Below are 114,399 nucleotides of genomic sequence, written 5' to 3'. Positions count from 1 at the left end.
CGGTGTGTGCAAGACGCAGCGCTCTCCCTCGGTTCAAACCTGCTGGACGATCTGGATGAGGTTGCCGCAGGTATCGTCGAACACGGCGAGGATGACCGGACCCATGGTGGTCGGCGGCTGGGTGAAACGAACTCCGGCGGCGCTGAGTCGGGCATGCTCGGCGTGCACGTCGTCGACGCCGAAGGAGGTAAAGGGAATTCCATCCTGTTTGATCGCTGCCTTGAACGGCCCGGCCGCCGGATGCACATCCGGTTCCAGCAACAGCTCGACGCCATTGGGGTCACCCGGTGAAGTGAGCGTGAGCCAGCGATGGGCGCCCATGGGAATATCGTGCTTCAGCTCGAAGCCAAGCAGGTCGCGGTAGAAGGCCAGCGCCTTCGCCTGGTCGTCCACCAGCACACTGGCCACAACGATCTTCATGAAAAGCTCCTCCCGGTGGTCGAGGCCGGTATCGGCGCGAAACCCTGAATGATAGCCGCCCAGCTACTTCGACCCCGGGAAGCACAGAACCTCCCCCAGCGCAGCGGGCAGCCGTTGCACCGGGTGGAGGTTCCGAACCGCCCCGGATCAGATCGCGCTGCGCGTGCTTTCTCCGTCGACCAAACGCTGGATGCCCAACGGGTTGGCATCTTTCAGCGCGTCCGGTAGCAACGCATCCGGGTAGTTCTGGTAGCACACCGGGCGCAGGAAGCGGTCGATGGCGAAGGTCCCGACGGAGGTTCCACGGGCATCCGAGGTGGCCGGGTAAGGACCACCATGGACCATGGCATCGCAGACCTCCACGCCGGTCGGGTAGCCGTTGAGCAGCAGGCGCCCGACCTTCTGTTCCAGCAGGCTGGAAAGCTCACCGAAGCTGGCGAGGTCAGCCGATTCGGCGATCAGGGTGGCGGTGAGCTGGCCGCGTAGCCCTCGCAATGCACGCACGAGTTCATCCTTGTCAGCCACTTCGACGACCACGGTCGCAGGACCGAAGACTTCTTCCTGCAGCAGTTCATCGCCTTCCAGCAGCAGGCTCGCGTCGGCCTTGAACAACTGGGCCTGAGCCTTGCCGCCTTCCTGCGGGTTGCCCGCCAGATGGGTGATGCCGGGGTGACGGTGGAGGCCGTCGATACCGTGGCAGTAACTCTTCAGACCACCGGCGTTGAGCAGCGTCTGCGCCGGCTGGTCGCCCATGAGGGCGGTGAAGCGTTCGAGGAAGGCGGAAAACTCGGGCGAGCGGATGCCGATCACCAGGCCCGGGTTGGTGCAGAACTGCCCGGCACCCAACACCACGGAGGCGGCCAGTTCGGCGGCGACCTGCTGGCCACGGGCCTTGAGGGCTTCGGGCAGCAGCAGGACCGGGTTGATGCTGCTCATCTCGGCGAACACCGGAATCGGCTGCGGACGCGCCGCCGCCATGTCGCAGAGGGCACGACCGCCGCGCAGGGAACCGGTGAAGCCAACGGACTGGATCGCCGGGTGCTTGACCAGCCACTCACCGACACCGCCGCCGTAGATCATGTTGAACACACCGGCTGGCATGGCGGTTTTCTCTGCCGCACGGACGATGGCATCGGCCACCCACTCGGCGGTCGCCATGTGCCCGCTGTGGGCTTTGAATACCACCGGGCAGCCAGCGGCCAGGGCGGCAGCGGTGTCGCCACCGGCCGTGGAGAAGGCCAACGGGAAGTTGCTGGCACCGAACACGGCGACCGGGCCGACGCCGATGCGGTACTGGCGCAGGTCCGGGCGCGGCAGGGGCTTGCGCTCGGGCAGCGCGCGGTCGATGCGGGCGCCGTAGAAGTCGCCCCGACGCAGCACGGTGGCGAACAGGCGCATCTGCCCACTGGTGCGGCCACGCTCGCCCTGGATGCGGGCGGTGGGTAGCGCGGTTTCGCGGCAGACGGTGGCGATGAAGTCGTCGCCCAGGGCGTCCAGTTCGTCGGCAATGGCGTCGAGGAACTCGGCGCGACGGCTGGCCGGCAGGCTGCGGAAAGTGGGATAGGCCGCCTCGGCGGCGCGGGCAGCGGCGTCTACCTCGGCCTCGGTGGCCTGGCGGAAGGCATAGGGCAGCGCTTCGCCGCTGGTGGCATCGAAGCTCTGCACGGTAACGGGGCCGGCGGCGCTGCGGCCGCCGGCGATGAAGTTGAAACCGGTGATGACGGTCATGCTCGTCTCCCTGACCTTGTGGGTTGAGGGTGGCCGCCGCGAACGGTGGCCGGAAATGAATGAATCGCGCCAGGCACGCACCTCGTGGGTACGCGGCTTACAGGCGCGGGTGCCGCCGCTGGCGGCGCTTACAGGGAGCGGACAGCGCCGGGCGCCAGGTGCTCCTCTTCACGGGCGATGCCGTTGACCAGGGGCGCGCCGAATTCGGCCATCTCAATCTCGAAACGGTCGCCCGGACCGGCCTTGATGCCGTCGGCAAAGGACAGGGTCGCGGTGCCGAAGTAATGCACGTGGACATCGCCCGGACGCAGGAACTGCGCGTACTTGAAGTGATGGTATTCGAGGTTTTCCAGGCTGTGGCACATGTTGTCTTCGCCGGAGAGGAACTCCTTCTCCCAGATCACCTCGCCATTTCGACGAATGCGGCTGGTACCAGCCAGGTGCGCTGGCAGCTCGCCCACGCGCAGCTCGGGACCGTAGGCGCAGAAGCGCAGCTTGGAATGGGCCAGGTAGAGGTAGCTGCGGCGCTCCAGTACGTGGTCGGAGAACTCATTGCCCAGCGCATAGCCCAGGCGATAGGGCTGGCCGTCCTCGCCTACCACATACAGGCCCACCAGCTCGGGCTCTTCGCCGGCGTCCTCGGCGAAGGCCGGCACGGGGAAGTCGGCGCCGGGTCGGACGACGATGCCGCCGTCACCCTTGTAGAACCATTCCGGTTGCGCACCGGCGTTGCCGGCGCCGGGTTTGCCGCCTTCCACGCCCCATTTGAACATGCGCATGGTGTCGGTCAGGGCGGCCTCGTCCTGGGCCTTCTGCTGGTGCATCTTGTCGCGTGTGGAGGCGCTGCCCAGATGCGTCAGGCCGGTGCCGCTGACCAGGCAATGGGCCGGATCTTCATGGTCCAGGGGCGGCAGTACGCGGCCGGCTTCCAGCAGCTCGCGGTAGGCCGGACCGGGTTCGGTGCCACGGCTCAGGACTTCGTCCTGCAGGCTGCGCCCGGCGGCGATGGCGGCCAGGGCAAGGGCGCGGGTGCTGGCAGTGGCGCGCAGGACCTGGACCTGCTCACCCTCGATCACGCCAACATGGCGCTGGCCGGTGGCGGTCTCGAACTGGATCAGTCTCATGGCGATGACTCTCGTTACGGGGTGTTGGCCGGGACTTTACGAATCCCCCGCCGGCCTGCCTAATGAGAGCTTCTGATCCCGCGATAACTTTTGGTCATCCCCCCATGATCGCTTCCCTCCCCGCCCTGGTTTCCCGCCTGCGCCTGAAGCAGCTGCGTCTGCTGATCGCCCTCGATGAACAGGGTTCGCTGCACAAGGCCGCCGAGCAGGTCGCCATTACCCAGCCCGGCGCCACCAAGGCGCTGAACGAGATCGAAGCCGCCTTCGGCATGCGCCTGTTCAATCGCACCAGCCAGGGCCTGGAAGCCAACGACCTGGGCCGCTGCGCCATCCGCTACGCACGTCTGATCCACACTGACCTGGCGCACCTGCGGGAAGAGATGATCGGTATTCTCCAGGGCCAGGGCGGTCGCCTCTCGGTGGGCGCGGTGATGGGCGCGGTGCCGCTGCTGGCGCGCAGTCTGGAGCGACTGCGGGACACCCAACCGGAGTTGTCGGTGGAGGTGGTGGAAGACACCAGCGCCCGTCTGCTGGGCCTGATCGACCAGGGCCGCCTGGACCTGGCCGTCTGCCGCACCAGCGTGAGCCCCCGGCCGGACGCCTACGATGCCCAGGTGCTCTATGGCGAAACCCTGAAGGTCATGGCCAATCCGGCGCACCCGCTGGCGGGTGCCGAGGCGCTGGAGCTGGCGGAACTGGCCAACTACCCCTGGGTGGTATACCCCGCCAACATGCCCATGCGCCTGGTGCTGGAACGCGAGTTCAGCCAGGCGGGGCTGGAATTCCCGCGCTACCCGCTGGAGACCGCCTCGACGCTGACCACCGTAATGCTGCTGCGGCAGAACCCGCAGCTGATCGCCCTGATGCCCCGCGAAGTAGCCGATGAGGCAATCCACCTGGGCAGCCTCGCCTGCCTGCGCCTGCAACTGCGTTCGCGCAGCGAGCCCTTCTCGGTGGTGATGCGCCGGGGTGCGCAGTTGTCCGCGCCGGCCCGCTTGCTGTGGCAGGCCCTTGAGGCGGAAAGCGCTTCACAGCCGGGCGCCTGATGCGCCCGGAACACGAGTACAACCTCACGAACAGGAAAGCCCCATGCCCCATCTCGTCATCGAGTACAGCGCCAACCTCCCCGGCTTCAATGCCGCCGCCACCCTCGCCGCCTGCAATGGTTTCCTGGCCGACATCTCCGAAGCGGACATCAAGAGCCGCGCCGTACGCCATGAGCATTTCCTGGTGGGCACCGCCAGCAACGGCAGGGGCTTCGTGCATGCCACGCTGTGGCTGCTCTCAGGCCGTCCGGAGAACGTCAAACAGGCGCTCTCCCGTGGCGTGTTGGAAGCCATCGAGCAGACCTTCAACAAACCCGATGACCTCGACGTGCAGCTCAGCGTGCAGATGCAGGACATGGAGCGCAGCACCTATTCCAAGGCCTTCCTCTGACCTGTGGTTCAGAGCCCTGATGCGCGTTTCATGCAGCCCTGGTAGCGCCCATCCACCCGCTCGGCAAACCACTTGGTGGTGAGTTTGCGGGTGATCTTCGGGCTCTTCAGGTCGATGCCCGGCATCACTTCGCGGGGCAGCTTGCGCCGCTCGATCTTCTCGGCCAGGGCGAACACCTGTTCGTACAGGTCGGTTTCCTCGAACTCCAGGGTGTCACCCTTGAGCAGCGCGCGGCGGATGGCCGAGTCGCTGAGGTCCAGTTGTTTCTGCAGGGCGCGCACCGCGAGTTCGGTGGCGCCCGCCTTGCTGGAGCCATGGATCACCAGGTCGCCGTCCAGCGCCAGGGGAATACCCGAGGCCAAGCTAACGGCATTCTGGAAGGCGGCATTGCGGCTGGCGTACCAGCCGGCGTTGAAGTCGGCGAAGCGGTACAGCTGCTTCGGATAGTGCGCCGGGTAGCCCAGCAGGTGGGCGATGCCGAAGTACATGCCGCCACGCCGGGTGAAGACCTCCTGGCGAATGGAACCCTTGACCGGGTACGGGTAGTCCTTCGCGCTGGCTTCGGCGAAGGCGATGCTCACCTGCATCGGCCCGCCGGTGTGCACCGGGTTGAAGTTGCCGAACAGTTTCCGGCCCAGGGGCACCATGTCGATGAAGTCGTCGAAGATGGCGCTCAGCTCCTTCTCCGTACGTGCGGCGGACAGGCGCTGATCGTAGGTCTTGCCGTTGGGTGAGTCGATCTTCAGGGCGGAATTCACCACGAAGGCCGGTACATGCAGGCCACCGGCGCGACGCAGGATTTCCTGCCGGGCGATCTTCGCCAGTCCCGGCACCTGGGGGTCTACCTGGTAGGTGGACTCCTGCTCAGTGACCGCCAGCACCGCGCAAAGGTTGCTGTTATTGGGTGAGATGTCCTGTGCGGCGAAGGCGGCCTGGATATCAGCGGCCCAGCCCTGGCGATCCGTTACCTTGGCCGGCATCAGCTTCACGACCTTGGCCCGCACCTCGGCCGGCCGCAGCACCGGTTCCTCCGGCCGTTGTGTACCGCAGGCGGCCAGGGTCAGTAGCGTGGCGAGGATGATGATACGCGGGACGAGGTTGTTCATGAAGGGGCTGCCTTGCGATTCATGCCGGAAAACATGGCATGAAAGACAGCTGGGGCGCGAATTCATTCACCAAGCAGGACGCAGTCCTGCCGTAGGTTGGGCTGAGCGCAGCGAAGCCCAACATGGGACTCCCCGTTAATCGTTGGGCTTCGCTTCGCTCAGCCACAACCTACAAGAGCAGATTGTGCCGATGTGGGAGCGAATTCATTCGCCAAGCAGGACGCAGTCCTGCCGTAGGTTGGGCTGAGCGCAGCGAAGCCCAACGCGAGGCCGGTCGCGTATCGTTGGGTTTCGCTTCGCTCGCGGAACGCCGCCCGACCCAACCGACAAGAGCGGAACATGCCGATGTGGGAGCGAACTCATTCGCGAAAAGGAAGGCAAATCGCGGCGGTCAAGCGCCGCCACGGAAGCAGGAAACACCCCAGGCAGTGAGCTTGAACGGCAGATGGTAATGCTGGGACGCCTCACTGGTACCGAAGCGGTAGATCAGCTCATCGAGGAACGGCGGTTCTGGCAACTGCATCCCCCGCGCTCGGTAGAAGTCCGCCACTCGCAGGCGGGCTTCGTAGAGGCCTGGACGGCAGCGTTCGGCCAGCCCCGACAATTCGGCGAGCAGGCCGTTACTGCCGATGCGGCCGGCGCAGATCAGCTCGCGATCCTCGCCCTCCAGCCGCTCCAGTCGCACCTCCAGCCCTTCCGCCACGCAGCCGCTGGCGACATCCACCACATGGATGGAAATACCGCCACTCACGACCAGAAGCCTTCATGGGCGGTAGCAGCTTCGGACTCCAGCATCGGCCCCAGCACCTCGACTTCACGCTGGCCGCGGGCGAACACTTCGCGGCACGGCAAGGAGAAGGTGGGGTTCTCCGGATGGGCGCCGGTCAGTCCCAGCAGCGCGTGCTCCGACAGTGCGTAGACCACGCGCCCGATGCCGGTCCAGTACACCGCCCCGGCGCACATGCAGCAGGGTTCGGCGCTGGTGTAGAGGGTGCACTGGGCTAGTTCTTCCGGGCTCAGGATCTTGGCGGCCTGGGCGGCAGCGGCCAGTTCGGCGTGCTGGGTCGGGTCGCCTTCCGGCGGCATGGAGTTGTTGCCGGCCTGGGCGATCACCTTGCCGTTGCGGTCGGCCACCAGGGCGGCGAACGGATGCCGGCCACGCTCGCGGGATTCCTCGGACAGGCGGATGGACAGGCGCAGCAGTTCCAGGTCGAGGTCGTTGACGCCGGCGGGAACGAGGTTGCTGAAGGTCATGGGTGGCTCCTTGGCAGTAAAGGCGCAATACGCGAATCAGTCGGCCAGCTCGGCGGTTTCGCCCTGGCTGGCGGGCTCCTCCCGGTTGAGCAGGAGGTTGAGGACGATGGCGCTCAGCGCGCCGAGGAAGATGCCGCTCTCCAGCACCAGGCGCAGCGCGCCGTGGAAGTGTTCGAAGAGGGCCGGGAAGGACATGGGCAGCACGCCGACGCTCAGCGACACCGCCACCACCAGGGCATTGCGGGTGCCCTCGAAGCGCACTCGCGACAGCTCCTGGATGCCGGCCACCGTGGTCATGCCGAACATCACGATGGCGCAGCCGCCGAGCACCGGCGTGGGCACGGCGGCGATCAGCGCACCGAGCTTGGGGAACAGCCCCATGAGGATCATCAGACCACCCGCAGTAGCCACAACGAAACGGCTCTTGATGTTGGAAAGGGCGATCAGGCCGGTGTTCTGGGTGAAGGCGTTGTAAGGGAAGCTGTTGAACAGGCCGCCAACGATGGTGGAGAGGCCGTCGGCGCGGAAGGCATCGCCCAGGGTGCGCTGGGTGATGGTGCGGCCGGTGAGCTTGCCGATGGCCAGGCAGTTGCCGGTCGTCTCGGCCATGATCACCAGCATTGCCAGCGTCATGATCAGGATGGGTGTCAGGGAGAACTCAGGCGCGCCGAAAGCCATGGGTGCGGACAGCTCGAACCAGGCCGCCTGCCCTACCCGGCTGAAGTCGGTCATGCCGAAGGCAGCGGCGATCAGGCTGCCCGCGAACAGCCCGATCAATACGCTGAGGTTGCCGACGAAGCCCGAGAATCGCGCATGAATCACCAGGGTGATGGCGACCGTTGCCAGGCCCAGCAGCAAGTTGGCGGGCTTGCCGAAATCTTCCGCGCCGGGGTTGCCGCCGCCGAGCCAGATGGCCGCTGCCGGCATGAGGGAAATGCCGATGATGGTGATCAGACTGCCGATCACCACCGGCGGGAAGAATCTCAGCAGGCGGCTGAACACCGGCGCCAAGGCGATGGTGATGACCCCGGCGGCGATCACCGCGCCGAACACCTGGGTCAGCCCGTAGGCCTTGCCGATCATGATCATCGGCGCCAGTGCGATGAAGGAGCAGGCCTGCACCAGGGGCAGGCGCGCGCCGAAGCGCCAGAAGCCGAGGGTCTGGACCAGCGTGGCAATACCCGACGTCAGCAGGTTGGCGTTGATCAGCAACACCACTTCAGCGCTGGATAGCCCAAGGGCGCTGCCGAGGATCAGCGGCACGGCCACCGCGCCGGCGTATAGCACCAGCACGTGTTGCAGGCCGTAGGTGACGAGTTGGCGAACGGGAAGCAGCTGGTCCACCGGATGGGGATGGCTCATGGAGGTACTCCTGCAAAGCAACGTGTTCTTGTTTTTGGGTGTGGGTTGCCCAGCGATTCGAGGAGGCAGTGCTGGCTGAGGCGGATGATCTCCACTTGATGGCGATGGAACAAATGAATAACCATCGCCTCCATCGATGGATCAAAGGAGCTTCGCCATGCGGTTTTCACTGGATCAGTTGCAGGTGCTGGTCACCGTTGCCCAAGCCGGTTCCTTCTCGGCAGCCGCACGCCGACTGGGTCGTACGCAATCGACGATCAGTGCCGCCATCGCCAATCTGGAAACTGACCTGGGCGTGGACCTCTTCGACCGGTCCACCCGCATCCCGGCACTGACCGCTGCAGGCCAGAAGCTTCTGCTGGAGGCCGAAGCGGTGCTGGAGCGTTGCCTGGCACTGGAAGGCCATGCCGACAGCCTGACGGAAGAAACCGAGCCGAGCCTGGCCCTGGCCATCGAGGTGCCCTACAACACCGTGATGCCAGTACTGCGCGAGTTCGAGCAGGCTTTTCCTTATGTCGATCTGATCGTCCGCCACCCGGTCTATGGCGATGTGGCCGGCATGGTGCAGAAAGGCGAAGTCGAGATGGGTATTGCCTTCTCGCAACCGGAATATCCACGGGAACTGGAGTTCCAGCAGTTGGGCAAGCTGATCATGGTGCACGCCACCCACCCGTCACACCCGCTGGCGCAGCTTGCCGAGGTCAGCTTCGCCGACCTGCATGCCCATCGACGACTGGCCTTCAGCGCTCACGCCAGCAAGCTGCCCAGCAGTGAGTACCTGCGCTCTACCCAGCTCTGGCAAGCGGAAAGCTATATGGCCTTGCTGGAAATGGTGCGCGCGGGCCTCGGCTGGGCCACCCTGCCCCGCCAGCTCATCCATCGGGAACTGGCCAGCGGCGATCTGGTGGAACTGAACCTCGTCGCCTATCCACATACGGACTGGCTGGTAGGCGTGGACCTGATCTGGCCGCGCCGGCAAGGCAGGGGCAAGGCCAAACGCTGGCTGCGGGAGCGGCTGATGCGGAACAAGGTGTTCGAGCTGGATAGCCAGGGCAAGGCGACGACGCTCTAGGACGAGGCTTCCATGCGGGGCGCAGGGTCCAGCATTCTGAACACTCGTTTTAGATGCTGAACCGAAAAATATTTTTCTATACTCAGCAAAACCCATATATATCAATAGTTTACCGATTAAAAACCGATAAAAATCGGCCATTATTTTTTACGTTTTTCGTCGGCTTCGTTTGACATATTAAACGGCTCTGGCAGGCTATATAGCAGGTCTCGACCGGAAATCGCCCCGACGATTTCCGGCAGTGCTCGAGATCTCAGGTAGCCCCAAACCTCACTGGCGCGCCTGCACAGCAACGATAGGCTGAGCCTGTCCCAAGGTGAAATATGTCCAACAGCAACATTGGCAATAAGAAACAGACCACTCGTAAACCGGTCGTCCTGATGTCCATGGGCGCCCAGGAACGCAAGGGCCACGACTACCAGGTGATGACCCACAAGTACATCGTGCCGCTGGTAGATATCTCCGAATGCGTACCGGTCCTCGTGCCCACCTGCTGCGGCACCGAAGACCTCGAGCAGTACCTCGATATGGCTGACGGCGTTTACCTCACCGGTGCCGGCAGCAACATCGACCCGACCCTCTACGGCCAGGAAAACCTGACCCCGGAGAAAGGTCAGGACAAGGATCGCGACCTCTTCGACCTGCCCCTGATTCGTGCTGCCATCGAGCGCGGCCTGCCGATCTTCGGCATCTGCCGTGGCATGCAGGAAATCAACGTCGCCCTGGGCGGCGACATGTACCAGAAGGTCTATGCCGAGCCCGGCTTCAATGACCACCGCGAAAACACTGAAGACCCGGTGGACGTCCAGTACGCCCCGGCCCACAGCGTGCGTGTGGAGCAGAACAGCTGGCTGCACAAGGTCCTGGGTACCGACACCATTCAGGTGAACTCGCTGCACGGCCAGGGCCTGAAAACCCTCGGCAAGGGCCTCGAAGCCATCGCCCGTGCCGAAGACGGCCTGGTGGAAGCCATTCACGCTCCAAAACTTTCGCCCTTCCTCTTCGCGGTGCAATGGCACCCGGAATGGCAGGCGGTGAAGAACCCCGACTCGGTGAAGATCTTCCAAGCCTTCGGTGAAGCCTGCCGCAAGCAGGTGGAGCGCAAGGCCAAGGGCAAGGCGTTCGATCACGCTGCCTGAGACTGCACCCGTTGAATGAAAAAGCCCGGCAATTGCCGGGCTTTTTCATGCCTGTCTAACGGCGTAGGGTGCGCCGCGCGCACCAATGGCATGGAGCCCACGACTAGCTCTCACCTGAGCGCCAAACCGGTGCGCATGGCGCACGCGTCGAACCTCCTTGCTCACCGCTGTCGCCCTCTTCCCAGCTTCGCCAGCCAGAGCGTCAGCATCACCACCACGCACATGCAGGCAAAAGCCAGCCAGGCGTTCGGCCAGAGCAGCGGCATGCCGAACAGGATCAGGCTGTCATTGCCGCCGGGTACGAGGGTGGCGCCAAGCCCCATCAGTGCCCCGCCGCCGAAACACTTCAGCAAGGCCAGGGGCGTCGGCCAGCGGTGTTCCCAGAGCCCGGCGCTCCAGCCACCCAGCAAGGCCCCGGCGAACATCGCCGGCAGCAGCAGACCGCGCAGGCCCAGCGTCATGAATCGGCCGGTGGCCAGCTCAGCGAGGATATCGGTATAGGCCCAGGCGCCGACGCAGACGAACAGCAGGAGAAAGGCCACGCCGAGGACAATAGTGGCGTGGTGCGGCGACCAGATCGTTGCATGCACTCCGCCGTTGTGCCGGTTCCAGGCCAGCCAACCCAAACGCGCCACCAGTGCCGCGATGATCATCGGGACCAGGCCAATGGGCACCTGCTCCAGCCAGCCGGGAATCATCGTCGGCATCGCGGAGGTCATGCCGACATTGCGACCGGCCAGGGCGAAGCCTGCAAGGAACCCTGGGGGCGTTGCCAGCCAGGCCCATTGCCCCGAGCCGACCCGTGCCACGACGCCGAAGGCACACCCTCCATTGATGAACGCGCCGATGCCCAGCAGCGCACCACCCAGTGCCGCATGCCAGTGCAAGGAAAGTCCCGTGGGCACCATCGGCAGGAGATCGAAGGCACGCAGCAGGACGAATCCACCCAGCACCCACAGGGACGTTTCCAGAAGCGCGCGAAAGCGGGCCCAGCGGCCCTTGTTCACCACCTCTTCCAGCGCGGCCACCATGCAGGTGCCACCGCGCTGCACGGCAAAGCCCATCAACAGGGCCAGAAGCACGCTCGCCAGCAGGATCACGCCCTCGCCCTCCGCAGGCCAGGTCTTACGCCAAGATTAGCGGACGCCCAGCGAGCGCAGCCCGGCGGCGACGGTCGTCGCTCTCCATTGCCAAGAATCCCTTCATGCGCTCCAGCAAAGCCTCTAGCATGGCCGCATCAACTGCCCATGGAGAGTTACCGTGACCATCGAAATCCGCCCAGCCCAGCCCGACGATGCGCAACAGATCCTCGACTTCATCGTCGAACTGGCTGTCTACGAGCGGGCCGGCCACGAAGTCATCGCCAGCATCGAGGACATCCGCCGCACCCTGTTCGCCGACAACGCCCCTTCTCGCGCGCTGATGTGCCTGAAGGACGGCCAGCCGATCGGTTACGCGGTGTACTTCTACAGCTACTCCACCTGGTTGGGCCGCAATGGCATCTACCTGGAAGACCTCTACATCACGCCGGACCAACGCGGCATCGGCGCAGGCCGCCATCTGCTGAGGGAGATCGCCCGCGAAGCCCGTGCCAATGACTGCGGTCGCCTCGAATGGAGCGTGCTGGACTGGAACCAGCCCGCCATCGACTTCTATCGCTCCATCGGCGCCCTGCCCCAGGACGAATGGGTGCGCTATCGCCTGGACGGCGACGCCTTGCGCGAGTTTGCCGAAAGCAACAGCTGAGGCCTGGGATTTCAATCATTTTCAGCGTTTCGCCTGGTGTTCCGGGCGACCCGCCGGGCGTCAAACACACTCGGCGGGTCCGCGAAGCATTTCGGACGCTGGTTTATGGCATTGCCTGTGCGAAAATAGCGAAATTGCAAAATAGATGTCGCTGGAGACTGTATGGAAATTCTGGATTACGAAGACAGCCTTGAAACCTATCTGGGCGAACTGAGCGGAAAGAAGATCACGATAGTTTCCGCCTTCGCCAGCGGCACCGAGCCCCTGATCGACCAACTGATCGAGAATGGCAACCAGCTGGACATCCTGGTCGGCACCATCAACTCGCTGACCTCGCCCGACTTCATCGAGCACTGCCTCAACGAATCCAATCCTGATCTCGCCCTCACGGTGGACTTCCGCTACCAGGCGAGCGTGAACTGGAAGCTCTACCTGATCGAGCCGGATGTGGTCATCGTCGGCAGCGCCAACCTCACCCAGGTCGGCGTCAGCCTGGTGCGCGATACCTGCACCGTCATCACCGATGCGGCCCTGTACGACGCCTACCTGGCACGCGCCCAGGCGATCAAGGGCATCGAGGGCGTGATGGCCTGCAACCATGTCCAGGCCTTCGAAGATGCGCTGGACGCCTACAAGCAGAACCACCGCCGCATGCAAGCGGGCCTGGCGCGTACCGCCGAATACCTGGACAGCGAAGGCTGGCTGGGCGACGACACCAACCAGAGCATCCCGCTGTTCATCTGGTACAGCGACCATTCGCAGCAGTCCGAGGACGAAGCTCGCGACCACCTGAAATCCAGCAGCGACGGCGTGGCCTGGGACGATGTCCGCGAGTTCTTCACCTACGAGTGTGCCGAAGGTGCCCTGCCCTACGAGGAAGGCGACGTGGTGCTGACGGCGCGCTGCAATGGCTCGCACATCGGCTTCTACACCTTCGACCGCATCCTCTACCGCGAAGGCACCTACTACATCTACGCCTATCGCAAGAAGCGCTACACCCAGCCGTTCAAGCTGGATGGCGACAAGGAACTGCTCAAGGAAGCGATTCCGGAGTGGTACGAAGACGGCCGCACCGAGATCAATCGCGCCGATATCTTCCGCGTCATCGGCTGATCCCGCTGCCGAGGGGACGGCTTCACCGTCCTTTCGCGAATGAATTCGCCCCCACAAGGAAAGGCCAATCTGGCCCGGGCCCTGCGGGGGCGATCTCCATCTGTAGGGGCGATTTCAATCGCCAAGCGGACCGCAGGTTCGCCCATCGGCCCCTCAGGGGCAGCTACGCCGCCCTTGGCGAATGAATTCGCCCTACAAAGAAGGCCCAATCCCGGCACCAACCCTGTGGGGGCGATTTCAATCGCTGAGCGGACCGCAGGTTCGCCCCTCGGCCTTGCAGGGGGCAGCTTCGCAGCCCATAGCGAATGAATTCGCCCCCACAAGGAAAGCAATGAGCCGCCCAGGAATCTCAGGAACCGACACTGTCCAGTTGCGCACGAATGCGCCGGTTGAGGCTGGCCAGGCGCTGGCTGACGTCGGCCGCATCGTGGGGCTTGTCGCCGGCATTCAGCTGGCGTGCGCAAAGGTTGAGCGCAGAAAGCACCACCAATTCATTGGCGGTGACATAGGGGAATTTCTTCTTGTTGGAGGCGATTTCCGCCTGCAGCATCGCTGCCGCGTCCTGCAGCACCTGCTCTTCGCCGGCCGGCGCCTTGATGTTGTACTCGCGCCCCAGGATGCGCAGCACGCGGACGCTGTCGGTACTCATGCGCTGGCGCGGCTCTCGCTGACGCGGCGGACCAGGGCCTGCAGACGTTCGGCGGCGGCGTTGTTCTTCTCCTCCTGCTCCATCATCGACAGTTGCAGGCTGTCGTTCTCTTCGCGGGCCTTGCGCAGTTCGGCGCGGATGCGTGCGTTATCGTCGGCGATGGCCTGATTCTGCTGCAGCAGTTCGGTCACGAGCTGTTCGAGTTGTACGAGGGTATTGTCCAGCATGGGGGTCGTCTCCCGGACGGGTGAAAAAGGCCGGGGAGCATAAAGAAAAGCCCCCTCTCTGGCCAGGAAAAATCAGGTTCTTCAGACAGGACGTATGCTGTCAATTCAATGGCTTAGCAAATTTTCTTCATGTCATACAGACATATTGCGCCGTGCCTCGCCCGACGCGCGCGCCGGAACGATGACGAGTAGAATCCCGCGGTGAAGAAAGGTTCCGAGGTTGCGGTGGTGGAATTACAGCAGGGGTTCGTCCTGACCCGGCACTGGCAGGACACGCCGGAAGGGACGGAAGTCGACTTCTGGCTGGCCACCGATGCCGGCCCACGACAGGTGCGCCTGCCAGTTCAGAGCTCAGTTGCGTTCATTCCCGCCGAGCAACGCGAGCGCGCCGAATCGGTATTGGCCGGCGAGCGCGACGTGGAGTTGCGCCCCCTCGCCCTCTGCGACTTCCAGCATCGTCCGGTACTCGGCCTCTACTGCAGCCAGCACCGCCAGTTGATGCGTCTGGAGAAGGCGCTTCGCAAAGCCGGCGTGGATGTCTTCGAAGCCGATATCCGCCCACCGGAACGCTACCTCATGGAGCGGTTCATCACCGCACCGGTGTTCTTCGGCGGCACCCTGGACGCCAACGGCGTACTGCTGGATGCACAGCTCAAACCCGCCCCCGACTACCGCCCGCGACTCAGGCTGGTGTCGCTGGATATCGAAACCACCGAGCGCGGCGAACTCTATTCCATTGCCCTGGAAGGCTGCGGCCAACGCCAGGTCTACATGCTCGGCCCGGCCAATGGCGATGCCAGCGGGGTCGACTTCCAGCTTGACTACCGGGGTAGCCGCGCCGAGCTGCTGGAGGCCCTGAACCAGTGGCTGGCCGAACACGATCCGGACGCGATCATCGGCTGGAACCTTGTGCAGTTCGACCTGCGCGTGCTCCAGGCGCACGCCGAGAAGCTGAAGGTGCCACTGTTGCTGGGCCGTGGTGGCGATCCCATGGGCTGGCGCGAGCACGGCAGCGGCAACAACCACTTCTTTGCCGAAGCCACCGGGCGCTTGATCATCGACGGCATCGAAGCCCTGCGCTCAGCCACCTGGACCTTCCCCTCCTTCAGCCTGGAAAACGTCGCCCAGACGCTGCTCGGCGAGGGCAAGGCGATCGACACGCCCTACCAGCGCATGGATGAGATCAACCGCATGTTCGCCGAGGACAAGCCCGCCCTGGCGCGCTACAACCTCAAGGACTGCGAGCTGGTCACGCGCATCTTCGAGAAGACCGAACTGCTCCACTTCCTCCTCGAACGCGCCACGGTCACCGGCCTCGCCACCGACCGCAGCGGTGGATCGGTTGCGGCCTTCACCCACCTCTACATGCCGCTGATGCACCGCCAGGGCTTCGTCGCGCCCAACCTCGGCGAAAAGAACCCCGAGGCGAGCCCCGGCGGATTCGTGATGAATTCGCGGCCCGGCCTCTACGAGTCCGTCCTGGTACTGGATTACAAGAGCCTCTACCCGTCGATCATCCGCAGCTTCCTGATCGACCCCGTTGGCCTGATCGAAGGCCTCAGGCAACCGGATGACGAACACTCCGTCCCCGGCTTTCGCGGTGGGCGCTTCTCCCGTACCCGGCACAGCCTGCCCTCCATCGTGGCGCGGGTCTGGCAAAGCCGTGAAGAGGCCAAGCGCGACGGCAACAAGGCGTTGTCCCAGGCGCTGAAGATCATCATGAATGCCTTTTATGGCGTGCTGGGCTCCAGTGGCTGCCGCTTCTTCGATCCGCGCCTGGCCTCCTCCATCACCATGCGTGGCCACGAGATCATGCGCCGTACCCGTGAGCTGATCGAAGCCCAGGGCTACAGCGTGATCTACGGCGATACCGACTCCACCTTCGTCTGGCTCAATCGGCCCCACGAAGAAGATGAAGCGGCCCGCATCGGCCGCAATCTGGTACAGCAGGTCAACCAATGGTGGCGCGAGCACCTGCAGCAGGAGTACGGACTGGAAAGCGCGCTGGAGTTGCAGTTCGAAACTCACTACCAGCGCTTCCTGATGCCCACCATCCGGGGCGCCGAGGAAGGCAGCAAGAAGCGCTATGCCGGCCTGGTGATGCGTGCCGACGGCAGCCAGGAAATGGTCTTCAAGGGGCTCGAAACGGTGCGCACCGACTGGTCGCCGCTGGCCCAGCAGTTCCAGCAGGAACTCTACCAGCGCATCTTCAATCGCCAGACCTATCAGGATTACGTGCGCGACTACGTGCAACGGACCCTGGCCGGCGAGCTGGACGAGTTGCTGGTCTATCGCAAACGCCTGCGCCGCCAACTGGACGACTACACCCGCAACGTACCGCCCCACGTGCGCGCCGCACGCATGGCCGACGACTTCAACGACAGCCTGGGGCGTCCACGCCAGTACCAGAACGGCGGCTGGATCAGCTACCTGATCACCGTCAACGGTCCCGAGCCGCTGGAAACCCGCCGCTCCGCCATCGACTATGACCACTACCTGACTCGCCAGCTACAACCCATTGCCGACGCCATCCTGCCCTTTGTGGGGGACGACTTCGCGTCGTTGATCGACAAGCAGATGGTGCTGTTCTAGGCCCAGTTCCTGCTCCCTTGTGGGAGCGAATTCATTCGCGATTGAGCAAGGCCGGAGCTTCGGCTCGGTCAGCGATTGAAATCGCCCCCACAATGCCAAGGCCGCTGCATATGTGGGGGCGAATTCATTCGCGATGCAGGACGCAGTCCTGCCATAGGTTGGGCAGAGGAACGAAGCCCAACGCTCCAGGGCTCGGCATCGCTGCGTTGGGCCTCGCTGCGCTCGGCACCAACCTACGGTTTCCTCAGATAGGCAGCCCTGCCTTCGCCGGTGCGGTGCCCTGCATTTCAGATCGAGATCAGCCCATGCTCCAGGGCGTACTTGACCAGCGCCGCGGGGGTATCGATGTTCAATTTGCGGCGGATGCTGAGGCGGTAGGTTTCCACCGTGCGCACGCTGATATCCAGTTCGCGCGCCACTTCCTTATTGTTCAGCCCCTTGGCGAGCATCGACAGCACCTGCAACTCGCGCGGGGTCAGTTCGTTCTCGTCGCGGACATTGGTGGCCAGCTTGCGGGCGACTTCCGGGCTGTAGAAGCTGCCGCCAGCAACGATGGCTTCGATGGCGGCGATCAGCTCGGTGGAAGGTGCGTTCTTCAGCACATAGCCGAAGGCGCCTGCGTTGATGGAGGTGCGCACGTACTCCTGGTTGTCGTACATGCTGAGGATCAGGATCTTGATGCCGGGATACAGGCTGCACAGCCGCCGGGTCAGCTCCAGGCCGTTCATGTCCTTCAGGCCGACATCCACCAGCAGCAAGTCCAGTTCGGTATTGGCTACCAGCTCCAGTGCCTCGGCGCCGGACTCGGCCTGGGCCACCACCTCGAAGTGCGGCATGGCCGAGAGCAGCGATTTCACGCCATCGCGGACCAGCACGTGGTCATCGATCAGCGCGATTCTGATGGGATTGGGAACGCTCATGACGGCCTCTTGGTTCGCCTGGAATTCGAGCCGTTCAAGCTCTCTGCACGGGTATCTCGACCTGGAGTTCCGTTCGGCCGTGAGAAGAGGAAATGGTGAATGCCCCGCGATGGTGATCGACCCGTTCCCTGATATTCCTCAGGCCGATGCCGTGACTCCTGTCCACCAGGCCGGGATCGAATCCCACACCGTTGTCTTCGACCCGCAGGACGATGGTTGCCTGGTTGGCGGCGAGCGAGATTATAGCGGCGCTGGCCCTGGAGTGGCGTTCGATGTTGCCCAGGGCTTCCTGGATGATGCGGAACAGCGTGACGCGAACGTCCATGCCGAGGCTGGCGTCGTCCAGACCGCGCTCGTACTGAGTGCGGATGCCCGTGCGCTGCTCGAACTCATGAACCAGCTGGTCGATCGCCGGCGACAGGCCGAGGGTATCCAGCAATGACGGCCGCAGGTCGTGGGAGATGCGGCGGATTTCGCCGATGGCCTCGCCGAGACGCGCCGTGCCCGCGCGCAGGTTCTCCAGCCCCCTCTCCCGCCCGTTCTCCAGCTCCAGGCTGGCCAATTCGAACTGGAACTTGATCGACACCAGTTGCTGGCTGATGCCGTCGTGCAACTCACGGGAAACCCGTGAACGCTCCTCTTCCTGCAGGTGGACGATGCGCTGGTTCAGCGCCGACAGCTTGCGGTCGGCCAGGCGGTGCTCGGTGAAGTTCAGCATCAGACCGCCGGTGAACACCACCAGGATCGCGATCAGCGAGAAGGAGGCAATCGCCAGCACCGTGGTCAGCACCCCTGTGGCCACTTCCTGGCGCGACTTGAGCGTGGCCACCTCCACATCGTCGATGTAGATGCCGGTGCCCAGCATCCAGCCCCAGCGGTCCAGCATCACCACGTAGGAGAGCTTTTCAGTCACCTGGCGGGTGGAGGGTTTCTCCCAGGTGTAGAGCTGGTAACCGTCGCCCCGCTCGGCGCTTTCGAGCAGTGCCTGGATCACTGGCAGACCGTTCTTGTCCTTCATGCCGATGAGTTCCTTGCCCACCAGGTTCGCCTGCCGCGGGTGCATCAGGTTCTTGCCGTGACGGTCGTAGACGAAGAAGTAGCCGTCGAGCCCGAAGCTCGCCCGCGACAGCATGTGCAACGCCTGCTGACGCGTCTCCTCGTCGTCGCGGCCACTCTCGTACAGGGGCGCGATCAGGCTCAGGGCCAGCTCCAGGTAGTTCTTCAGTTCGGCCTTCTTGGCCGCCATGATGCTGCTCTCTACCAACCGGGCCTGTTCTTCCTCCAGCTTCTGGCTCTGGGCAAAGACCAGCACGCAGATGAAGAGCACCGACGCGATGAGTGGCAGGACGCTGAGCGTCACGATCTTGTGCTTGAGTTGCATGGTCACTCACTTCACCACGTGGCCGAGACCGCGCGCGTCATCGTAGGGTGGAAGTCGCTTTTTACTTCCACCGCGGGTGCCTGGATCGAGGCCGATGGGGGATCGGTGAAGCGTGATCCACCTGTGGGAGCGAATTCATTCGCGATTCGCCGACCTCACACCTGCGACGCCTCGAACCCGGCGCGAATCTTCTCTTCTGGCAGTTGGTCGCCGATGAACACCATCACGCTTTCGCGCAGCTCACCGTCCTGCCACTCGGTGTCCCAGTCGAAACCGTAGAGCCGCAGCACACCCTGGAACACCAGACGTCGGGGTTCACCCTCGACGCAAAGTACGCCCTTGTAGCGCAGCATGGAGTTGCCGTGCTCTTCCAGCAGCCCTTCCATGAACGCACTGAGCCGGTCCATATCCAGCGGGCGCTCGCTTTTCAGCACCAGGGTGCCGATGCGATCGGGAGTGCCGGCGGAGGCCAGCGGACGCAGGGTCAACGCCGGGCCGACATCGGCGTTGAGGTTGAAGCCGCGCACGTCCAACAGCTCGGCGAGATCGATGCGGCCATGGTCCACCACGCGGATCGGGGCGCGGCGGTTGATGCGTGAAAGGCGCTGGCAGAGGGCGTCGAAGTGCGCTTCGTCCACCAGGTCGCGCTTGCTCACCAGGATGCGGTCGGCAAAGCCCACCTGGGCCTGGGCGATGGTTTCCTGCAGGTGGCGCTCGGCGTTCACTGCATCCACCAGGGTGATGATGCCGTCCAGCACGTAGCGCTCGCAGAGTTCCTCGTCGGCGAAGAAGGTCTGCGCCACCGGTGCCGGGTCGGCCAGGCCGGTGCATTCGATCACCAGGCGGTCGAAGGCCAGTTCACCGGCGTCCAGCCGCTCCAGCAGGAGGAACAGCGCCTTCTCCAGCTCGACGTGTATGGAGCAGCAGACGCAGCCGTTGGCCAGGGTCATCACCTGCACCGGCTCGTCGCCGAGCAGTTGGCCGTCGATGGGCGTTTCGCTGAACTCGTTCTCGATCACGGCGATCTTCAGGCCGTGCTCGGCCTTGAGGATGTGCTTCAGCAGCGTGGTCTTGCCTGCACCGAGGAAGCCGCTGAGCACGGTGACGGGAATAGGGAGATGGACAGACATCGGGGCAATCCTCGAAATCAGGTTTCAACCCGTAGGAGCGACTTTGCTCGGGAACAGTTCTTCGCGAGCAAGCTCCCTCCTACAAAAAAGGGTCCGGGGGATGACCGGAAACAAGAGCGCCACGGCTAGGCGTGGCGCTCAGGTTACCGCATCAAGGGTTCAACAGCAGCGTATGGGCCGTCCCTTGCCACCGCCGTAGCGGGCTTCCTGCCGCTCGCGGAAGAACTCCTCGTAACTCATCACCGGTTTGTCCGGGTGCTTGTTCTGCATGTGCTCGACGTAGTTGTCGTAGTCGGGCATGCCCACGAGCATGCGCGCGGCCTGCCCGAGGTACTTACCCATGCGGCCGAGGTCATTGAACATGCTCGCGGTCTCCTCAAGCGTCCGGAATCGGCTGGAACGGCGCTTCCTTGTCGGTGCGCTCGGTCTTCATCCAGGCGCTGCGGCCCACCTTGATGGCGAAGAACAGCACGCTGGTCACCACGAAGAGGAACAGCACGGTCAGGGTCGCGTTGGTGTAGGCGTTGAAGATCACGTGCTGCATCTGGGCCATGTCCTTGGCCGGAGCCAGGATCTGGCCGGCGTTCGCGGCATCGCTGTACTTCTTGGCCAGGGCCAGGAAACCGACGGCCGGGTTCGGGTCGAGCAGCTTGATCAGGCCCGCGGTGGTGGTGCAGATCAGCAGCCACACGGCCGGTACCAGGGTGACCCAGACGTAGCGCTGGCGCTTCATCTTGATCAGCACCACGCAGCCCAGCATCAGGGCGATGCCCGCCAGCATCTGGTTGGAGATGCCGAACAGCGGCCACAGGGTGTTGATGCCGCCCAGCGGGTCGATCACGCCTTGGTACAGCAGCCAGCCCCACAGGGCCACGCAACCGGCGGTGGCGATGACGTTGGCGGTCCAGGACTCGGTCTTTTTCAGGGCCGGGACGAAGTTGCCGAGCAGGTCCTGCAGCATGAAACGACCGGCACGGGTACCGGCGTCCACCGCCGTGAGGATGAACAGCGCCTCGAAGAGAATCGCGAAGTGGTACCAGAAGGCCATGGTGTTCTCGCCCGGCAGCACCTGGTGGAGGATCTGCGCGATCCCCACGGCCAAGGTCGGTGCACCACCGGCACGAGCCAGGATGCTGTGCTCACCGATGTCAGTGGCGGTCTGCTGAAGCACTTCCGGCGTGATAGCGAAGCCCCAGCTGCTGACGGTGGCGGCAACGGCGTTGACGTCGGTACCCACCAGTGCGGCAGGGCTGTTCATGGCGAAGTACACGCCCGGCTCGATCACCGAAGCAGCGACCATGGCCATGATGGCGACGAAGGACTCCATCAGCATGCCGCCGTAGCCGATGTAGCGGGCATGGGTTTCGTTGGCCAGCAGCTTGGGCGTGGTGCCGGAGCTGATCAGCGCGTGGAAGCCGGATACGGCGCCACAGGCGATGGTGATGAACAGGAACGGGAACAGGGTGCCCTTCCACACCGGGCCGGTGCCGTCGACGAACTGGGTCAGCGCCGGCATTTTCAGCTCGGGGGCGATGACCAGGATGCCGATGGCGAGGCCAACGATGGTGCCGATCTTGAGGAAGGTCGACAGGTAGTCACGCGGGGCGAGGATCAGCCAGACCGGCAGCACGGCGGCGACGAAGCCATAGCCGATCAGCATCCAGGTGATCTGCACACCGGTGAAGGTGAACGCCGGGCCCCAGACCGGGTCGGCGGCCACGATGCCACCCAGCCAGATGGAGGCCAGCAGCAGCACGACGCCAATTAGGGAAATCTCGCCGATGCGACCGGGGCGGATGTAGCGCATGTAGACGCCCATGAACACCGCAATCGGGATGGTCGCCATCACGGTGAACATGCCCCACGGGCTTTCCGCCAGGGCTTTCACCACGATCAGAGCCAGCACCGCGAGGATGATGATCATGATCAGGAAGCAGCCGAACAGGGCGATGGTGCCCGGAATCCGGCCCATCTCTTCGCGCACCATGTCCCCCAGCGAGCGGCCGTTACGACGGGTGGAGAGGAACAGCACCATGAAGTCCTGCACCGCACCGGCGAGGACCACACCGGCGATCAGCCAGAGCGTGCCAGGCAGGTAGCCCATTTGCGCGGCGAGGACCGGCCCCACCAACGGACCGGCGCCAGCAATGGCGGCGAAGTGGTGACCGAAAAGGATGTGCTTGTTGGTCGGAACGTAGTCCAGACCATCGTTGTTGAGCACTGCAGGTGTTGCGCGGGAGGCATCCAGCTGCATCACCTTGTTGGCGATGAACAGGCTGTAGTAGCGGTAGGCAATCAGGTAGATCGCGGTTGCAGCAGTAACGATCCAGAGGGCGTTGATGGCTTCGCCCCGACGCAGTGCCACAGTGCCCAGCGCGACTGCGCCAAGCAGGGCAACGGCGAACCAGGCGATTCGGGTAGCCAGTTGAGTCATTGAATTGTCTCCTGCCGCTGGGGGTCACCTGCGGCGGCTTTTGTTGTTGTTTATGCCCGGATAGGGGCAGCCGACACTATCGGCGGGTAGCGACTACGGAGAAATTCGCACAACTACGAAGCACGGCTACGTAATACTACGTAACCAGCACGCCCCTTCTCAGGGCACGGCACGCTCCTGTGGGGGCGATTTCAATCGCCAAGCGGACCGCAGGTTCGCCCCTCGACCTTGCAGGAGGCAGCTTCGCCCCCCTTGGCGAATGAATTCGCCCCTACAAAAAGCGGCGGCACCGTGCTGGTCCTGTGGGAGCGATTTCAATCGCGATTCAGGCCGACAACCTGCCTGGTCGCCCCTGTGCCAGCTCCGCTGCCCTTTCGCGAATAAATTCGCTCCCACAAGGGAAAAAATCCGGATTCCGGCACAAACCCTGTGGGGGCGATTTCAATCGCCAAGCGGACCGCAGGTTCGCCCCTCGACCTTGCAAGGGGGCAGCTTCGCCGCCCATAGCGAATGAATTCGCCCCCACAAGGAAAAGCCAGCCCACGCCGCCGCAGGACAAATTAATTCGAACAGCAAGCGGTAGATGGCTTTCGAATACTTTGAGTCCCCTCGCGAGGTATCGCCCAGGCCAGGAGGCCGAAACCTTTCTCTTTGGAGTCTGATATGCCACGCGCTCCTGAATTCGATGACCGGCTCCACGCGGGACGCGCCCTGGCCGCGGCGCTGCGCGACCTTCCTCTGGACCATCCGCTGATCCTTGCTTTACCTCGTGGCGGCGTGCCGGTCGCCCATGAGATCGCCAAGGAACTGCAAGCGCCGCTGGACATCCTCCTGATAGGCAAGATCGGCGCGCCGGGCCATGAGGAATTCGCCCTCGGCGCAGTGGTGGACGGCGCGAACCCGCAATGGGTGATGGACGAAGAGGCGATGCGGTTGTTCGACCCGCCGCCCGGCTGGTTCGAACAGCAGCTGGAGGAGGAATTGCGCGAGATCGAACGCCGCCGCGCGCTGTATTGCGGCCCCCGCGTGCCGATTTCCCCGGAAGGCCGCGACGTGGTGCTCGTGGACGACGGGCTGGCCACCGGCAGCAGCGTGCGCGTCGCCCTGCAGGCGCTGCACGCGCAGCATCCGCGCAAGGTGATCCTTGCGGTCCCAGTAGGCCCGGCGGACACCGTGGAGCGGCTGCGAGCCGAGGTGGATGAGCTGATCTGCCTGACGATTCCCCCCTACTTCCGCGCCGTCGGCCATCACTACCGCAACTTTCGCCAGGTGACCGATCAGGAAGTCATCGACCTCTTGGCCCCGGGGTGGCGGCCATGAAGCTCCCCTGCCCCTTCGACGGCCGCCTGGTGATGATCGGCTTCGGCTGCATCGGCCGCGGCGTGCTGCCACTGCTGTTGCGGCACATCGACATGCAACCCGGCCAGCTGCTCGTGATCAGCCCCGATGAAGAAGACGGCGCCGTGGCAGCGGGCTTCCAGGTGCCCTTCAAGGTCCTGCGCCTGACCGAAGAGAACCATCGCGCCGAACTCGACACGCTGCTGGGCGCGGGGGACTTTCTCCTCAATCGCTCGGTGCAGGTGGAGAGCGCCGCGCTCATTGCCCTGGGCCATACCCGGGGCGCCTATTGGTATGGCTCGCGACTCACCATCGAGCAAGCCCGCGCCCTGTGCCAGCACAACAGCGCCACCAGCCTGCAAGTGAGCGCCACCGTGATGGCCGGGGTGATCTGGACCCTGGCCAACCCCGACCGCGGCATTCTCGAACCCGACCAGCTGCCCCACGACGAGATACTCGAACTCTGCCGCCCCTACCTGGGCGAGCTGGCCGGCTACTACAGCGACTGGACGCCCCTGCAGGACCGCGAACGGCTGTTCCCCGAAGGGCTGGACGTCAACGATCCCTGGCAATTCGTGAACGTCCGCTACCGTTGATTTCGCAGAGCGAGGCGGACTCAGATCGTTTGGGCGGTTCCCTGTAGGGGCGATTTCAATCGCCAAGCGGACCGCAGGTTCGCCCTTCGATCACACCGATGGGTATCGCTCCGCTCCACCGCATCCTACGGAACCGCTTAATCGCGCTCCCACAATTGAGGCGCCTACGAGAAAGCCACGCGCAGCCGCTCGATCACCGCTTCGACTCCCGGTCCCTGAACAGCGGGCGGATCGGGCCTTTCGCAGAACTCCCTCCAGATGAACAGGGTAAGTTCGGCGCCGTCCGTGACGGACTCCGGCTCGCCAACCGCAAAGCTCTCCAGCACCCGGTAGCGTTCGTCGCGCCAGAACAGCTCCTCGACCCAATCGAAGACGGGTATGCAGTGGAAATGGATTGGCCACCCCGGAACATGACCGTAACGCCCTATATAGAAACGTCGAGGCTGCAACACCTGCTCCACGGCCCGTTGCGTCTGCGCCATCAGCGGGCCCAGCTCCAGCAGGGCCTCCTGGGGCAACTCATGGAAGGCATCGACCCGTGTCCGGCTTCCCAGCATCAGGTAGCCCGGCAGGGCCGAGTTGAGCCGATGATTGAGAATCCAGTGGTCTGTCTGGTGGATGATGAATTCAGAGGGTATTTCCATAAGCATCCTTGCAGGAGTCCCGGGGGCAGCAACTCTCCTGTGGGGGCGAATTCATTCGCCAAGGGCGGCGAAGTCGCCCCCTCAACGGCTCAGCAACAACCGGCCACCCAGGCCCAGCAGGAACACGCCCATCAGGGTCTCGAACACGGCCTTGAAACGCATGAAGCCACCGCGCACCGCAGGGTTGGAGAAGAGCATCGCCATCCCGCAGTACCAGAGGCCGGAAACCGCGGCGGCGATCACCACGATGGCCGCGTAGAACCAGGCCGGCGCGTGCACCGGCACCATCACGGCGAAGATGCTGCCGTAGAAGGCCAGCGCCTTGGGATTGGTCATGCTCACCAGGTAGCCCTTGCGCGCAGCGGCAAAGGCACTGGATTCGAGCCGGTCGGGTGCGGCAACGGTGGGCTTGCTGGCGCCGAGGATCATGCGTAAACCCAGCCAGATCAGGTAGGCGGCGCCCGCCAGCTTGATGCCGAGATAGAGCCATTCCACCTGCGACACGATGAGCCCCAGCCCGGCAACGGCCAGTAGCGCCCAGGTGGCGGAGGCGGCGGCCAAACCGAGTCCGGTGGCCACGCCGGCACGGCGCGAGCTAAGGGTCGCGGTGGACGTGACGATGGCGAAATTGGGACCGGGACTGATGACGCTCAGCATCAGGACGCCGGAAATGGCCAGCAACGCGCCGAGGTAGTCCACGGCACCCTCCTGTCGTGTAGGTCGGGGAAGATGCCGGCGAGTATATCCGGGCGCCGACCCGGCAGCGATGGCCGAAAGTCGTCCCCCTCTCCCGGCCGGGAGAGGAGGCAGGCGCTCAGGGCCTCAGGGCATTTACGGCAACAGCGTATCGCCGCCGCGATCATCCGGCTGATTGTTCAGGACGCGCGGAATGCCTGCCGCGAACCAGCTGGAATTGGCAGCATTGCGGATTAGCAGCACCGGGCTGAGGCAGGGATTGGGCGGCACGGGATCGAAGACATCGGTGATCGAAAAATCCCCCTCTTCGGTCAGCGGCACGCCCACCAGGTCGGTGCTGCTTTCAGTGAAGGGCGCGACGCTGCCGCAGAACAGGGTGGCGAATACCGACTGTCCGGTAGCCCTGCCGATGTTGTTGCCACCGCCCAGGATCAATCCCCGCCCTTCGGCCCGGAAAGCACCCGCGACGCTGACTCTGGCCTCGAAGGTGCGGATTACCCAGATCTGCCCGGCAGGCTGCACGCCACGCACCAGATTGCGATTGACGACCGTGGCGATATCTTCGGTGCCCTGGCCGCTGGAAACCGGCAGTACGCCAATGCCGCCCCTGAAGCGCAGCAGGTTGTCTTCAGCGAGGGCCATGGAAGCCAATGCGCCGGCAAGCAACAACACGGGAATGGTAAGCGCGATTGTTCTTTTCATATCCGTAACTCCTGTCAGGCACCTGCTTCAGGAGGAGGCAGGTGGCCACTGAGCGGAGAAAGGAGGCGGTCGCAACCCTGTCGCGAGGGCGGTGACCATGCGGCACGTGAGACGCCGCTAAATGGATGGGTCGCTGGACTGGCGCTGGCCATGCTGGGTGGCCGGGCGAACCGCCTTTCTCCTCCGGTGGTGTATAGGCCCGCAGGCCTCAACCGTCCGTCAGAGCTGGCACGAGCGCGAAAGGAAGGCGGGGGTGCTGAACTCTGCAAGTACTGCACTGGCGATTATAAGCCCCTGCCGTTTTGCCCCCCATCCGTCCGTCCCCTGCCCTCTTCCTGGTGGTACCCCTCGTCGGGGATTGCCTGCGCTTCGCCACCGGCCACCTCGGCCCCCAGCAACGTCATCAGGAACAGCCAGAGGCAGGCGCCGGCCAATGGCCATCGGTTACTCCGGCGAAGCCGCCGGCCATGCGGGACAGACGCACGACTCCTCATAGGCACTGCTCCCGGCCAACGGCCCCGGGGATCGGTCACCCGTTGGTGCCGACGTAGGTCTTACAGCAAGGTTATGTCCCACCCCGCAGAAGCCCAGGCCTTCCATCGGACGATCAGCGCCCTTCGGCCCCCGGATGCGCAACCAACAGCGAACAGGTCCCTGCGCCAGCGTCCTGTCACTACAAAGTATGACTTTGAATATCACTACTTCGTCCGTTACCCGCCTTGGGAGGATTCATTAACGTTCGGCCGCCAACAGAACAACAAGGGTGGCCCAATGACTACAAGAACAAGGCACGCAGACTTCAGACCCCACGCGCTGGCAGCCGCCATCGCCCTGGGCCTGTCCGCCACAGCCCAGGCGGTGACCTTCAACATCGGGGAGATCGAAGGGCAGTTCGACTCATCCCTCTCGGTAGGTGCCAGCTGGTCCATGCGCAGCGCCGACCCGGACCTGATCGGTGCCAACAACGGCGGCGACGGCCTGGCCCAGACCTCCGACGATGCCCACCTGAATTTCAAGAAGGGCGAAACCTTCTCGAAGATCTTCAAGGGCATCCATGACCTGGAGCTGAAGTACGGCGACACCGGCGTCTTCGTTCGTGGCAAGTACTGGTACGACTTCGAGCTGAAAGACGAGAGCCGTCTGTTCAAGGACATCGACGACCACAACCGCAAGGAAGGCGCCAAGTCCGCCGGCGCGCAGCTGCTGGATGCCTTCGTCTACCACAACTACGACATCGCCGAACTGCCGGGCAGCGTGCGCCTGGGCAAGCAGGTGGTGAGCTGGGGTGAAAGCACCTTCATCCAGAACGGCATCAACGCGGTGAACCCCATCGACGTGTCCGCGTTCCGCCGTCCCGGCGCCGAGATCAAGGAAGGCCTGATCCCGGTGAACATGTTCTACGTGTCCCAGAGCCTGAGCGACAACCTGTCGGCCGAAGCCTTCTACCAGTTGGACTGGGACCAGACGGTCGTCGACAACTGCGGCACCTTCTTCTCCCAGCCGGACGTGGTGGCCGACGGCTGCGACGGCAACCTGGCCGTGTTGACCCCGGCCCTGGCGCCCTTCGGCCGCGCCTTCGGCTACCAGACCACCGGTGAAGGGGTGATCGTGCCCCGTGGTCCGGATCGCGATGCCCGCGACGATGGCCAGTTCGGCGTGGCCCTGCGCTACATGTTCGAGCCGCTGGACACCGAGTTCGGCGCCTACTTCATGAACTACCACTCCCGCGCGCCGATCTTCAGCGTCCAGGCCGCGAACCAGGCCACCTATCGCGAATCCCTCGGCATCCTTGCCGGCGCCTCGACCCCGGCGGTACCGGCCCAGGCCCGCCAAGGCGTGGCCATCGCCAACGTGGCGGCGGGCAGCAACTACTTCATCGAGTACCCGGAAGACATCCGCCTCTACGGCCTGAGCTTCTCCACAACCCTGCCCACCGGCACGGCCTGGAGCGGCGAGGTCAGCTACCGGCCCAACGCGCCGGTGCAACTGAATACCACCGACCTGCTCTACGGCGGCGTGCGCGGCCTGGCGCAGTTCGGCGGTCCGTTCGCGGCCTTCTCCAACTTCTCGATCCTCGGCGGCGCCCCGGCGTCCATTCCCGGCAGCACGCTCAACGGTTATGACCGCAAGGAAATCACCCAGCTGCAGACCACCTTCGTGCATTTCTTCGACCAGGTGATGGGTGCCGAGCGCCTGACCCTGGTGGGCGAAGTGGGCGTGACCCACGTCGGCGGCCTGGAGAGCACCAACCAGGCGCGCTACGGCCGCGACCCGATCTTCGGGCCGGGCGAATTGCCGAACAACACCTGCCGCACCATCAACGCCGGCGCCGTGGGTGCCAACGGCGAAAACGTCAGCAAGTACTGCACCGACGACGGCTTCACCACCAGCACTTCCTGGGGTTACCGCGCCCGCGCCGTGTGGGACTACAACGACGTATTCGCCGGGGTGAACCTCAAGCCGAGCATCGCCTGGTCCCATGACGTCGACGGTTACTCCCCCGGCCCTGGCGGCAACTTCGAGGAAGGCCGCAAGGCGGTCAGCCTCGGCCTGGATGCCGACTACCAGAACACCTACACCGCCAGCCTGTCGTACACCGACTTCTTCGGTGGTGATTTCAACACCTCGATCGACCGCGATTTCCTCGCATTCAGCGTCGGCGTGAACTTCTGACAGCCCCGGAGGCGAACCCCATGAAAAACAACAAGCGCATCCTGCAATCGGGCGTACTGGCACTGTCCCTGCTCGCCACCAGCGCCATGGCTGCGGCCCCTGCCGATCAGGTGGCCAAACTCGGCACCAGCCTGACCCCGATGGGCGCCGAGAAGGCCGGCAACGCCGACGGCAGCATCCCCGCGTGGACCGGCGGCCTGCCCACCAGCGCCGGCCAGGCGGACGCCAAGGGCTTCCTCGCCGACCCCTTCGCCGGCGAGCAACCGCTGTTCACCATCACCGCGGCCAATGCCCAGCAGTACAAGGACAAGCTCACCGCCGGCCAGCTGGCGATGTTCCAGCGCTATCCGGATACCTACAAGATCCCGGTGTACAAGACCCATCGCACCGCAGCCCTGCCCGACGACCTCTACGCAGCCATCCGCACCAGCGCGGAGAAGACCGAGAGCCTGGATGGCGGCAACGGCCTGAAAAACTTCGGCAGCCGCTACTACGCCTTCCCGATTCCCCAGTCCGGTGTCGAAGTGGTGTGGAACCACACCACCCGCTATCGCGGCGGCAACATTCACCGCTACATGACCCGCGTGCAGCCGCAGGCCAACGGCGCCTTCAACATGGTCCACTTCGAGGACGAGGTGTCCTACCCGGCGAACCTGCCGGACCTCGATCCGGCCAAGTCGCAGAACGTGCTGTTCTACTTCATCCAGCGCGTAACCGGCCCGGCGCGCCTGGCGGGCAACGTGCTGCTGGTCCACGAGACCATCGACCAGGTCAAGGAACCGCGCATGGCCTGGCTCTACAACGCCGGACAGCGTCGTGTCCGTCGCGCACCGCAGGTGGCCTACGATGGCCCAGCCACCGCCGCCGACGGCCTGGCCACGTCCGACAACTACGACATGTTCAACGGCTCGCCGGACCGCTACGACTGGAAGCTGGTCGGCAAGCAGGAGCTGTACATCCCCTACAACAGCTACAAGCTGGATGATCCGAAGCTCAAGTACGACGACATCATCAAGGCCGGCCACATCAACCAGGACCTGACCCGTTACGAGCTCCACCGTGTATGGCACGTGGTGGCCACGCTGAAGCCGGGCGAACGGCACATCTACGCCAAGCGCGACATGTACTTCGACGAAGACACCTGGCAGCTCGCCGAAGTCGACCACTACGACGGCCGTGGCCAGCTGTGGCGCGTCGGCGAAGGCCATGCCCAGCAGTACTACAACCACAAGGTGCCGGGCTACACCGCCGAATCCCTGTACGACCTGATCTCCGGTCGCTACTCGGTACTGGGCCTGAAGAACGAGGAGAAGCAGAGTTTCGTCTTCGGCGCTACGGCCTCGGCCGCCGACTACACCCCGGCAGCCCTGCGCCAGACCGGCGTGCGCTGAGCGATCAGCGAACGCACCGTTGTGTCATCGATGTACTTCTGAATTCGGCGGCCCCATGGGCCGCCTTTTTTGCGTACCGCGTTTTCCTCTGCAAGGATGAATTCACCCAGCGTGACGTCTTCGAGCGCCTTCATGCCGTCCAGACACCCCCTGCGATTGCCACCCGGCCATCTGCCCCGCCCGCGCCTGCATGAAGCGCTGCTTCAGGGCGACTGCCGCCTGCGCCTGCTCTGCTCCCCCGCCGGTTACGGCAAGAGCGTGCTGCTGGCCGAATGTCTCCAGCACGTCCCGGAAGGCACCCGCCTGGCCTACCTCGACCTGCGCGGCGAAACACTGTCGCCCAGCGACTTCACCCAGCGCCTGGCCGACGCCCTGGGCAGCGACACGTCCGAACTCGCCCCCCTGCGTCAGTTGCTGGCCCAGGAGCGCCAGCCCTTGTGGCTGGTGCTGGATGACTACTCGCGCTTCCCCGCGGTGGAACTGGACCGCCTGCTCAACGAACTGATCCAGGCCGGCTCGCGCCAAGTGCAGTGGTGGATCGCCAGCCGCCGCAGGCCGCAACTCCAGCTGGCGCGCATGCTGCTCGATGGCGACCTGTTCGAACTGGGTAGCAGTGAACTGGCATTCAGCACCCCCGAAACCGCTGAACTGCTCCAGCGCGCCGGCCAGGGCGCCTCCTGGTCGGCTGCCCAGGCGCTGCACCAGGAAATGCGCGGCTGGTGCGCCGGCACCCTGCTGCGGATGCTGGGCCTCAAGGCCGGCCCTCAGCAGGCAGCGGAGCTGTACCGCTCGCTGCTACAGGATTACCTGCGCCACGAGCTGCTCGACGCGCTGCCGAGCGACTGGCAGCAGGCGCTGTTCACCCTGGCGCACTTCCCGCACTTCGACCTGCCGCTCTGCGAGCAACTCTTCAGCACCGGCGAAGGCGGTCGTTTGCTGGCCCAGTTGCGCGAGTGCGGACTGTTCATCGAGGCGCCCGGCAACGACGAACGCACCCTGCGCATCCTGCCCGCCGTCGCTCCCGCGCTCGCCGCCCAGTTGCCCACGAGCATGACGCGAACCCTCTATCGCCGTGCCTGCCAGTGGTACATGAGCCAGGACCAGATTCGCCCGGCGCTGGAATACGCCCTCAAGGCGGACCAACCGGAAGTGGCGGCGAGCCTGATGCAGCACTACACCCGCGACCGCCTGCTGCAGGGTCGCAGCCTCGCCCTGCTCATGCAGTGGCGCGCCGAACTGCCCGACAGCCTGCTGGAGAGCACGCCACGCCTGGTGCTGCTCAACGCCTGGGCACTCCTGCTCTGCGGTCGTCTGGAAGAGTCGCAGCAACTGACCGACAACCTCGCACGCTTCCTGCCCCAGCCCGACCGACGCCGCCAACAGGGTCTGCTGGCCCAATGGAAAGCCCTGGCCGGCAACCTCGCCTTCCATCGCGGCCAACTCACGGCCGCTGCCGTGCTGCTGCAGGAAGCGATCGCTGAACTACCGAAAGGCGCCTGGGCCCAACGCCTGTTCTGCAGCACCCTGCAGATCGAGCTGGCGCTGATCGATGGTCAGCTGGACGAGGCCCAGGACCTCAACCGCGAGGCCATCCGCGAGGCCCGTGAACATGCCAGCCTGGCCATGGAAAGCGTCTTCGCCCTGGGCCACGTGAAACTGCTGGAGCTGCGCGGCGAACTGTTACGCGCGGAAACCCTGCTCAAGCGCCTGTTCAGCGAACTGACCGCCGCCTGGGGCGAAGAAGCCAGCCCCATGCGTGGCCGCGTCCAGCTGCGCTGGGCCGCCATCCTGATGCAGCAGGGGCGCTTCGATGAATCAGAAGCGTCCTATCGCGCCGGCTTGCAGGAGTGCCAGAACTGCGCGGACCCAGCGGCCTTCTGGGGATTCCTCGGCCTGGCCGAGCTGGATGCCCTGCAGGACGACCTGGCCAGTGCCTTCTCCCGTGTGGCAGACGCCGAGCGGGTGATGCAGTACGGACGCATCAGCCCGACGCTCTACCAGACGCTGTTGGCACGCGCCAAGGCGCGGCTCTGGTTGCGCCAGGGGCGTTCCGGCCATGCCGAAAAAGCGCTGCTGGCCCTGCCAGCCGAGGCCTTCGAGATAGCGCCTTATGGCGCGCCAGACCTGCATCTTCGCCTGCGCCTGCTGCTGGTGCAGGCGCGCCTGGCCAATGGCGCGGTAGGCGAATCGTTGATCGAACTGGAGGCCATGCTCGAACAGGCTACGGCACAAGGACGCCGCCCGCTGGCCTGCGAAATCGGCTTCAGCCTGGCCGAAGGGCTGTACGCAGACAACCGCCAGGCGCGGGCCCGCCAGGCCCTGCTGGACGCCCTGGCACTCGCACGGCAGATGGGGCTGGCCAGCGTCGAACGGGCCTTCGCCTTGCGCAACCCGGCGATGATGCGCTGGGCTGGCGAAAGTGCCGGAGGCGACAACAGCGCACCCGCGTCCCTGCTAAGCCGGCGCGAGTTGGAAGTGCTGCGGCTGATCGTGCGCGGCCACTCCAATCAGCAGATCGCCGAAAGCCTGTTCATCTCCCTGCATACGGTGAAAACCCACGCCCAGCGGATCAACTTCAAGCTGGGCGTAGAGCGCCGCACCCAGGCCATCGCCCGGGCCAAGGAGCTGGGTCTGGCCAACTGAGGCGCCCTGCCCCGCTACCTTCACCGATTGGTTCTCAGAGCACGTCCAGCGGGATTTTCAGGTAGCGGATGCCATTGTCTTCGGCGGGCGGCAATTGCCCGGCGCGCATGTTCACCTGCACCGCCGGCAGGATCAGCGCCGGCATCGACAGGGTGGCGTCCCGCGCGATGCGCATCGCGACGAAGGCGTCTTCGTCGATGCCTACGTGGACATGCACGTTCTGCGCACGTTGTTCGGCCACCGTGGTTTCGTAGCGGTACTCGTCCCGCCCCGGTGCCTTGTAGTCATGGCAGAGGAACAGCCGCGTCGCTTCCGGCAACTCGAACAGTCGGCGGATGGAGCGATACAGGGCGCGGGCATCGCCTCCGGGGAAATCACAGCGGGCGGTGCCGTAGTCGGGCATGAACAGCGTGTCGCCGATGAGCGCGGCATCGCCGATCAGGTAGGTCATGCAGGCCGGGGTATGACCCGGCGTATGGATTGCCAGGAGTTCCAGATTACCGATGGCCAGACGGTCGCCGTCCTGCAGCAGGCGGTCGAACTGGCGGCCGTCGGTGGCGAAGTCCTCTCCGGCATTGAACAGCGCACTGAAGCGCTGCTGTACCTGGGTGATATGTCCGCCGATGGCCAGCGCCCCGCCCAGTTCGTGCTTGAGCCAGGCCGCTGCGGACAGGTGATCGGCATGCACATGGGTTTCCAGCAGCCAGTCCACCGTCAGCCCCTGGTCACGCACGTAGGCGGTGATCCGCTCGGCGCCCGCATGGGAGGTGTGCCCGCTGGCGGCGCAGTAATCCAGCACCGGGTCGACGACGGCGCAGCGCCCGCTGTCCGGGTCGCTGACGACATAGCTGTAGGAACAGGTGGCCGGGTCGAAGAATGCTTCAACACGGGGGGTCATAGGGGGCTCTCCTGGCCAGGTTTTCTCAAGCTTAGTTGCCGCCGCGCCAGGAACCCGTAGAGAAGCATTCCCACCACCATGGCCATGGCGAACACCCAGGCCTGCCAGTGACCAGTCAGCAGCAGCGCGATGGCCGGCCCCGGGCAGATTCCAGCAATGCCCCAACCCACGCCGAACAGCAGGCTGCCACCCATCAGGCGACGATCGGGGTCGCGCCTAGGCGGTAGCTGGATTGGCCGGCCAAGCAAGGATACGGGCCGCTTCTGGACAAGGGTAAACACCGGCAGGGCCACCGCGATTGCGCCGCCCATGACCAGGGCCAGAGACGGGTCCCAAGCACCAGCCAGGCCGAGAAACGCAAGAACCTTCGCCGGGTTGGTCATCCCGGCCAACATCAGGCCCAAGCCGAAGACCAGACCGGCGATAAAGGCACTGAGCCGGTTCACAACGCACCTCCCAACAGATGGCGCAATACGAAGGCGGTCAGGAACCCCGTCGCCATGAAGCAGAGGGTCGCTACCAGGGAGCGCAGTGACAGCCTGGCCAGCCCGCAAACACCATGTCCGCTGGTGCAGCCAGAACCCAAGCGCGTGCCAACGCCCACCAGCAGACCGGCCATGAGCAGGCCCGCCCAGCCCGTCTCGATCCGGACCTCGGGCGCCTCGCTCAGGGCCACCCAGAGCAGTGGTGAGAGCAGCAGGCCAAGCAGGAACAGGGCCTTTTCACCCAGCCCGCCGTCCTCTCGCTGAAGCAGGCTGCCAAGCAGGCCGCTGATGCCGGCGATACGGCCATTGGCAAGGATGAACAGGCTGGAGGACAAGCCGATCAGTGCGCCGCCGGCCAGGGCGCTCCAGGGAGTGAAAGCAGGCCAGTCGATATACATCGGGACTCCTGGCCAGACCGGCCACGGCAATTGGAATCACGCGATCATATACCCCCAGGGGTATGCAAACCTAGGCGGCAACCGACCCGGATGATCGGCAACGACAGTTGCCGCCCCCGCAATCAGGTGTACCTGGTGAAGATGGCGCGAACGCGCTCGAGGGTCTCGCTAGCGTCCTGGGCCGGGTCGAGCATGGCCTCTTCCAGCAGGCAGACCAGCATCTGCTGGTAGGCCCGGTCCAGCGCTTTTCGCGAGGCGCTGAACTGTTGGGCGATTGCCTCGCAGTCCTCGCCGCGGCGAATCATCGCCTGCAGGCCGCGAAGCTGCCCTTCGATGCGGGCCAGACGCTTGAGCATGGCGTCCTGGTGCGCGGCTACCACGGGGTTGGCCATCGATTGCTTCTCCTGACGATTACCGGGGGGAGTATGACGTCAGCCTGGGCGCCCGTCTCGCCCAGCGCCACCCTGCCCCTCAGGCCAACGCTTCAGAGCAGGCCATCAACTGATCCGCCGGCACCGGCTTGCCGAACAGGAAGCCCTGCAGCGAATCGCAACCCAGCCCCGTCAGGAAGGCTTGCTGAGACTCGGTCTCCACCCCCTCGGCGACGATGCGCAAGTCCAGCGCCTGGCCGAGGGCGACGATGGCGGAGACGATCGCCGCGTCGTCGCTGTCGCGTTCCAGGTCGCGGACGAAACCGCGGTCGATCTTCAGCTCGTTGGCCGGCAGGCGCTTGAGGTAAAGCAGGCTGGAGTAACCGGTACCGAAATCGTCGATGGACAGGTCCACACCCATGTCGGCCAGTTGACGAAGGATGCCCAGGCTGGTGTCGGCGTCCTGCATGGCAGTGGTTTCGGTGATTTCCAGGGTCAGGCAGTTGGCCGGCAGCGCATAGCGTTGCAGGGCCGCCTGCACGCTGGCGATCAGCCCGGCGTGGCAGAACTGCAGGGCCGACAGGTTCACCGCCACCCGCCAGTCACGCCGGCCCTCGGCAAACCACTGGCTCATCTGCCGGCAGGCTTCGTTCAGTACCCAGTTACCGATGGGAATGATCAGGCCGGTCTTTTCCGCCAGGCTGATGAACTGGTCCGGCATCAGCAAGCCGCGGCGCGGGTGCTGCCAGCGCAGAAGTGCCTCGGCACCGATCACCCGTTGCGTGTCGCCAGCGGCGAACTTGGGCTGGTAATGCAACACCAGCTCCCCGGCATCCAGCGCCTGGCGCAGGTCATGGAGCAGCTGCAGATGATCCCGGGCATCGGTATTCATCGACTGCTCGAAGAAGCTGTAGCCGTTCTTGCCCGCGCCCTTGGCGTGGTACATCGCGGCGTCGGCATTTATCAGGAGTTCTTCACGGCTCACGCCGTCGCCGGGATAGAGCGCAATGCCGACGCTGGTCGACACACGCAGCTCCTGGCCGGCCACGTTGAAGGCATTGCCCACGAGCGCTACGAGCTGGCTGGCGAGGGTCACCGCATCGTTCGGCTCGCCCAGACTGGCCAGCAGTACGAACTCATCGCCGCCGATACGTGCCAGGGTGTCTTCGGCGCGTAGGTGCTCCCGCAGACGCTGGGCCACCTCACGCAGCAGCAGGTCGCCGACGTGATGGCCGAAGGCGTCGTTGACCGGCTTGAAGCCGTCCAGGTCCATGAACAGCAGGGCGAAGCAGCCGCCGGTGCGGTTGACCTTGTGGATCGCGTGGTCGATGCGGTCTTCCAGAAGAGTGCGGTTGGGCAGCTTGGTGAGGTTGTCGTGCAGCGCCAGGTGGGTCAGTTCCTGATTGGCCTGCTCCAGCAAATCGGTGAGCTGGGCGGTACGTGCCGCCAGGCGGGCATCCAGCACCGACGTCAGCAGGGCGATGGCCAGGATCGCCAGTGTCACCACGATCACCAGACTGGCCAGCCAGCGGCTGTCGAGGCCCGTGATTGCAGCGCCACAGATGCTGCCCTGGGGGAAGTTGGCCGCCGCCATGCCCGTGTAGTGCATGCCGACTATGGCCACCCCCATCACCAGCGACGCCCCGCCCCGTGCCAAGCGTACGTAAGGCGTGTCGTGGCGCAGGCGAAAGGCGATCCACAGCGCCGCGCCCGACGCCGCCACCGCTATGGCCAGGGATAGGTAGAACAAGCCGGGGTCGTAGTCGATGCCCGGCAGCATGCGCATGGCGTGCATGCCCAGGTAATGCATGCAGCTGATACCGGCGCCCATGGTCACCGCGCCGCAGATCAGTTGCCAGAGTGGCTGCTCGGGCTGGCTCACCAGCCACAGGGCGAAGCCAGATACGAGCACCGCGATCAGCAGCGAAAGCAAGGTCAGCGGCAAGTCGTAGCCGAGCGCAATGGGCAGGCTGAACGCGAGCATGCCTATGAAGTGCATGGACCAGATACCAATGCCCATGGCGATGGCACCGCCGCCGATCCAAAGCACCGTGCCACGTCCCTGGCTGCTGGAAACCCGCCCGGCCAGGTCCAGCGCCGTGTAGGACGCGAGGATGGCCACCAGGAGGGAGATGAGAACAAGGGAGTAGTCGTAGCTGCCCGTGAGCATGGAAAACCTATCAAGCGGAAAGCCGCCCCAGACGGGCGGCAAAACGGGACGCATTCTAAACAAACTCAGCGAAGGCCGGCGGTGCCGTATGGCAGATTGCCGGTATCTGACAGAACGAGAACGGCTGTGCCCTCTTTACCTGTGGGGGCGATTTCAATCGCTATGGGCAGCGCAGCTGCCCCCTGCAGATCCGACGGCCGAACCTGCGGTCCGGTTGGCGAATGAATTCGCCCCTACAAGTAGCTCCACCGGCAATACCGTGACCTGTGGGAGCGATTTCAATCGCGAATGAATTCGCTCCCACAGAAAACTTCCAGGACACACACCCTGTGGGGGCGATTTCAATCGCTATGGGCAGCGCAGCTGCCCCTGAAGGATCGAAGGCCGAACCTGCGCGGTCAGCGAATGAATTCGCCCCCACAAGGTTCCGCCCCATATCGAAAGGTCAGTCACGCGGCGGCTCCACGCCACGCAGGGGGATGGGTGCCGACATGACGATGGAGGTGCGGGTCTCGCCGAAGTGGTTGATGCTGCCGACGAAGCGCTCCAGGTGGCGGATATCGCGGGTCACCACGCGCAGGATGAAGGAGTCCTGCCCGGTGACATGCAGGCACTCCAGCACCTCCGGCATCTGCTGCAACTGGGCGATCAGTCGCGCCTTGTCCGGCTGCGGGGTGGTCATGCCGATCAGTGCCATCACCCCGTACCCGGCCTTCTCCGGCGAGACGGTGGCGCAATAGGCCTCGATCACCCCGGCCTCCTCCAGTCGCTTGAGGCGTTCGGAGGTGGCCGGCAGGGACAGCGCCACTTGCGAGGCCAGGTCGGTCAGCGAAATGCGCCCTTCGCGTTGCACGACTTGCAGGATTTTCCAAGACTTTGCATCAAGCTCCATATTTCTCAGGCCTCCAGCCAAAAACCCATGAAATATTCAGGTACGCCCCAATAATTACCGTAATCCTTCCATTCAGGCCCGATGCAGTGCAGCGCAGAATATTGCCCGTGTCCACTGCCCCGGAGCCTTCCGCATGGAAGCCCTGCTGTTTCTCAAATCCGTCCTGATCGGTCTGTCCATCGCGGCCCCGGTTGGTCCCATCGGCCTTTTGTGCATCCAGCGGACCCTTGGCCACGGCGCACGCATCGGCTTCATCAGCGGCTTGGGCGCGGCGGCGGCGGATGCCTGCTACGGGGCACTGGGCGCGTTCGGCATTGGCGCCATCACTCGTGCCTTCGTTGCGCTGGCCTCGCCACTGGCCCTGGCCGGCGCCCTGTTCCTGGCCTGGATGGGCCTGAAGATGCTGCGTGCAAAGCCGCCGGAACGCGCCGCCAGTGCCGTCGATCCGGTCCGGGCGCTGCCGGCGTTCGTCTCGGTGTTCCTGCTGACCCTGAGCAACCCGCTGACCATCCTGTCCTTCGTCGCCATCTTTGCCACCCTGTCCGGCGGCGAGGCCCTGTCAGGTGCGGGCGGGCTGGTGATGGTGCTGGGCGTGTTCTGCGGCTCGGCGCTCTGGTGGCTGGCCCTGAGCCTGGGCGTGTCCACGATCCGCCACCGCCTGGGCGTTCGCTCCGTGCAATGGATCGATCGCAGCGCCGGAATATTCCTGCTGGGTTTCGCCACCTGGCAACTGGTGCGAGTGATTGCCGGCTGAATCTTGTGCCTGACTCATCACCGGCCTTGTAGGAGCGAGCTTGCTCGCGAATAGTCCGAGCACAATCTTTCGCGAGCAAGCTCGCTCCTACAGTAAGTCGAAGCGCTCAGCTGGGTAGCCCGGTGCCACTGCCCGTTACGCCCGGTAATCCCCACGCTCACCAATGCTCGGCCTTTCGGCCAATTAACCGATCTATATCGGCCTTTCCATTTATATGGCGCGGCATTTGCTTTCAGATTTGCGACCTAAACAGATAGATATCGATTTAGGCCCAACTCAAGCCCACCTAAAGGTTGCCGCAATTGAACAAGCACAGACTCCCCCGCCTCCTGGGCGCCGCCTTGTGCGGCCTGCTCGCCACCCAGGTCCTGGCCGAAGAACGTACCCTGCGCGTCTACAACTGGTTCGACTACATCACCCCGCAGACCCTGGACACCTTCAAGAAGGAGAACGGCGCCAAGCTCATCTACGACATCTTCGACACCAACGAGGCACTGGAGGCCAAGCTGCTCACCGGCAATTCCGGCTATGACGTGGTGGTGCCGTCCAACGTATTCCTCGCCAAGCAGATCCAGGCCGACGTGTTCCAGCCGCTCGACCGTAGCAAGCTGCCCAACTGGAACCACCTGGACCCGCAGCTGATGAAGCTGATCGAGGCCAACGACCCGGGCAATCGCTTCGCCGTGCCCTACATGTACGGAACGGTGCTGATCGGCTTCAACCCGGCCAAGGTCAAGGCGGCCCTGGGCGAGAACGCCCCGGTGGACAGCTGGGACCTGATCTTCAAGGAAGAGAACATCGCCAAGCTCAAGCAATGCGGTGTGGCCCTGCTGGATTCGCCGTCGGAAATCCTGCCCATCGCCCTCCATTACCTGGGTCTGCCGCCCAACAGCAACCAGCCGAAGGACTACGACAAGGCCGGCGAGTTGCTGCAGAAAATCCGCCCCAACATCACCTACTTCCATTCCTCCAAGTACATGGCCGACATCGCCAACGGCGACATCTGCGTGGCCGTGGGTTACTCGGGCAGCTTCTCCCAAGCGGCCAACCGCGCCAAGGAAGCCGGCAACGGGGTGGTGGTGGACATGCGCCTGCCCAAGGAAGGTGCACCGGTGTGGTTCGACATGCTCGCCATCCCCAAGGGCGCGAAGAACCCCGAGGATGCCCATGCCTTCATCAACTACCTGCTGCAGCCCCAGGTGATCGCCCCGGTCAGTGACTTCGTCGGTTATCCGAACCCGAACAAGGACGCTACCGCCCTGGTCAACCCGGAAATCCGCAACAACCCAAACCTCTATCCCACCGCCGAGGCCCAGGCCACCCTCTTCACCCTGCTGCCACTGGAGCGCAATGCCGAACGTGCCCGCACCCGAGCCTGGACGAAGCTGAAGTCGGGGACCTGACAGACACGCGGTTCCGAATGAAAACCTGTGGGGGCGATTTCAATCGCTAAGGGCAGCCCAGCTGCCCCTGTGATTCCCAACGGCAGGCCTTCGGCCTGCTCAGCGACTGAAGTCGCCCCCACAAGGTTTCCCCCGCAACACCGAGCCCTGTAGGGGCGAATTCATTCGCCAAGGGCAGCGCAGCTGCCCCATCGCTGCGATCCGGCGCCCCCCACCCGACCAGCACCCTCCCCCATCACATCCCGCACCGGGTCTATGCTTTCTGGCGCGTTCTCCAAAGCGTTGGCAGCCTGCCAAAAGAAGTGGCACAGGCACACAAGGGGTTGGCACGGACAACAAGCTCCCCGCCGACGGCCAGGGGCAGACTAGGACTGCAGATTTCTGCCCTGCACCCGCAACAAAGTCCAATAATTCAGGGAGCCGCCCCAATGCGAATAACCAGGATCCTCGCCCAATCAACGCTGGCCCTGGGCGTCTCGCTCATCGGCCTCGGCAATGCCAGTGCCGAGCTGCCGGCCGATACAGGCATCGGCCAGACCACCTTGCCCTTCCCGCCGGAACCGCACCGCGCGTATATCGTCGACGTCGAGTTCGAGAGCTTCGTCGCCGGTCGCGTGACTGTGGTCGACCCCGAGAAGAAGAAAATGCTCGGCATGGTGCCGACCGGCTTCGCCGCGCCCTCTACCCTGAGCCGCGACGGCAAGACGCTGTTCACCGCCGACCTGTTCTACTCCCGCGGAACCCGTGGCACCCGCACCGACGTGCTGACCGCGTGGGACACCAGCACCCTGTCCCCCTCCTATGAAGTGCTGATCCCCACCAAGCGCGCCGAGGCCCTGACCCAGCGCTACTCCCTGGGCACCAGCACCGATGACCGCTTCGTCTACGTCTACAACTTCACCCCGTCCACTTCGGTGACCGTGGTCGACGTCAAGGCCAAGGCCGTAGCCGGCGAAATCGCCATCCCTGGTTGCGTGCTGAACTACCCGGTGGGCAAGCGTTCCTTCGCCTCCCTGTGCGGTGACGGCAGCGTGCAACTGGTGACGCTGAACGACGAAGGCAAGGAAGTCTCCCGCACCCACACCGCCTTCTTCGACCCCAACGCCGAGAAGCTGGTTGAACGCGCCTACGCCGTGGGCGACATCTACTACTTCGTCACCACCACCGGCACCGTGCGCGGCGTGGACTTCTCCGGCAAAGAGCCGAAGGTCCTCGAAGCCTGGGAGCTGGTGACCGACGCCGCCGAGAAGAAGGCTGGCTGGGCGCCTGGCGGCTGGCAGCTGATCACCGTCGCGCCGAAGCTGAATCGTCTGTATGTGCTAATGCATGACGCCCATGAGGCGATGAAGTGGGAAGACCCGAGCCCGATCGTCTGGGTTTACGACCTCAAGACGCACAAGCGCATCGGTACCCTGGAAGCACCGAACCCGATCTGGAGCCTGCAGGCCACCAGCGACGAAAACCCCCTGCTGCTGGGCACCAACATCGCCGGCGGACTGGAAGTATTCGACCTGAAGAGCGGCAAGCACACCGGCACCATGGAACGCATCCAGAAGACCGCGACCCAGATCCTCAGCCACTGACGAGGTGCAGCCATGCAACTTGATCCCATATTCATCATCGCCGCCGCCCTCGCGGTCGCGGTGATCCTGGCCAGCGCGGCGACCCACAAGCTGCGTGCGCCAGCGCGCTTCGCCAACCAGGTGGAGGATTACCAGTTGCTGCCGCGCGGTCTGGTACGCCCGGTGTCGCGTCTCGTGCCCTTCATCGAAGTGGCCGTGGCCTTCGCCCTGCTGGTGCCCGCCAGCCGTCACGCTGCAGCACTGGCCGCCGCCGCGCTGCTGGCCGGCTACGCCGGGGCCATCGCCATCAACCTGTGGCGCGGCCGCCGCGACATCGACTGCGGTTGCGCAGGCCCTGAACAGGCCCAGCCGATCCGCCCGGTGCTGCTGGCGCGTAACGCCGTACTGGTGAGCCTGGCGCTGGTCGCCAGCGTCGCCCCCCACAGCCGCGAGCTGGGTGCATTCGACATCTTTGTCGTAATCGCCTCCAGCGCCGCGACCCTGCTCCTGTATGCCGCTGCGGATGGCCTGATGGCCAACGCTCCCCGTCTGCTCAAACTCATTGGAAGGTGAAATATGGAAGCCCTTATCGTTTCCAACGTCCTGCTCTGGTGCCTCTTGATCGCTCTGGCCTTCGCCGTCATGGGCCTGGTGCGTCAAATTGGTGTACTCCACGGCCGTCTGGCCCCGGCCGGCGCGCTGATGGTCGACAAAGGCGTGGCCGTCAACGAACCCGCCCCGAAAGTCACCGCTGCCGACCGTAACGGCCGCCCGGTGAACTTCGGCTACGCCGGCGAGAAAGCCCAACTGCTGTTCTTCCTCTCGCCCACCTGCCCGATCTGCAAATCCCTGCTGCCGGCCATCAAGTCCATCGCCAAGGACCAGGCCGATCGCCTCGAAGTGATCTACGTCAGCGACGGCGACATGGACGCCCAGCAAGCACTGATCACCGAGCACAAGCTGGAAGACGCCACCTACGTGGTCGGCCCGGAAGTGGGCATGACCTACCAGATCGGCAAGCTCCCCTACGCCGCCCTGGTCGACAAGGCCGGTGTGCTGCGCTCCAAAGGCCTGGTGAACTCCCGCGAGCACCTGGACAGCCTGTTCGAGGCTGAACACCTGGGCAGCGCCACCCTGCAGCACTACCTGCACAACCACGCGCACGACCACGGCGCGCACAACCACTAAGGAAGGGAGCCCTCCATGAAACTGCTAGACCGCCTTTTCGAGCGCTCCACGCGCCATGTCGCCGACACCACCTCCCGGCGCAAACTCCTCGGCCGCATCGGTTCCCTGATGGTTGCCGGCGCCGCCCTGCCGGTGCTGCTGCCGATCGACCGCACCGCCAAGGCCCTGGCCGCCGACAAACCGATGGCCGGCGACCCGGGTGATCCCAACAGCTGCGACTACTGGCGCTACTGCTCCGTCGACGGTTTCCTGTGCAGCTGCTGCGGCGGCTCGGTGACCTCCTGCCCGCCCGGCACCGAGGCCTCCCAGGTGACCTGGATCGGCACCTGCCGCAACCCGGCCGACAACAAGGACTACATCATTTCCTACAACGACTGCTGCGGTAAGCACAGCTGCGCCCAGTGCGCCTGTACCCGCAACGACAGCGAGGAACCGGCGTACCGTCCGTTCAACAACAACGACGTCAACTGGTGCCTCGCGGCCAAGTCGCACATCTACCACTGCACCGTTTCCATCATCCGCGGCGTCGCGATCTGACCCGCCGGAGGGCTGCCATGCGTTACCTGTTGATTGCCGGACTGATGTGCGCAATGGCGGCCCCGCTGGCCATGGCTCGCGCCATTCCGGACCCGAACCAGAAGCACGCGCCGGGCAACGAAGCGCCGCAAACGCCCATCTCCCAGGCCGGCTACAGCACCCCGGTGAACTACCAGCTGCAATGCGCTGGCTGCCACCTGGGCGACGGCACCGGCTCCAAGGCCAACGACACGCCGAAGATGAAAGGCTTCGTCGGCAACTTCCTCAAAGTGGAAGGTGGTCGTGAGTTCCTGGTCCGCGTGCCGGGCATGTCCCAGTCGGCGCTGAACAACGCCCAGCTGGCTGAACTGATCAACTGGATGATGCGCAAGGACGGCATTGCCGGCAGCAGCGTGCCGGACGACTACAAGCCCTACACCGAGGCCGAAGTCGCCAAGATCCGCAGCGTCACCCTGCTCAACCTGCCGGACACCCGCGCCGGCCTGATCAAGCAGATGCGCGAAAAAGGCATCGCCATCGACGATGGCATGGACAACGCCTACTGAGTTTTATGCTGGACGGCTTGCAGCCCGCCTTATGGCGGGCTTTTTTTTGCCTGCCTTGTAGGTTGGTGCGGGCGGCGCTCCGCTAGAGCGAAGCGAAACCCAACGATCGAGGCCCGAAGCCGCGATCAGTCCTTCGACCCCGTGGTTCAACTCCCGGGCTAACTGCCCAGGACCTCCAAAAGATGTCTCAAGACGGCTGCTTCCACGGCCCCCTGGTCATCGCCCTCGCTGAAAACAGCGCAGCTTGCAGAGTTGCCTGCGTGGGCACAGCGATAGACCGCGACTGTGCTGCCCGGTCCGCTTCCCGTGTGTCCGCAAAGCGTCAGACCGTCGCTTACAGCGCCAATCATCAAGCCGAGGCCATATCCGGGAGCGGTCCAGGGTCTACCAGGAATCGGTCCCCCAAGGACGAGCGCCGCCTGCATCTCCTGAAGCAACGAATGAGGGAGCAGTTGCCCACTCAACAGCCGTTCCAGCAGTAAGGCCGCGTCCGAAAGCGTGCCGAGCAGCAAGCCGTGATAAACCCAGCCCGGATCGTAGCCGGGCATTACTCCCCGACAGATACCGCCCAACTGCTCGCCTGACCTTGCGAGCGACACATGCGGTACGGCGAGAGGCGCCAAGACACGTTCCTTCAGCGCCTCCTGCAGCGAAAGGCCAGTCAGACGCTCAATAAGTCGCGCCACGAACAGGTAACCCACATTGGAATAGCGCCATTGAGTTCCGGGCGGATAACGCAACCTGGAGGCCTCAAGCCGATTCAACATCTCCTCAGTCGTCCAGGGCGTATCACCACGAGCAACGGCTGCATGGTACTCAGCCAGCTCACCGTAGTCCGCCAACCCCGCCTGATGGCGCAGCAACTGACGCAAAGTGAACGAGCCTTCCGGAAGTACTTCATCAAGCTCAATCAGGCCGTCACGCACGAGTGACAAGGCAGCAGCAGACAACACGGTCTTGGTGAAACTCCACCAGGGCACTACTGCGTCAGGCTGCGTGGGGGCTAGCAGATCACCGTTCGATACGACGGAAAAAAGCATTGATAAATGTCCTTATTCGGTAAGCAAAACCGAGCGTCCAGAGCCAAGTCGTTTCACCAAGCATCGGGAGATTACTCGGGATTGATCAGCGATCAAGGGGGGCGTTTGCTTTAGCGAGCCGCTGAATCGTGGACGTCTGGCTGCTCTACCCACGCAGCAGTAAGGGCTAGTTGCGGGGTTGTAGTAAGGCCAGCACGACCGTCAAAGCAGCAAGGATAGCGGTAAGCGTTACCTGTACATGCCGTCGTGTGGGCAAATACCCTTCAAGGTAAATACCCTGCTCGACTTCGTGATGGAGAATCGTAACTGCATCGTGGTGTTTGAACGTTCAACTGGCCGTACCCCGAATGTCCGCTATAAGTTGATTTCAGCGAGTTCCATCAGGCAGATATTGGCCGGAAACTGCCCCACCGTGAGCAGCAGCGATCGGCCAAAAGCAGCCGTCGTCATTAATCAAAATCGCTCGAAAGCGGACGGATCGCCTCGCTTGCCTCTACGAAAATCGGCATCCCGTAATTGCCCCACCTCTTAGTCAACAACTAAACTCTGCTGCATGAAACGCCACCTCCGGCTCCTCCTCATCTTTCTGATCAGCCTGACGCTTCCCCTGGGCGGGATGGCGGGCATCGAGACGCCGACCGAACCCTGTCCCATGCAGGCTGCTGGCATGAGCATGATGGCCGACATGGATATGGACTGCTGCCAGGACCACGGCAAGATGGCCGAGCATGGCAAGAAGGCCTGCAAGCCGGGCCAGGAATGCAAGACCGGCAGCATGCTCCAGGTTTCGATCGTGAAACCACCGGTCACCCTGACCGGCCCCGTGCTCGCCGAGACTCACCCAGTAGCCGTTCCCGACCGCTCCCCTGCCGACCTCTGGCGACCTCCCTGCGCCTGATTCCTCTCCCTGTCTGAACTCCCACCTGCATCACTTGCGACTGCGGGCGGGCACGCGCCTATGCGCTGAAATTTCAGAGGAATCGTCAGATGACCTCCTTGAGTCCTTGCCTCGGGCTGCCTGTTGCGGCTGCCCTGGCAATGATGCTGTTTGCCTTGCCGAGCCAGGGGGCTGCGCTGTCGCTGGACGACGCGTTGCAGTTGGCAGAGCGCAATGCACCGTCTCTGGTCGCTCAAGCGGCCAAGCTGGACGCGGCAAAAAATGCCGCGATACCGGCCGGCGAACTGCCGGACCCGAAGCTCGCCCTGGGCGTGCAGAACGTCCCCATCGAGGGCGAAGACCGCTGGAGCCTGGATCGCGACTTCATGACCATGCAGATGGTCGGGGTCATGCAGGAAATGCCCAACCGCGACAAGCGCCGGGCCCGCACGGAAGTGGCCGAAGCCGCCGTCGATCGCGCCGAGGCCGAACGCCGCGTCGTACGCCTGAAGGTACGCCAAGCTGCCGCGCTGGCCTGGATCAGTCGCCACACCGTGGAACGCAAGCAAGCACTGTTCGAGGCGTTTTTCCGGGAAAACCGTCTGCTGGCTGCCACCGTAAGGGCGCAGATCGCCGGAGGGCGAGCACCCGCCGCCGACGCGGTCACGGCCAAGCAGGAGGCGGCCGACCTGGCTGAGCGTCAGGATGAACTGGCCACTCAGCAAGCCACAGCCCGCGCCGCCCTGCGCCGCTGGATCGGGCCCGCCGCCGACGAGCCGCTGGCCGGCGACCTGCCAACCTGGCCGATCGCCCCCGCAGGCTATGCCCACAAACTGCAAGTGCATCCCGAACTGACAGCCTTCGCGCCGATTACCCGCGAAGCGGAGGCCAAGGTGCGAGAGGCCGAGGCGGAAAAGCAGTCCGACTGGAGCTGGGAGGTCGATTACCAGCGCCGTGGTCGCGAGTTTGGCGACATGGTGAGCGTGCAGTTCACCTTCGACTTGCCGCTGTTTCCCGGCTCGCGGCAGAACCCCAAGATCGCAGCCCGGCATGCCGAGCTCAATCAGTTGGAGGCCGAGCGCGAGGCGCTCGTCCGCGAGCATGCCGAGCAACTGGAAGCGGACCTGGCCGAGTACCAGCGTCTGGACCGTGCTGTCCGTCGTAGTCAGGACAGCTTGCTGCCCCTCGCCCAGGAAAAAGTCGACCTGACCACGGCCAGTTACCGCGCCGGTACGGGCGAGCTGGCCGCCGTGATCGCCGCCCGCCGCGAACAGATCGAGGCGCGCCTCAAGCAGGTCGATCTCGAAGGCGAGCGTGCCCTGACCAGCGCCAAGCTCTACTTCACTTACGGGGAAACGCACCCATGACCGCACGTATCTGGACCGGAGTGGCACTGGCAGGCCTGTCCCTGGCCTTGGGGGCCGCCGGTGGTTACTGGTTCGCGCAACGCCCCATGACGGCCATACCGGCTACCAGCGCGAAAGCCGTATCTGCGCCGCAAGTCGAACGCAAAGTGCTGTACTGGTACGACCCAATGTACCCGCAGCAGAAGTTCGATAAACCGGGCAAGTCGCCCTTCATGGACATGGAGTTGGTGCCGAGGTATGCCGACGCCACCGCCGACAGTGCCGCCATCAGCATCGACCCCAGCCTGACGCAGAACCTGGGCCTGCGCCTGGCCACCGTCAGCCGTGGATCGCTGGCCAACAGTCTGGAAGTGGTTGGCGTGCTCGCCTTCAACGAACGCGAGGTCGCCGTGGTACAAACCCGCGCTGCCGGCTTCGTGGAGCGGGTCTATGCCCGTGCGCCAGGAGACGTGCTCCAGGCCGGGGAGCCGCTGGTCGATCTACTGATCCCAGACTGGGCCGCCGCTCAAGAGGAGTTCCTCGCGCTCAAGCACAGCGGTGATGCCGAGCTGCTGGCTGCGGCCCGCCAGCGTCTACGCCTGCTCGGTATGCCGACGTCGCTGATTCGCCAAGTGGAACGCAGCGGCAAGTCGCAAGCAGTCCTGACCCTGGCCAGCCCCATTAGCGGTGTGGTTCAGGAGCTGAACGTGCGCACTGGCATGACGGTGGCAGCAAGCGCCACGCTGGCCCGGATCAACGGCCTCGGCAGCGTCTGGCTTAGCCTGGCGGTACCGGAATCCGAGGCTGGGGGCATCGCCCAGGGCCAATCGGTCGAAGCCCGCCTGCCGGCCTTTCCCGGTGAAGCTCTTACCGGGACTGTCGATGCCATCCTGCCGGAAACCAATCCAGACAGCCGCACACTACGGGTGCGAGTGGAACTGCCCAATCCGGACGCTCGCCTGCGGCCCGGCATGACCGCACAGGTCCGCCTGGACCGGTCCACGTCACAGAACGTTCTGTGGCTGCCCAGCGAAGCCGTCATTCGCACCGGCCGGCGTGCCCTGGTGATGCTCGCCGAAGACGGTGGGCGTTACCGGCCGGTGGAAGTCCGCCTCGGGCCGGAGAGCGCCGGCAAGACGGTGGTGACCCAAGGGCTTGCGGAAGGCCAACAGGTGGTCGCCTCCGGGCAGTTCCTGCTCGATTCCGAAGCCAGCCTCAAAGGGCTGACCGCTGCTGAGATCGAGACGCCAATGACTGAAGCACCGACCAGCCTGCATGAAGCCGAAGGTCAGGTCATGGCCATCGACAAGGCCGGGGTGACCCTTGCCCACGGGCCCTTCAAGACGCTGGGTATGCCCGGCATGACCATGACCTTCCCGCTGGCCGACCCGGCCCTGATGGTCGGCATCAAGGCCGGCGACAAAGTGCGCGTGGCCGTGCGCCAGACCGACGAGGGACTGCTGGTCGAGCGCCTGGAAAAACTCGGAGGCCAGCCATGATCGCCGCATTGATCCGCTGGTCGGTGGCCAACCGCTTTCTGGTCATACTGGCCACCCTGTTCGCGACTGCCTGGGGCATCTGGTCCGTGCAGAACACGCCGATCGACGCTTTGCCGGACCTCTCCGACGTCCAGGTGATCATCCGCACGCCGTATCCGGGCCAAGCCCCGCAGATCGTCGAGAACCAGGTCACCTACCCGCTGGCTACCACCATGCTTTCGGTACCGGGAGCGAAGACGGTGCGCGGCTACTCCTTCTTCGGTGACAGCTTCGTCTATGTGATCTTCGAGGATGGTACTGACCTGTACTGGGCCCGCTCGCGGGTGCTGGAGTACCTCAGCCAGGTTCAAAGCCGGCTGCCGAGCACTGCCAAGCCGGCGTTGGGGCCAGATGCCACCGGGGTGGGCTGGATTTACCAGTACGCCTTGGTAGATCGCACTGGCGGACACGACCTGGCGCAACTGCGCGCCCTACAGGACTGGTTCCTCAAGTTCGAGCTGAAGACCCTGCCCAATGTCGCCGAAGTGGCGACCGTGGGCGGCATGGTCAAGCAATACCAGGTGCAACTCGATCCGGTACGGCTGGCCAGCCTGGGGATCACCCAGGACGCTGTGATCGAAGCCATTGGCAAAGCTAATCAGGAAGCCGGCGGCGCCGTTCTGGCGATGGCCGAAGCCGAGTACATGGTGCGTGCCTCCGGGTACCTGAAGACTCTGGACGATTTCCGTGCGGTGCCGCTCAAGCTCGGTATTGGTGGCGTGCCGGTCACCCTCGGCGACGTGGCTACCATCCAACAGGGGCCGGAGATGCGCCGGGGCATCAGCGAGCTCGATGGTGAGGGTGAGACCGTGGGCGGCGTGGTGATCTTGCGCAGCGGTAAGAACGCGCGCGAGACCATCACGGCAGTCAAGGCCAAGCTGGGCGAACTACAGAAGAGCCTGCCGGCTGGGGTGGAGATCGTCACCACCTATGACCGCAGCCAGCTGATTGATCGCGCAGTGGAAAACCTCAGCCACAAGCTGCTGGAAGAGTTCATCGTGGTGGCCCTGGTCTGCGCGGTATTCCTCTGGCATCTGCGTTCCTCTCTGGTGGCGATCATCTCCCTGCCGATCGGCGTACTGATCGCCTTCGTCGTCATGCGCTACCAGGGCATCAATGCCAACATCATGTCCCTGGGCGGGATTGCCATCGCCATCGGCGCCATGGTGGACGCCGCCGTGGTGATGATCGAGAACGCCCACAAGAAAATCGAGGCCTGGCATACCGCTCACCCCGGTGAGACGTTGAAGGGCGAGCACCACTGGCACGTGATGACCGAGGCCGCCGCCGAAGTCGGGCCGGCGCTGTTCTTCTGCCTGCTGATCATCACCCTGTCGTTCATCCCGGTGTTCACTCTGGAAGCCCAAGAGGGCCGCTTGTTCGGCCCGCTGGCCTTCACCAAGACCTATGCGATGGCGGCCGCCGCCGGGCTGTCGGTGACCCTGGTCCCGGTGTTGATGGGCTATTGGATTCGCGGGCATATCCCCAAGGAGGAGCAGAACCCGCTGAACCGCTGGTTGATCCGGCTCTACCAACCTGCCTTGGATCGGGTGTTGCGCCATCCCAAGATCACCATGACAGTCGCCTTGCTGATTTTCTTGAGCACCCTATGGCCGATCTCGCGACTGGGCGGCGAGTTCCTCCCACCATTGGACGAGGGTGACCTGCTCTACATGCCCTCGGCGCTGCCGGGTCTGTCGGCGCAGAAGGCCAGCCAGTTGTTGCAAATCACCGATCGCCTCATCAAGACAGTGCCTGAAGTCGAGCACGTCTTCGGCAAGGCCGGACGCGCCGAAACTGCCACCGACCCGGCGCCCCTGGAGATGTTCGAAACCACCATCCAGTTCAAGCCCCGCGAGCAGTGGAGGCCCGGCATGACCCCGGAAAAGCTGGTGGACGAACTGGATCAGGTGGTGAAAGTACCGGGGCTGACCAACATCTGGATTCCGCCGATACGCAACCGCATCGACATGCTTGCCACCGGGATCAAAAGCCCGATCGGGGTCAAGGTCGCTGGCTCCAACCTCGCGGAGATCGACGCGGCCACACAAGCCGTCGAGCGCGCCGCAAAAACGGTGCCGGGCGTCAGCTCGGCGCTGGCCGAACGCCTGACCGGGGGACGCTACATCGATGTCGACATCAATCGCCAGGACGCCGCGCGCTACGGATTGAACATCGCCGATGTGCAGTCGATCGTGGCCGGCGCCATCGGCGGCGAGACCATTGGTGAAACCGTCGAGGGCTTGGCACGCTTTCCGATCAGCGTGCGCTATCCACGGGAGTGGCGCGATTCACCCGACGCCCTGGAGCAACTGCCGATCTACACACCCCAGGGACTTCAGATCACGCTAGGGACCGTGGCGCGCATCCGGGTCAGCGATGGCCCGCCCATGCTGAAAAGCGAGAATGCGCGGCCGTCCGGCTGGGTCTATATCGACGTGCGTAGCCGGGACATCGCCTCGGTGGTAGCCGATCTGCGCCGGGTCGTCAGCGAGCAGGTCAAGCTACAACCGGGCGTGAGCCTCGCCTACTCGGGCCAGTTCGAGTTTCTCGAACGGGCCAACGCGCGCCTCAAGCTGGTGGTTCCGGCCACCCTGCTGATCATCTTCGTGCTGCTCTACCTGACCTTCGCCCGATTCGACGAAGCCTTGCTGATCATGGCCACGCTGCCGTTCGCGCTTACCGGTGGCGTGTGGTTCCTCTACCTGCTCGATTACAACCTGTCGGTGGCCACCGGTGTCGGTTTCATCGCCCTGGCCGGGGTCGCCGCCGAGTTCGGCGTGATCATGCTGCTCTACCTGAAGAATGCCTGGACCGGGCGCCAGGACAATGGCGACAAGACCGAGCATGGCTTGCTTGCCGCAATTCGCGAAGGCGCTGTGCAACGCGTGCGACCCAAAGCTATGACGGTGGCAGTGATCATCGCCGGCCTGCTGCCGATCCTCTGGGGCAGCGGCACTGGCAGCGAGATCATGAGCCGCATCGCCGCCCCCATGGTCGGCGGCATGGTCACCGCGCCTCTACTGTCCCTGTTCGTCCTGCCGGCGGCCTACCGACTGATGCGGCGCCGCCACCTTTCTGCTGTATCCACCATCCGCCAAGGAGAAACCCTATGAAGAACATTCTGATCGCCATCACCAGCGCTGTGGCTGCGTTGTCCTTTCCGGCGTTCGCCGAAGACATGCCGGGAATGAACATGGACGCCAAGACCACTCCAGAGCAGCAAGCTGTGGAGCAGGCTCCCACCGCCCAGGCCACCGGCACGGTCAGGGCCATCGATAACCAGAAGCAAGTGGTGACGCTCGCTCACAGCGCCGTGCCGTCCCTGCAGTGGCCACCGATGACCATGGGCTTCAAGGCCACAGCAGAGCAGCTCAAAGGGCTGAAAGTCGGCGACCGGGTGACCTTCGAGTTCCAGGCCGACGGTATGAACGCGACGATTGTGTCGATCAAGCGGGCGCAGGAGTAACGACAATAACAGCGGGGCGCGATGTGTCCGCAAGGGATGTCGACCCCGCCTCAGACGCAACCTAAGCACTTTGGCTGCCCGAATCCGTTGTCAGAAAGGGAATGGCTGCACCTGGCCGGAAACTGCCCCACCGTGAACGGCAGCTATCGGCCCAGGCCGTGTAAAAATGCAGCGGGTGATGGATAGCTGGAGATTGGATTGTTTTAGCGGCGCCCAGAGGCCCTATGGGCGCCTGCGTGTCCATCCAAGTCATTCAACTGATTCGGGCAAGTGCTGCTTCCGCGATGCCTTGCGACGATCTCAGCGGGCCGCTAATGGGGTTCAAGCCTTCATCGCCGCCATCAGCGCACTATTGCCCAGCAGGTTCAGCACCCGTTTGAAGTTGTAGGCGAGCACATGCAGGCTCATTTCCGTGCTCACCCGCTCGAGCGTTCGGGTGAGGAAATGGGTGGCGCCCATCCAGGCCTTCAATGTGCCGAATGGATGCTCCACCGTCTGGCGGCGGATGCGCATCATCTCCGGTGCCTGATCCAGGCGGGACTGCATCGCGTCAAGCACCGCCTCATGTTCCCAGCGACTCACCCGCCGCTGTGCGCTCGGTGTGCACTGATCCTTCAACGCACAGTCTTGGCAGTTCGAACTCCAGTAACGGTGCAGCTTCAGGCCTTTCTCAACCGTCGCATAACGCCAGATCAGGCGTTCTCCAGCTGGGCAGCGGTACTCGTTGTGGGCCACGTCGTAGATGAAATCATCGCGACCAAAGCGACCCGCTGCGGCGGCGGCCGAGGTCTTGGCCTTGGGTACAAAAGCGGTGATGCCAGCCTCGTGGCAGGCGAGGATTTCCTCGCTCTTGAAGTAGCCCCGGTCGGCGACCACCGAGAGTGACTCCACGCCCATCGCGTCCCGCGCTTGCTTGGCCATGGCACTCAATTGATCCCGGTCGACGCCGTCGTTCGTGACTTCGTGCGTCACGATCAGATGATGTTTGGTGTCGACAGCGGCCTGGACGTTGTAACCAACCAGGCCGGTGCCGCGCGTCATCATCGAGCGTGCGTCGGGATCGGTCAGGGAGATCTGTTTGTCCGGCGCGGCCTCAAGTCGGCCCTCGATATCCCGAAGTTCCTGCATCTTGGTTTTCAGGGCGGCGATCTTGCTGTGCAGGCGTTCGGCCTTGGCCTGTGCCGCCGCCGGCTCCTGGCGGTCAGCAGTGTCGAGCGCAGTCAGGTAGCGGCTGATGCTGGACTCGATCTCCTCCATCCGCCGTTGCAGCTTGGCACTGGTGAAGTTGCGGTCGCGATTGTTGACCGCCTTGAACTTGCTGCCGTCGATGGCCACCAGCGCCTCGGCGAACAGACCGAGCTGCTGGCACAGCACCACGAACTGCCGGCAGACCCGACGAATCGCCCGGCCGTTGTCCTTGCGGAAGTTGGCGATAGTCTTGAAGTCCGGCATCAGGCGTCCGGTCAGCCACATCAGCTCGACGTTGCGATGTGCCTCGCGTTCGAGGCGGCGACTGGACTGGATGCGGTTGAGGTAGCCGTAGATGTAGATCTTCAGCAGGACGGCGGGATGGTAAGCGGGCCGACCGGTTTCCGCCGGAATCACGCCGTCGAAACCTAGTCGGCCAAGGTCGAGTTAATCGACGAACACATCGACTACCCGCACCGGGTTGGTGTCCGCCACGTAATCATCCAGGCTCTCGGGCAACAAAGTGCTTTGGCCTCGACACTCGCCCTGGATGAAACGCTTCATGGACTGCCCCCGCTATGAGACCCGCCGGCAGCATAGCAAGGGCGCGAGCCACGTTTTTACACGGCCTGGGCCAGAAGGAGACATTCGTTTGCGTCGGGATGCCCCCTATCCAGTCGTCAGGCATTAAGCACTGTTGAGATGGTCGCGTATGAACTCGACGGACCGCAGGGTCTTCGCAGGAAGCAGCCGTGTTTCCGTCAGTGCGTAGACCGAGATGCGAGTGCGACTACGACGAGCGGTGCTACATCCTCGAAGGCACCGGGCGGATAACGATGACAACTTTGCCGTCGACTACCTGGGCCTGTCCCGCCCCGGCTCCGTTACCCGCGGATCAGACTTGCGCCCGGCCCTGGGAAGCCAGGACGACGCGTCGTGCGAGCAATCAGGCCTGCGCCATGCGGGAGCGCCGACAGCCCGTACGTCAAAGCAGGTTCCAAGGCCGGTTACAAGGGCTATAACTACCGGATCAAATGGTGGTTCGCTCAGGATACGCCCGCCAAAGGCAGCGCCTGGGAAATCCTGGGATCCTGTCAGTAACAGGAGCACGGCGAGCGTGCACAAAGCTCGCTTGAGGCTACCGCCGGCAACACAGTCCTAGTTGCTGCCAGGCCTGATCGGCACCTGCGGCGCGGAGCGATGTGATGAGTTCCAGAGCATGGCGATGGTCTCGCAAGAGCCTTCTTGGCTGCATTGAGCTGGCCTTGCTGGTCACTCCACTGTGCGCCAGCGCGATGTTCAAGTGCCAAGCCAGGGACGGAACCATCAGCTACACCAGCCAAGCCATCGCCAGCGCCCGCTGCACTCGCCTGGATGGCATGGCGGGCGCCCCTGTCGGCACCAAGGCAATGGCCCTGCCAAGGCTTGTGCGGGACGACAACTCAGGCGCGGTGCGGATTCGGGTGTACACCTTCGTCCACAAGGGTATTCGTCAATATGTGAGCCGGCGCCCCGTTGGGATCTCCGCTCGGGTCGATGTCCTTGAGCTCGATTACATCAAGGGCTGCTATCTGTGCATGGCGCCGAAGGATTTCAAGGTCGCCTCACTGCGCCTGGACACCCGTTCCTATCGGCGGGAGATCGAAGCCGCTTCGGGTCATTACGGTGTCGACAGGGCGCTGGTCCGCGCAGTGATACATGCCGAATCGGCGTTTCGTCCCAACGCCATCTCCGAAGCCGGCGCTCAGGGGTTGATGCAGTTGATGCCCGCCACCGCCGCGCGCTTCGCCGTGGACGATCCGTTCGACGCGCGACAAAACATTCGTGGCGGCGTGCGCTACCTGGCCTGGCTGCTCAAGCGCTTCAACGGCAACCAGGTGCTGGCGTTGGCAGGTTACAACGCCGGCGAAGCGTCCGTGGTCGAGTACAACGGGGTGCCTCCCTACGCCGAGACGCAATCCTACGTCACCCTCGTGCAGTCCTTGACCGAACGCTATCGCAACCATCGCTAGTACCGTGGGGCGCATAACCCGGAATAGGTTTACGCCGGCCCCTCCACGGCAGATAGCGCTGGCGCGTTATCCCCACTACGCAAGCAATCAGGTTCCGCGCTCGATCAATACGCCGGGCGGGGAATGGCTCAACCGAACGTCCACGCTCATCGGTAGCTATCGACCCAAAGCGGCCGATGGGAACCGACAGAAACCGACCAGAAGCAGAAAAAGTATCGCCCGTAATCACAGCAAGTGCCGTGCCCATGGAATGGCTCTGGCACAATGTATTCAGGACTCGCCAACCGATATCTTTGGGTCGATTTCTGCCGGTCATGACGGGCAGAAATCGGCCAAGAGCAGTCTTTAGATGCGTCTACGAAAGTAGGGGCAATTCACTGATGCTCAGTCCCCAGATTTCTTCGAGGCTTCATCTGCACGCGGGTAACGAGTCTGGTTGTACTCAACCTCCTTGGCTTGCTGCCCTCCAACGCAATCATCCGGATCCCGACGCGCAAGGCATAGGTCATCTGCAGCGATAGTCCTTCTTGAGGTTGTCTCACTTATAGGTTGTGCTGGCTGGGCATCTTCCTGGGCCTGGAACGAATAGAGTTCCGCCCGGGAGAAGAGCGGCAAGCGTGGCGTACGCTCATGCAACTGTCCAAGATCAGCGGGCATTTGGGGCCAGTTAGTTTTATCGCTACAGCTTGAGATGCTCATGATGCTCTCGATAAGGCCCGGAATACGGCGGGCCGGCTACATGAGCGTTGCAGAGTACAAGACCTGCGTCGGTGCGCCGCCGCACTCATGCCCGACACCGCGCAAGGCTCATGCTTTGGGCCCTTGCGGCAGTTCGTCGCTCTTTGGTACGCGTGCCGCGTCGTTCGTCTCCTCGACATGGTGGAGTAGCAACTCGCCGGACGTCTTCAAGGACGGCGGCCGTCGAGAACGACGCTTGCCGGTTATTCGACGCAGGCTGGGATCGATGTAAGTGTGCATGACGACCTCTGGATCGGAGGCGCTGCGGGATGCGGTGCCTTCAACCGATCATTACAGGTTCTCGGCGCCCTCTCGGTGCGCCAGCCCACCGAGGTCTAAGTGGTCCAACGCACCGACCGAGTGCAGCGAGCCTGACACCATGCCTGCAGAACGTAACTCCGCCAGTAAGAGGCCGACATGACCGACGAAAACGATACCCACACTCCCGATACTCTCGATAGCGCAGTGCAGGAAGCGGTTAGCCCTGCGCACAGACAACGAACTCGCGCCCTCTACCACTTCCTCGACAAGATCGACGCGGTCATCAAGAAGAGATGCGAGCTGCTACCAGAACACCAAGCCGAGAATAAAGCTCCCGGCAAGCAGCCTATGCGGCAGGAAATGCAGCACCATCCATGCTTCGACCAGTCCATAACTCCACGTGGTGATGACGAACTCACCGGCCTCGACTCCGTCGGGGTTCCCAAGCGCTGATCCCCCATCAGACTCTGGCCTTCGCTGCAACGGCCAGGCTCCGCGCGAAATAGCCGGTGCTATGCGCGATGGCGCACCGACCGATCATATCGCCGCTGCCATGCTGGTTCTGATGAGCACTCGCCCGTTCGCGAGTACGCCATCCAATGACTGAGGTCAGACCATGAACAGGATTCTTGCAGACATCATCAAGGGCAAATGGAGGGAGTTGGTAGGTACTGCCAGGGTCGTCTGGGATGAACTGACCGTAGCCGAACTGATTGGCTCCGAAGGTGACACCCAGAAACTGGCCAACCTGATCGAGGAGCGCTACGAGATGAGCCATGAAGAAGCCGAGAAGCAAGTGATCAGCTTTTTCGAGAGAAGCCGCACCCTCTAGCTGCGAGCATCACCTGAAGGACTGGCCTCGCAAAGGAGTTCACCATGATCTCTGCATACTTCGTAGTTTCCAGGAGTTCCGGAAACATCATCCGGATCACCCGCCGCGAGCGTCCGCCAGACGATACTCCAACCGTTATCAATGTCCCGGTGTCGAGTTCCAGCCTGATGCGCTATGAAGACTTCTACGCTTCCGGCGAGGATCTGATCAGCCTGCAAAGCGTCACCCGACTGGCCAAGGCCAACAACGCCAAACCTCAGAATTCGTGCCGGATAGTCTGATCCACGATTCGTCCCCAGCCATATCTCCCGACCCGACACAGCGACGCAAAGCTCACCTATGTGCGCTAGCAGACAGACGCCCTCAGACACCCCGCCCAGACTCGACAAAGCCACCTCTGCACAGTACCCGGACGGGGTGAATCCACGATGAATATGTATTGGCCGCAGCGCAGCCAGCCTGCGCATCAGGCTGATCTGCTGACGAACTCCGCGCTGCTCGGTGCGCTCCTGTTGATGCCCCTGGCGCTGGCACTGCCCCCCCTGGGACGCTGCTGCGTTCGGCATCGGACTACTGTGTAGCTTCCTGCTCGATCGCAGCCGCGACCAGCGGACCGAACGCTGACACGGCGACAACTACCTCAGGCCTCCGGGATGAACATTCTTCGTGCCCTGGCATCGCTCCGGCCCCCCAGCCTCAACGCCCTCATCTCGAGCTGGCGAACGGCTTTCCGACATTTCGAGTACGAGCCCGACTTACGCTCGGACCTTTTCAGCGCGGAACAGATGGAGCAACACGGCCCGCTCTTGGCCGGACTGCACCGACTGAGCCCGCACCGGACCCCTGACGGGCTGCTGCAGCGGCTGGCCGACAACGAGGCGACCCTGGCCAGCAGTTGCCGAATCCTCACCGCCGCCTCGCTGTCCAGCCGGCGTATCACGCCCGCCGGAGAATGGCTGCTGGACAACCACTATTTGATCGAAGAGCAGATCCGCACCGCACGCAAACACCTGCCCAAGGGGTACTGCCGCGAGCTGCCGCACCTGGCCTCCGGCGATTCCGAAGGATTGCCGCGGGTCTATGACATTGCGCTGGAGACCATCTCCCACGGCGATGGGCGGGTGGACTGCGACAGCCTCAGCCGCTTCGTCACCGCCTACCAGGCCATGACACCACTCAAGCTCGGCGAGCTCTGGGCCATTCCCATCATGCTGCGCCTGGCGCTGATCGAGAACTTGCGCCGTGTGGCCTCGCGCGTTATGGCCAACTGGGATGACCGCAACCTGGCCGATGACTGGGCGGACCGGCTGGCCGAGATCGCCGAGCAGGACCCCAAGAGCGTCGTGCTGACAGTGGCGGACATGGCACGCGCCGCGCCACCGATGTCCAGCTCCTTCGTCGCCGAGCTGTCCCGACGGCTGCAAGGCCAGAGTGCAGCCCTGGCCTTGCCGCTGAGCTGGATCGAACAGCACCTGGCCGAGTCGGGGCAGAGCATCGAGCGACTGGTATCGGCCGATGCCCAGCAGCAAGCTGCGGATCAGGTGGCAGTCAGCAACAGCATTGCCAGCCTGCGCCTGCTGTCGGCCACCAACTGGCGCGATTTCGTCGAGGCCATGAGTCACGTCGAACAGGCATTGCACGAAGACCCGGCCGGTGTGTACGGGGCCATGGAATTCGCCACCCGCGACCTCTATCGGCACGTGGTGGAGCACCTGGCCAAGCATTGCGAAAGCACGGAAGTGACCGTAGTCCGCACCGCGCTGGATCTGGCAGGACGTGCCCCGTCCGCGGAGATCGCCGGCCACGTCGGCTACTACCTCATCGACAAGGGGCGGTTTGAACTCGAACAACGCCTGGCCGTACGCCTGACATTCCGAGAGCGCTGGGAGCGCCTGTTGCAGAGTGCCCCCCTGCTCTTCTACCTGGGTCCGGTGGTACTGCTTTCCCTGGGGCTGACCTGGCCCTTCATCAACTGGACGCTAACCAGCGCCCTGCCGTCTTTTGCAACGGCCCTGCTGGCGCTCTCAGCCTTCCTGATGGCGAGCAGGCTGGCGGTCAGCCTGGTGAACTGGCTGGTTACCCTGACCGTGGCTCCGCACCAACTCCCGCGCCTGGACTACAGCAAAGGCCTCCCCATCGAGGCACGCACCCTGGTGGTAGTCCCCACCTTGATTGGCAGCGCCAAGGACATCGAGGAGCTCTGCGAAGGCCTCGAAGTCCGCTTCCTGGCCAACCGCGACAACAACCTGCATTTCGCCCTGCTGAGCGACTTCCTGGATGCCACTACCGAGGTCCAGGAACAGGATGCCGAGTTGCAGGCCCTGGCGCGCGAACGCATCGAAGCGCTGAACCGCAAGTACCCAGAGGCGGCCGTGGACAGATTCTTCCTGTTCCATCGCGCGCGACGCTGGAACCCTGCCGAAGGCGCCTGGATGGGCTTCGAACGCAAACGCGGCAAGATCTCCGAACTCAACGCCGTACTGCGCGGCACCGGCCTGGAGCGCTTCTCGCTGATAGTGGGAAGGATCGACGTCCTGCGGCAGGTCAACTACGTCATCACCCTCGACACCGATACCCAGCTACCCCGCGATGCGGCGCGGCAGTTCGTCGGCACCTTGGCACACCCGCTCAACCGGGCCCGTGTCGATCCCCGGGGACAACGCCTGATCGGCGGCTACGCCATCCTGCAACCGCGGATTGGCATCAGCTTGCCGAGTACCGCTCGCTCCGCCTATGCCCAGTTGCTCGGCAGCGATGCCGGGGTCGACCCCTATACCCGTGCCGTGTCGGATGTGTACCAGGACCTGTTCCAGCAGGGTTCGTTCATCGGCAAGGGCATCTATGCGGTAGATGCCTTCGAGCAGTCCCTCAACGGCCACTTCCCCGATAACAGCATCCTCAGCCATGACCTGATCGAGGGCTGCTTCGCACGCTCCGGGCTGCTCAGCGACGTGCAGCTCTACGAGGAGTTCCCGTCGCGCTACAGCAGTGACGTGAAGCGCCGCCACCGCTGGATTCGCGGCGACTGGCAACTGCTGCCCTGGACTCTGCCCTGGGCACCAAACGCCCACGGTCGCCACGAGCGCAACAGCCTTTCCGCCCTGTCGCGCTGGAAGATTGTCGATAACCTGCGACGCAGCCTCGAACCCGCCGCATTCCTGTCCATGTTCCTGGCGGGCTGGTTGTTGATGGACCAGCCCCTGGCCTGGACCCTGGCGGTACTGGCCATCGGCATGCTCACGCCGCTGCTCGCCTCACTGCTCGATCTCCTACGCAAGCCCCACGACATGTCATTGACGCAGCACCTCACGGCCACCCTACGCGCTTCCTCCCAGCAATTTTCCCGTGCTTTGCTGAGCCTGGCCTGGTTGCCCCATGAGACCTACTACAGCCTCGACGCCATCCTGCGCACCCTGTGGCGCATGTACGTCAGCAAATCCCGGCTGTTGCAGTGGAGCCCGTCACGAGAAGTTGAGCGAACCAGCACCAACCACCTGAGCGGCCTGTACCGGATGATGTGGATCGGCCCGGCGCTGGCCTTGCTGCTCGTGGCACTGCTGGTGATGAAACCCCTGGCCCTGGCGTGCGCTTTTCCCCTGTTGTTGCTGTGGCTTGCGAGCCCAGTTATCGCCTGGTGGCTGAGCAGGCCTTCGACGCCCAAGCGTTTTGCCCCATCACCGGAAGACCTGCATTTTCTGCGCAACCTGGCGCGGCAGACCTGGGCATTCTTCGACCAGCATGTCGGCCCCGAGGACAACTGGCTGCCACCCGACAACCTCCAGGAGCACCCCACCACCACCCTTGCCCACCGCACGTCGCCCACCAACATAGGGGTCGCTATTCTGGCCAACCTGGCCGCCTATGACTTCGGCTACCTGAGCGCTGCGCGCCTGCTGCACCGATGCGAACGGACCCTGGCCACCATGGCGAGCCTCGAACGTCATCGCCGGCACTTCTACAACTGGTACGACACCCTGACCTTGCAGCCTCTGGCCCCACAATATGTATCGACCGTGGACAGCGGCAACCTGGCGGGCATGTTGCTGACCCTGAGCCCGGGGCTTCTGGCGCTGGCCGACGACTGCCCCTTCCAGTCAAACCAGCTGCGCGGCCTCGAAGACACCCTCGACGTACTGGAGGTCGCCTTCGCCGACGATGAACAGGCAAGGCCATTCCTGCGCAGGCTTCGCGTCACGCTGGATGCAGTACTGTCCGAGCCGCCGACATCTCTTGCGGCGGCCTGCGGTTGCTTGCAAGTACTGCGCGACCGCACGGAAGATCTGGCGACGGCCAACGCAGCTGCCCCCGGCAGCGATGCCGCGTTCTGGTTGCAAGCCCTGCGCGCGCAATGTGCGGAGCAGCACGAGCAACTAAGCCTCTGCCTGCTGCCCAGCTCCGACGATGAGGCCGCCGCCGCAAACCTCACGCCCCTGCCCTCCTGGCGCCAGCTCGCCCAACTCGACACTGGGCTGTGGCCGGAAACCCTGCGCGACCGCGTCCGTGCGGTTCGCCGTCATGCAGCTGAACGGATCGGCGATGCCGAGCGCCTGGCGGAAACAGCGGCAGGTCTGGCGAACATGGATTTCGGCTTCCTCTACGACAGCGAGCGCAATCTCTTCTGCATCGGCTACAACGTCGACGAGCGCCGCCAGGATGCCAGCTACTACGACCTGCTCGCGTCCGAGGCACGGCTGAGCACCTTTGTGGCAATCGCCCAGGGCCAATTACCCCAGGCAAGCTGGTTCAGCCTCGGTCGGTTGCTCACCAGTACCCGTGGCGTACCGGTATTGCTGTCCTGGTCCGGCTCGATGTTCGAGTACCTGATGCCGCTGCTGGTGATGCCCAGATACGAAGGCACCCTCCTCGACCAGACTTGCTGCGCCGCCGTCGACCGGCAGATCGAGTATGGCCAGCAACTCGGGCTTCCCTGGGGCGTCTCGGAGTCCGGCTACAACACCGTGGATGCGCACTTCAATTACCAGTACCGGGCCTTCGGGGTGCCTGGCCTGGGGCTCAAACGAGGCCTGGGCGACGACATGGTTGTGGCGCCCTACGCCTCGACACTCGCGTTGCTGGTGGCCCCCGAGCAGGCCTGCCGGAATTTGCAGGTTTTGGCCACACAAGGCCTGGCCGGACGTTACGGCCTGTACGAAGCCATCGACTTCACCCAGGCGCGTCTGCCTCGCGGGCAAAGCTCCGCGGTGGTTCGCTCGTTCATGGCCCACCACCAGGGCATGAGCTTGCTGGCACTGGCCAGCCTCCTGCTGGACCGCCCCATGCAGAAGCGCTTCGAGTCGGATCCGCAGTTCCAGGCGAGCGCATTGCTTCTGCAGGAACGCGTGCCCAGGAGCGCACAGGAATACCAGTACATCCAGGACCTCCAGGCCAGTAGCACCGCCACCCGCCCCATCGAAAACAGGCTACGGGTATACGCCGATCCGGGACGCCGACTGCCTGCCGTGCAATTGCTTTCCAATGGTCGCTACCACGTGATGGTCAGCAGCGCCGGCGGCGGTTACAGCCGCTGCCGTGAGCTGGCCGTGACCCGTTGGCACGAGGACGCCACCTGCGACGACTGGGGCATGTTCTGCTACCTGCGCGATATCGCCAGTGGCGAGTTCTGGTCCGCCGCGCATCAGCCGACGCTGAAGCGTCCTGACCACTACGAAGCCATCTTCTCCGACGCTCGCGCGGAGTTCCGCGTTCGCCACCGGGACTTCGACGCCCACAGCGAAATTGTCGTGTCCCCGGAGGATGACATCGAACTGCGGCGAATCACCCTGACCAACCGTGCCCGTACCCCGCGCAGCATCGAGCTCACCAGCTACGCCGAAGTGGTGCTGGCGCCGGCCATCAGCGATGCGCTCCACCGTGCATTCAGCAACCTCTTCGTGCAGACCGAATTGCTCAAGCCGTTGCAGGCGATCCTCTGCACGCGTCGGCCGCGTTCGAGCGAGGAACAGGCGTCCTGGTTCTGCCACCTGATGGCGGTCCATGGAGCAGACCTCGATAGCATTTCCTACGAGACCGACCGCGCGCGCTTCATTGGTCGAGGTCGCGACCTGGTTCACCCGGCGGCCATGGATGCCGGCGCGGAAGTACTGGATGGAGCCTCCGGCTCGGTGCTCGACCCTATTGTCGCGATCCGCTGCCGCGTCACACTCGATGCGGGCCAGGCCGTCACCATCGACCTGATCAGCGGCATCAGCGAAAGCCGCGAGGGCTGCCTGCAACTGATAGACAAATACCGTGACCGCCACCTCGCCGACCGGGTCTTCGACCTCGCCTGGACCCACAGCCAGGTGCAGCTGCGCCAGCTCAACGCTTCCTTGGCCGACGCCTGGCTCTACGAGCAGATGGCCGCCTCCATTCTCTACGCCAATGCTGCGCTGAGGGCGAAGAACGGCGCCCTGACCGGCAATCAGCGCAACCAAACCGGCCTGTGGGGCCAGGCGATTTCCGGTGACCTGCCGATCGTGCTGGTGCAGATCGCCGATGCGGTCAACATCGAGCTGGTGCGCCAGTTGGTTCAGGCTCATGCCTATTGGCGGCAAAAGGGCCTGGCGGTAGATCTGGTGATCTGGAACGAAGACAGCGCCGGATACCGGCAGCAACTGCAAGACCTGATCATGGGCCTGATCACCTCCGGCGCCGAAGCCAGCCTGATCGACCGATCGGGCGGGATTTTCGTACGGCCCGCGCAACAGCTCTCGCAGGAAGATCGCACCCTGATCAAGGCGGTTGCGCGGATCATACTCAACGACACAGCCGGCACCTTGCACGACCAGATCCTTCGCCGGCAGCCCAAGGCGCCGTGGCCGCGCTTCGACCCCGACCTCATACTCCCGCCGGCACAGCCTCCGATACCGGCGGCCGGCGCTGCCGATCCTGCCCTGTGCCTGGCCAACGCCTATGGCGGCTTCAGTCGCGACGGCAGCGAGTACGTGCTCAAGCTGGAACCCGGTGTCGCTACCCCGGCCCCCTGGGTGAATGTGCTGGCGAATCCGCTGTTCGGCACCGTCATCTCGGAAAGCGGAAGCGCCTACACCTGGAACCTGAACGCCCATGAATTCCGCCTGACGCCCTGGCAGAACGATGCGGTCCGTGATGCCAGTGGCGAGGCCCTTTACCTGCGCGACGATGAGACTGGCCACTACTGGTCAGCCACCCCCTTGCCCAGGCACGGCAACAGCCCATACGTAATACGCCACGGCTTCGGCTACAGCTGCTTCGAGCATCGCGAAGAAGGTATCGAAAGCGAACTCTGGGTCTACGTGGCACTCGACACGCCGATCAAGTACTCCCTGCTGAAAGTCCGCAACCTGTCCGGGCGCCCTCGCAAGCTGTCCATCACCGGCTATGTCGAATGGGTGTTGGGCGATCTGCGGGACAAGACGGCGATGCATCTGGTCACTGAGGTCCACGACGGCACTGGCGCGCTGCTCGCGCGCAATCCCTATTCGATGGAGTTCTCGGGGCGGGTAGCCTTCTTCGCGATGGACCCGCCGAGCCGCAGCCACACCACAGACCGCAGCGAGTTCATTGGTCGAAACGGCAACCTCCAGGCGCCGGCCGCGATGGCGCAGGGGCAGCTCCTCGGGCACTGTGGTGGCGGCCTCGATCCCTGCGCGGCCCTCCAGGCCGGTATCGATCTCGCCCCTGGAGCCTCACGTGAGCTGGTGTTCTGCCTGGGCGCCGAGCAAGACACCGGAGCCGCAGTGGGCCTTCTGCGCAACGCCCTCAGCCGTGGCGCGGCCCAGGCAGCCTTGCAGACGGTACGCGAGCACTGGCGCGAAACCCTGGGCCAAGTGCGCGTGGAAACGGCGGAGCCCGCGGTAGATCTGATGCTCAACGGCTGGCTGTTGTACCAGGTCATTGCCTCGCGCTTCCTGGCGCGTAGCGGTTATTACCAGTCTGGCGGCGCCTACGGCTTCCGTGACCAACTGCAGGACAGCATGGCCATGTTGCACACGGCCCCGCAAAGCGCACGCCAGCACCTGCTACTTTGCGCCGCCCATCAGTTCCTGGAAGGCGATGTGCAGCACTGGTGGCACCCGCCTCTCGACCGAGGCGTACGCACGCGCTGCTCGGACGACTACCTGTGGCTGCCCCTGGCTGTCAGCCGTTATGTGCAACTGACCGGCGACCGGACCGTGCTCGACGAGCCGGTAAGCTACCTCGAAGGACGGGAACTGAATGCCGGCGAGGAGTCCTACTACGACCTGCCGGAGCGCTCGACGCTGCGGGAAAGCCTTTACCAGCATTGCCTGCGGGCCCTGGAGCGCGGAATGGCCCGAGGCACCCACGGCCTGCCGCTGATAGGCAGCGGTGACTGGAACGACGGCATGAACCGGATCGGCGTCCTGGGTCAGGGCGAAAGCGTGTGGCTGGGCTTCTTCCAGCACGCGGTGCTGGAGCAGTTCGCGGCCATCGCACTGGATCATGGCGATGCCGCCTTTTCCGTACGCTGCAACAAACAGGCCGCGGAACTGCGCGCAAACCTCGAGCACCACGGCTGGGATAGCGCCTGGTATCGACGGGCCTACTTCGATGATGGCTCCGCCCTGGGTTCGGCCTCCAACGACGAATGCCGAATCGACTCCATTGCCCAGAGCTGGTCAGTGCTTTCGGGCGTTGCCTCATGCGAGCGGCGGCGCCAGGCAATGGACTCGCTGTTCGAGCACCTGGTGCGCCGCGATTCCCGCCTGATCCTGCTGCTTACTCCACCTTTCGACCGTTCACTGCCCGACCCAGGCTACATCAAGGGCTATGTCCCCGGTGTGCGTGAGAACGGTGGCCAGTACACCCATGCGGCGGTCTGGGCGAGCATGGCCTTCGCCGAGATGGGCGACGCCGCGCGGGCCTGGGAGCTGCTGGACATGATCAACCCCGTGAGCCACGGGCTCGCTGACGCCATCGAGATTTACAAGGTCGAGCCGTACGTACTTGCGGCCGATGTCTATGCCATGGCCCCGCACGAAGGGCGCGGCGGATGGAGCTGGTACACCGGCGCCGCCGGCTGGATGTATCGACTTATCCTCGAGTCACTGCTTGGCGTACAACGCGAAGGCGCGAGCCTGCGCTTCGAGCCCGTGTTGCCGGCAGGTTGGCGGGGCTACCAGTTGTGCTACCGATTCGGTTCGACGCCGTACCACATCAACCTGGTGCAGACCGACAGCGTAGCGGGCGGCCAGCAGGTCACCCTCGATGGAGAACGACTCGAAAGTCGTCGTGTGCCTCTGGTGGACGATGGTCAGGATCACCATGTCGAAGTCCACTGCCAACCTTGTGGACTGGAGCAACCGCGAGCCTGGCCCAAGGACAGGATTGCGCAAATGCCGGGGCACGGGGACGGCGCAGCGTGATGCCCCACCGGGCTCCATGCTTCACGCTCATAAACGTCGCCGCTGAATGAACTGGAGCAAGAACAGCACAATCGCCACGACCAGAAGGATATGGATGAGTCCACCCATGGAGTAGGACGTTACCAGTCCCAGCAACCACAGAACTAACAACACGACCGCAAGGGTTTGGAGCATTTCAGTTCTCCTTTTGCAACTCGGCAGGCGTCTGCCTACTCACATGTTGCATCCGGAGTCAGGAGCAGTCTGTATGGAAACGCACGCAATGTGCACGGCTCGCGGCCTGCAACAGCCAGACACTGGCGGGCTCCCTGCTGCGGCTGACCAGGGCTGTATCAGCGATGCAGTACGATGCCGTTAGAAGCGGCTTACGAATTATTGGCAGGCAATGCATAGGGCAGAAGACGGTCGGTTTCTTTCTTCACCACGGCATAACACTCGCAACTCAACTCCTCGAGCTTGGGGCGGTCGAGCACCGTGATATGCCCACGGCTGTACTCGATCACGCCAAGCTTCTGCAGCTTGCCGGCGGCGTCCGTGACGCCTTCGCGGCGCACACCGAGCATGTTGGCGATCAGTTCCTGGGTCATCGTCAGGTGGTTGCTCGGCAGGCGATCCAATGACAGCAGCAACCAGCGACACAGTTGCTGGTCGATCGAATGGTGCCGGTTGCAGACCGCCGTCTGCGCCATTTGGGTGATCAGTGCCTGGGTATAACGCAGCATCAGAAGCAGCAGTTCGCCGTGGCGATTGACCTCGGCTTTCAGTTGATGCCCTTGCAGCCGGTAAGCGCGGCCGGCGCTCTGCACTATGGCTCGGCTCGGGGTGCTTTCCCCGCCCATGAACACCGCCAGGCCAATCATCCCTTCGTTGCCGACCACCGAGATTTCCGCCGAGGAGCCGTTTTCCATCACATAGAGCAGGGAAACGATCGAGTTGGTGGGGAAATAGACATGGCGCAGGCTGTCACCCGACTCATACAAGACCTTGCCGAGGGGCAGCGGCACCAGTTCGAGCTGCGGGATCAGGCGTTGCTGCACGTCTACCGGCAAGGCAGCGAGCAGGTGGTTCTGCAAGGGTGAGGGCGTGTCCGGCATAGGGGTCACCATTGAACCGAGTACCTGAAAGAGGCCCTGTCTTTGTAACGATAGGCCAACGGGGCAGCCACTGAGTGCACTACCGGATGCAGGGTACTTGATGATCGGCTTTCCTGCTTCGAGCATGCAACCGGCCGCTGTTTCCGGGGGCGACCGACTAGCGACAACCCCTGGTCCGATTTACCGACAAAGGCAAGTAATTGCCGGCCAGAGGGTAGATAGTGGGCTTCTACCCACCTCACTATCAGGTCGAGGTCATCATGAAACGAGACTTCCCCGGGCACATTGCATGGAGCGAAGCACGTATGAACGGTGACCACGCCCTGGCATTTGTTGCAGTAAGGTCGCGCAGCCCGGACACACAACCGAGCTTTCACTTGGTCTATGACCGAATCAGCTTCGCTCGCCTTTCTGAAGCGATCACCGCCGCCGAAGGTGCACTGAGCAAAATCCTGCGCTTCGACGCACGGGACGCGCCCGTGTTCAGCTCACCGGAGTGCTGACCAATGCGCTCCTCGGCGCTGATCCGCCAGCACCTGGCAACCTTGAAGGCCAACGCCAATTTTATCCGCGTGGCCGTTGTGGACTCTATGGCTGACCCATAGCTGCCGAGGCCACGTTTCCACAGCCCGCCCGTGCGGGCTTTTTTCTGCGGCAACATCAATAGCGCTCATTGCCCTCCACCCTGCGCCATGGGTGCGATGGCGTACATACCGGAGCACGCAGACGGCACAGAATGAGGTAAATGCAGAGCGGCCTTGGCTGCAGCAGGTACAGGCAATGAACGGGCTGTACGACTCGACCTTGTTCCAGCGCATCGACGCGCAGTGCCAACCACTACTGCGCTACCTGCACAAACTCTCGGGCGTCCGCTACGCGGCGGTCTCCGAGGCGGGCGGTATCTATGAGCTCAGCCCGATCCATGGCGAGCGCAAGCATGCCAGCCAGGAACAGCTGGCCAATGCCGAAATTTGGCAAAAGCTGGTTTGAGCAACGGGAATCGACTGATAGAGCTGCATCGGTGCACCAACGCACAGACATGCGCTCTGGTAGCCGACAAGGTCATTCCTCCGGTCGCTGCAATTGTGTGCGAGCTAGGCACAGACAAAGCATCACCGCTCTCGATGCCCATGGAGCAAGCTCATGAACAAGGATCAATTCAAAAGCAAGGTCGATCAGTTGAAGGGCCAGATCAAGGAAGCCACTGGCAAGCTTTTCGGTAACCAACGGCTGGAAAACGAATCAGCCGGTTCTACGGCAATACGGGGTGGGAGTGAACGGCATGATCCCGCGTGGAGGGGCCTCTTTGCCTGCGGTTCATTCGCGCTGTCCCAGCCTGGACCGGACGATTACCAGCGCGATCGATAGAAGCAGAAGGATATGGATGAGTCCCCCCATGTAGAACGATGAGAGCAGTCCCACCGCCCACAGAACCAACAAGCCGATTACGACAATTTCGAACATTTCCGTCTCCTGCCGCGGCCTGGCAATGACCGGCCTCCTCGCAGGTTGCATCCGAGCTGAAGGGACGGTCTGTACGGTAACGCACTCAATACAGCAGTTCATCACCCCAGACAGACCGGGCGAACTACTTCCCCGTAGCGCTTGACCCGGTAGCGCCCTCGACCGTAATCAATCCGGCTTGCGTGCACTAACGAACAGACCGCCATAACCACTGAGCGCGAGAGTGCAGCATGAGAAAACTCAACGGCCTTCTCACATTCCCAAGGACTTCCGTGAGCTGCTAGATAACCGGGAGGCGACCACAGTGACCAACCATATTCTCAGTGGCATCCCGAGTAGAGAGCGCAACAGGGTCCTCAAACATTGCGAATCGGTAGAGCTGGTCTTCGGCAGCATTCTTTGCGAGACGGACCAGCCGTACCGCTACGCCTACTTCCCGCTTACCGGTTACATCTCACTGGTGACCCTTCTGGATGCCCATCGGCCGCTGGAAATGGGTCTGATTGGCAGCGAAGGCATGCTGGGTGTCACGCTCATACTGGGGGTTAGCAAGGCGCCAATCCGTGCAGTAGTGCAAGGTGCAGGAAACGCCCTGCGCATCACCTCTGCCTGCCTTCTGCGCGAACTACACGAGTGCCCCGAGCTGCAATGCAGCTTGAATCGTTACCTCTACGTATTGATGGCGCAACTGTCGCAAACGGCCGCCTGCATCCACTTTCATGAGATCCAGCCACGGCTGGCGCGCTGGCTTCTGATGACCCACGATCGAGCGCAGGCCGACCACTTCCATCTCACCCATGAATTTCTCGCCGACATGCTCGGCGTGCGTCGGAGTGGCATTACCGTGGCTGCAGGGGAGCTGCAGCAAAAACACCTCATCCGATACACCCGCGGCGAGATCACCATTCTCGATCGTGCCGGGCTCGAAGCAGCTGCCTGCGAATGCTACGGCGCAGTGACGGACTGCTACAGCAAACTGCTTGGCTGAAAGCCCTCCATCTTCTTGCCGCGTGGTCACGGCTATGTAGCCTAGCGAGCTGACAGGGCCAAATGATGGGACCGATGTGGACATGCGCGTCCATGCTCGCTGAGCGCGTGATTGCACCGGCGATATGGGGCCGCAGCTAGTTTTTCAACAGAATCGGCCGAAAGCGGACGCTCGCGATAGGCTGCTAACGGCCAAAATCTGCCGGCGGAAGGTTGCAAAAAAACGGCAATTTTTTGGTCCGTAGAAACGAACTACTCCTCGCCCAGCGTGCCAGAGCCTGGCGCGGGATGCCTCAGCTTGCGGCTCCAGGGTTCATTGCGAGCTAGAACGAGCGGACTGCACCGAAAAAAGGAGCGGAAGCCACGGCATAAAAGGAGGGATATACGTCATTTAGGCCAAAAGCCTGTCAGCGTAGATTTGCTTCCGAACCCGGTACCCCGCCGGTTAAAGGAAACTGCCATGAACTCTCGCACCCACCAAGGCACCGCGCTGGTAACTGGCGCATCTTCTGGCATTGGCGCTGTTTACGCCGACCGGCTTGCCCGCGCCGGCTACGACCTGATCCTGGTTGCTCGCCGCGCCGAAAAGCTTCGCGAACTGGCGCGCACGATTACCACCCGCAGCGGCCGCTCAGTCGAGACCATCGCAGCCGATCTCACTGACGCTGACGATCTGGCCCGTGTCGAGGGCGTCCTTCGAAGCGATGCCAGCATCACCCTGCTCGTCAACAATGCCGGCGTCGGCGCAACCGGCCCGCTACTGCAATCGAACGTAGCGGACATGGAGCAGATGATCGAGCTCAACGTGAACGTGCTGACTCGTCTGGCCTACGCCGCCGCACCCGCGTTTGTTGCGCGCGGAACCGGCACGATCATCAACATCGCCTCAATCGTCGCGCTGGCGCCGGAGTTGCTGAATGGTGTTTACGGCGGCAGCAAGGCATACGTCCTGGCGTTCTCCCAGTCCCTTCAGCACGAGCTGGCGGACAAAGGTGTGCGGGTTCAAGTGGTCCTGCCAGGCGCAACAGAAACCGACTTCTGGAACGTCGCGGGGCTCCCGGTCAGTCATTTGCCGCCAGAGATTGTCATGCCGGTAGACGCACTGGTTGATGCCGCGCTGGCGGGTCTGGCGCAGGGGGAGATTGTCACCATCCCGGCGCTGGCTGAGCTGGATGACTGGACAACGCTCGAGAACGCGCGCAAGGCGCTTTCGCCGCAGCTGTCCCGCTCCGCTCCGGCACCGCGATATCTCGATGCTGGATCGATGGCAGACGACTGAAGAGCGGCCCGGAGAGGCGGACGGCGCCAATCCGCAGACCCGGCACCGATCACATACCGCTTTCCAAATCCTGAATTGCTACTGCATCGCGCAGTGCTACCCCGCGGCCACGCCGCACCCCACCTGGAGAAAATGTAATGTCTGACAAAACCGTCCGTAACAAGAGCATTGGACTGATGAGCGTCGCGCTGGCCGGGATCGTTCTGAGTGGATCGGCTTTTGCCGTACAACAGCTGCCGCAAGGCTACATGCTTGCCGCATCGCACACCGGAGCCGAAGGGAAGTGTGGTGAAGGTAAGTGCGGTGGCGCGGAAACCAAGACACAGGCAAAGACTGCCGAAGGAAAGTGCGGTGAAGGTCAGTGCGGTGATGCGATCTTCAACGCGATCGATACTGACGATGATGCGCGAATCTCGCAGGCCGAATTCCTCGTCGTTGAGCCGAAGGGGCAAGCCGTGTTCGCGAAGAAGGACACCAACACCGACGGGTACATTGATGAAATGGAGTCGTACCTGAGCGTCAAGGCGGCCTATAACGAAAACGGCAAGGAACTGCCCGATGGCCTGTTTTCTACCAAGGAGTGAGCCATTCACTTCATCGGCATGCGCCCCTGCTTTACGCAGGGGCGTTTTTTTATGGGTACCGCCCTGCCCGCCGTATGCTGGGCCGGCGGACGATAGTGTCCTTAAACGAGGTATATACGACATTTAAGACACTGCGCGGTGTGAGTAGATTCTAGTCACGAAGGAACCATCCCTCGTCTCAATCCAACCTACCGCGAGGCTCACATACTTATGGGCACTGACACTGGAATATCACCTGATGGGTTCCACGAGCTGAGTGTTGCGACTGCGACCGCCGCCATCCGTAGAGGCGACATTTCGTCAGAATCCTATGCGGCGGCGCTACTTCGGCGTGCGCGCACCTTCTCTGGCCTGAGCGCCTTTATCACGATCGATGAAACTGCGGTGCTTGCCGCGGCGAGAGCTTCTGATACCGCTCGCGCTGCTGGTTCTACCGCGCCGTTGCTGGGCGTTCCGGTTGCGGTGAAAGACAGCTATCTGACCCAAGGTCTAAGGACCACGCTCGGCATCCGCAATCTGGAGAACTTTGTCCCAGATCGAGACGCAGAGGTCGTTAGAGCGATCAAGGATGCCGGGGGCATAGTGTTCGGCAAGAACAATCTTGTGGAAATGTCATATGGCTTGACCGGACACAACAGCCACTTCGGTCAGGCGAAAAATCCGCACAATCCCAAACACGTGACCGGAGGCTCTTCGAGTGGCGCGGGAGCATCGGTCGGCGCTCAAATCGTTCCTGCGGCACTTGGCGGCGACACCGTGGGCTCTATCCGAGTGCCGGCGTCGCTTTGTGGTGTAGTGGGATTCAAGCCCAGCCCCGGGCGATGGTCCGGTGATGGGGTTGCTCCCATCTCCCATACGCTCGATACCGCTGGTGTCTTCGCGCGCACAGTCGAGGATTGCGCACTGATCGATCAGGTCGTCACGAAATCCACCACGACATTTCAGGGTGACTGGGCGGACCTCAGAGGAATCCGGCTGGCTTATGCGCCCCGACAACATCTTGATCGTATCGACCATGAAGTGGAGGCACATTTCAGGGAGACGATTCGTCGGCTGCGTGACGCCGGTGCGGAAGTCGTCGAAGTAGACCTCGGTGAAGATTTCCTCATCCTGACCGAAAGGTCGACATGGGGTGTTTTCTTCCATGAAACGATGGACTCGGTCGCAGGCTTCCTTAGAAAGAATCGGATGCCGAGTTCATTCGAAGATATCTACCAGGAGCTGAAGTCTGGCCTGAAAGAAACCTGGGGCCACCTGGTATTGCCGAGTGGTGCTGGATTTATTTCCCATGAGACCTATCAGGCCGCGCTTGATCATGATCGCCCGGAAATCCAGAGCCGATTCAATAGGGCATTTTCCAGGCATGGGGCGCAGGCGCTCCTCATGCCAACCACACCTTGCCCTGCCCCTACCATTGAGCAACAGACGAAATTCACGATCGCTGGGCAGGAGGTCAACGACCTGGCTCTCGCGCGGCATACCGTCGCGGCCAGCATCGCAGGGTTGCCGGGCATCAGTATTCCGATGGGGATGTCCAGCAACGGGCTTCCTCTGGGACTGGAAATGGACGGCAAGAATAGTGATGACCGAAACCTTCTTGAATTGGCTCGTCGCGTGGAGGCGGCAATAGGTTTGGTAGCGCGCTCCGTCTGAACGATCGAGCACGCATCACGGGGGTAAACGGGGCTAACAGTTAGTCATGGCCCGGTCTTGAGCGGTCCGGGCCGGCTATTCGTCGCGCAAGCGCGAATTGCGGCGCAGAACCTGCGGGGGCTGTCCGAATGCACGCAAGAATGCGCGGCGCATTCGCTCTGTATCGATAAAGCCGGTTTCGGCGGCGACTTCATCCATTGAATGACGGCTTTGCTCCACCATCACCCTCGCCGCCTCCAGGCGAAGGTGTTCGACAGCCTTGGCGGGCGATTGTCCGGTCTCGGAGCGAAAGGCTCGACTGAACTGCCGTGGACTCAGGTGCGCAGCCGTTGCTAGTTCCTCGACGGTAAGCGGGGCGCGCAGGTTCTGGCGGGCGTGTGCCAGTGCACGTTGGATGCGATCGGATTTGGCGTCCAACTCCAACAGCGCTGAGTGCTGAGACTGTCCGCCGGCGCGTCGATGATAGACGACCAAGTCCTGGGCAACCTTGCGGGACAATTCCGGGCCAAAATCCTTTTCGATCATGCCAAGCGCCAAATCAATGCTGGCGCTCATACCCGCGGAGGTCCAGATGGGTCCGTCGATGATGAAAATCCGATCGTCCTCTACCTGTGCTTGCGGAAACTGCTTCTGAAGGTCGCGCGCATGAAACCAGTGCGTGGTGACTCGTCGACCATCGAGCAATCCGGCCTCACCCAGTATGAAGGCCCCCGTGCAGACTGATGCAGTGCGCCGGGTGGTCTCGGCTGCCCTACGCAGCTGCTTGATCAAACCCGCCGGAGAGGGTGCCGGATGCATCACCCCAGTGACGATCAGCGTGTCCACCTTGCTCCTCGACAGCGGACTGGTTTCAACAGCAAAACCAAACGAGTTGGGAACTGCGCCACCGCTCTCCGAAAGGAGTCGGATGCCATACAACGGCTCGTCCGCCGCGCCGTTGGCGAGCTCGAATGCTGACACGGCTGCCAATCCCATGATTTGGAAGCCGTGCGGCAAAACAAAACCAATCGTAATCATGGGACCAACCTCTGTGACCTGATACGCGCTATACCGGCATTTCAGGACATGGTCAATAATCTTGCATCCCACTCCGTCCCCAGAGAGAACGCCGATCCCTTGATTATCCAAGAGGTCACCCACGCGGACTGGACCATGAAGGTCGCGGTCTGTGCGGGTAAGGCGGGCGCCGATTCGGCAACCGAGGCGCCCGCGATCTTTCCTACTGCACGTTGGCGGTGACCGAGGCAGTTCCGTTTAGCGTGAATGTGCAGGTTTTTCTCTTGTTGCCGCCGCTCGAGCACGCACCGGACCAAATGACATCGCGACTGTTTGTGGCGCTCAGTGTGATCGCCGTCCCCGTGGTAAACGATGCCGAGCCGGAGTTGCCGACGGTGACGTTGATGCCGGCCGGGCTCGACAAGACCCGCTCGCCGCTGCGGCCGGTCGCTGTCACCGTCAGCGCGACTGTTTGCGCCGAAGAAGTCACGGTCAGCGTTGCGCTGCGGGCGGTCCCAGCGAAGGTGCCACCGATGGTCACGGGCGTCGCCGCGGTGACCAACGCCGTGTTGACGATGAACGACGCGCTAATGGCGCCAGCCGCAACGGTGACGCTCGCGGGAACCGTGGCCGCGCTCGGGTTGCTGCTCGACAGTGTCACAAGTGCGCCGCCCGAGGGCGCGGCGCTGGTCAGCGTCGCAGTTCCCTGCGCGTTGCTGCCGCCCACCACGAGGGTCGGGCTGACTGTGATCGCCGAAAGCGCCAGGGCTGGCGCCGGAGCCTGCGGCGTGAAGCGCCGCGTGGCGGAGAACGGACCAAAGAGGCCGTCCGAGTTCCGCGCCCTCACCCGCCACCACAAGCTTTGCGCTGGCAGGCCGCCGATAATCGCCTGTGAGACGTTGACGATCTGGCTCGCCCTCAAGGGTGCTGCGATGGTCGAGGAATCGTCCACCTGGATCTCATAGCTCGTCGCGTTTGCCACGTCGGCCCAGTCGAAGTTCACGGGTTGCGCCGGCGTCGCGCTGGCGGCGGGAAGGAGCAGCGTCGGCGCCGCGGGCGTTGGAGGGGGCGTCACGCCAGTCGCATTGATCAATACCCGCAGACCGGGGAAGGCGCCCGATTGGCCCAGCACGATGTCTGCTTTGTTGTCGTTGTTGAGATCGGCTGAAATGATGGCGGCACCGCCGGCGCTCGATCCGGGGGCCGGTACCAGGTAGGCCACCCGTGGTTGAAACGTGCCGTCGCCGTTGCCGTTCCGTATGTTCATCAGACCTTGGTTGCCATTAGCCATGCTGAGCGCAAGGTCCAGGAAACCGTCACCGTTGTAATCGCCAACGGCTTGCAGCTGGGGAACATTGCCGTCCGGGTCGGTAATCAGCAAAGGCGGTTGCCGGAACGTGCCGTCGCCGTTGCCAGTCAGAATGGCCGTCCTGTTCGAGTTAAGGGCTAACGCGACCACCAGATCCTGGAACGTGTCGCCGTTGAAGTCGGCGACATCGATATCCGTTGCATCCATGCCGAGATTGTTGCCGGTGATCAGCGTGAGCGTTGGTAGCTGATTGAACGTGCCATTACCCAGCCCCAGAAGTAGACAAACTCGCGCAAGGGAGCTGGCCATTGCCAAGTCTTTGATGCCATCACGATTGAAATCACCCACAGCTATCTTAGCCGTCTCCGTCCCGATATCGACTTCGACTGCGGGCAGGAAGGTGCCGTTGCCATTGCCGAGCATCACGGTAATGGTCCGCGCAACGAGACAAGGTGCGGCAAAGCAGGCGATTTGATGGCCGATCACGATATCGAGCCTGGCGTCGTTGTTGAGGTCAGTGGCGACGATCGCAGGCGAGTCGAACCCGGAGGTATTGGAGAAGTTCACCGCCGGGTTGAACGTACCGTCGCCCCTGCCCGTGAGCAAAGAGAGACTGATATCCGGATCGTTGATGGTGGCGACCAGATCCAATCTCCCGTCGCCGTTGAAGTCTCCAGACGCGATATCTTGCGACCAACTGGCTACGGGGTATTCGACCGCCGCGCCAAATGTCCCATCGCCATTGGCCAATTGGACCTTCGCGGACATTGCCCCTGTCCCCGCCAGATCAAGCTTTCCGTCGCCATTGAAGTCTCCGACGACGTGATTGTTTCCGATGAAGGGGTAGTCCGTTCTGGTGAAACTCGGTGCCTGCGTTGAAGCGGCGGCGAGAGTACCGCCAACCAGACTCGCCCCAAGGATGAGCAACAGCAGGAAAGCAAAACGGATCTGCTCCCGCGTCACAACCAGACAGGCAAATTTGGACATGAATTTATCTCCAAAGAGGCGGATGTCGTAGGCTGTCGAACCTTGTTTGCAGATAAAAAAAACAACGGCAATCCCTTCTCAGCGTAGCAGGACCGCAGTCTACAAGGCGTCCGCTGTAGCTCTTGAGGCAAAGGAATCGTCACTTGAATCGCACAGGGTTTCGTAGGCTTGTGACCGTTGGCATAGGGTCGAAGCCGAGAGGACTTTACTGCCCACCCGGTGGCTACCGACATTGCTGACGCTGGTAGATGCCCCCTCGAAAAATTGAGCCTTCCGCCCCCACATTTGGGCCTAGCGGTCACCATCTGCCCGGTCTATTGGTTAGCTCTACGCGTTATTGAACGAGTGCGCCGGGAGTGACCAATGGTCGATGCTTGCGACTGGCCCGAGCTGCAGCGACTGGCACAGAATCTCGTCGCCGCGCACATCTCTATGGTCGCTTTCCTGGAGGTACACCAGGTGCCATGGTCAGAGGCGCAGGCATTCGAGTTCGCACGCCTTGCGGCTGTTCGTGCAGCTGCGCTTGACGAATACACGGCTTACTTTGAATCACAGGCGAGACGAGAAAGTCTGTGAGGCAGGACGGGATCAAAGTGACGGCCCGCCGGTCACCTACATACGTGCTGGTATACATACAGACCTATGCTCACCCTGTGCCCTCCCATTCAATGGGGCACTGGCCAAAGTACTTCGGCGCAGGTCTGCGCGAAGCCGGACGGCTTACCTTGCTGGAAGTACTTTCGCCGCGGTACCTGCTCGCTACCGCGGCGTTTTCTTGCCTGCGTCAGCGAACACAGTTCGCTGGTAGGAGTATCCTGAAGGGGTCCCCACAGAGGGACAAAGGCTGCGCAGGTTCTGGCAAAAGATCCCCAAGCGCGGCTGCCCATCGAGAACAAAAACACGACTGCCGCCATGCCCCCTCCCCATCGACATGGCGGCTTTTCTATTCATCTTCCTCTTCGTCGGACTTTTTTGTCCGAACGTGTGGCCCTCCTATTCAACCGTGCACCCTCCGTTTATCACATCGGCCAACGACAGCTTCCGGCCAAGTGCAGCCTCTGGCTGGCGGCTACTGCTCGCACGGGTGCCTGGTAAAGAGTTTGCGGCTGGGCGCTGCAAACTTACGATTTTCGCCCCCAAGCGCCGAACATCACGTTGCCAATGTAAGTGCTTCGAGACAGCGTCCGCTCTGCGTCCAGCCGCGCCTGCAGCGTTTCAATCCCAATCTCGTCAGTCGTTGCCGAGCCAAGAGCGGTGATTCGCGGTAAGGAAGCCCGGACTAAGCGGGCGTATCGCGCGGTACCTGACCCGGTTCTACCCGTGCCAGCAGCGGTACCAGCCGTTCTGCTCGGTCACTTTCAGACGAACCTGATAGAGCTCGGAGAGCCGTTCGCTGGTCAGTACTGCGGCCTTGGGGCCATCGGCCACAATGCGGCCTTTGTCGATCAGCACGACCCGGTCGACTTCGGGAATGATCTCGTCGATGTGATGCGTGGTGATGATCAGCGCATGGCCCTCGCCGCAGAAGCGCCGCAACAACGACAGCAAGGTCAGACTCGCGCCCATGTCCAGGCCGTTGGCCGGCTCATCGAGGATCAGCGCCTCGGGGCGATGAACCAGGGCACGCGCCAGCAACAGGCGGCGCTTCTGACCGGTCGACAGGCGTTGAAACATCCGCGACTCCAGGCCGGTCATTTCCACAGCATCGAGCATCGCCCGCCCGATCTCGAGCTGATCGGGCGTCGGCTGCAGGTGATCATGAGTGCCGATGGCACCGAAGAAACCGGAAACCACCACGTCCAGGGCCGAGGTGTAGGGCGTGTAGTCTTCCTGCAGGTCCTGGGAGACGAAGCCGATGAGGCTGCGCAGTTCCCAGAGGTTGAAGTTCCGCTTGCCAAAGAGCGTCAGCGAGCTGCCCGGCTCATCGATGGGATAGATCTCCCGACTGAAGAGTTTCAGCAGCGTGCTCTTGCCAGCACCATTCGGCCCGAGGATGGCGACCCGCTCCCCTGCCCCAATGCTCAGCGACAGGCGATCGATCACCCGCAGTTGCTGCTGGCAGGCGCTCACGTTGATTAGCTCGATCATTCATTCCCCTCCACCCGGAATACCAGGCGGGCACTTGTAGCATGGCTCCAGGTCGCTTCGACATCGGCGAGGTTGAAACAGGTCGTCTCGATGGACAGCCCTGCCCCGCCGATGGCCCGGAACACCTGGCCGGCCGCCGCCACGATGGCCTGCGGGGAGCCGCTGCCGAGGCCGCTGCCCAGCAGTTCCAGGCCCGAGCTGCGCAGCAGGGCGCCGGGTAGCCGGATGTCATTGCCGGCGATCGAACCGATCTGTACGTAGCGGATGCGTGGCTGGAGCACGCCCGGGGTGTACTCGCCCGCCACCTGCAGGAAGGTCTCGGCCGATGGTCCCCAGAGATAGTCGAGCACCACGCCGGCCCGGTGCTCATGGATGGCCTCGCGGAACGCCGCGCGCAGGCCGGTCTCGGGCAGGTCCAGGGGGATCAGCACATCCGCTCCCAGCTCGCGCAGCAGATCGAAGCTGCCAGCATTGCGCGCGGTGGCGATGACCTTGCCAGCCCCGAGGTGTTTGGCGATGCCGATCGCGAGGCGACCGGAGGCCCCTGCCGCGCCATTGATCAGCACCGTTTCACCGGGCAGCAGTTGTGCCCTCTCGACAAGCGCCAGCCAGGACGACATGCCCGGGTTGGCGATGGCCGCCGCCGTGACGCTGTCCACGTCCTCCGGAACCTCTACGCAGTGACTCGCGTCCACCACCGTGAGTTGGGCCATCGCGCCGAAGGGCATGCGCGGAAAAGCGAAGTACACCCGGCGACCGTCGGGCAGCAGACCCACGCCATCCACTCCCGGCACCAAGGGCGGCTTTCCGCTGCTGTAGTGCCTTCCGCTCGCCTGGGCCCGCGCAAGCTGGCTGACGGCGCTGGCCAGAACTTGCACCAGGACTTCCCCTGGGGCGCTGTCCGGTATCCGGAAGTCCGTGTATCGAGGTGGGCACTGAAAATTCTCGACTACTGCTGCTTTCATTTGGTTCTCCACGAAACGCATGTTCTTCAGATCCGAAATCCTGCCACCAACTGGTTCAACTGCCCCGCCAGGCGCCCCAACTCGCTGCCGGCGACGTCAACCTGGCCGGCCCCCGTGGCTGTGCGCAGGGAAAGGTCGCGGATGCAAACCAGGGCTCGATCCACTTCACGTGCTACCTGGGCCTGCTGCTCGGCCGCACTGGCGATGACGAGGTTCCGCTCATTGATGGTGGCGATGGCCCCGGCAATCTGCTCCAGCGCCCGGCCGGACCGCTGCGCGAACTCGAGCGTGATTCGCGCACGCTCCGAACTGCTTTGCATTGACCCCACTGCCAAGCCACTAACCTGCCGCACGGCAATTACCATCTGTTCGATTTCGCCCGTCGATTGCTGCGTGCGATAGGCCAGGGCCCGCACCTCATCGGCCACCACCGCGAAGCCGCGGCCCGCCTCGCCGGCTCGGGCGGCCTCAATGGCAGCATTCAAGGCCAGCAGGTTGGTCTGCTCGGCGATGGTCCGGATCACATCCAGAACTCGCGATATCCCGCCCACCTGCCTGGCCAAGGCGTCCACATGTCGGGACGATTCGTCGACGTCCGCACTGAGACTGGCAATCGAATCCAGCGTCTCCACAACCTGGGCGTGCCCGCTGCGGCCAACCTGATCGGCATCCCGCGACGCGTCGGCGGTCTGCGCGGCATTCTGGGCCACATGGTCCACCGCTACGGTCATCTCATTCACCGCCGCGGCCGCTTGTTCGATCTCGCCATTCTGCTCATGCAATCCATGGGAAGTGCTCCGGGTCACCATCTGCAGTTGATGCGCCGCTGTAGCGAGTTGTTCCGCTGAAGCGACTATGGACTGCAAGGTCTGACGCAGGACCGACTGCATACGCAACAGGGCACGCAACATCAGAGCCGGCTCATCTTGGCCATGAACGCCGAGTGCATGGGACAGATCGCCAGCGGCCACCGACTCCGCCAGCTCTACCGCCTGGGCCAGCGGTTTCACGATGCTGCGGCTATACAGGTAGGCGAGCAGGAAGGTCGCCAACACCGCCGCGCCCATCGAGGCAAAGATCCCCAACAGGGCGCTGCGCCGGGCAGCTTGTGCGCGTAAGGCAGCTTCCTGGTAACCCTGCTCATAGAAAGCCGCCAATTCGCGGGACGCTTTGGAGAACCGCTGTGCAAGGCCATCGATGGGCCCATTGAGGGCGGCGATGGCCTCCTCACGCTGCCCTTGCGACGCAAGCTGGATGACTTTCAACCGCTCATGGTTGAAGGGTTCAAGAGCGCGAAGATATTGCTCGAACACCTGTCGTTCCGCATCACTTGCCCCCACTGGAAGAAAACGGGCCAGTAAACGCCGGGACTCGGACAACGCCTGCTCAAGCCCTTGGCGATTGCCGTTTAGAGCCACACCTTCGCGCAGTACTACCATTCGAAAGGTCATGATGCCGGCGCGTTGCATCACCTCATTGAGTTCGTTCAGACGTAACAGGGCGGGCACCCAATGTTCGTTGATAGCAACCGCCTGTCGGTTCATTCGCTCGATACGCTCCAGGGCGAACGACCCGAGGAGCAACACGATCAGTCCGATCAGGCCGAAGCTGATGGCCGAACGTAACCCCAGCCTGATATTTCGTAACCACGACATCTGCCTCACCTCTGTGGACGATCCAGGAAAGACAAGCGGGCCCCGGCTCATGACCGGGACCCGCGTGCCTTTTGGCGCTAGTGGATTAAGTCATGGTCCAGCGTTCGTGGCGCCGGGCCATGGCATGCGCATCCCGCGCATGACGCAACGTGGTGGGTCGCCACGTCGATTCCGACTTCCTGTCGCTCCCCCGGGACCAGGGGAGTGAATGGCTTCAGGGCACCTCCACAGCAGGCGCCTGCCGGTTGCGCAGCCTTACCGGCGCGGTCTCGCGCAGGAAGGCCGCGACTACCAGGCCAAGGGCGACACCGCCAAGCGCCAGGTAGAGAGTGTTCTGGATACCGTGGTGCTGGGCGATGTAGCCCGCCAGGGCCGGCGCTACGCCGCCGCCGAAGACCTCGCCGATCCCCACCACCAGGCCGGTGGCGGTGGACACCAGAGGCGCCGGGACGGACTCGCCAGTCAGCGGGCCGACGGTCATGCAGATCATGCTGAAGTTGAAGAAGGTGGTCGCGAACAGAAGGGCGAACAGCTTCAGGGGCTCGGCCCCGGTGTGCATCAGCAACCAGATGGACAGACCGGTGGCCAGGAAGGAAGCGACGACCACCGGCTTGCGCCCGAGACGGTCGGACAGGCCCGGCAGTATCAGTTGGCCGAGGAACCCGCCAAGGCCGATCGCCGACATCACGAAGCCCATCTGCTGCATGTCCAGTTTCAGGTAGTCGGTGAGGTAGTTCGGCATCATCACGCTGAGCACGAACAGGCTGGTGAGCATGCAGAACATGCCGGCGATGTTGAGCACCACGTTGCGGTGACGCAGCGCCTCCTTCCAGCTACCGGCTGGCTCGGACGAGCTTGTAGCGGGAGTCCGCGTCTCGCGCAGCTTGCGCCACATGAACCAGGCGAGGATGAAGCCCGGCAGCGAAACGATCACGAACACCCAGCGCCAGGACGGCACGACCAGCAACAGCTGGGTGGCGACAATCGGCGCCAGCCCCAGGCCCAGGATCGGGAAAAACGCCTGCTGGATGCCGGTGTTCAACCCCCGCCGGGAAGGGTGCGAGGACTCTGCCGTCGCGGCGATGGCCGTGGGTGTGAACGCCCCCTCGGAGATGCCCATGACCGCACGGATCAGCAGCAACGCACCCACGCCGGTAGCCAGCCCCGAGACGCCTGCGAGCAGAGAGAACAGCAGCACCGACGGGATCAGGATCTTGCGCCTGCCGACGCGGTCGGACAGCCGCCCCATCAGCACCGAGGAGATGCCCCAAGCGATGGCCAGCACGGCGGAGATATTGCCAAGATCCTGATAGTCGAGCTGCAGTTCGGCCATCATCGCCGGGAACAGCGGCAGGATGATGAATCGATCGAGGCCGACCAGGCCGAAGCCCAGGGCGAGCATCGCCACGGCCAGGTACTCGTAGCGGGTGTTCCAGTTCTTGTCGTTATTCATGTCGGACCTTCCGCATCAGAAGTAGAGGAGCGTTTCGACCATCACACCCAGGCGGTCACGGTCGCGGCCGTTGCCATAGGGGCGATCGTGTTCGCGGGCATCGAACCAGTCGTAACGAAGCTCGGGGCGAATCGAGAGGTGGCCGTTGAAGTCGTACCGGAAACCGGCGGTCAGCGCGTTGTAGTCACCGCGGGCACCGAAGGTGGTGGGGAACTGGACGAAGCCATCGGGATCGCTGAAGTGTTCGCCGCGCACCGAGAACGCGAGGTCCGGACGAATCTTGTAGGTCACGGTGGAGTTGATGCCCCACCAGCGGGCACCGTCGAAGCCTGGGCCGCTGACCACATCGATGGTGGAGCGCTCGCCATCGCCGTCCTGGTGGCCATACACGATCTCCGCGCCCAGGGACCACCGGTCGTCGAACTTGTGCCAGCCGTTCAGCGAGTAGTGCTGCTTGAACTGGTCGCTCTCGGAGATCACCCGCGACGTCGGTGCCTGTACGTCGCTGAAACTGTCGTTCTGCTCATTGCCGACGATGAATTCCAGGTCGAGCCAGGTGTTCATGTCCGCCGTACGCCAGCGCAGTGCGCCCATCAGCGACTTGCTGTCGTTGTTGTCGCGCATGTTCTCCCAACCCTGGACCGGGCCCAACTCGACGCCGAGGATGCCGTGCTCGTCGTTCATCAGCCGGGTACCGAACAGCGCCCCGACTACGGTACCGGGACCGGAAACGAACGCGTAGGGTTTGCTCGGCAACGGGTTGCGTGCAGCGCGCACGTTGGGCGGAATCTCGTAGCCGATGGATGACCCGAACACCCCAGCCATGACCGTGAATCCCGGACCGTAGGGAAGGTAGGCCGTAGCGGCCAAGTTGGGAATCGCGAGGAATCGGTCCTTGTCACGTCGAGCCTTGGCCGCGTCCTGCTCGTTCATGTTCCAGCCCATGTCCCAGCCGTAGGTCCTGGCGTACTGGGCATTGCGGCCGTAGTTGGTCTCGAAGGTGAAACCGAAGTCGGCCTGCTCGGGTTTGGGCCCGGGCAGCGGGGTGACACGAGGAACGAAATGGGCCTTCAGCGGTTTGTCGACGAACAGATGCAGGCTACCGAACTCGATGCCTTCGTCGGACATGCCGGTGATTGGCAGGTTGCTCTGGCCATCTTCGCGCTCATCGGAGGTCGAACGGTTGTTGCGGGACCAGGCCATGTCCAGCAGGCCCGAGACCTTGATGCCGTAATCACGTTCCAGCGTGTCACCGAACAGGCCCTTGAACAGGGAGCCTTCCCCGGGGGTTACCGCTTCGGCGGCGTGAACTTCGACAATCGCCAGGGCGGCCAGAACCGCACCAAGCGTTTTCACCTTGATGTTGCGCATGGGACTTCTCTTTTGTTGTTGTTCTAGAGCGGGAGTCGTGGGGCGAAACGAGTGCGCCCCACACAGGTGGAACGCTTAGATGCTGCCGGCCATGGCGTGGACTGCCGATGACGTGCCACTTGCATCGCCTTCGGCGAGCCCGAGTCCGCGGCGCAGATCATTGACCAGTCCCGACATCTCACTGAGGTGGCCGACGCCGCCATAGATGTAGAAGTCGGGCCGTACCAACACGGCTTGCAGTCCAGCGGCACGCATGAACCGGTGGTACTTCCCTGATTGGTCACAGCAGGTACCCGGCGCACCATTTTCCGAAAGGCGGACACTGCGAACCCCGAGGCGATCAAGGAAGCTGCGTTGCTCGTTGTCCAGGGCGTGCAATGGATCATCGCCGATGCTGATCAGGTGGAAACCGCGGCCAAAGGCATCGTCGAAACGCATCTCCCGGCCTTCGAGCTCGATGCAGCCATGCACACTGAGGGTTCCCGCCGGTCCGGCCGGCAGACCATTGCGGGCCTTGTGCACCAGGCCATCCACCAGGCCTGGGAACGGCGGCAGCGGTGGTACCTGGCCAGAGAGGAAGGCTGCATCGCGTTCGGCGGCCTTCTGTGGATCGGACACGCAGACCACCTTGCCCATCTCCACCGAGGCATCGATCACCGCCCGGATCTGCGGTTTGCGCTCCGGGGTGTAGCCATCCAGCAGGTCGTCGCGGCAGATGCCCCGCAGTACCAGGTCAAGACGCCAGGACAGGTTCCAGGCATCGCGGATGCCCGAGCACATGCCCTGCCCCATGAACGGTGGCATCAGGTGCGCGGCATCGCCGGCCAGCAGCACCCTCCCCTTGCGCCAGGTCTCGGCGATGCGCGAACGGAACTGGTAAACCGCATGACGTATGAGCGTTGCGGTGTCCGGGGTGACCCACGGCGACAGCAATTCCCAGACCTTGTCCAGGTCCTGCAGTTCTTCGAGGGTCTCGTTAGGTAGGCGCATGAACTCCCAGCGACGATACCCTGGCCCGCCGGGCACCATGGTGGTCGGACGCGCCGGATTGCACCACTGGCCAATATCCGGCACGTCGAGCTCCACGCCGGGATTGGGCTGAAGGTCGACCACGAGCCAATCTTCCTGGAAGCCGAGGTCCTGCCAGTCGATGCCCATTTCGCGGCGCACGATGCTGTTGGCGCCGTCGGCACCGATCACGAAACGGGCGCGTACCCGCTCCAGTTCGCCAATGTCGCTCTCACCGTCACGCGGGGTACGGCGCACCTGCAACTCGGCGTAATCGGCAACCTGAGAGATGCCCAGCACCTCGTAGCCCTGGTGCACCGCGACGCTGCCGAGGGACTTTGCCTTCGCGTCGAGGATGGCTTCCAGCGCCGGCTGGTTGAACAGGTAGCCGAAGGGGCCGTCGCTGATGGACTCGGCGGACCAGTCAATCTCCACCAGGACCTTCCAATCGGCGTTGAACCACTGGTAGCAGGCCGAGGGTTGCGAGATCGACTGAAGCGCCTCCTCCAGGCCCATCATACGGAACACACGACGGATCTCATGGTCGTGGAATACCGCTCGCGGCAGCGGGTAGAGCGATTGCCAGCGCTCGTAGACGGCCACTTGGTAGCCCATGCGCCCAAGCAGGATGGCCAGAGTCTGGCCTACGGGGCCGTAGCCTACGATTGCAACGTCGAGAATCTTGTTGTTATTCATGCTGAACCTCATGTTTCGATAGACCAGCCGATCCCCGTCAGCCTGCGCATGGCGCAGGCGTTTCGTGCTTGGATCGGTGCGAAGGAGCGCTAGGACTTGACCGGCGCTTCAGCGGCTTCGGTGTTGACGATGAAGTAGTCGGGAACGCCGGGCCCCCAGAGATACAGGGAGTTCTCCGGCGGGAAATCACCCGCTGGCCAGTCGGTGCCGGCATCGATGAAGTCCATGTCCGCGGAGTACTCGCAGAAAGAGCCCCACGGATCACGTACGTAGTGGAAGTAGTTCGACCCCAGGCAATGGCGGCCGGTCCCCCACCCCTCGCGATATCCCGCGTTGGCCATCTGCTCGGCGCCATTGCCGACCTGGTCGACACTGTCGACCTCCCAGGCGGCATGGTGGAAACCTTTCGCGCTGCTCTTGCAGAACGCCACCAGATGGTGATCACAGCCATGCCGGGCGTGGGTGAACGCGATGATGTCCTGGGAGTGGTCGGAGAGCTTGAGCCCCAGCGCCTGCTCGTAGAAAGCCACCGCTCGTGGGACGTCGGGACTGAACAACAGGACGTGGGAAAGGCGCCGTGGCCGCACCTGCGGGACTGCATCACGGGTGCCGGCGCCGCGCAGGCCCTTGGCAGTGGCAACCGTCTGAGCCCGATCATTGGGCATGAACTTGGCGCCGACCTTGACCTGTACAAGGTTGCCGTCAGGGTCGCGGAACCAGAAACCGACTCCTTCGCCTGCCTCGAAGCGCGCACCCGCCTCCTCGGCCTGATGTCGAAGGGCGGCGAAATCCTGCTCGAAGCAATTGAAGCTCAGATAAGCGAGCGACTTGCGCTCGCCGGGCAGCATGCGTGCCCACGGGTGACCGTCGGCGGCACACAATTGAAGGCCATCGCCAAGCGGGTCGACCTCGAGGCCGAAGCAACTGAAGAAACGGCGCGCATCGTCGAGCGAGGGCACGAACAGCGCATAGTGATCGATCGAATGCACGCCACGGGTCGTGATGTTCATGATCGCCTCCTCAATCTTGTTGTAGTCGAAGCCCCGGAGTGGGGACCTCGCTTCTGTCGGATCGGCCGGATTCAGGCCTCGTCGACCACCGGGTTGACCAGGCTGCCAATACCTTCAATCGACACCTCGACCACGTCGCCAGCCTTCAGGTAGACCTTGGGGTCCATGCCGAAGCCAACCCCGGCCGGCGTCCCACTGACGATCACGTCGCCGGCCTCAAGGGTCACCGCTTCGCTCAAGGTCGAGATGATGGTGGCGACGTCGAACAGCATGTCGTTGGTGTTGGCGGACTGCACCACCTTGCCATTGACCCTGGTCTGCAACAGCAGGCCTTTGCCCCCGGCCGGCAGCTCGTCGGCGGTGACCAGGTCGGGACCGAAGGCGCCGGTATCGTCGAAGTTCTTGCCAACCGTCCACTGCGGCGACTTGAACTGGTACTCACGCACCGAACCCTCGTTGAACAGGGCATAGCCGGCGACGCAGTCGAGTGCCTTGTCCTTCGGAATGTGGCGGCCACCGCTCTTCAGCACCACGGCCATCTCGCCCTCGTAGTCGAGGGTGTCGGAGATGCGCGGACGGATCAGCGGCTTGTTGTGCGCGATCAGGCTGCTGTTGAAGCGCGGGAACAGGGTCGGGTAGTCCGGCTGGGCGTAGGGCGACTCCTTGGTGTGGTCGGCGTAGTTCAGCCCGACGCAGACGATTTTGCCCGGCTTGCGCATCAGCGGCAGGTAATCCTGCTCGCCAACCTGCACCACATCTCCCTTGGCTTGTTCACCATAGGTGGTCAGATCCACGCCGCGCTCCAGCAGCGACTCCAGGGTCTCTTCACCCAGCACCCTGACACCTTCGGCAGTGCGCACGCCCAGCACGGCGCGGCCTTGTTGGTTGAAATACACGTAACGCATGGATCTGGACCTCTTGTTGTGATGGCGACAACCGTCAGGCAGGACGGTATGGGCACAAAGCTAAACCTCAAAAAATATACCGTCAACGATAAAATATATTTTTCTGAGAATTTCTATGAAACACGGCGGCGTGTATGATTTCCCAGAAGATCGTCATGCACCGGAATTCTTCATGAACCAACCCGCACGCTGGACGGAAGCGGCCGACACCACGGACAAGCGCACCATGGCTTCCCAACTGGAGGCTCGGGTCCGCGAAGACATCATCAATGGCAGGCTCGCACCCGGCAGCAAACTGCGATTGAAGGAACTGGCCGAGTCCTACGACGCAGGCGTCATTCCACTGCGCGAGGCACTGTCGCGCCTGGCCGCCACAGGCTTCGTCACCTCCGCCGACCAGAAAGGCTTCAGCGTCGGACGCGTCTCCGCCGAGGAGATCCGTGACATCACCAACACCCGGCTGCACATCGAATGTCAGGCTCTACGACTGTCCATCGCCAACGGCGACCTGGACTGGGAAAGTCGCCTGATTGCAGCGCACCACCGTCTCGACCGCCTGCCCGTGGTGGAGGGGCCTGAGCGCCTGCTGCGTCCCGACTGGGAGCAAGCCCACGAGGCCTTCCACGCCGCCCTGCTTTCCAACTGCAACTCGCCCTGGCTGCTGCGGTTCGCCAACATGCTGCGCGACCAGACGGCGCGCTACCGCGTGCTGTCGATGCATTACAGCGGCAGTGCCGACCGCGACGTGCCGGCAGAACACCGCGCCCTCCTCGATGCAGCGCTTGCTCGAGACACCGAGCAAGCGTGTGCGCTTCTCGCCGAGCATTACGAGACCACCACGCAAAACGTCATGAAGCACGAGCAACTGGCCACTGACCGGGGCTGAACGCGCCAGAAGCATCGGCGCGTACAGTGGCCATGCGCCTCGTTCACGCAGGCTTCGCAAGAAAGCAAAGTGATCGGCACGCGGGAACTCGATAGATTGGATCGTCCGCCCCGGTTCCTGCTCATCTCGCCATGCCTGCTCTTGTTTGGCGATAGGCCTGCTTCAAGCGCTCTTGGTGGATCGTTCTCCAAGACGTGGGAACAGCGAACGGGCGTTACTGTGTGCGATGCCTTCGTGCTCGGCGATGGTTAAGCCTTTAAGGTTGCGCACACCTTTGACATTCGCGTCCACTCCAGCCGGGGGAGTAAACGGAAAATCGCTGCCAAAAAGTATGTGGCTGGTGGAAGTCAGGCGGCGCAGGTTCTCTACGGCCCCATCGTGTGCCGAACCGGCGAGGTCGTAGTACAGGGAACTGAGTACTTTGCGTACTTCCTCAGCACCGCCTGCGGGCTTTTGCTCCAGGAACGGGAGAGTCGAGAACATGGCAATGCGATGTGCAAGCGCGGGCAATGCACCTCCAGCGTGCGGCACGATCATGCGGATGTTCGGGTAGCGAGTCAGAGTTCCGGCATACAGCAGGTCAGTGACGGTACGCGCGGTGTCCATGGGGAACTCGAGAATCGGGGCGGGGCGTCCTAACCCGACAGACTCGAAGCAGGCGGGCGATGTCGGGTGCAAGAACAGAGTGGAGCTGCGTTTGTCCAGTGCAGCAAACAGGGGGTCGAGCTTCGGATTGCCCAGGTAGACACCATCGGTATTGCTCTCGACGATCACGCCATCCAGCTTGAGATGGTCAAGCGCGTATTCCAACTCGGTCATGGCGTCATCTAAATCCTCAATCGGGAGGGTCGCAAAAGCCCCAAAACGCCCGGGGTTCCGCCTGACCACGTCTGCTGCGAACTCGTTGAGGTAACGCGCCATCTTGCGCCGTGCCGCGCGTTCCTTGAGAAAACCAACGGAGGGCGATGTCACCGAAAGCATCACTGCATCGATATTGTGTTTGGCCATGTGATCCAACGCGGCTTGCTCGGACCATTTCGGTACCGGGAAGCCCCCATCCAGCTTGACCAGCCCCGCATCAGCCAGAGCCTGTGCATAGAGCGGCGGCAGGTAATGGGTATGCACATCTATCAGGCCACAATTGCATACGCTCCCATTCTCCTCATGGCTATTGCCTTGTGCCTTGGTCAAGCCGGCTGCGCCAATCGCCGTCGCAGCCACAGCCGTGGAAGCAGTCGCGAGGAAAGAACGTCGGGTGGGTTTGTACATTTCGAGCACTCCTCTTGTTGTTTGCGCGGAGTGTCGATCAGGAGGAAACCCTCTGAAAAGATGGCAGTTTTGTGCTAGTGATACCGCATTGTTATCACCAAGTTTAAGGCTATCGAATGAAAATCAATCAGTTGCGCGACATCGTCACCGTCGCTGAAAAAGGCGGCCTTCGGGCCGCGGCCCGGCATCTTGGCCTTGCACAACCCGCCATTACCCGAAGCATTCGCGAAGCCGAGCGCGAACTGGGCACTACGCTATTTGAGCGACGGACGACCGGCATCGTCCCCACTGAAATCGGCCATCACTACCTGCAACGAGCCCGAGCGATCCTGCTGGACATGGAGCGGGCCCGCGACGAAGTGCGCCAGATGCTCGGCGAGCAGGTCGGTAGCGTTTCCTTCGCACTGTCCACAGTGTCTCACCTCGCGCTACTGCCCATGGCGCTCGACGCCTTCAGGCAACGCTATCCCGACGTGCGTTTGAACCTGGTGGAGGGGCTGCTTCCTCGGGTACAGGCGGGATTAGAATCAGGTGAGCTGGACTTCTACATCGGCCCCCTGAGCGAACATGCACTACCCAAATCCTTGGGAGCAGAGTTGCTCTTCGAGCAGTTACGAGTCGTCCTGGGCCGGCGTGGTCACCCGTTATCCGAAGCGCGGAGTCTGGCGGAATTGGTAGATGCACGCTGGATCAGCACGTCAGTCACTGAAACGACCGATGCCGAACTCGGGCCACTTTTTGCCCGCCATGGTCTGCCCTCCCCGCGCGTAGACCTGCATGCGCAATCAGCCTTCAGCATGCTGATGGCAGCCGCCAGCTCAGACCTCCTCTGCATGCTGCCAGAGCAGTTTCTCCGTTACCCAGCCACCCAGCAGACGTTGAGCCATATCCAAGTGCGCGAAGTCCTTCCAGCGCCATCCGTGTATGCAGTACGTCGCTCTCAGGTCGTGCTGACTCCAGCTGCGCAGTTCCTGCATGACTTGTTGGCACGCGCAGCTAACCTCTCTCGGCGATAGGTTGAGTAGCTAACGGCCATGACAGGTAGTTATTGACCGATTTCTGCCGTTGGCGAGGGGCTGATTCCGGCCAGAATCGGACGCTCTGTCAGCAAGCCACAACCCGATTGCGTCCGCCTTGCTTGGCCAGGTAGAGCCTTTCATCGGCTAGCTTCAATACCGCCTCGGGGCGCGACACACTCCCGTCTCGGCAAGCCACGCCGACGGAAAGCGTTAGTTTGCCTACACCAGGTACATTGCTGTTCTCGATATTTTCCCTGATCCGCTCGGCAATGCTGCTCGCGATGACTATCGAGGTACCCGGCATGACCAGAGTGAACTCTTCTCCCCCAACCCGGCACGCCAAATCGGTAGCTCTTGAGTTGGCTTTGAGGATCTCGGCGGCCTGTTTGAGCGCGATATCGCCTGCGTCATGGCCGAAGGTGTCGTTAATGCGCTTGAAGTGATCGATATCCAGGGCGAGAACGGCGTACGGCTGTTCGGTCTGCGTCAGCATATCGAGGAAAGTCCCCAATGCCCGCCGATTCGCAAGCCCCGTCAAGGGATCGCTCTGCGCTTCATGACTCAGGCGCCCCAGCTTCTGCTGCATGAGCCTTACTCCGCTGAGCAGGGCTCGCCGGATGGCTGAGGCATCTAGGTACCAGGCCTGCACGCGGAGCAATTGCGCCTCGGTTTCTGGAGCGGTCAATTGCGTAGCGGCCATCGATAGCTGACGCAGCGGGCGCGCGATCAAGGTGGTACCGACCAGGACCAGGCCAAATCCTGCAATGCCTGCCGGAAGCATGCCGACGAGCATCTGTCCCATCAGTGGGGCCAATGGGGCGAGCGTTTGCTCCCGTGACTGCCAGGCTACGACGGCCCAACGGGCATCCGGCACTTCGGCGTAACCGGCCAGCGTCGGCACCTTCTCGTCCCCCTCGACCTCCATTGCCCCGTTCTCGCCGCGCAAGGCCGCGTCCACTGCCTTGCTTGAGACGAGGCTTTCGCCGATTCGCTTTTGTTCGGGGTGATACAGCAAGCGTCGGTCGCCATCGGCAACCAGAACGAAGGTGCCTTCATGGTGGAAATGGCTGCTGATCACCGTATGCAGGGCGCTCTGCTGCTGTAGGTAGACAGAACCGCCGATCACGCCGAGAAACTGGCCCGAGGCACTCACGATGGGTTGCGAAATGAAGATGACCAGATGGCCGGATGCCGACGTATAGGCCCGACTGACCAAGGCTCTGCGCTCTCGGAGTGCCTGGCGCATCTCTGATTCCAGCATGAGGCCGTCAGACAACAAGGCATCCGGTGCCGTCTGCAGCACCCTTCCATTGGCGTCGGCTATGGCCACCGCATTGAAGTCGGTGTCTTGGCGCAGCAGGCGGGCCGCCTCGGCATGCAGGGCCTCGGGCTCTTCCCAATGGGCAGCCAGCACGTCCGCGCTGAACTTCATGCGTCCCTGCGCCGAATGCAGAAACGCCCCGATGCTGGAGGCCACCTTGGCGGCATAGGCGCTATTGGATTCGAGCTCGGAGTGAATCAACGCATTGCTCTGCACCCGATAGGCAACGATGAGGCTATTGCATAGGGTGGCGAGCACCGACAGCAGGACAAAAAGCAGGATAAGGGCACGCAGATCGAGTGGAAGGGGCCATGCACGCTTCATGTCATATCCCTATGAGGTCGCGAAGTCACGCACTACAGGCTAGTTCGGGTTGCGCATGGATGGCATGACTGCGGCTATGGAATCTTCATCTGTTCAAACAGATGACTATTGCCGCCTGCTGAGATTTTTAAGATCCAAAGACCGATAACAGCTAGTCATGGTCTCCCCCTTCCTCTTTCAAACACGGGCGTTCGGAGTGCCGCGAGCGTTTTTCTTTTCCAGGATCACCGCGGCTTCGTTGTAGGCCTCCTGGAAAGCGTCGCCACCGATCCAATTCACTGCCGTGTCTTCGTCTTCATCGTGGAAGATCCCGCGGTAGACAATCAGCAGCCCCATCATGAAGTCGATGGCCGACTCCTGCGATTCCTCCGCGATCACCAACTCCAATACCGGGTATTGCAGGAATACCAAACACATCGCCAGTAGGCTGATGCCTTCGCCGGCCCTCATCGCCTGGAACAGGTCGTCAAAATGTGCCGGGTCGAAACCGTTCTCTTCGATGTCTTTGAAGTCGAAGGTGCTCAGGTCAATTTCGACATCATCGAATGGCTCGTTGACCAGCGGATTGGCTAACAGCGGATGTACGACATTGGCTTTGGTTTTGCCCGAGCGGTTCTGCTTGGCCTTGGCTTTGGCTCGCTGGGCACGTTTTTGCTGTTTATTTGGGGAAGCCATGGTGGCGAATTCCTTGTTCGATACAGCCATGTTCATGGCCGAGGGTAATCGGGCACGAATTGTATTCAGTCTTGGCCAGGTTCGTCGGCCAAGGGGGTAGATTTTTCGTGCTCTCAACGCTTGCTTTCGGCCAACAGCCGCCCGCCCTGCTGCCACACCCCATTACTGCGCCGGGATGGTGATCAGTGGCAGATTGTTGTTCCCCTTGGCCTCTGACAGCGTGAAGAAAAACATGATGGCGGCCAGTGCCCGCTTCGCCTGCCAGTTGCTGTCCTCGATCCAGAACCAGTGATCGCGATAACGCACCGACGTGTACGCGCGCTCGGGTTTCTCCGTACCGCTGCGAATGAGGATCCGCGACAGGCGATTTTCCGTGCTACCCGTGACGGCAGTCGGCACGGCACTTTGGTCCTGGATATGCGCTTCGGGCACCTCGATGTAGCTGGAGAACGCCGTCATGATCTGCAGCATCGAACGGCTGTTGACCGACAGCTCTCCCTCTTCGCCGCGTGCCGGCGAATACTTGAGCACGAACCTCTGGCTGTCTTCCGGCAAGTGAAGCAAGCGGCGGAGTTCCTTCTGCTTTTCCAGTATTTCCGGCTCTAAGTCTTCCCGACGCATGACCAGTAGCGCGGTCGTGCCCGTGGCCTTGTTTTCTTCCACGCGCAAACCCACTGCGCCTGCCACCTGGATATCGCGCAGCAAACCCAGGGCCCGCACGAACTCCGGTTCAGCCTCGCGCACGGTACCAGCCAATGCCGTGCGATTGCGTACACCGTTGAGTGACTCGACCGTCAACCCGAGGATGAAGTCCGCTGCATAGCCTGACTGGAGCAAGGAGAAAATATTCTTCGGATCGATAGGCGTCAGGAGTCCGATCAAGAACTTCTCACCGGTCATTGGCACATAGGTAATCGTGGGCCGATCGGTATATTTGCCGTTGGCACCCAGCAAGACGCTGTTGCCCTGGACGGCATCTCCCGAGGAAATTTGCCCGCCAATGTTGCCTCCGGTCTCCAGCGAATAACCGGCGACAATCGAAGCAACGTCGACAAACACAGGCATGTCCATATAGCGCAATTTGACGATATTGAGCAGCGTCTGCTGTTTCCATGAGTCGGCTATGGCCGAACTGTAATCGAAGCGATCCACGGTTACGGTATTGGGGCCGATGCTCGCGCAACCCGATAGCGCCAGTGCAGCCATTACGGCAGTGACGAGGAACTTCGTCCTGTTCGGAGTCAATAGCATGCTTCCCTTTCCTCGCCTTCCTCAGATGGAGACCGGACGCCAGCGCTCACAGCGACGGACACGCAATCCAACTTCACGCACCGGTTGCACGACTGGACACCAAAGGCCAAGCACCAGGATCCGATCGCGATCCTGGAGAAATCGAAACTGAACAGGCCTGCCGATAATCCCCATCACCGGGAGGCCCGTGCCATAGCGCGGACTGGGCCGCCTACTTCTGCTGCTTGCTGCCTCTGATGTTGCCGGCAACCCCACCGGCGACGGCGCCGACCGCCGCGCCGGTCCATCCACTGCCACCGGCGATCGCTGCAATGCCGGCGCCCGCCGCGGCGCCAATGGCCGCACCGCTCATCGTCCCCTGCTGCTGGGGGGACATCGAGGTGCAGCCGATCACGCCCGCTGCGGTGAGGACTGCGGCAAACAATAGGGACCGTTTCATGTTCACCTCCGCTACTTGTTCTGCTGCAGACCGGGCACGACCATCTCGAACCAGATCGTCTCGATGACAGGCCGTTTCACGCGGTCGGGATTGGCTGCGTACCACTGGTTGAGCCCTTCGCGCACGGTGTCGAGCGTGTGACCCTTCAGGCCCCTGCTGAAACGGGGAATCAGGCTCTGCTCATCGGACGGCGGTTTGGTGGCGTGGTAGGCCGCCTCCACCTGGAACGCGTTGGCGATACCGATGAGATAGGCTTTCTTGATTTCCGGCGATGACTGCATCCATTGCTCGCCGGTAATCATGGGCACCTCGTCAGCACCCCAAGCCGTCGCCAGGGTCACGCTCAGCGCCAATGCCAGCATGCCCATTCGAACTGTCTTCATCGTCTCCTCTCCTCGTCAGGCTGAACCTCACGTCGTGGCACGCCCTCCCTGCCCGACCACTGGCAGGGAGGCCGTATCGATGACTCAGTAAGTGTAGGTGGCGGGGTGCAAACCGCCGCAGCCTTCATCCAGACCATTCCCGACCGTCGCTTCCGGGTCGCCTTTTGCCTGGGCGGTGCCGAAGAGCTGTGGGTGGCCTGGCGGTAGCCCCCTGGAAGGGACGAGCCCGTCCCCTTGCAAAGGGTCGATCTCTTTAGCTCGGTCTGGACCGGATTGGCTTCATCCTGCCACGCCCTCAGGGCGTGGTTTCCCGCGCGGTGTCTAGCGCTTGAAGCAGTCTCGCCAACGCGTTTGTTGGCGTTTGCCCTTGTCGGGTTATGCAATGAACGCCGCCGTAACGTTCATCTGCGCCTGATCCACCGCACCAGCAAGGCCCTGGCCGGCGAAGCCTGGACGCGTGTAGCCCGCCTTGAGGCGGGCTTTTTTTGCGTGCGAGAAAGCGCTGCGCCGAGACTGACGTTGCTCTCACCTCGCGGCAAAGTCAGGGACGTTTGTGGAACTGGAGATAGGCGAGTCTCATGTCGCTTGCCCACCCATCGATCACGGGCTGGATATTCTTCACCGAAAGCACCGCTTCCTTGTTCTCCAGGCTTTCGCCGGTGCCTTTGCGCACGACCTCTGCCAGGAGCTTGGTATTGCCCCCATCTAGGAACATCGCTTCGGTGGCGATTTCCACTTGCTGATCCCGCGCACCAATCGCGGTGGACGTCGCGGCGACAACAAGGGCGATGGGAATCACCTCGTAAGGTTTGAGCCCCTCCGTGGACGTCGAAACAGCAGTGATGGCCGGGCGCACGACGACGCTGTCGGCGGTGGGCGAGTCGCTGATTCTCACCACCGATCCGAGCTCGCGCTTGAGCGCTGCATCGTAGTAGCGGGTGATCTCATCCAGCGTCGCCTGGGGTATCTGCGTGCTGGCCTGAGGGCGCGGGTAGAACTGGCTGGGTTCCAGATAAACGCTGCTATAGCGCGACAGGTCGATGTTGGGATCTACCCAGCGCGCCACCTTCACCCCACTGGCGGACTTCTGCTCTTCCAGCACCTTGTAGTTGGGGAGGAACCCCGAGTAATTGGCGGGCTCGACCATTGTGCTCGAGCATCCCCCCGTAGCCAGTAGTGCAGCGACCGTTACCGCAATCAAGTTCGAACGCATGGTGAAGCCCCCTTGGAAAAAACCTGAATATCCGCCTTTCAGCTGCCTGGAAAGCAGACGCAAAGTGCGTAAAGAGAATCGGACCCCCTCGCCTCTGCTCCCGCTATAAGGCCGGGGGTCAGGGCGATCCCCGCTGGGGGGACAGGCTCAAGCGTAGCTGGCGGTATGCCGAGTTCCAGTCCACATCGCAGACTATTCAAGTGGGATGGGCAGGATCACAACTGCGGCGGGAAAGCGGATTCCTCTCACGCCTGAAACCCGCGTTCGTCTCACGCCTTGCCTACACTTCTCGCGAAGCTGACAGAGCGAGGGGATGAAATGGAAATCGAGGAAAGAAATACCCGGCAGCGAATACTCGAACCCGTCGACCGCATCACCGAAGTGATATTCGGACTGCTGATGGCGATGACCTTCATTGGATCGCTGAGCGTTGCCACGGCAGGCCGTGAAGAGGCCAGAACCATGCTGATCGCGGCGTTCGGCTGCAACCTCGCATGGGGCCTGGCCGATGCCGTCATCTACCTGCTGCGCACCTGGACCGAACGCACTCGCAGCCGCACCTTGCTCGCGCGCCTGCAAAGCGGTGCAAGCCCGGCCGAAGGTCGGGAACTGATTGCTGACGCCCTGCCCCAGCGCATTACCGAAGCGGCAGGATCGGACGGCCTGGAAGCGTTGCGTTCGCGCCTGCTGGTCAACGCGGCTAAACCCGCTCGCGCACGATTGGATCTGCAAGATTTCGCTGGGGCACTGGGTACCTTCCTGCTGGTCGTGCTGGCGACGTTCCCCCTGGTTATACCTTTCCTGCTGATCGACCAGACCGGACCGGCGATTCGAGCCTCCAACCTGGTGTCGTTGGCGATGCTGTTTATTTCAGGCTGGCTGCTGGCCCGCTATTCCGGTGGCAACCCATGGGCCACAGGCGCGGTGTTGGCGCTCGTCGGCACAGCGCTGATATTTGCGATCATTGCGCTGGGTGGGTGACGGTTCTGTCTGAAGAAGGCGTGGAACCCAACGGCCGGAGTATCGACGACACGCCGCGCCTATCCCCTGGGGCCACCGCAGTTCTTCCGGAACGTGGAACAGCCGTGGAGTTGCTGAGCGGAAATATCGTGCGCTTGCCTTGCGGGTCAGCGGAGATGCTGCTCGTTGGTAGCAGGCGTACACCAAAGGGATTTTTGTTCGAACGCTCGGGCAAGACATGCATCCAACTCTGCGGGCATTCAGGACCATTCACGTGGGCATCATCCTGGACGTCCGGGGCCACCATAGTGATCTCCTCTTCCGTGGTGGCCCCTCGCAGCTCTCGGAGTCCTTCCCGAACCTCCCAATAGATTCGCCAGACGGCCTGGTCGAGCGCTTTATTGGTGATGAGGTCGTTTGCGCTAAAGCCGGTGATCACCAAACCGTCATTCCGCCCAAACGGTTTCGCGATAACTGCCAGCTCGCCATTCGAGCCAATCGAACATGAAATGAGGCAATCAGACAGCACCTCGCAAAGCTTCTTTTGCAGGCTATCGCTAATGACCTCATACATAAGCCGATCCTCCCCGGGGCGCCCGACCAGCAATCGAGGCGGGCATACCGGATATGGACCCCTCACTCGCATGTGAAGTTTTCCGTTCATCGACTAACGGCAGCTAGTTGCCTATACCGCTCCGTGGGAGGGCTGCCTGAATGTAGCGGCTGCACCAGAAGCCTATAGGCAGCAATGATCAAGCCGACTGGATGCGCCGCATCAAAGCGGCCGTGCTGCCTGGCCAGCTCACGCGGCCGAACCACGCACCACCGGCGATCGTGGCAGTGATGACGAGGCCATACACCACGAACGCCACGCCCTGGGCAACGAATACGTGCACCAGGTTGCCGCCCCAGCGCAAGGCAAGCCAGCCTCCAAGGCCCGCCACGACCAGGCGTGCGAGGTTGCCAACCACAGGCCAGAACAGACGCCCCGCGCCTTGCGATGCGAAATGCAACACCTGTCCCAGGCCGAAGAAGCCGTACAACGGACCGACCACTTGCAAGTATTGGGTGCCGGCCTCAAGCATGGCCGGCTCATTGCCAAACAACATCAGCCAGGGGCGCGGGAAGATTGCCGCCGCCAGCCCGATCGTTTCGGTGATTGCAAAGGTAATCGCGGCACCGACCCACGCAGCCTTGAGGGCGCGTGCCCTGTCACCGGCCCCAATGCAGGTACCCACCATGGCCAGCAGCGGTGCACCAAAGCCGAATGCCAGCGGCACCAGCAGGTATTCAAGCCGTGCGGCGGTGCCGTAGCCAGCAATCGCATCCGGGCCGAAATGCCCCGACAGCGCCGTCGCGATGCCGATGGACAAGTTGGTGGCCACCGTTGCAATCAGGCCGACCAGGCCAATTCGCAGAATGTCGCGAAACAACGGCCAGCGAAGCCGGACGCCCATCAGCTTCGGCTTGAGCAGACTGCGCGGTGAGCGCAGGTACATCCAGAGCACGAGAGTACCGCCAAGGTAATACAGGAGCAGCGCCGCCGCGCCGCCGGCGATACCCATGCCGGGAATCGGTCCCCAGCCGAAAATGAGCAAGGGCGACAACGGGACAAGCACGACAGCACCCGCGACAGTCACGTTGGCGGGCACTGCCATGTTGCCGGTGCCCCGGATTACCGCAGACAGCGCATTGAACAGCCACACCAGCGCGGCACCCGCAAATACCCAGTGCGAGTACACCAACGCCGCCTCCAGCGACGCCCCAGTGCCCCCCATCTGCGTATACAGCCACCGCCCGCCCAGCAGGAGCGCCAGCGTGAACGCAAGGCCGAAACCGAGCGCAATGACCATCGCGTGCAGCACCAGAGCATCGGCATCTTCCCGACGTTGCGCGCCCAGGGCTCGCGCGATGGACGAGGCGATGCCACCTCCTATCGCACCGGCGGAACTCATCTGCATCAGCATGACAATCGGGAAAACCAGTGCCATTGCGGCCAGCGCGTCGCTGCCAAGCTTGCCGACGAAATAGGTTTCGATAAGGCCGACAGAGGCCTGGACAATCATCACCAATACGTTGGGTGCCGCGAGTCGCAAGACGGTCGGCACGATGGGCGCTTCCAATAGCAGGCGTGTACGCGGATCGATGGCGGTCATGGTCATCCCGGTGCGTTTTATTGTTGGGCTGACCGCCATTGGATTGGCAAACAATGCGATGAGTAAAATGAATTCTTGAAATCTCACCTATGCAAGGCATGCATATCTATTGATGCACAAGCTGAGCCCTTCAGGGGCGCTGGACGGCGCAGCTCTTCACCTGTTCGCGCAACCACTGCAAGCCCGGATCGACATCGAACCGCGAGTGCCAGTACGCCACCAGCTCGGGCGCCGGGAAGTCGACTGGCGGCTCGTGGCAACTGAGGCCGAAGGTTGCAGCGAATGCCTCGGCGATGGGCCCCGGCAGGTTGCAGATGTAGCCGGTCTGCGAGGCGATCACCGGCATCGCCATGAAGTTCTGCACCAGTACGCCAATGCGCCGCGCCAATCCTTGGGCCTGAAGCGTCTGGTCGATGATGTTGCCATCCCGTTGATGCATTTCAATCATCACTTGCGGCCTCTCCAGATAGAGCCCGAGCGGGAAGCGCCCAGGCGGAAGGCCTTCACGCTGCCAGATCAGGGTGCGCAGCGAAACGCTGGTGATTGGCTCATGACGCAGGACGGCGCCAAGCGTCATAGGCGCGCCGATGACCAGGTCGATCTCGCCGCTTTCCAGCAGCCCTGAAATCGCATTCTTCTCCGGCAGAGGCACTACCTCGATCATCACCCCCGGTGCCTCGCGCGCGATGTGCTGGGTCAGACGCGGCAGGATCAGAAACTCGACGAAGTCGCCGGAGGCAATGCGGAACTTCCGCTGCACCGCCGCGGGCACGAAGGGCGCAGAACCTTGCAGAGCGTCGTCCAGGCGGGACAGTGCCTCGCGCACCGGACCGATCAGTTCGGCCGCGCGTGCCGTCGGCACCAGGCCGCCGCGCCCGATCACGAACAGCTCGTCGCCAAGACGCTCACGCAAACGGCGCAGCGCATGGCTGACAGCCGATTGGCTGAGCGACAGGCGCTCGCTGGCGCGGGTGACGTTCTGGGTTTCCCACAGGGTGGCGAAGACCACCAGCAGGTTCAGGTCGAGGGTACGAGTATTAATATTGTGCATTCGTCGAATGCTACATATTCACTTCCTTCATCGCAAAGGCTTTGTTGTAGTGGCTCCACAGTTTCACTGCACGAGAGCCCACATGAACAACAAGAAACCCCTGCAGATGGGTTGGTTCATTCCAACCATTGGCGATACCACTGCCTTCAGCGATCCGAGCAAGAGCATTCCCCGGTCCCTCGAGCATTTCGAGCGGGTAGCCGTCGCCGCGGAACAGGCCGGGTTCGATTACGTACTGGTCCCCGTTACACCCTTCTGCTGGGATGCCTGGGTGACCGCCTCGTTCGTGATCGCCCGCACGCAGAAGCTCAAAGCCCTGGTGGCGGTGAAGCCCGGATTCATCCATCCGGTCGCCCAGGCCAAGATGTTCGCCACCTTCGATCAGCTATCCAAGGGACGCATCTACATCAACCTGATCGCCGGCCTCAGCGAGAAAGACGCCTATGCCGAGGGACAGATCGTTTCCAAGGAAGCACGCTACGAACAGCTGGAAGAAGAAGTCGAGCTGATGAAGCGCCTGTGGACCGAAGAAGGCGTGGAATACGAAGGCAAGTACCACCAGGCACATGCCCCGCAAGTCATACCGTCTCCCTTCCAGCAACCGCACCCGCCGTTCTTCCTCGGCGGTGGTTCGGAACAAGCAGCAGAGATTTCCGCCAAGCACTCCGCCGTGCACCTGTTCTGGGGCGACTACCCGGAGCGCATCGCCGAACAGGTCAAGGAAATGCGTGAGCGCGCCGCCAAATACGGCCGCGGCGAAGAAATCGAATTTGCCATGCGCCTGCAGATCATCTGCCGCGAAACCGAAGAGGAAGCCTGGGCCGCAGCCGATACCCTGGTCAACGGCGCCGACCCGGCCTGGACCGAACAGGTCAAGACCATGATGGCCGAGTCCGTTGCCAACCAACGGATGAAGGAACTCTCCAAAACCGTCGGCCGCAAGATGACCCCGCACCTGTGGACCGGCATCACCGAAGTACGTCCCGGTGCCGGTATTGCCGTCGTGGGCAACCCGCAGCAGGTCGCCGATCAGTTGCTGGCGTTCGTCGATGCCGGTTGCAGCGGTTTCTGCCTTTCCGGCTACCCACACCACGAAGAAGCCGAGCGCTTTGGCCGCCTGGTCATGCCGCTGCTCAACCGCTGAGCCAATCCGATCCAACAACAATCAGCCGCCGCCGGCCCGTCCGGTGGCGGTGGAGTACCCGTCGATGAACGCTTCGCCCTTCGACCCCAAGCAATTCCGTCAGGCGCTCGGCGCCTTCACCACCGGCGTGACCATCGTTACCACCCAAGGCCCGGATGGCCGGGACTATGGTCTGACCGCCAACAGCTTCAACTCGGTATCGATCGACCCGCCGATGGTGCTGTGGAGCATCAACAAGGATTCCTCGTCGGCTCACGCCTTCACCGAAGGTTCGCACTTCGCCGTGCACATCCTGGCGACCGATCAGGAGCCGCTGTCCAACCGCTTCGCCAAGAGCGGCACTGACAAGTTCGCTGGTCTCGACCTGCAACGCGGCCTCAGCGAGGTTCCGCTGCTGGATGGCTGCTCGGCGCGCTTCCAGTGCAAGACCACCTATCAGTACGAGGGTGGTGACCACATCATCCTGGTCGGTGAAGTTCTGGCGTTCGACCGCTTCGACAAAGCGCCGCTCGTGTTCCACAGCGGCGGCTACCGTCGCCTGGTGCCGCCCGCCCCACGTGGTGAGGAAAGCGTCATCTACGGCGAAAACTGGCTGGGTTTCCTGCTCGGTCGTGCCTATTACCAACTGCAGCTGCCGATTCGCCAGCAACTGAGGGCGATGGGCATGCAGGACAACGACTTCGAGCTGCTTGGCATCCTCAGCTTCAGCGAAGGGAGGACCCTGGAGGAGCTGCGCCAACTGTTCGAATTCACCGGCAAGGCGCTGGCCCCGGAGCAGCTGGCCGCCTGGTTGCGCAACGACCTGCTGGCCCTGCACGCACAGCGCGTGCTGTTCACCGACAAGGGCCGCCAGTTGGCGATCCAGTGGCTGGCCTTTGCCAAGGCCGCCGAGATGAGTGCACTGGAAGGGCTGTCGTACGACGAAGCGCAGCACCTCAAGCTGCTGATCGGTCGCGTCATCCAGCACACCGGCGCCGAGCTGCCGGCGCACTGGCGCAAGGAAAATATCTGGCAGGACAACAACCTCTGGCAGCAGGCCGACGCCATCCCGGCGGCGCGCTAACGCAGCACCGCAGCGGCGGCCTGCCCGCCGCGCGGCCTCGAGTACAAAAACAAGCCATTGAGGTGAACCGTCGATGTCCAGCACCACGACTATCCAGGCTCCGGTTACCAGCTCGGCGCCCTGCCTGGCGAGCCCCGGCCAGGCCAACTATGCCCTTGGCGTACTGCTGCTCGCCTACGTCTTCTCGATCATGGACCGGCAGGTGCTCAGCCTGCTGGTCGGGCCGATCCAGCAATCGCTGCACGTCAACGACACCTGGATGGGCATGCTCCATGGATTCACCTTCGCCGCTTTCTATTCCCTGGCTGGCCTGCCGATCGCGAGGCTGATCGATCGCGGAAACCGGCGGCAGGTCATCACCGTCGGCATCGGCCTATGGTGCCTGGCCACCGCCGCCAGCGGCCTGGCCACGGAATTCTGGCACCTGCTGCTGGCCCGCGTCGGCGTTGCGGTTGGCGAGGCGGTGCTGCTGCCAGGCGCTGTGTCGCTGATCAGTGACCTGTTCGCACCGGAGAAACGCGGCCGCGCGCTCGGCGTGTTCGGTGCAGGCGGCCCGATCGGTGTTGGCGCGGGTCTACTCGCCACCGGCCTGGTGCTCGGCTATTTCAGCGCCCATCCCCTGACCCTCCCCTTCCTCGGCACCCTGGCGCCCTGGCAGACCACGCTGATGTCGATCGGCCTGCCGGGCCTGATCGTTCTATTGCTGATGGTCGGCGTACCGGAGCCACGACTGAATCGCGCCGGCCGGAAGACGCCGACCTCGACGGCACCAGGCGTGCCATTGGGAGAAGTCCTGGCGTTCCTGCGCGCCAACCGGCGCACCTTCTTCGCCATCATCATCGGCATGGGCTGCTACAACGCCGCGGTATACGGCGGCGGCGCGTGGGTCCCCAGCTACCTGGTCCGCGAATTCGGCTGGAGTTACGCCAAGGCCGGCACGATGATGGGTCTGATCATGTGCGTCAGCGCGCCGCTCGGTGTGCTCGGCGCCAGTTGGCTCGGTGAATACTGGCGCCGCCGCGGCGTGGCCAATGGCAACCTGCGTGTGGCGATCATCGCCAGCGTCGTCCTGCCACTGTGCGCCACACCGCTGCTGCTGGCGCCCAGCGCCCCTCTGTCGCTGCCATTCCTGGCCCTCACCGCCGCCCTCTGGGTCTGCCTGTTCGGCGTTGGCCCGGCATTGATCGTCGAAGCAGCGCCCGCGCCGATGCGCGGACAGTTCATCGCCCTGTTCACCGGCGTACTCAATCTGCTCGGCGTTGGCATCGGCCCGCTGGCTATCGGCGTCATCACCGACTACGTGCTGGTCGACCCCGCCGCCATTCGCTACTCGATCCTGATCGTCACGCTGATCGCCTGCGCCCTCGCCTGCCCGCTGCTGCTCTGCGCCCGACGCAGCTTCGGAAAGACCATCCAGCAAGCCCGCGAGTGGCAGCCCGCCGTGGCGACGGCATAACCCTTCCAAACAACGAGAACGCTCATGAACACCATCCAAGGCAGCTGCCTGTGCGGCGACATCAAGTACTCCACCCACCTCGCCCCGCTGACCACCGCCGTCTGCCATTGCAGCGACTGCCAGAAGCAGTCCGGCAGTGCCTTCTCGGTCAACGTGCTGGTGCCGATCGCAGACTTCCTGGTCGAGGGCGAGAGCCTCGGCTGCTACGCCAAGGCTGGCGGTAGCGGCCTACCGGTCAAGCGTTACTTCTGCACCTGCTGTGGCTCGGCGCTGTACTCCGAAATCGCCGCGATGCCCGGCGTGCTCGCAGTCAAGGCCGGCACCCTAGCCGACGCGCTGACCACGCCCAACCTGCACCTCTGGTGTGCGTCGGCGCAGCCCTGGGTGGCCATCGACCGCAGCCTGCCGTGCTTCGAGCACGCGGCAACCGATTGAAGACCGCGCCCCGGCTGGCGGGCCACCGCAGCCGGGCGAGCACGAGATGACCACGATGATCAAAGACGCACACTACCCCGGACCCGTCAGCCTGCCCCGGCAACTGCTGGGCCGCGTGCAGACCCTCGCCCCCGGGGTAATGGTCAGCCTGGCGATCGCCATGGCCTCGGCGTTCATCGCCGATCATTACGGCGGACCCACCCTGCTCTATGCCTTGCTTTTCGGTATGGCGTGCCACTTTCTGAGCGAGGACAGCCGCTGCCTTCCGGGCATCGAATTCACCGCACGGACGATCCTGCGCATAGGCGTAGCCCTGCTGGGCGCGCGTATCACGCTGGAACAAATCGGTTCGCTGGGTTTGGAAACGGTCCTGGCCGCCGTGTTTGCAGTCACTGCGACCATCTTTGTCGGCTGGATAAGTGCTCGCCTGCTGAACTTGCCTGCCGACTTCGGCGTGCTAACCGGTGGTGCCGTCGCCATTTGCGGCGCCTCCGCAGCCTTGGCGATTTCCGCCGTACTTCCCAAGCACGAGAACAGCGAGCGCGATACGTTGCTGACCGTGGTGGGCGTCACCGGCCTCTCGACCGTGGCGATGATCACTTATCCAATCATCAGCAAGATGCTGGGCCTGTCGTCTGAGCACACCGGGATTTTTCTGGGTGGCACCATCCACGACGTGGCCCAGGTAGTCGGTGCCGGCTACATGATTTCCCCAGCCACCGGCGATATCGCCACCGTGGTGAAGCTGCTGCGAGTGGCACTCCTGGTGCCCGCTGTCCTAGTCGTTGCCTGGCTGTTTCGCCGACAGCAGAGCACGCAAGCGAACAGCGGGCGGCGGTTACCTCTACTCCCAGGATTCCTGGTGGCTTTCGTCTGCCTGGTCGCGGTCAACAGCAGTGGTTTTCTGTCCCTCTCATTGGCCGGCGCCATGAGTGAAACGTCGCGCGCTTGCCTGGTGATCGCCATTGCCGCCCTGGGGTTGAAAACGTCGCTGCAAAAACTCGCATCAGTTGGCTGGCGTCCGATCGCCCTGCTGGTGGGCGAGACGCTGTTCCTCGCCGCACTGGTGATTGGCCTGCTCTGCCTGGGCCGATGAGTTGCGCACAACGCACGCTCACTAGTTCCCCACTCCTGTTACACCGGGAGCAGTGAAGCCGGGAGGTGATTTGAGCCACGGGAAACCCTTCACCGCCATGTCATAACCGGTGGCGTAGAGACTGCGCATGTATTCGTTATCGAACTCTTCCTTGTGCGGAGCGTTGAAGCTCGAGGGTATGAACCCGAGGTTGAAATCCACTCCATCGCGTTGGGTGGTGGAATAGATCCGGTAAAGGTCGCCGATACCCTGGCTGTGGATCAGCGAGGTGACCGCGCGACCGGCGATGCTCATGGTTTTGCGCTCGACGTCTGCCCAGTCCGGGTCGAGTCGTGAATTGCGTATCACGTACAGCTTGCGCTCGCGGGTCACTCCCACTGCTTTTGCTTCCTCATCGACCCGAACCGACGCTGGATAAGCGAACACCTGCGCCATGATGCCGCCGTCCACATGCATCTCCTGATAGGCCTTACCATCGACTTCCACGTCGATCATCATCGGCGGAAATCCTCCCGGAATAGAGGCAGATGCAATCATGACTCTCACGAACAGATCCAATGCATCAGGTCCGCCATAGGTCGCGATTTTCCCCATGTCCCAGATGATGGGGCGGCGCGCATCGAGGTCCGCAGTGGCAACTAACAGAAAGCGGCCCTTGGCGTACTCGGCGGCGATTTCCTTGAGCATCTGTTCATTCAACGATTCGCGTGTCAGCTTCAACAGCGGTGCGTTGTCTGACATCGCATCCCCCAGAACGCCTTCGAGAAAACTGCGCGGCTGGAGGACGTCTTTCGGTGACAGCGTGGTATAGAACTTTTTCAGGGTCGCGTCGTACTTCGGCCCCAGAAATGCGAAAGGCGCGATCAGTGCGCCCGTGCTGATGCCGGTAACGAGCTTGAATTCCGGGCGTGTGCCTGTAGCCGTCCAGCCATTCAATACGCCTACGGCGAACGCCCCATTGTCACCGCCGCCCGAAATGGCCAGATATACCGCTGGCGGCAGTGGCCCTTTGTGCCCTTGCTTTGCAAGGTAGGCCTGCTCCCGCTGCAGCGCTTGAATGCCGATTCGTGTGAATTCAGTCATATCGCCGGCGCCGACATAACGCACCCCAGGCATGCCTGGAATTTCCGCTCTTGCCGTCAGGTCGTCCGGCACTGCCGACAGGCGCGTCGGCGCCATGGTGCAGCCCTGTAACAGGAGCAACAGGGCCACGATCAGGTTGGTGGCTTTCATAGTCGACTCTCTCGCGCATGAAGGCTTCGATAGCGACGTCGCAAATGTTCGCGCGGATCGTTCCTCAACAGCTTGCGTGCCGAGGTGCGGATTGCTCATCCGTGGCAACTGCGCGCGGGGGTAATGACAGCTTTTGCGCCGCATACATCATTAAAGACGCTTCACGTTTCTGCGCTCGGAAAACTTGGAGCCTGACATCGCTGGTCTGGATGGCCGGGCGAAGCTAACGCAAAGAGGGGGACAGATCTCATGCTCTAAACGGCCAGGTTGAGCAGCTGATTCAGGAGTTGTAGATCTCACCTCTCCTGCAGGTCCATTGGAGGGATTCATTGAGGTGCGGGGAGGAAGAGACATGCGTGAACACAGTACAGAGTGATCTGATGGTAAAGGGTGCGACCGCTTTTCTCGCCCTGGTGCACTTCCTGGCCCAAAAAATCGAACTATCGCTGCAGGCGCTTCGCCAGCAGCGCCCTTATCTTGACTTTCAGCGGGTCGGCTTTCATTAGCATGGCCGCAGCCCAAGTCCGCTCCTGTACCGCGGAAGAAAGGCCGCTCGTGTTTCGCCTCTGACCCGAGTGGGCTTCGTCCGGGCGCCCCTAGTCAGTTCGCTCACCGCTGATCGACTTCCCATCCTTGGCCACGGCCTCGGTCTCCTGCTCCTCGACCTCTATCATCTGGGCCTCGACCTGAGCTACCTGCTCCTCCATGGCCTCAGCCTCCTCCACTGCCGCATCGCCTAGCTGCGCGCGCACGACGAACTCATGCAGCAGGAACAGACTGACGTCGTCGTCGGTGCGCTCGCTCCCTACCTTGAACGGCTTGTCGATGACGTTGAGCAACCGCAGCAGATACAGGAAGAAGAATGATAGGAAGCCGAGCGTGACCAGCGACTCAGGTAACCCCTCGAAGTTGGTGAACAGGACCATCCCAAGGATTACGACCACGAGGCTGACGATCATGGCGTATGCCGACGGCAGGAATTCTTCGCGTTGAATATGGTAAATGCGCAGCAATGACTTGCGGAGTCCAGCCTGCTCACCCCGCAGCCGAACGATATAGTTGGCCGGTACGTCAGTGTTCTCTAATTCAAGGAACGACTGCGAAAGATCCTCGATGGCGGCTTGGCAAGCGCGGCTGTTGCCTGCGTTGATGTCCAGGCGCAGGTTCGTGACCACGGCGATGAGTTGCTTGCGTAGGGTCGGAAGGTGAGGCTTGCCCCACACGGTGTGCATGGACTCACATTCGCGCAGGATCGCGTACAAGCTGGCGGCCAGATCGGTCGGCGCCCGCTCCGCGTCGCGGTAGTCGGCCAATGTGCCGGCCACCACGAGGCCCATGACAAATACGCCGCCGCCGACGATGCTCGACGCAAGCGCGCTGACCGACATCCCCTCGATCCCGATCTGCCAGAGCAGTGCCCTAATCGCGACCAGGACGGCCACTACCACGACTGTTTCGGCGGCTACGCGATAGCTCCCGAATATTCGCTGCAGCATCAATGACTCCTCCAGGGCGCGCACCTTGGTGTTAAGTCCGCGACGGTAAGGCTTCAGCTCCCCCGACTCCTTTGGCGCCTACCCGAGTAAATATGGTTCATCCCCAGCTACTTGCCAGAACTGGCAGGCTGCGCCTACAGCGACAGCACGCCGCTATACAAGCTATAGGCGGCGAAGCCCGCTGCGATGACGACGCAAACAAAAATTCCCTTTTCGATATGAGTAAACAGCGGCTGACCTTGCTCACGTTTTGCCTTGGCAAAAAGCACCACGCCCGGCGCATAGAGCAAGGCGGATAGCAGCAGGTACTTAACCCCGCCGGCATACAACAGCCAGATTGCATAGCCGAGTGCGACACCGCTGATAAGCAGATCCCTGGTGCGTTCCGTCCCAGCCTGTTCGTAGGTTTCGCCACGCTGGGTCAGCAGCAGCGCATAGGCCGCCGACCATAGGTACGGCACCATGATCATCGACGAGGCAAGGTAGATCAGGCTGGTGTAAGTGCCTGCAGAAAACAGTGTGATCAACAGGAAAAGCTGAATCATTGCATTGGTCAGCCATAGCGCATTGACCGGCACATGGTTGGCGTTTTCCTTTCTGAGAAACGCCGGCATGGTTTTGTCCTTGGCGGTGGCGAACAAGATTTCCGCGCACAGGAGCGCCCAGGACAACAAGGCGCCGAGCAATGAAATGGCCAGGCCGAGGCTGATGAACAACGCCCCCCACGGACCGACAATACGTTCGAGCACCCCCGCCAGCGATGGGTTCTGCAGAGCGGCCAGTTCCGGTTGGCTCATGATCCCAAGCGACAGCAGGTTCACCAGCACCAGCAGCGCCAGCACGCCGAGGAAGCCGATAACCGTGGCGCGGCCGACGTCGGCCCGCTTCTCGGCCCTGGCTGAATAGACACTGGCGCCTTCGATACCGATGAACACGAACACCGTCACCAGCATCATGTTGCGCACCTGATCCATCACGCCGCTGAAGTCCGGGTTGCTACGCCCCCAGATATCGCGGGTGAAAATGTCCGCATCGAAGGCCACGGCGGCAATCGCAATGAAGGTGACCAAGGGCACCACCTTGGCTACGGTGGTCAGCTGATTGATGAACGCCGCTTCCTTGATCCCACGCAGCACCAGAAAGTGCACGCACCACAGCAGCAGGGACGCGCAGGCGATGGCGGTGGGCGTGTTGCCTTGGCCGAACACCGGAAAGAAAAAGCCGAGGGTACTGAACAGCAGAACGAAATAGCCGACATTGCCCAGCCAGGCGCTGATCCAGTAGCCCCATGCCGAAGAAAAGCCCATGTAGTCGCCAAACCCAGCCTTGGCGTAGGCATAAACCCCGGAGTTGAGCTCCGGTTTGCGGTTCGCCAGCGTCTGGAATACGAACGCCAGGGTCAGCATACCCACCGCGGTGATCGCCCATCCAATAAGCACGGCCCCGGCATCAGCGCGCGCGGCCATGTTCTGCGGCAAGGAAAAGATCCCGCCACCGATCATCGACCCCACTACCAGGGCAATCAATGCGCTCAAACGAAGCTTCTGCGTCGGTTCTGACATTCTCGCGTCTCCTTGGCCGGCGCATGTCTCTCTACGAGGCCGTAACACCCTGTTTTAACCAAGCACAGAAAGTAAAAACCTGCTGATGAAATTCTCGGAGATCCGAGCGTACTGGCAGGTGTAGCTCAAGCGTTATCAGACGAGATAAGGGCAGATCTATTTTTCTCTGATGTCCCCCTTTTGGAGTATGCCCCTCTTTTTGGTCCCCACTACTATCCGCCAGTTGGCCGATCAGCTTTTCACCTGCGCGGGAATCTTGATGCCCGTTGTTACAGGCTTGGCGAGGCACGATGAGTCTGCTTGCGCCGGAGGCTGGACGCTTGGGGAACCGTCGGGATGGGCTGCATGGTTTTGCACTGTAAGCCGACATAACAACAAGAAATGAGGATATCGATCATGGGAAGGAAGTCGCTGCTGCTCCTGTTGTGCCTGATTTGCCCGCTGACGTGGGGGGATGGACGAAGCGCCGGGCAGTTGAGTGAAATCCTCAGTCGCAGCCAATTGATGTGTGCCAGTGCGATGGTCTATTTCAATCCGGCCGAACGCACACCCGACCCACGAGGCTTGAACGCCACCTACCAGCACCTCAATACGATGGAAACCTACATGGTGCAGCTGGGGCAGCCCGAGCCATTAGTGCAGCCGCTGCGCGCCATGAAGGAAGTTTTCGATACCCTCGATCGACTGCCTCGGGCCAAGCGCGAGCGTTACCCGGAGCTGATCCAGCAACTGCTTGGCCATCAGCGACAGTTGCAGCGGGCAGCCTCTACTGCTTATGCGAATGCCGGGCCCGATCCTGCCTCCGCCGACCTGTGGGCGCAAAGCCAGGCTCTCGCCACGCTGTTGCTGGACTACCAGGTTCGTCTCTACCCGCTGCCGCAGAAAGGCGGTCTGACGCTGACGCCCGCTCAGGCGAAAGAGCTCGACCAGACGATCGAGCAGCGTTTCGATACGCTCATGGCGCGCCATGTCGAGCATGCCGAGGTGTTGTCGAAGGCCAAGGCCAGCTATCTGTTCGTACGTCCGCAACTGCAGCAGATGGCGGGCAGCGGCGGTGCGGGCAGCGGCGGTCCCGAGTTTTATCTCAATCGCGCTTCCATCGACCTGGACGAGCTGGCGGTTGCGGTGTCGCCACCCTCCCCCTGAATCGTGGAAAAGGGACAGATCTATTTTCTCTATCCAAACGCTCGCTTCTAGCCGATAGCCGCTACTTTCAAGAGGTAGCTATCGGCTGGAATCGGACATTCCAGATAAATGCCGATTGCGCACCCACATGTATGGAGCGCGCAGATTGAAGTGCCTCAGAACTGCTCGGCGTCCAGCAGGTAGAGCGACTCGCTGCCGGCCTTCACCGAGGCGGTCAGGGAGTGGATGCGCGGCAGCAGGCGGGCGAAGTAGAAGCGCGCGGTGCCGAGCTTGCTGGCGTAGAAGTCGTCCTGACCTTCCTTGCCCAGGGCAGCACGACCGATCGCGGCCCGAGCCATCAATGCCCACATGTAGGCGTAGGCGGTGTAGCCGAACACATGGAGGTACTCCACCGAAGCGGCACCGATTTCGTTCGGGTTGTTCTTCGCGCGGTCCAAGACCCAGGCAGTCAGCTCGTCGAGGTTGGCGACAGCGGCTTTCAGCGGCTCGGTGAACTCGGCGAGCTCAGCGGAAGCGCTGTTGGCGAATGCGTTGATCTCGTCGGCGAACTGCTTGTAGAACGCGCCGCCGCTGCCGACGACCTTGCGGCCCACCAGGTCGAGGGCCTGGATGCCGTTGGTGCCTTCGTAGATCTGGGTGATGCGCACGTCACGCACCAGTTGCTCCTGGCCCCACTCACGGATGAAGCCGTGGCCGCCGAAGACCTGCTGGCCGTGGACGGTGGTTTCCAGACCGAGGTCGGTGAGGAACGCCTTGGCCACCGGGGTCAGCAGCGCGACCATTTCTTCCGCGCGCTTACGCACGACGGGGTCTTCGCTGAACTTGGCGGTGTCGAGCTGCATGGCGACGTAGCTGGAGAAGGCGCGGCCGCCTTCGTTGGCTGCCTTCATGGTCAGCAGCATGCGGCGTACATCGGGGTGCACGATGATCGGGTCAGCGGCCTTTTCCTTGGCAACCGGGCCGGTCGGCGAACGGCTCTGGATGCGCTCGCGGGCGTATTCCACGGCGCTCTGGTAGGAACGCTCGCCGGACGCCAGGCCCTGGATACCCACGCCCAGACGCTCGTAGTTCATCATGGTGAACATGGCGGCCAGGCCCTTGTTCGGGGCGTCGACGATGTAGCCGGTGGCGCCGTCGAAGTTCATCACGCAGGTGGCCGAACCCTTGATGCCCATCTTGTGTTCGATGGAGCCGCAGGACACGGCGTTCTGCTCGCCCAGGGAGCCGTCGGCGTTAACCATCACCTTGGGCACGAGGAACAGGGAGATGCCTTTCGGACCAGCCGGGGCGTCGGGCAGCTTGGCCAGTACCAGGTGGATGATGTTCTCGGTCAGGTCGTGCTCGCCACCGGTGATGAAGATCTTGGTGCCGGTGATCTTGTAGCTGCCGTCGGCCTGGGGTTCGGCCTTGGTGCGGATGATGCCGAGGTCGGTACCGGCGTGCGGTTCGGTCAGGCACATGGAGCCGGACCAGACACCTGCGTACATGTTCGGCAGGTACTTTTCCTTCAGCTCTTCGCTGGCGTGGGCGTTGATCGACAGGCAGGCGCCGGCGGTCAGCATCGGGTACAGGCCGAAGGAAAGGTTGGCCGCGTTGACCATTTCTTCCACCTGGGCGGAGATGACCTTGGGCATGCCCATGCCGCCGAAGACGGGGTCGCCGCCCACGCCGACCCAGCCACCTTCGGCATAGGTCTGGTAGGCCGCAGGGAAACCGGCCGGGGTGCTCACGGCGCCATCTTTCCACTGGCAGCCTTCTTCGTCGCCGCTACGGTTCAGCGGGGCGATCACGCCACCGGTGACCTTGCCAGCTTCTTCCAGGATGGCGGAGGCGGTATCGGCGTCGACCACTTCGGCCAGGGCAGGCAGCTCAGCCCAGAGCTTGGCGACCTCGAAGACTTCATTGAGGACGAAGCGCATATCGCGCAGGGG

General features: G+C 62.9%; 100 protein-coding genes and 2 pseudogenes. 47 read left to right on the top strand and 55 right to left on the bottom strand.

The features are described 5' to 3' along the window. Positions 1–33 precede the first annotated feature (33 nt). From E8E95_RS06905 to araD1, 3 genes are all read right to left on the bottom strand, one after another. Positions 34–420: a VOC family protein gene (locus E8E95_RS06905; protein WP_280349149.1), complete on the bottom strand. Its 387-nt coding sequence runs from the start codon at positions 418–420 to the stop codon at positions 34–36. A 147-nt stretch (positions 421–567) separates the two neighbouring features. Further along, complete coding sequence (locus E8E95_RS06900) at positions 568–2,148, bottom strand: aldehyde dehydrogenase (NADP(+)) (protein WP_280349148.1); 1,581 nt, start codon at positions 2,146–2,148, stop codon at positions 568–570. Between the two features lie 128 nt (positions 2,149–2,276). Then, complete coding sequence (araD1, locus tag E8E95_RS06895; RefSeq protein ID WP_280349147.1) at positions 2,277–3,272, bottom strand: AraD1 family protein; 996 nt, start codon at positions 3,270–3,272, stop codon at positions 2,277–2,279. A gap of 104 nt (positions 3,273–3,376) precedes the next feature. Here araD1 and E8E95_RS06890 point away from each other — a divergent pair, with 104 nt between their 5' ends. Then, positions 3,377–4,318: a LysR family transcriptional regulator gene (locus E8E95_RS06890; RefSeq protein ID WP_280349146.1), complete on the top strand. Its 942-nt coding sequence runs from the start codon at positions 3,377–3,379 to the stop codon at positions 4,316–4,318. Between the two features lie 43 nt (positions 4,319–4,361). Next, positions 4,362–4,709: a 5-carboxymethyl-2-hydroxymuconate Delta-isomerase gene (locus tag E8E95_RS06885; protein WP_280349145.1), complete on the top strand. Its 348-nt coding sequence runs from the start codon at positions 4,362–4,364 to the stop codon at positions 4,707–4,709. Positions 4,710–4,717: 8 nt separating this feature from the next. On the opposite strand, the gene E8E95_RS06880 is transcribed toward E8E95_RS06885, so the two are convergent. From E8E95_RS06880 to E8E95_RS06865, 4 genes are all read right to left on the bottom strand, one after another. Then, positions 4,718–5,815, bottom strand: a complete 1,098-nt coding sequence (locus E8E95_RS06880; RefSeq protein WP_280349144.1) for a DUF1615 domain-containing protein — start codon at positions 5,813–5,815, stop codon at positions 4,718–4,720. Between the two features lie 391 nt (positions 5,816–6,206). Continuing rightward, complete coding sequence (locus tag E8E95_RS06875) at positions 6,207–6,566, bottom strand: hydroxyisourate hydrolase (RefSeq protein WP_280349143.1); 360 nt, start codon at positions 6,564–6,566, stop codon at positions 6,207–6,209. Continuing rightward, a complete protein-coding gene (locus tag E8E95_RS06870) occupies positions 6,563–7,069 on the bottom strand; it encodes a nucleoside deaminase (RefSeq protein WP_280349142.1) in 507 nt (168 codons plus the stop codon). The genes E8E95_RS06875 and E8E95_RS06870 overlap by 4 nt, the downstream gene beginning before the upstream one ends. A 36-nt stretch (positions 7,070–7,105) precedes the next feature. Beyond that, entirely contained in the window at positions 7,106–8,431 is a 1,326-nt protein-coding gene (locus E8E95_RS06865) for a nucleobase:cation symporter-2 family protein (RefSeq protein ID WP_280349141.1), read from the bottom strand. Positions 8,432–8,588: 157 nt separating this feature from the next. On the opposite strand from E8E95_RS06865, the gene E8E95_RS06860 reads away from it, so the two are divergent. Further along, positions 8,589–9,503: a LysR family transcriptional regulator gene (locus E8E95_RS06860; RefSeq protein WP_280349140.1), complete on the top strand. Its 915-nt coding sequence runs from the start codon at positions 8,589–8,591 to the stop codon at positions 9,501–9,503. A gap of 323 nt (positions 9,504–9,826) precedes the next feature. Beyond that, positions 9,827–10,642, top strand: a complete 816-nt coding sequence (locus tag E8E95_RS06855) for a type 1 glutamine amidotransferase (RefSeq protein WP_280349139.1) — start codon at positions 9,827–9,829, stop codon at positions 10,640–10,642. 161 nt (positions 10,643–10,803) lie between these two features. On the opposite strand, the gene E8E95_RS06850 is transcribed toward E8E95_RS06855, so the two are convergent. Beyond that, positions 10,804–11,742: a YeeE/YedE thiosulfate transporter family protein gene (locus E8E95_RS06850; RefSeq protein WP_280349138.1), complete on the bottom strand. Its 939-nt coding sequence runs from the start codon at positions 11,740–11,742 to the stop codon at positions 10,804–10,806. 160 nt (positions 11,743–11,902) lie between these two features. Here E8E95_RS06850 and E8E95_RS06845 point away from each other — a divergent pair, with 160 nt between their 5' ends. Both E8E95_RS06845 and E8E95_RS06840 read left to right on the top strand, forming a co-directional pair. Then, on the top strand, positions 11,903–12,388 hold the full coding sequence (locus E8E95_RS06845; protein WP_280349137.1) for a GNAT family N-acetyltransferase: 486 nt from the start codon (positions 11,903–11,905) through the stop codon (positions 12,386–12,388). A 162-nt stretch (positions 12,389–12,550) separates the two neighbouring features. Beyond that, the gene (locus tag E8E95_RS06840; protein ID WP_077524598.1) at positions 12,551–13,501 is read left to right on the top strand and encodes a phospholipase D family protein; all 951 of its coding nucleotides are present in this window, start codon (positions 12,551–12,553) and stop codon (positions 13,499–13,501) included. Positions 13,502–13,850: 349 nt separating this feature from the next. Here the strand turns inward: E8E95_RS06840 and E8E95_RS06835 are convergent, their stop codons facing one another. Continuing rightward, the gene (locus E8E95_RS06835) at positions 13,851–14,150 is read right to left on the bottom strand and encodes a cell division protein ZapA (RefSeq protein WP_280349136.1); all 300 of its coding nucleotides are present in this window, start codon (positions 14,148–14,150) and stop codon (positions 13,851–13,853) included. Further along, positions 14,147–14,377 (bottom strand): hypothetical protein, encoded by a 231-nt coding sequence (locus E8E95_RS06830; protein ID WP_179059219.1) that lies wholly within the window; start codon positions 14,375–14,377, stop codon positions 14,147–14,149. The genes E8E95_RS06835 and E8E95_RS06830 overlap by 4 nt, the downstream gene beginning before the upstream one ends. A 228-nt stretch (positions 14,378–14,605) precedes the next feature. Here E8E95_RS06830 and E8E95_RS06825 point away from each other — a divergent pair, with 228 nt between their 5' ends. After that, positions 14,606–16,969 carry a DNA polymerase II gene (locus E8E95_RS06825; RefSeq protein ID WP_280349278.1) on the top strand — a complete coding sequence of 788 codons (2,364 nt, stop codon included), beginning with the start codon at positions 14,606–14,608 and terminating at the stop codon, positions 16,967–16,969. 287 nt (positions 16,970–17,256) lie between these two features. On the opposite strand, the gene E8E95_RS06820 is transcribed toward E8E95_RS06825, so the two are convergent. The 5 genes from E8E95_RS06820 to E8E95_RS06800 all read right to left on the bottom strand — a co-directional run bounded on the left by E8E95_RS06820 (position 17,257) and on the right by E8E95_RS06800 (position 22,834). After that, positions 17,257–17,889 (bottom strand): response regulator transcription factor, encoded by a 633-nt coding sequence (locus E8E95_RS06820; RefSeq protein WP_280349135.1) that lies wholly within the window; start codon positions 17,887–17,889, stop codon positions 17,257–17,259. 34 nt (positions 17,890–17,923) lie between these two features. After that, entirely contained in the window at positions 17,924–19,270 is a 1,347-nt protein-coding gene (locus E8E95_RS06815) for a cache domain-containing protein (protein ID WP_280349134.1), read from the bottom strand. A 155-nt stretch (positions 19,271–19,425) separates the two neighbouring features. Continuing rightward, positions 19,426–20,418: a GTPase gene (gene yjiA / locus E8E95_RS06810; RefSeq protein WP_280349277.1), complete on the bottom strand. Its 993-nt coding sequence runs from the start codon at positions 20,416–20,418 to the stop codon at positions 19,426–19,428. 141 nt (positions 20,419–20,559) lie between these two features. Next, the gene (locus E8E95_RS06805) at positions 20,560–20,763 is read right to left on the bottom strand and encodes a YbdD/YjiX family protein (protein ID WP_280349133.1); all 204 of its coding nucleotides are present in this window, start codon (positions 20,761–20,763) and stop codon (positions 20,560–20,562) included. A 13-nt stretch (positions 20,764–20,776) separates the two neighbouring features. Then, positions 20,777–22,834: a carbon starvation CstA family protein gene (locus E8E95_RS06800; RefSeq protein ID WP_280349132.1), complete on the bottom strand. Its 2,058-nt coding sequence runs from the start codon at positions 22,832–22,834 to the stop codon at positions 20,777–20,779. 663 nt (positions 22,835–23,497) lie between these two features. On the opposite strand from E8E95_RS06800, the gene E8E95_RS06795 reads away from it, so the two are divergent. Together E8E95_RS06795 and E8E95_RS06790 are read left to right on the top strand one after the other, a co-directional pair. Further along, positions 23,498–24,154 (top strand): phosphoribosyltransferase family protein, encoded by a 657-nt coding sequence (locus E8E95_RS06795; protein ID WP_280349131.1) that lies wholly within the window; start codon positions 23,498–23,500, stop codon positions 24,152–24,154. Next, positions 24,151–24,768 (top strand): saccharopine dehydrogenase NADP-binding domain-containing protein, encoded by a 618-nt coding sequence (locus E8E95_RS06790; protein WP_280349130.1) that lies wholly within the window; start codon positions 24,151–24,153, stop codon positions 24,766–24,768. Before E8E95_RS06795 ends, E8E95_RS06790 begins: the two co-directional genes overlap by 4 nt. A gap of 164 nt (positions 24,769–24,932) precedes the next feature. Here E8E95_RS06790 and E8E95_RS06785 read toward each other — a convergent pair whose 3' ends face one another. The 3 genes from E8E95_RS06785 to E8E95_RS06775 form a co-directional block, all read right to left on the bottom strand. After that, positions 24,933–25,412 carry an HIT family protein gene (locus E8E95_RS06785; RefSeq protein ID WP_280349129.1) on the bottom strand — a complete coding sequence of 160 codons (480 nt, stop codon included), beginning with the start codon at positions 25,410–25,412 and terminating at the stop codon, positions 24,933–24,935. An 81-nt stretch (positions 25,413–25,493) separates the two neighbouring features. Beyond that, a complete protein-coding gene (locus E8E95_RS06780) occupies positions 25,494–26,111 on the bottom strand; it encodes a LysE family transporter (RefSeq protein WP_280349128.1) in 618 nt (205 codons plus the stop codon). A 132-nt stretch (positions 26,112–26,243) separates the two neighbouring features. Then, the gene (locus E8E95_RS06775) at positions 26,244–26,810 is read right to left on the bottom strand and encodes a hypothetical protein (protein ID WP_280349127.1); all 567 of its coding nucleotides are present in this window, start codon (positions 26,808–26,810) and stop codon (positions 26,244–26,246) included. Between the two features lie 771 nt (positions 26,811–27,581). Between E8E95_RS06775 and E8E95_RS06770 the strand changes: the two genes are divergently transcribed. Further along, positions 27,582–29,483, top strand: a complete 1,902-nt coding sequence (locus tag E8E95_RS06770; RefSeq protein WP_280349126.1) for a DUF1302 domain-containing protein — start codon at positions 27,582–27,584, stop codon at positions 29,481–29,483. Between the two features lie 20 nt (positions 29,484–29,503). Beyond that, positions 29,504–30,874 (top strand): DUF1329 domain-containing protein, encoded by a 1,371-nt coding sequence (locus tag E8E95_RS06765; protein WP_280349125.1) that lies wholly within the window; start codon positions 29,504–29,506, stop codon positions 30,872–30,874. Here the strand turns inward: E8E95_RS06765 and E8E95_RS06760 are convergent. Beyond that, positions 30,835–31,008, bottom strand: coding sequence for a hypothetical protein (locus E8E95_RS06760; RefSeq protein ID WP_280349124.1), 174 nt, complete (start codon positions 31,006–31,008; stop codon positions 30,835–30,837). The two genes, E8E95_RS06765 and E8E95_RS06760, sit on opposite strands and share 40 nt — an antisense overlap. Between E8E95_RS06760 and E8E95_RS06755 the strand changes: the two genes are divergently transcribed. Further along, the gene (locus tag E8E95_RS06755; RefSeq protein ID WP_280349123.1) at positions 31,007–33,517 is read left to right on the top strand and encodes a LuxR C-terminal-related transcriptional regulator; all 2,511 of its coding nucleotides are present in this window, start codon (positions 31,007–31,009) and stop codon (positions 33,515–33,517) included. The two genes, E8E95_RS06760 and E8E95_RS06755, sit on opposite strands and share 2 nt — an antisense overlap. Before the next feature lie 34 nt (positions 33,518–33,551). Here the strand turns inward: E8E95_RS06755 and E8E95_RS06750 are convergent, their stop codons facing one another. The 6 genes from E8E95_RS06750 to E8E95_RS06725 all read right to left on the bottom strand — a co-directional run bounded on the left by E8E95_RS06750 (position 33,552) and on the right by E8E95_RS06725 (position 38,731). After that, positions 33,552–34,415, bottom strand: coding sequence for an MBL fold metallo-hydrolase (locus tag E8E95_RS06750; protein WP_280349122.1), 864 nt, complete (start codon positions 34,413–34,415; stop codon positions 33,552–33,554). After that, positions 34,412–34,861, bottom strand: a complete 450-nt coding sequence (locus E8E95_RS06745; RefSeq protein WP_280349121.1) for a DUF6691 family protein — start codon at positions 34,859–34,861, stop codon at positions 34,412–34,414. The genes E8E95_RS06750 and E8E95_RS06745 overlap by 4 nt, the downstream gene beginning before the upstream one ends. Further along, the gene (locus E8E95_RS06740; protein WP_280349120.1) at positions 34,858–35,298 is read right to left on the bottom strand and encodes a YeeE/YedE family protein; all 441 of its coding nucleotides are present in this window, start codon (positions 35,296–35,298) and stop codon (positions 34,858–34,860) included. The genes E8E95_RS06745 and E8E95_RS06740 overlap by 4 nt, the downstream gene beginning before the upstream one ends. A 122-nt stretch (positions 35,299–35,420) precedes the next feature. Further along, positions 35,421–35,690, bottom strand: a complete 270-nt coding sequence (locus tag E8E95_RS06735) for a metal-sensing transcriptional repressor (protein WP_280349119.1) — start codon at positions 35,688–35,690, stop codon at positions 35,421–35,423. Between the two features lie 79 nt (positions 35,691–35,769). Beyond that, complete coding sequence (locus E8E95_RS06730) at positions 35,770–37,839, bottom strand: EAL domain-containing protein (RefSeq protein ID WP_280349118.1); 2,070 nt, start codon at positions 37,837–37,839, stop codon at positions 35,770–35,772. Positions 37,840–38,284: 445 nt separating this feature from the next. Then, the gene (locus E8E95_RS06725; protein ID WP_280349117.1) at positions 38,285–38,731 is read right to left on the bottom strand and encodes an Lrp/AsnC family transcriptional regulator; all 447 of its coding nucleotides are present in this window, start codon (positions 38,729–38,731) and stop codon (positions 38,285–38,287) included. A gap of 133 nt (positions 38,732–38,864) precedes the next feature. Between E8E95_RS06725 and E8E95_RS06720 the strand changes: the two genes are divergently transcribed. The 7 genes from E8E95_RS06720 to E8E95_RS06690 all read left to right on the top strand — a co-directional run bounded on the left by E8E95_RS06720 (position 38,865) and on the right by E8E95_RS06690 (position 44,720). After that, on the top strand, positions 38,865–39,485 hold the full coding sequence (locus E8E95_RS06720; protein WP_280349116.1) for a LysE family transporter: 621 nt from the start codon (positions 38,865–38,867) through the stop codon (positions 39,483–39,485). A gap of 329 nt (positions 39,486–39,814) precedes the next feature. Then, on the top strand, positions 39,815–40,888 hold the full coding sequence (locus tag E8E95_RS06715; RefSeq protein WP_280349276.1) for a polyamine ABC transporter substrate-binding protein: 1,074 nt from the start codon (positions 39,815–39,817) through the stop codon (positions 40,886–40,888). A 428-nt stretch (positions 40,889–41,316) separates the two neighbouring features. Further along, a complete protein-coding gene (locus tag E8E95_RS06710; RefSeq protein ID WP_280349115.1) occupies positions 41,317–42,471 on the top strand; it encodes an amine dehydrogenase large subunit in 1,155 nt (384 codons plus the stop codon). A 12-nt stretch (positions 42,472–42,483) separates the two neighbouring features. Further along, positions 42,484–43,023, top strand: coding sequence for a MauE/DoxX family redox-associated membrane protein (locus tag E8E95_RS06705; RefSeq protein WP_280349114.1), 540 nt, complete (start codon positions 42,484–42,486; stop codon positions 43,021–43,023). A 3-nt stretch (positions 43,024–43,026) separates the two neighbouring features. Further along, positions 43,027–43,638 (top strand): methylamine dehydrogenase accessory protein MauD, encoded by a 612-nt coding sequence (gene mauD, locus E8E95_RS06700; protein WP_280349113.1) that lies wholly within the window; start codon positions 43,027–43,029, stop codon positions 43,636–43,638. Positions 43,639–43,653: 15 nt separating this feature from the next. Beyond that, complete coding sequence (locus E8E95_RS06695; RefSeq protein ID WP_280349112.1) at positions 43,654–44,175, top strand: methylamine dehydrogenase light chain; 522 nt, start codon at positions 43,654–43,656, stop codon at positions 44,173–44,175. Positions 44,176–44,192: 17 nt separating this feature from the next. After that, positions 44,193–44,720: a cytochrome C gene (locus tag E8E95_RS06690; RefSeq protein ID WP_179059414.1), complete on the top strand. Its 528-nt coding sequence runs from the start codon at positions 44,193–44,195 to the stop codon at positions 44,718–44,720. Between the two features lie 158 nt (positions 44,721–44,878). On the opposite strand, the gene E8E95_RS06685 is transcribed toward E8E95_RS06690, so the two are convergent. Continuing rightward, positions 44,879–45,760: a serine hydrolase domain-containing protein gene (locus E8E95_RS06685; protein WP_280349111.1), complete on the bottom strand. Its 882-nt coding sequence runs from the start codon at positions 45,758–45,760 to the stop codon at positions 44,879–44,881. A gap of 553 nt (positions 45,761–46,313) precedes the next feature. On the opposite strand from E8E95_RS06685, the gene E8E95_RS06680 reads away from it, so the two are divergent. The 5 genes from E8E95_RS06680 to E8E95_RS06660 all read left to right on the top strand — a co-directional run bounded on the left by E8E95_RS06680 (position 46,314) and on the right by E8E95_RS06660 (position 52,990). Next, a complete protein-coding gene (locus E8E95_RS06680; RefSeq protein ID WP_280349110.1) occupies positions 46,314–46,658 on the top strand; it encodes a hypothetical protein in 345 nt (114 codons plus the stop codon). 89 nt (positions 46,659–46,747) lie between these two features. Next, positions 46,748–48,004, top strand: coding sequence for a TolC family protein (locus E8E95_RS06675; protein ID WP_280349109.1), 1,257 nt, complete (start codon positions 46,748–46,750; stop codon positions 48,002–48,004). Continuing rightward, positions 48,001–49,482, top strand: a complete 1,482-nt coding sequence (locus tag E8E95_RS06670) for an efflux RND transporter periplasmic adaptor subunit (protein WP_280349108.1) — start codon at positions 48,001–48,003, stop codon at positions 49,480–49,482. The genes E8E95_RS06675 and E8E95_RS06670 overlap by 4 nt, the downstream gene beginning before the upstream one ends. Next, the gene (locus E8E95_RS06665; protein ID WP_280349107.1) at positions 49,479–52,637 is read left to right on the top strand and encodes an efflux RND transporter permease subunit; all 3,159 of its coding nucleotides are present in this window, start codon (positions 49,479–49,481) and stop codon (positions 52,635–52,637) included. Before E8E95_RS06670 ends, E8E95_RS06665 begins: the two co-directional genes overlap by 4 nt. Further along, positions 52,634–52,990, top strand: coding sequence for a copper-binding protein (locus E8E95_RS06660; protein ID WP_280349106.1), 357 nt, complete (start codon positions 52,634–52,636; stop codon positions 52,988–52,990). The genes E8E95_RS06665 and E8E95_RS06660 overlap by 4 nt, the downstream gene beginning before the upstream one ends. A 321-nt stretch (positions 52,991–53,311) precedes the next feature. Here E8E95_RS06660 and E8E95_RS06655 read toward each other — a convergent pair. Further along, positions 53,312–54,742: pseudogene (locus tag E8E95_RS06655) on the bottom strand (IS1182 family transposase). 123 nt (positions 54,743–54,865) lie between these two features. Further along, positions 54,866–54,964 (bottom strand): annotated as a pseudogene (locus tag E8E95_RS06650) (LysR family transcriptional regulator); the annotation flags it as partial. A gap of 419 nt (positions 54,965–55,383) precedes the next feature. On the opposite strand from E8E95_RS06650, the gene E8E95_RS06645 reads away from it, so the two are divergent. The 5 genes from E8E95_RS06645 to E8E95_RS06625 all read left to right on the top strand — a co-directional run bounded on the left by E8E95_RS06645 (position 55,384) and on the right by E8E95_RS06625 (position 67,386). Then, positions 55,384–56,190: a lytic transglycosylase domain-containing protein gene (locus E8E95_RS06645; protein WP_280349105.1), complete on the top strand. Its 807-nt coding sequence runs from the start codon at positions 55,384–55,386 to the stop codon at positions 56,188–56,190. A 1,155-nt stretch (positions 56,191–57,345) separates the two neighbouring features. Continuing rightward, positions 57,346–57,642, top strand: a complete 297-nt coding sequence (locus E8E95_RS06640) for a hypothetical protein (RefSeq protein WP_280349104.1) — start codon at positions 57,346–57,348, stop codon at positions 57,640–57,642. Between the two features lie 163 nt (positions 57,643–57,805). Then, the gene (locus E8E95_RS06635; RefSeq protein WP_280349103.1) at positions 57,806–58,021 is read left to right on the top strand and encodes a CsbD family protein; all 216 of its coding nucleotides are present in this window, start codon (positions 57,806–57,808) and stop codon (positions 58,019–58,021) included. A 44-nt stretch (positions 58,022–58,065) separates the two neighbouring features. Further along, positions 58,066–58,302 carry a hypothetical protein gene (locus tag E8E95_RS06630; RefSeq protein ID WP_280349102.1) on the top strand — a complete coding sequence of 79 codons (237 nt, stop codon included), beginning with the start codon at positions 58,066–58,068 and terminating at the stop codon, positions 58,300–58,302. 504 nt (positions 58,303–58,806) lie between these two features. Continuing rightward, positions 58,807–67,386, top strand: a complete 8,580-nt coding sequence (locus E8E95_RS06625) for a glucoamylase family protein (protein ID WP_280349101.1) — start codon at positions 58,807–58,809, stop codon at positions 67,384–67,386. A 27-nt stretch (positions 67,387–67,413) separates the two neighbouring features. Here E8E95_RS06625 and E8E95_RS06620 read toward each other — a convergent pair whose 3' ends face one another. Together E8E95_RS06620 and E8E95_RS06615 are read right to left on the bottom strand one after the other, a co-directional pair. Then, positions 67,414–67,560, bottom strand: coding sequence for a lmo0937 family membrane protein (locus tag E8E95_RS06620; RefSeq protein WP_280349100.1), 147 nt, complete (start codon positions 67,558–67,560; stop codon positions 67,414–67,416). Positions 67,561–67,751: 191 nt separating this feature from the next. Then, positions 67,752–68,480, bottom strand: coding sequence for a Crp/Fnr family transcriptional regulator (locus E8E95_RS06615; protein ID WP_077525944.1), 729 nt, complete (start codon positions 68,478–68,480; stop codon positions 67,752–67,754). A gap of 260 nt (positions 68,481–68,740) precedes the next feature. Between E8E95_RS06615 and E8E95_RS06610 the strand changes: the two genes are divergently transcribed. From E8E95_RS06610 to E8E95_RS06600, 3 genes are all read left to right on the top strand, one after another. After that, entirely contained in the window at positions 68,741–68,983 is a 243-nt protein-coding gene (locus E8E95_RS06610; RefSeq protein ID WP_280349099.1) for a hypothetical protein, read from the top strand. A gap of 277 nt (positions 68,984–69,260) precedes the next feature. After that, a complete protein-coding gene (locus E8E95_RS06605) occupies positions 69,261–69,470 on the top strand; it encodes a hypothetical protein (RefSeq protein ID WP_280349098.1) in 210 nt (69 codons plus the stop codon). 153 nt (positions 69,471–69,623) lie between these two features. Continuing rightward, positions 69,624–69,848 (top strand): CsbD family protein, encoded by a 225-nt coding sequence (locus E8E95_RS06600; RefSeq protein ID WP_280349291.1) that lies wholly within the window; start codon positions 69,624–69,626, stop codon positions 69,846–69,848. Here E8E95_RS06600 and E8E95_RS06595 read toward each other — a convergent pair. After that, complete coding sequence (locus E8E95_RS06595; RefSeq protein ID WP_280349097.1) at positions 69,798–69,944, bottom strand: lmo0937 family membrane protein; 147 nt, start codon at positions 69,942–69,944, stop codon at positions 69,798–69,800. The genes E8E95_RS06600 and E8E95_RS06595 overlap by 51 nt on opposite strands. 304 nt (positions 69,945–70,248) lie before the next feature. Between E8E95_RS06595 and E8E95_RS06590 the strand changes: the two genes are divergently transcribed. From E8E95_RS06590 to E8E95_RS06575, 4 genes are all read left to right on the top strand, one after another. Continuing rightward, positions 70,249–70,932, top strand: a complete 684-nt coding sequence (locus E8E95_RS06590) for a Crp/Fnr family transcriptional regulator (RefSeq protein WP_280349096.1) — start codon at positions 70,249–70,251, stop codon at positions 70,930–70,932. 459 nt (positions 70,933–71,391) lie between these two features. Then, positions 71,392–72,210 carry an SDR family oxidoreductase gene (locus tag E8E95_RS06585; RefSeq protein WP_280349095.1) on the top strand — a complete coding sequence of 273 codons (819 nt, stop codon included), beginning with the start codon at positions 71,392–71,394 and terminating at the stop codon, positions 72,208–72,210. Positions 72,211–72,347: 137 nt separating this feature from the next. After that, positions 72,348–72,794, top strand: coding sequence for a hypothetical protein (locus tag E8E95_RS06580; protein WP_280349094.1), 447 nt, complete (start codon positions 72,348–72,350; stop codon positions 72,792–72,794). Positions 72,795–73,004: 210 nt separating this feature from the next. Continuing rightward, complete coding sequence (locus E8E95_RS06575) at positions 73,005–74,447, top strand: amidase family protein (RefSeq protein ID WP_280349093.1); 1,443 nt, start codon at positions 73,005–73,007, stop codon at positions 74,445–74,447. Positions 74,448–74,522: 75 nt separating this feature from the next. Here E8E95_RS06575 and E8E95_RS06570 read toward each other — a convergent pair whose 3' ends face one another. Continuing rightward, positions 74,523–75,464: a GlxA family transcriptional regulator gene (locus E8E95_RS06570; RefSeq protein ID WP_280349092.1), complete on the bottom strand. Its 942-nt coding sequence runs from the start codon at positions 75,462–75,464 to the stop codon at positions 74,523–74,525. Between the two features lie 202 nt (positions 75,465–75,666). Next, the gene (locus tag E8E95_RS06565; protein WP_280349091.1) at positions 75,667–77,739 is read right to left on the bottom strand and encodes an FG-GAP-like repeat-containing protein; all 2,073 of its coding nucleotides are present in this window, start codon (positions 77,737–77,739) and stop codon (positions 75,667–75,669) included. A gap of 363 nt (positions 77,740–78,102) precedes the next feature. Here E8E95_RS06565 and E8E95_RS06560 point away from each other — a divergent pair, with 363 nt between their 5' ends. Next, positions 78,103–78,315, top strand: coding sequence for a hypothetical protein (locus E8E95_RS06560; RefSeq protein ID WP_280349090.1), 213 nt, complete (start codon positions 78,103–78,105; stop codon positions 78,313–78,315). 738 nt (positions 78,316–79,053) lie between these two features. Here the strand turns inward: E8E95_RS06560 and E8E95_RS06555 are convergent. The 8 genes from E8E95_RS06555 to E8E95_RS06520 form a co-directional block, all read right to left on the bottom strand. Continuing rightward, positions 79,054–79,827 (bottom strand): ATP-binding cassette domain-containing protein, encoded by a 774-nt coding sequence (locus E8E95_RS06555; RefSeq protein WP_280349089.1) that lies wholly within the window; start codon positions 79,825–79,827, stop codon positions 79,054–79,056. Next, on the bottom strand, positions 79,824–80,792 hold the full coding sequence (locus tag E8E95_RS06550; RefSeq protein WP_280349088.1) for a zinc-binding alcohol dehydrogenase family protein: 969 nt from the start codon (positions 80,790–80,792) through the stop codon (positions 79,824–79,826). Before E8E95_RS06550 ends, E8E95_RS06555 begins: the two co-directional genes overlap by 4 nt. Positions 80,793–80,818: 26 nt before the next feature. Continuing rightward, the gene (locus tag E8E95_RS06545; protein WP_280349087.1) at positions 80,819–82,447 is read right to left on the bottom strand and encodes a methyl-accepting chemotaxis protein; all 1,629 of its coding nucleotides are present in this window, start codon (positions 82,445–82,447) and stop codon (positions 80,819–80,821) included. A 214-nt stretch (positions 82,448–82,661) separates the two neighbouring features. Further along, positions 82,662–83,900, bottom strand: coding sequence for an MFS transporter (locus tag E8E95_RS06540; protein ID WP_280349086.1), 1,239 nt, complete (start codon positions 83,898–83,900; stop codon positions 82,662–82,664). Positions 83,901–83,915: 15 nt separating this feature from the next. Beyond that, a complete protein-coding gene (locus E8E95_RS06535; RefSeq protein ID WP_280349085.1) occupies positions 83,916–85,271 on the bottom strand; it encodes an outer membrane beta-barrel protein in 1,356 nt (451 codons plus the stop codon). A gap of 75 nt (positions 85,272–85,346) precedes the next feature. Continuing rightward, a complete protein-coding gene (locus E8E95_RS06530) occupies positions 85,347–86,975 on the bottom strand; it encodes a bifunctional 3-(3-hydroxy-phenyl)propionate/3-hydroxycinnamic acid hydroxylase (RefSeq protein WP_280349084.1) in 1,629 nt (542 codons plus the stop codon). An 89-nt stretch (positions 86,976–87,064) separates the two neighbouring features. Continuing rightward, a complete protein-coding gene (locus tag E8E95_RS06525) occupies positions 87,065–87,985 on the bottom strand; it encodes a VOC family protein (RefSeq protein ID WP_280349083.1) in 921 nt (306 codons plus the stop codon). A 71-nt stretch (positions 87,986–88,056) separates the two neighbouring features. Continuing rightward, entirely contained in the window at positions 88,057–88,890 is an 834-nt protein-coding gene (locus E8E95_RS06520; RefSeq protein WP_280349082.1) for a fumarylacetoacetate hydrolase family protein, read from the bottom strand. A 172-nt stretch (positions 88,891–89,062) separates the two neighbouring features. Here E8E95_RS06520 and E8E95_RS06515 point away from each other — a divergent pair, with 172 nt between their 5' ends. Beyond that, positions 89,063–89,776, top strand: a complete 714-nt coding sequence (locus E8E95_RS06515) for an FCD domain-containing protein (RefSeq protein WP_280349081.1) — start codon at positions 89,063–89,065, stop codon at positions 89,774–89,776. Between the two features lie 162 nt (positions 89,777–89,938). Here E8E95_RS06515 and E8E95_RS06510 read toward each other — a convergent pair whose 3' ends face one another. Beyond that, positions 89,939–91,045, bottom strand: a complete 1,107-nt coding sequence (locus E8E95_RS06510) for an amidohydrolase family protein (protein WP_280349080.1) — start codon at positions 91,043–91,045, stop codon at positions 89,939–89,941. 116 nt (positions 91,046–91,161) lie between these two features. Between E8E95_RS06510 and E8E95_RS06505 the strand changes: the two genes are divergently transcribed. After that, the gene (locus tag E8E95_RS06505; RefSeq protein ID WP_280349079.1) at positions 91,162–92,061 is read left to right on the top strand and encodes a LysR substrate-binding domain-containing protein; all 900 of its coding nucleotides are present in this window, start codon (positions 91,162–91,164) and stop codon (positions 92,059–92,061) included. Positions 92,062–92,149: 88 nt separating this feature from the next. Here E8E95_RS06505 and E8E95_RS06500 read toward each other — a convergent pair whose 3' ends face one another. From E8E95_RS06500 to E8E95_RS06475, 6 genes are all read right to left on the bottom strand, one after another. Further along, complete coding sequence (locus E8E95_RS06500) at positions 92,150–93,709, bottom strand: sensor domain-containing diguanylate cyclase (RefSeq protein ID WP_280349078.1); 1,560 nt, start codon at positions 93,707–93,709, stop codon at positions 92,150–92,152. Between the two features lie 177 nt (positions 93,710–93,886). After that, on the bottom strand, positions 93,887–94,384 hold the full coding sequence (locus E8E95_RS06495; protein ID WP_280349275.1) for a hypothetical protein: 498 nt from the start codon (positions 94,382–94,384) through the stop codon (positions 93,887–93,889). A gap of 162 nt (positions 94,385–94,546) precedes the next feature. Continuing rightward, a complete protein-coding gene (locus tag E8E95_RS06490) occupies positions 94,547–95,635 on the bottom strand; it encodes a hypothetical protein (protein ID WP_280349077.1) in 1,089 nt (362 codons plus the stop codon). A 211-nt stretch (positions 95,636–95,846) separates the two neighbouring features. Beyond that, positions 95,847–96,074 carry a YMGG-like glycine zipper-containing protein gene (locus E8E95_RS06485; RefSeq protein WP_280349076.1) on the bottom strand — a complete coding sequence of 76 codons (228 nt, stop codon included), beginning with the start codon at positions 96,072–96,074 and terminating at the stop codon, positions 95,847–95,849. Positions 96,075–96,085: 11 nt separating this feature from the next. Beyond that, entirely contained in the window at positions 96,086–96,457 is a 372-nt protein-coding gene (locus E8E95_RS06480; protein WP_280349075.1) for a hypothetical protein, read from the bottom strand. A 541-nt stretch (positions 96,458–96,998) separates the two neighbouring features. Next, positions 96,999–97,670: a DUF3313 domain-containing protein gene (locus E8E95_RS06475; protein WP_280349074.1), complete on the bottom strand. Its 672-nt coding sequence runs from the start codon at positions 97,668–97,670 to the stop codon at positions 96,999–97,001. Between the two features lie 318 nt (positions 97,671–97,988). Here E8E95_RS06475 and E8E95_RS06470 point away from each other — a divergent pair, with 318 nt between their 5' ends. Next, entirely contained in the window at positions 97,989–98,651 is a 663-nt protein-coding gene (locus E8E95_RS06470) for a hypothetical protein (protein ID WP_280349073.1), read from the top strand. Here the strand turns inward: E8E95_RS06470 and E8E95_RS06465 are convergent. The 3 genes from E8E95_RS06465 to E8E95_RS06455 all read right to left on the bottom strand — a co-directional run bounded on the left by E8E95_RS06465 (position 98,632) and on the right by E8E95_RS06455 (position 101,837). Then, a complete protein-coding gene (locus E8E95_RS06465; protein WP_280349072.1) occupies positions 98,632–99,204 on the bottom strand; it encodes a hypothetical protein in 573 nt (190 codons plus the stop codon). The two genes, E8E95_RS06470 and E8E95_RS06465, sit on opposite strands and share 20 nt — an antisense overlap. A 178-nt stretch (positions 99,205–99,382) precedes the next feature. Continuing rightward, the gene (locus tag E8E95_RS06460; RefSeq protein WP_280349071.1) at positions 99,383–100,786 is read right to left on the bottom strand and encodes an MATE family efflux transporter; all 1,404 of its coding nucleotides are present in this window, start codon (positions 100,784–100,786) and stop codon (positions 99,383–99,385) included. Between the two features lie 130 nt (positions 100,787–100,916). Continuing rightward, entirely contained in the window at positions 100,917–101,837 is a 921-nt protein-coding gene (locus tag E8E95_RS06455; protein WP_280349070.1) for a LysR family transcriptional regulator, read from the bottom strand. Positions 101,838–101,919: 82 nt separating this feature from the next. Between E8E95_RS06455 and E8E95_RS06450 the strand changes: the two genes are divergently transcribed. The 5 genes from E8E95_RS06450 to E8E95_RS06430 all read left to right on the top strand — a co-directional run bounded on the left by E8E95_RS06450 (position 101,920) and on the right by E8E95_RS06430 (position 107,031). Continuing rightward, on the top strand, positions 101,920–102,981 hold the full coding sequence (locus E8E95_RS06450; RefSeq protein ID WP_179059451.1) for an LLM class flavin-dependent oxidoreductase: 1,062 nt from the start codon (positions 101,920–101,922) through the stop codon (positions 102,979–102,981). Between the two features lie 64 nt (positions 102,982–103,045). Continuing rightward, positions 103,046–104,044: a flavin reductase family protein gene (locus E8E95_RS06445; RefSeq protein WP_280349069.1), complete on the top strand. Its 999-nt coding sequence runs from the start codon at positions 103,046–103,048 to the stop codon at positions 104,042–104,044. 73 nt (positions 104,045–104,117) lie between these two features. Further along, entirely contained in the window at positions 104,118–105,500 is a 1,383-nt protein-coding gene (locus tag E8E95_RS06440) for an MFS transporter (protein ID WP_280349068.1), read from the top strand. Positions 105,501–105,524: 24 nt separating this feature from the next. Continuing rightward, a complete protein-coding gene (locus tag E8E95_RS06435; RefSeq protein WP_280349067.1) occupies positions 105,525–105,935 on the top strand; it encodes a GFA family protein in 411 nt (136 codons plus the stop codon). 55 nt (positions 105,936–105,990) lie between these two features. Continuing rightward, positions 105,991–107,031, top strand: coding sequence for a YeiH family protein (locus tag E8E95_RS06430; RefSeq protein ID WP_280349066.1), 1,041 nt, complete (start codon positions 105,991–105,993; stop codon positions 107,029–107,031). Positions 107,032–107,052: 21 nt separating this feature from the next. Here the strand turns inward: E8E95_RS06430 and E8E95_RS06425 are convergent, their stop codons facing one another. Next, positions 107,053–108,264: a patatin-like phospholipase family protein gene (locus E8E95_RS06425; protein ID WP_280349065.1), complete on the bottom strand. Its 1,212-nt coding sequence runs from the start codon at positions 108,262–108,264 to the stop codon at positions 107,053–107,055. Between the two features lie 356 nt (positions 108,265–108,620). Here E8E95_RS06425 and E8E95_RS06420 point away from each other — a divergent pair, with 356 nt between their 5' ends. After that, the gene (locus E8E95_RS06420) at positions 108,621–108,770 is read left to right on the top strand and encodes a hypothetical protein (protein WP_280349064.1); all 150 of its coding nucleotides are present in this window, start codon (positions 108,621–108,623) and stop codon (positions 108,768–108,770) included. Positions 108,771–108,860: 90 nt separating this feature from the next. Here E8E95_RS06420 and E8E95_RS06415 read toward each other — a convergent pair whose 3' ends face one another. Together E8E95_RS06415 and arcD are read right to left on the bottom strand one after the other, a co-directional pair. Then, positions 108,861–109,760 (bottom strand): hypothetical protein, encoded by a 900-nt coding sequence (locus E8E95_RS06415; RefSeq protein ID WP_280349063.1) that lies wholly within the window; start codon positions 109,758–109,760, stop codon positions 108,861–108,863. Positions 109,761–109,894: 134 nt separating this feature from the next. After that, complete coding sequence (arcD, locus tag E8E95_RS06410; RefSeq protein ID WP_280349062.1) at positions 109,895–111,322, bottom strand: arginine-ornithine antiporter; 1,428 nt, start codon at positions 111,320–111,322, stop codon at positions 109,895–109,897. 396 nt (positions 111,323–111,718) lie between these two features. On the opposite strand from arcD, the gene E8E95_RS06405 reads away from it, so the two are divergent. Continuing rightward, the gene (locus tag E8E95_RS06405) at positions 111,719–112,468 is read left to right on the top strand and encodes a hypothetical protein (RefSeq protein WP_280349061.1); all 750 of its coding nucleotides are present in this window, start codon (positions 111,719–111,721) and stop codon (positions 112,466–112,468) included. 155 nt (positions 112,469–112,623) lie between these two features. Here E8E95_RS06405 and E8E95_RS06400 read toward each other — a convergent pair. Beyond that, positions 112,624–114,399: acyl-CoA dehydrogenase C-terminal domain-containing protein (locus E8E95_RS06400; protein WP_280349060.1), on the bottom strand; the 1,776-nt coding region annotated here is incomplete at its 5' end.

Source organism: Pseudomonas sp. BN414 (assembly GCF_029871275.1).
Lineage (GTDB): Bacteria > Pseudomonadota > Gammaproteobacteria > Pseudomonadales > Pseudomonadaceae > Metapseudomonas > Metapseudomonas resinovorans_C.
Note: the sequence above shows the minus strand (reverse complement) of the source record. Positions and strands in the feature narration are given on the sequence as shown.

Excerpts from the sequence above, each read along its gene's own strand:
- E8E95_RS06905 (WP_280349149.1), bottom strand. The coding sequence starts at position 420 with ATGAAGATCGTTGTGGCCAGTGTGCTGGTGGACGACCAGGCGAAGGCG.
- E8E95_RS06900 (WP_280349148.1), bottom strand. The coding sequence starts at position 2,148 with ATGACCGTCATCACCGGTTTCAACTTCATCGCCGGCGGCCGCAGCGCC.
- araD1 (WP_280349147.1), bottom strand. The coding sequence starts at position 3,272 with ATGAGACTGATCCAGTTCGAGACCGCCACCGGCCAGCGCCATGTTGGC.
- E8E95_RS06890 (WP_280349146.1), top strand. The coding sequence starts at position 3,377 with ATGATCGCTTCCCTCCCCGCCCTGGTTTCCCGCCTGCGCCTGAAGCAG.
- E8E95_RS06885 (WP_280349145.1), top strand. The coding sequence starts at position 4,362 with ATGCCCCATCTCGTCATCGAGTACAGCGCCAACCTCCCCGGCTTCAAT.
- E8E95_RS06880 (WP_280349144.1), bottom strand. The coding sequence starts at position 5,815 with ATGAACAACCTCGTCCCGCGTATCATCATCCTCGCCACGCTACTGACC.
- E8E95_RS06870 (WP_280349142.1), bottom strand. The coding sequence starts at position 7,069 with ATGACCTTCAGCAACCTCGTTCCCGCCGGCGTCAACGACCTCGACCTG.
- E8E95_RS06865 (WP_280349141.1), bottom strand. The coding sequence starts at position 8,431 with ATGAGCCATCCCCATCCGGTGGACCAGCTGCTTCCCGTTCGCCAACTC.
- E8E95_RS06860 (WP_280349140.1), top strand. The coding sequence starts at position 8,589 with ATGCGGTTTTCACTGGATCAGTTGCAGGTGCTGGTCACCGTTGCCCAA.
- E8E95_RS06855 (WP_280349139.1), top strand. The coding sequence starts at position 9,827 with ATGTCCAACAGCAACATTGGCAATAAGAAACAGACCACTCGTAAACCG.
- E8E95_RS06840 (WP_077524598.1), top strand. The coding sequence starts at position 12,551 with ATGGAAATTCTGGATTACGAAGACAGCCTTGAAACCTATCTGGGCGAA.
- E8E95_RS06835 (WP_280349136.1), bottom strand. The coding sequence starts at position 14,150 with ATGAGTACCGACAGCGTCCGCGTGCTGCGCATCCTGGGGCGCGAGTAC.
- E8E95_RS06830 (WP_179059219.1), bottom strand. The coding sequence starts at position 14,377 with ATGCTGGACAATACCCTCGTACAACTCGAACAGCTCGTGACCGAACTG.
- E8E95_RS06820 (WP_280349135.1), bottom strand. The coding sequence starts at position 17,889 with ATGAGCGTTCCCAATCCCATCAGAATCGCGCTGATCGATGACCACGTG.
- E8E95_RS06815 (WP_280349134.1), bottom strand. The coding sequence starts at position 19,270 with ATGCAACTCAAGCACAAGATCGTGACGCTCAGCGTCCTGCCACTCATC.
- E8E95_RS06805 (WP_280349133.1), bottom strand. The coding sequence starts at position 20,763 with ATGTTCAATGACCTCGGCCGCATGGGTAAGTACCTCGGGCAGGCCGCG.
- E8E95_RS06800 (WP_280349132.1), bottom strand. The coding sequence starts at position 22,834 with ATGACTCAACTGGCTACCCGAATCGCCTGGTTCGCCGTTGCCCTGCTT.
- E8E95_RS06795 (WP_280349131.1), top strand. The coding sequence starts at position 23,498 with ATGCCACGCGCTCCTGAATTCGATGACCGGCTCCACGCGGGACGCGCC.
- E8E95_RS06790 (WP_280349130.1), top strand. The coding sequence starts at position 24,151 with ATGAAGCTCCCCTGCCCCTTCGACGGCCGCCTGGTGATGATCGGCTTC.
- E8E95_RS06785 (WP_280349129.1), bottom strand. The coding sequence starts at position 25,412 with ATGGAAATACCCTCTGAATTCATCATCCACCAGACAGACCACTGGATT.
- E8E95_RS06775 (WP_280349127.1), bottom strand. The coding sequence starts at position 26,810 with ATGAAAAGAACAATCGCGCTTACCATTCCCGTGTTGTTGCTTGCCGGC.
- E8E95_RS06770 (WP_280349126.1), top strand. The coding sequence starts at position 27,582 with ATGACTACAAGAACAAGGCACGCAGACTTCAGACCCCACGCGCTGGCA.
- E8E95_RS06765 (WP_280349125.1), top strand. The coding sequence starts at position 29,504 with ATGAAAAACAACAAGCGCATCCTGCAATCGGGCGTACTGGCACTGTCC.
- E8E95_RS06755 (WP_280349123.1), top strand. The coding sequence starts at position 31,007 with ATGCCGTCCAGACACCCCCTGCGATTGCCACCCGGCCATCTGCCCCGC.
- E8E95_RS06760 (WP_280349124.1), bottom strand. The coding sequence starts at position 31,008 with ATGAAGGCGCTCGAAGACGTCACGCTGGGTGAATTCATCCTTGCAGAG.
- E8E95_RS06750 (WP_280349122.1), bottom strand. The coding sequence starts at position 34,415 with ATGACCCCCCGTGTTGAAGCATTCTTCGACCCGGCCACCTGTTCCTAC.
- E8E95_RS06740 (WP_280349120.1), bottom strand. The coding sequence starts at position 35,298 with ATGTATATCGACTGGCCTGCTTTCACTCCCTGGAGCGCCCTGGCCGGC.
- E8E95_RS06735 (WP_280349119.1), bottom strand. The coding sequence starts at position 35,690 with ATGGCCAACCCCGTGGTAGCCGCGCACCAGGACGCCATGCTCAAGCGT.
- E8E95_RS06730 (WP_280349118.1), bottom strand. The coding sequence starts at position 37,839 with ATGCTCACGGGCAGCTACGACTACTCCCTTGTTCTCATCTCCCTCCTG.
- E8E95_RS06725 (WP_280349117.1), bottom strand. The coding sequence starts at position 38,731 with ATGGAGCTTGATGCAAAGTCTTGGAAAATCCTGCAAGTCGTGCAACGC.
- E8E95_RS06720 (WP_280349116.1), top strand. The coding sequence starts at position 38,865 with ATGGAAGCCCTGCTGTTTCTCAAATCCGTCCTGATCGGTCTGTCCATC.
- E8E95_RS06710 (WP_280349115.1), top strand. The coding sequence starts at position 41,317 with ATGCGAATAACCAGGATCCTCGCCCAATCAACGCTGGCCCTGGGCGTC.
- E8E95_RS06705 (WP_280349114.1), top strand. The coding sequence starts at position 42,484 with ATGCAACTTGATCCCATATTCATCATCGCCGCCGCCCTCGCGGTCGCG.
- mauD (WP_280349113.1), top strand. The coding sequence starts at position 43,027 with ATGGAAGCCCTTATCGTTTCCAACGTCCTGCTCTGGTGCCTCTTGATC.
- E8E95_RS06695 (WP_280349112.1), top strand. The coding sequence starts at position 43,654 with ATGAAACTGCTAGACCGCCTTTTCGAGCGCTCCACGCGCCATGTCGCC.
- E8E95_RS06690 (WP_179059414.1), top strand. The coding sequence starts at position 44,193 with ATGCGTTACCTGTTGATTGCCGGACTGATGTGCGCAATGGCGGCCCCG.
- E8E95_RS06685 (WP_280349111.1), bottom strand. The coding sequence starts at position 45,760 with ATGCTTTTTTCCGTCGTATCGAACGGTGATCTGCTAGCCCCCACGCAG.
- E8E95_RS06680 (WP_280349110.1), top strand. The coding sequence starts at position 46,314 with ATGAAACGCCACCTCCGGCTCCTCCTCATCTTTCTGATCAGCCTGACG.
- E8E95_RS06675 (WP_280349109.1), top strand. The coding sequence starts at position 46,748 with ATGACCTCCTTGAGTCCTTGCCTCGGGCTGCCTGTTGCGGCTGCCCTG.
- E8E95_RS06670 (WP_280349108.1), top strand. The coding sequence starts at position 48,001 with ATGACCGCACGTATCTGGACCGGAGTGGCACTGGCAGGCCTGTCCCTG.
- E8E95_RS06665 (WP_280349107.1), top strand. The coding sequence starts at position 49,479 with ATGATCGCCGCATTGATCCGCTGGTCGGTGGCCAACCGCTTTCTGGTC.
- E8E95_RS06660 (WP_280349106.1), top strand. The coding sequence starts at position 52,634 with ATGAAGAACATTCTGATCGCCATCACCAGCGCTGTGGCTGCGTTGTCC.
- E8E95_RS06645 (WP_280349105.1), top strand. The coding sequence starts at position 55,384 with ATGAGTTCCAGAGCATGGCGATGGTCTCGCAAGAGCCTTCTTGGCTGC.
- E8E95_RS06640 (WP_280349104.1), top strand. The coding sequence starts at position 57,346 with ATGACCGACGAAAACGATACCCACACTCCCGATACTCTCGATAGCGCA.
- E8E95_RS06635 (WP_280349103.1), top strand. The coding sequence starts at position 57,806 with ATGAACAGGATTCTTGCAGACATCATCAAGGGCAAATGGAGGGAGTTG.
- E8E95_RS06630 (WP_280349102.1), top strand. The coding sequence starts at position 58,066 with ATGATCTCTGCATACTTCGTAGTTTCCAGGAGTTCCGGAAACATCATC.
- E8E95_RS06625 (WP_280349101.1), top strand. The coding sequence starts at position 58,807 with ATGGAGCAACACGGCCCGCTCTTGGCCGGACTGCACCGACTGAGCCCG.
- E8E95_RS06620 (WP_280349100.1), bottom strand. The coding sequence starts at position 67,560 with ATGCTCCAAACCCTTGCGGTCGTGTTGTTAGTTCTGTGGTTGCTGGGA.
- E8E95_RS06615 (WP_077525944.1), bottom strand. The coding sequence starts at position 68,480 with ATGCCGGACACGCCCTCACCCTTGCAGAACCACCTGCTCGCTGCCTTG.
- E8E95_RS06610 (WP_280349099.1), top strand. The coding sequence starts at position 68,741 with ATGAAACGAGACTTCCCCGGGCACATTGCATGGAGCGAAGCACGTATG.
- E8E95_RS06605 (WP_280349098.1), top strand. The coding sequence starts at position 69,261 with ATGAACGGGCTGTACGACTCGACCTTGTTCCAGCGCATCGACGCGCAG.
- E8E95_RS06600 (WP_280349291.1), top strand. The coding sequence starts at position 69,624 with ATGAACAAGGATCAATTCAAAAGCAAGGTCGATCAGTTGAAGGGCCAG.
- E8E95_RS06595 (WP_280349097.1), bottom strand. The coding sequence starts at position 69,944 with ATGTTCGAAATTGTCGTAATCGGCTTGTTGGTTCTGTGGGCGGTGGGA.
- E8E95_RS06585 (WP_280349095.1), top strand. The coding sequence starts at position 71,392 with ATGAACTCTCGCACCCACCAAGGCACCGCGCTGGTAACTGGCGCATCT.
- E8E95_RS06580 (WP_280349094.1), top strand. The coding sequence starts at position 72,348 with ATGTCTGACAAAACCGTCCGTAACAAGAGCATTGGACTGATGAGCGTC.
- E8E95_RS06575 (WP_280349093.1), top strand. The coding sequence starts at position 73,005 with ATGGGCACTGACACTGGAATATCACCTGATGGGTTCCACGAGCTGAGT.
- E8E95_RS06570 (WP_280349092.1), bottom strand. The coding sequence starts at position 75,464 with ATGATTACGATTGGTTTTGTTTTGCCGCACGGCTTCCAAATCATGGGA.
- E8E95_RS06565 (WP_280349091.1), bottom strand. The coding sequence starts at position 77,739 with ATGTCCAAATTTGCCTGTCTGGTTGTGACGCGGGAGCAGATCCGTTTT.
- E8E95_RS06560 (WP_280349090.1), top strand. The coding sequence starts at position 78,103 with ATGGTCGATGCTTGCGACTGGCCCGAGCTGCAGCGACTGGCACAGAAT.
- E8E95_RS06555 (WP_280349089.1), bottom strand. The coding sequence starts at position 79,827 with ATGATCGAGCTAATCAACGTGAGCGCCTGCCAGCAGCAACTGCGGGTG.
- E8E95_RS06550 (WP_280349088.1), bottom strand. The coding sequence starts at position 80,792 with ATGAAAGCAGCAGTAGTCGAGAATTTTCAGTGCCCACCTCGATACACG.
- E8E95_RS06545 (WP_280349087.1), bottom strand. The coding sequence starts at position 82,447 with ATGTCGTGGTTACGAAATATCAGGCTGGGGTTACGTTCGGCCATCAGC.
- E8E95_RS06540 (WP_280349086.1), bottom strand. The coding sequence starts at position 83,900 with ATGAATAACGACAAGAACTGGAACACCCGCTACGAGTACCTGGCCGTG.
- E8E95_RS06535 (WP_280349085.1), bottom strand. The coding sequence starts at position 85,271 with ATGCGCAACATCAAGGTGAAAACGCTTGGTGCGGTTCTGGCCGCCCTG.
- E8E95_RS06530 (WP_280349084.1), bottom strand. The coding sequence starts at position 86,975 with ATGAATAACAACAAGATTCTCGACGTTGCAATCGTAGGCTACGGCCCC.
- E8E95_RS06525 (WP_280349083.1), bottom strand. The coding sequence starts at position 87,985 with ATGAACATCACGACCCGTGGCGTGCATTCGATCGATCACTATGCGCTG.
- E8E95_RS06520 (WP_280349082.1), bottom strand. The coding sequence starts at position 88,890 with ATGCGTTACGTGTATTTCAACCAACAAGGCCGCGCCGTGCTGGGCGTG.
- E8E95_RS06515 (WP_280349081.1), top strand. The coding sequence starts at position 89,063 with ATGAACCAACCCGCACGCTGGACGGAAGCGGCCGACACCACGGACAAG.
- E8E95_RS06510 (WP_280349080.1), bottom strand. The coding sequence starts at position 91,045 with ATGTACAAACCCACCCGACGTTCTTTCCTCGCGACTGCTTCCACGGCT.
- E8E95_RS06505 (WP_280349079.1), top strand. The coding sequence starts at position 91,162 with ATGAAAATCAATCAGTTGCGCGACATCGTCACCGTCGCTGAAAAAGGC.
- E8E95_RS06500 (WP_280349078.1), bottom strand. The coding sequence starts at position 93,709 with ATGAAGCGTGCATGGCCCCTTCCACTCGATCTGCGTGCCCTTATCCTG.
- E8E95_RS06495 (WP_280349275.1), bottom strand. The coding sequence starts at position 94,384 with ATGGCTTCCCCAAATAAACAGCAAAAACGTGCCCAGCGAGCCAAAGCC.
- E8E95_RS06490 (WP_280349077.1), bottom strand. The coding sequence starts at position 95,635 with ATGCTATTGACTCCGAACAGGACGAAGTTCCTCGTCACTGCCGTAATG.
- E8E95_RS06485 (WP_280349076.1), bottom strand. The coding sequence starts at position 96,074 with ATGAAACGGTCCCTATTGTTTGCCGCAGTCCTCACCGCAGCGGGCGTG.
- E8E95_RS06480 (WP_280349075.1), bottom strand. The coding sequence starts at position 96,457 with ATGAAGACAGTTCGAATGGGCATGCTGGCATTGGCGCTGAGCGTGACC.
- E8E95_RS06475 (WP_280349074.1), bottom strand. The coding sequence starts at position 97,670 with ATGCGTTCGAACTTGATTGCGGTAACGGTCGCTGCACTACTGGCTACG.
- E8E95_RS06470 (WP_280349073.1), top strand. The coding sequence starts at position 97,989 with ATGGAAATCGAGGAAAGAAATACCCGGCAGCGAATACTCGAACCCGTC.
- E8E95_RS06465 (WP_280349072.1), bottom strand. The coding sequence starts at position 99,204 with ATGTATGAGGTCATTAGCGATAGCCTGCAAAAGAAGCTTTGCGAGGTG.
- E8E95_RS06460 (WP_280349071.1), bottom strand. The coding sequence starts at position 100,786 with ATGACCGCCATCGATCCGCGTACACGCCTGCTATTGGAAGCGCCCATC.
- E8E95_RS06455 (WP_280349070.1), bottom strand. The coding sequence starts at position 101,837 with ATGCACAATATTAATACTCGTACCCTCGACCTGAACCTGCTGGTGGTC.
- E8E95_RS06450 (WP_179059451.1), top strand. The coding sequence starts at position 101,920 with ATGAACAACAAGAAACCCCTGCAGATGGGTTGGTTCATTCCAACCATT.
- E8E95_RS06445 (WP_280349069.1), top strand. The coding sequence starts at position 103,046 with ATGAACGCTTCGCCCTTCGACCCCAAGCAATTCCGTCAGGCGCTCGGC.
- E8E95_RS06440 (WP_280349068.1), top strand. The coding sequence starts at position 104,118 with ATGTCCAGCACCACGACTATCCAGGCTCCGGTTACCAGCTCGGCGCCC.
- E8E95_RS06435 (WP_280349067.1), top strand. The coding sequence starts at position 105,525 with ATGAACACCATCCAAGGCAGCTGCCTGTGCGGCGACATCAAGTACTCC.
- E8E95_RS06430 (WP_280349066.1), top strand. The coding sequence starts at position 105,991 with ATGATCAAAGACGCACACTACCCCGGACCCGTCAGCCTGCCCCGGCAA.
- E8E95_RS06425 (WP_280349065.1), bottom strand. The coding sequence starts at position 108,264 with ATGAAAGCCACCAACCTGATCGTGGCCCTGTTGCTCCTGTTACAGGGC.
- E8E95_RS06415 (WP_280349063.1), bottom strand. The coding sequence starts at position 109,760 with ATGCTGCAGCGAATATTCGGGAGCTATCGCGTAGCCGCCGAAACAGTC.
- arcD (WP_280349062.1), bottom strand. The coding sequence starts at position 111,322 with ATGTCAGAACCGACGCAGAAGCTTCGTTTGAGCGCATTGATTGCCCTG.
- E8E95_RS06405 (WP_280349061.1), top strand. The coding sequence starts at position 111,719 with ATGGGAAGGAAGTCGCTGCTGCTCCTGTTGTGCCTGATTTGCCCGCTG.